We start from the raw sequence: 115,343 nt of genomic DNA, 5'->3' as shown, positions 1-115,343 counted from the left end.
AAGTTCATTGAAAAAGGTGAAAAAACGGTTCAATTGACGGTTCAAGCTTTAAATGATATTTCGTCTGCCGTTTCGGAAACTGTTCAAGAAATTACAAATATCTCGGATCTACTATCTACTGAAACAGAGAAATCTACGACGATTGTAGAAATGATTCATGAATTAACACAATCAATCCATGAAATTGAAAATACAATGAATGGCATTTCTGCAGCAGCACAAGAAACAACGGCAAGTATTCAAGATGTGTCAAGTCGTTCAAACGAATCTACTGAAATGGCCGAAGAACTAGAAAAATCGGTAAAAAGATTTAAATTAAAAGATTAATATTGTACTCTTTATATAAAGTGCATCTCTCACATAAATACGTGAGGGATGCACTTTTTCTACGTTATCGGTTAAAATAGGATAAAAGAGCGGGGATTGGAGTGAAGTAGAATGATTCAATTTCAAAATAGTAATGTAACAGTTTTTCAAAGTCTTTTATATAAAACTACTTCAATAGTCATACAAACAGAAGATTGTATCATTGTCGTTGATCCAAATTTACTACCAGTAGAAGTTGAAATGATTCGGGAATATGTAGATAACGTGAAAGGGGACCGCCCATTATATCTATTATTTACCCATTCCGACTGGGATCATTTAATAGGATATGGGGCTTTTCAAGAAGCAATCGTGATTGCTAGCGAAGCACTTTCACTAAAAGAGGATAAAGAAGATATCCTAAACCAAATTTTCAAATTCGATCACCAGTATTATTTGGACAGATCTTACCCAATTTTGTACCCACTAGTCGATATAGAAGTAAAGGAAGAAGGCCAAGTGCTTGAAATTGGTAACACAAAGCTTACATTCTATCACGCACAAGGGCACACAGATGACGGGATTTTTACAGTCATTGAACCATTAGGAATATGGTTGGCGGGCGATTATTTGTCAGACATCGAATTTCCTTTTATTTATGATAACAGTGAAAAATACGAGGAAACATTACGCAAAACCGATGAATTATTTAATCAACACAATATCCAATATTTAATACCAGGTCATGGTCATATTACAAATATAAAAGAAGAAATTAAGTTCCGGAAAATCGCTGCGCAAATTTATATTAAAGAACTGCGAGAATCCATTAAAGAAAATCGGACAAATTCAAATTTACTCCAAGGATATAATTACCTACTAGAATTTCAAACAATCCATGAGGAAAATAGTACATTAATTAAAAAAGAACTAAGTACTAGCTCCGTCAATCTACTAGAAATAGTAGATGATCAGGGAATAGAAGAAGTGCTAGACAATGCAGAAGAAGATCGAGAAGAAGTTATTTAACTGATTCACGGGGCAACTAACAGCGACCGTTTTGCATAAAGTGAAACTTCAATCCGCGGGGGTTTTCTTCATCCCCCACGGATTGTTAGTTGAACCAATCGGGCTTTTACGGGCAATTGATCTCCCACTTATCCTTTTCGCTTCACTAAAATCTTGAAGTGGGAGTCTTGTACCTGTCGCTAAAGCTTTCGGTACAGATAAATTACTGCCCGTTAATGCGGGATAAAGTACCCCTTCATCACTTTTCGCATACAATAGAGGTGCGTGAGAAGGGGGTGTACCTAACGATGGGTTTATATATTAATAACGCCGAGCACCCAGAAATGTTTCGAAATAATGGCCCACTCGTTGAACCGAATCAGGTAGAGTTTCGACGAGATTATTTATCGCAAGTTTTAGAAAAACAAACTCAAACGACTGAACGAATCCAACATGCCTTGTCAACTGTCCAAAGCTCCCAAATTGTTTACAATGATCATCAAAGTCAAAAATGGCAACACGTTGAACGTCTGTTAAGTGAGATGGGTGATCAACGTCACATTCAGGAACAACATGAGCAGCAAATGATGAATCAACTCAATCAACTAGAACAACATGAGCAGCAAATGATGACTCGACTTGATCAACTAGATCAACATGAGCAGCAAATAATGAATCAACTTAATCAACTAGACCATCAAACGATCGATATCCAACAATCGATATTGAACGAACAACAAAAAACAGACACACTTTTACAGGAATTTCAATTATTGAATCACACCCAACAAGAAATGGTAAAAAGGATAGATGTAGTAGGGGATGAATATCAGGAACTAATCGGTATTATAAAAGATTTTTCCGTTATTCATGAAGCCATCATAAAGAGGTTAGAACAGGTTACATTGACGAACGAACAAATTCAAGAAAAAATTGATTTACAAACTAATGTAAATGAACAGATCGTGGCACAAATTTCGACAATCGAAAACTCCCAACAGGATGTGATCGAACGAGTGGATAGTAATGAAGGGCTAATCGAAAAAATAATGCGCCAGATCGATCATTTACGTTCAGTTGTCTATGAACGCTCCAATTTCATTGAAGAAAAAGTAGAAAAAGCAATCCAACAATCTTCTTCGTATTTTCAAAAAATAAAAAATGGTAGCTAGACACATTATAGAAAGCCACGTTTTAGTCAAATTCATCTTTGACAAAACGTGGCTTTTATTTACAACTTAAACTTATTAACCGTTTCGGCTAATTCTGTGCTTACGTTATTTAATTGTTCAGATGCTTGGGCAACGGATTGAATCGCCGTTAGTTGTTCATCACTTGATGCACTTACTTCTTCACATGCCGCTGCTGTTGTTTGGGCAGTTAAGGACATTTCCTTAATCGTTTCAACAACGCGATCTTTGTATTTAATAACCCCTTCAATTTCTGTCGTCACATTAATAAACGTTTCTTCCATGTTTTTAATTAATGCAGAAAGATTATTAAATAATGAGCCAGTTTCCTCCACAACAACACCTTGATTATCGAATGTTTGTTGCATTTCACTCATTTGTTTCGTCACTTGTTGAGACTCTGCCTGTAATTCTTGAATCGTATTTTTCACATCTTTTGTTGCGTTTGCGGATTGCTCGGCTAATTTACGAACTTCCTCTGCTACAACGGCAAATCCTTTCCCGTGTTCACCAGCTCTTGCTGCTTCTATACTAGCGTTTAAAGCTAGTAGATTCGTTTGCGCAGATATTTCTGATATCGTATTAATTACCGACCCTATTGCCACAATACGATGTTCCAGCGTTTTTACTGCGCTAGCCATATTCACTAAGTTTTGTTTCGAATGACCAAATGAACCGAGTAAGTCTTCCATCTTGTCTTGCCCAACGACATTTAGTTTACCGGCATGTTGCGTTATAGTATGTAGAGCATTGGATTGTTCTTGCATACCATTAATTTTAGTGCCCAGTTTGATTGTTGACTCTGTAACCATATCCGCATTTTCAGATGATGAAGATGCTCCAACGGCAATTTCATTTACTGCACTTGAAACTTCGATACTTGAAGCGCTTGTTTCTTCAGCTAGGGCACTTAAGTGATGCGAACGTTCTTCCACTTCATTAGAAGATGTTTTTACTACTTGGATTAAATACTTCATTTTATTAATCATTTCATTAAAGTGTTGCGCTAAAAGTCCAATCTCATCTTTCGAATGAACTTCGATTTGTACGGATAAATCACCTTGCGCTACTTCTTCCATTAGTAAACCAAGTTGTTTAATCGGTTTCATAGTTCGAGTAATAAAGAAGTAAAGGGCAACAAATGCAACGATTAATATAATTATTGCAATGATGATGATAATTTTTTGTAAACTTTTTGCCAGTGCTTGAAGGTTCTGTAGCTCATACACAGCTGCAACAGTCCAGCCAATTTCCGGTATTTTATTATATACAACAACGGACTTAGCACCTTCAATGTCTGCTTTTAAATTGTTCGTCATTTTTGAATCTGCTAAAATAGTTTGTACATATTGTTGGGAACTCATATTTTCTCCCATATTATTTGGATGAACTAATGCTGTACCTAAGTCGTCTAAAATAAGTGGGTATCCATCATAGCCTAGTTCTGTAGATGAAATCATCTCGGTTAATTGAGAAAGTTGTATATCAACACCAATGACACCAATTACTTTTTCGCCATCTTTCACTGCGACAGAAGCAGTAATTGCATATTGATTGGAAACCGTATCAATATAAGGTTCGGACCAGACAACATCATTAGAATTATGTATTGCGTTTGTGTACCATGAACGCGATTTTATATCTAGCTCATTAATGCCATCGAAATGTGGAGCAATAATTGTATAATCCCCATCGGAAAAATAGATACTTGATGCAGCATCATAATACAATAAGTAGTTATTTAATTCAGTCCGAAATGTTCGGTCTGCATCATCATTATACTGAGTAGAATTATTATAAAATTCATGGACATTTTTAGAAGCAGCAAGGTTTAATAGACTTTTTTCATACCCACCTAAAAAAGCGGTGATCGTATTTGATAGTTCTTTTACAAGTACTTCACTTTGATCCGTAACGCTCTCTTCTGTTTCAGAAGATATTAGGACCGAACTAATTGTAGATAGTGCTCCTAAGCCTAGAACAACAATTACTAGGACAATGGCAATGATTCTCCATCGAATCGAAATTCTCAAAATAATTCCTCCTTATAAATTTTTAAATCTACGTATAATTATAAGTCATTAAAAGAAAAAATGTTAAATATATATTATTTATAATATTTTTATACTTTTGAATATTACAATAATGATTATATGTAAAAAATGTCGATTCATATTTTTTCTATACAATAGAAATTTCTCCACATTTATTGAATAGTTTCCTAATATTTGATACATTATTAATAAATAAGCAATCTATGATGTGACCAAGTAAGTAAGAATTGTGAGACAGAAAATATAGCAGCTGCTGAGAGCTATATCACCACTTCTTATTGAAACCTATCACGGAGATGCAAGTTAACCTTGCCGAGTCGTTTCGTTACAAACGTTTAAGAGGGTAATAGCTGATTGCTAAAGCCGAACTAAGGTGGTACCACGTCTATATGCACAAAGACGTCCTTATATAAGGACGCTTTGTGCTTTTTTGTCGTTATTGGAAGTTTAAATTTAACAAAGATAACCAAAAACTATGGCAACCATTTTTTATAAACTACGTAAGCGTTCGTAGCAAGAATTTCGAAATTGTAATTGTTTTAGGAGGAAAAAGAGATGTCACAACAAACGAATGATTTTTCAAAATGGTACATTGACACAATTCAAAAAGCAGATTTAATGGATTATACGCCAGTACGTGGTTGTATCGCCTTCAAACCAGATGGCTATGAAATTTGGGAGCACATCCAAGGAGAAATGGATCGTCGTTTTAAAGAGACAGGTCACCGTAATGCCTACTTCCCAATGTTAATTCCTGAGTCTTTCTTCCAAAAAGAAAAAGACCATATTGAAGGATTTTCACCAGAGCTTCCATGGGTAACAGAAGCAGCGGGAGAAAAATTAGAAGAACGTCTAGCGCTTCGTCCAACATCGGAAACAATGATTGGTCACCTATATTCGGATTGGATAAAAAGCTACCGCGACTTACCATTATTAATTAACCAATGGGCAAACGTATTCCGTTGGGAAAAGAAAACTCTTCCATTTATCCGTACTTCTGAGTTTTTATGGCAAGAAGGGCACACTGCACACGTGGATGAAGAAGATGCACGTAAAGAAACAATGCAAATGTTAAACATTTACAAAGAAGTAGTAGAAGGATTTTTAGCTATTCCAGTATACGATGGGCAAAAAACGCCATCTGAACGCTTTGCTGGGGCAGTTGATACGTACTCAATTGAAGCGATGATGAAAGATGGAAAAGCGGTTCAAGCTGGAACTTCACACTACTTAGGGACAAAATTTGCAGAAGCATTTGACATTAAATATTTAAATAAAGAAAACAAACACGTGCATGTTCATACAACTTCATGGGGAACATCAACACGTTTAATCGGTTCGGTTATTATGGTTCACGGTGATGAGCAAGGGCTAGTACTTCCACCGAAAATCGCACCAACTCAAGTTGTACTAATTCCTGTTGGACCATGGAAAAAGAATCCAGCAATCATTGAAAAATTAGACGAAATCTTCGCATCTTTAAAAGCGAAGGGCATTCGTGTTCGTCTAGATGATTCAGATCAATCACCAGGATTCAAATTTAATGAATGGGAATTAAAAGGGGTTCCTGTACGTATTGAACTTGGGCCACGCGACTTAGAAAACAATCAAGTACTATTAAAAGCACGTGATGAAGATGAAAAACAAACAGTGGAACTAGGCAATGTGGTAGAAGCGATTGAAAAAGAGCTTGAAGTAATGCAAACACGTTTATATGAAAAAGCAAAAGCATTCCGTGATGCAAACTCACATACACATGTCGATACTTTAGAACAATTAAATCAACATTTAACGGATTCTGAAACAAATGGCGTTATTCCTGGTTGGGTTCTAGCAGGATGGTGTGGGGACGATGCGTGTGAAGAGCATGTAAAAGAAGAAACAAAATTCACAACACGTAACATTCCATTTAACCCACCAACAACAAAACAAACTTGTATTAACTGTGGTAAAGAAGCGAAACATACAGTTTGGTTCGGCCGCGCTTACTAATAAGAAAAGCGAAAGTGGCTCGCCCAGCTCTTACAGACAATTGAATACTAATTACAATACTAAGGCTGTAGATGAACTTGAAAATCAAGTTCATCTACAGTCTTTTTTTAAAACAAATTTCTGTATATTGTGATAGTCATTCCTAAGCGGGCTTCTAATAGAGTCCGCTCCAATTAAACGAAAAACGACGGAAAAAGGATTAAATTTGCTATTAAATTAAGTAAAAAATAGTTAAAAATAAAGAATAGTTAAATAATTTTTAGCATGATATCTATTAGGATGAAAAGTTATAATATTAAAAATATTGATATTTTTAGGGGGTAGCAAAATTGGCGGTAATGACCCATGAATATATACAAACATTAGTACATTTCGCACCTACTTTTAAACAGTTATTTCTTAATGATGTAGCAATTACTATTTCCGATACAGAGAAAGTCGTTTTCCATAGTGATTCAAACGCTATTAAAATAGGAAATGCAAATCCTGTCGGAATCCTACTAAAGACTAATGAACCGATGTACCAGGTGATGCAAATAAGGAAAATGATTCAAATGGATATTCCAATTGAGCTATATGGTATTTCAGGTAAAATTACGATTTCACCATTATTTGATGATCAAAAAAAGTGATAGGAAGTATAGTAATCGCGACAAGCTTAGATAATCAAGTAAAGTTAACTCAAGTGGCTAAGCAATTTTCACAGTCTAGTGAAACCATTTCTGCTTCCACACAAGAACTGGCTGCATCAGCAAATCATTTGAAACATTTTATTGAAAACTTAGAAACCTCACAATCAGAGATGAGACATCAAGTAGAGAATTCTACAAAAATTTTAGGAATGATTAACTCCGTTGCAAAAAATACTAGAATTTTAGGTTTTAATGCAGGCATTGAAGCTGCACGTTCAGGGGAATATGGTAGAGGATTTAGTGTAGTTGCAAAGGAGATAACAAAACTTGCTGATCAGAGCGCTGATTCAGTAAATGAAATTCGCAGACTTTTAGATCAATTAAAATACAAAGTCGATCAAGTAGCAAACATTACACAAGAAACGGTTGGAATTGCATCTAATCAAAAAGCGTCTATTGAAGAAATTTCAATTTCCATACAAAATTTAGCAAATGCAGCTGAAGAAATTGAAAAACTAGCGAAAAAGGTGTAGGTTTTACGGTCATTAAATGTGAATGGCAAATAACTCTAATCAAATGACTAATAACTAGGGTTTATTGGCAAATAAATTGAATTGAACGGCAAATAAACTCCCCTTATTTGCAAATAACTCGACTAATAAAAAAATCCTTGCCCACTTAATTTAGTGAGCAAGGATTTTTTTAATTAAAGCTGGGCGAGCCACTTCCGCTTTTCTTATTGATTTTTCTTTTGGAACTCTACCATGAAGTCTGCTAGTGCTTGGCATGCTTCAAATGGTACTGCGTTGTAAGTAGATGCACGGCAACCACCCACTGAACGGTGACCGTTTAATCCTACGAAACCAGCTTCTTTTGCTTCTGCTAAGAATTGTTTTTCTAACTCTTCATCTGCCACACGGAATGTAATGTTCATTAATGAACGAGATTCTGGTGTAGCATGACCATAGTAGAAGCCATTACTGTTATCAATTGCATCATAGATGACTTTTGCTTTTTCTTCGTTTTGTTTTTCGATTGCTTCTAAGCCGCCTTTACCTTCAACCCATTTCAACACTTCACCTAACATGTAGATGCCAAATGTAGGAGGCGTATTGTATAAAGAGTTTGACTCAGAGTGCGTTGTATATTTTAACATTGTTGGAATGTTTGTATTTGCTTTTTCAAGTAAGTCTTTACGGATAATAACAACTGTTACACCAGATGGACCTAAGTTCTTTTGTGCACCTGCATAAATGATGCCGAATTTGTTAATATCCACTGGTTTTGAAAGAATATCACTAGACATATCTGCAACTAATGGTACTTCACCAGTAGTTGGGAACTCTTTCCATTGTGTTCCGTAAATTGTGTTGTTTGAAGTAATGTGTACAAATGCATCGTTTGCATCGAATTGAATCTCTTCTAATGCAGGGATGTTACGGTATTTGTTTTCTTTTGTACTTGCTGCTTCAACTGGTTGTCCAAAAAGTTTTGCTTCTTTAAATGCTTTTTCTGACCAAGATCCAGTAAGAACATAGCTTGCTTTTTGATCAGCTGATAAGAAGTTCATTGGGACCATTGTAAATTGAAGACTTGCGCCACCTTGTAAGAAAAGAACTTCATAGTTATCTGGAATAGCGTAAAGTGCTTTTAAACGTGCAATGGCATCGTTGTGAACAGCTTCATAATCTTTACTGCGATGGCTCATTTCCATTAAGGCCATTCCAGTATTATTGTAGTCTACTAATTCTTGTTGTGCTTTTTCTAGAACTTCTAATGGTAATGCAGAAGGACCTGCATTAAAGTTGTAGGCACGTTTGTTTGTTGTTGTCAAATTGAACACTCCTTGGGGAAAATAAAATAAAAATAATATAGATTGATTATATACCCATTTTTGCCATAACGGTCTTAAAATTTAGAAAAAAGGATGAATTTTTTGATATTTTGAATATTCTTGTACTAAAATGACGAATATTTTTTATTAACTAGTGATGAATGTTCACTAAATGATTGAGTATTGCCACATGGATTTGAGGGTTTGTTGTTAATATTTGTATTTATTTGGTATGATTGCTTGGAATTGTTCGAAATATATGGAGGCCTTTAAATGATTTATTATAATAAAACCACGCAAGAAACGTTAGATGCACATCAAGTTTCTATGAATGGGTTATCAACAGAAGGAGTACGTTCTCGACAACAGCAGTACGGATTTAATGAACTTCAAGAAGGGAAACGAAAAACAATTGTTCAACTCTTTTTTGAACAGTTTAAAGACTTTCTCGTGATCATTTTATTAATTGCAGCTATTATTTCAGGCTTTTTAGGAGAATTTGAGAGTACCATAGTCATTCTCGTGGTTGTCATCCTAAACGCAATCCTCGGTACCGTTCAGCATCTGAAGGCAGAAAAATCCCTCGATAGCTTAAAAGCAATGGCTGCACCAATTGCTAAAGTATTGCGAAATGGACAAGTTGTAGAAATACCTTCAAGAGAAGTTGTCGTAGGAGACATTTTACAATTAGATGCTGGGGACTTTATTAGTGCAGATGGACGCGTTTTGCAAAGCTATAGCTTACAAATCAATGAAAGCTCCTTGACTGGGGAATCCTTACCGATTGAAAAAATGACAGATGCGATCAATGAAGATGAAGTTGGAATTGGTGATCAAAAAAATATGGTGTTCTCAGGAACCTTTGTTACAAACGGGAGAGGAACCATACTTGTTACTTCTATAGGAATGCAAACCGAAATTGGCAAGATCGCCAATTTATTAGATAGTGCAAAGGAAAAGAAAACACCGCTTCAAGTTAGTCTTGATCATTTCGGAAAGCGTTTGGCCTTTGCTATCATTGTCATCTGTATTGTGATCTTTGCTCTCGATCTTTTCCGTGGTCGTGAGCTAGTTGATTCTTTTATGTTCGCTGTCTCCCTTGCAGTAGCCGCAATTCCAGAAGCATTAAGTTCTATTGTTACAATTGTTCTTGCATTTGGAACACAAAAAATGGCGAAGGAAAATGCCATTGTTCGCAAGCTTCATGCGGTAGAAAGTCTAGGTGGTATTTCGGTCATTTGTTCCGATAAAACCGGGACCCTTACACAAAACAAAATGACGGTGCAAAAGGTATATATTGATAAAAGGGAAATCCCGCATAACGAATTGGAACTTAACAACGAGCTACAAAATAAATTGCTTGTAATGTCTTTATTATGTAATGACTCTGTAACGGCAGATGAGAAGGAAATCGGGGATCCAACAGAAGTTGCTTTAGTAAATTTTGGTAAAGTGTACGGTCTTGATGAGTTAGTAGTAAGAGCACAGTTTAAACGAATTGGAGAAGTGCCTTTTGATTCTAATCGAAAATTAATGAGTACTGTTAATCAGTTCGGTGACAAGACTTACATGATCACAAAAGGGGCAGTGGATGTATTACTTTCCCGAATTATCAAAATCGAAACGTCAAATGGAATTGTAGAAGCAACTGAACAACAATTCGAACAAATCCGCAATGCGAATCAATCTTTATCCGAACAAGGACTCCGTATATTAGCCTTTGCTTACAAGGAACTTTCACCCAAACAACAAATTGATATGAACGATGAGCAAGATTTTGTCTTTGTCGGCTTGGTGGCGATGATGGACCCACCTCGAAACGAATCAAAACAAGCAGTAGCCGATTGTATTTCCGCGGGCATTAAACCGGTTATGATTACAGGGGACCATAAAATAACTGCTGCCGCCATTGCCAAACAAATTGGCATCCTAAACGACCCATCTGAAGCGATTGAAGGTAGAGAAATTGAGAAATTAACCGATGAACAATTAAAAGCTAAAGTGGAAAATATAAGCGTTTATGCCCGCGTATCACCAGAACATAAAATCCGCATCGTGAAAGCTTGGCAAGAAAAAGGGAACATTGTTGCGATGACAGGGGATGGGGTAAATGATGGTCCAGCCCTTAAACAAGCGGACATTGGTGTTGCGATGGGGATTACAGGTACAGAAGTAGCTAAAGATGCGTCTTCAATGATTTTGACCGACGATAATTTCTCTACTATTGTGAAAGCTGTATCGAATGGTCGAAGTATTTACAATAACATTAAAAATTCCATTAAGTTTTTACTCTCAGGGAACACCGGTGCGATATTAGTTGTACTATTTGCGACACTCTTTGCTTTACCAGCACCCTTTGCACCGGTTCATTTATTATTTATTAATTTACTGACAGATAGCTTACCTGCAATCGCCATTGGATTAGAACCACATAATAAAAAGGTGATGAAGGATTCGCCACGTAATATAAAGGAACCATTACTGAATAAATCGTTTACAACTCAAGTTGGATTGGAAGGTTTACTAATTGCTGCAGTTACTGTTATTGCGTTCCAAATAGGACTTTCAACTGGAGACTCGGTTATAGCAAGTACGATGGCGTTTGCTACGTTATGTTTATCCCGTTTGTTCCATGGATTTAGTTGCCGTTCTAAGGAATCGATTTTCAAAATCGGATTATTTACGAATAAAACGACATGGCTCGCTTTTATTATGGGGGCCATCTTGCTACATGTTGTTCTTTTAGTTCCAGCATTAATGGATATCTTTGAAGTAGCTGTATTAACAGGAATGCAACTGATGACCATATATGGATTAGCATTTCTTTCGTTTGCTATAATACAATTATGTAAACTTATTTTTATTAGAAAATAGGGCAAAAAACAAACAGTTGGGATGTTAAATTTCCTCACTGTTTGTTTTATTTTTTCTGAACTTATATTTTACCTATAATTGATTATCCTTCCATGACAATTTAACCATTTTCTACATTATTCTTCATTTATTTCATTTTTCATCCGATAAAGATGATGGGTACAACCAAAGAAATTTGGTGTCACAAAGCTATAGGGGCTAAGGAAATCTATGCCAGCCAGCTGCCATTACCCACAAATTAAGGAGGAATTGGTAATGAAAAAATTTGTATTAACAGTAGCAGCATGTGTAGCCATTGGAGGAGTAGGAAGTACAGGCTCTGTATATGCAGCACCTAAAGATGAAGTAAAACAAGAAAATGTACAACAACAAAAAGAAAAACAACAAGAGAAAAAACAAGAAAATCAAAACAAAGGTCAACTAAACCAGTTAAAATCAATTGACAAACAACTTGATAAAATTGAAGAGAAACTAAAATTTTACAAAGACAAGCTACCAAAGCTAGAAACTCCTATTGATGAACTCGTTGAAGAAGAGGTAGAGGATGTAAAAGCAGAAGAACCAGCTTCAACTGATGAAACTTCAGCCCCAGCATCAACGGATGAGACTTTCAATTCTGATCAAACTGAAGCTTTAGAAGAATCTGATGGAGTAAAAGATTCTGAAGCTGAAAAAGAAACTCAAACTGAAGCACCAATTCAGGAAGATGCTACTCAAGCACCTGAAGCAACAGAGGATACGGAAGAAGAGGTAGAAGTTGACGTTGAAGCAGAACTAAAACAATTCCCAGGCTATGAAGGGAAATTCAATGCTTTACTTAACCGATTAGAAGCAGTAACAAAGCGTTTAGATAACCTGTCAAAACAAGGTAATGCAAGTGAAGCGTTACAAGAACGAACTCAACGACTAAACTCTTTAAAGAGTGAAATTGAAACGGCTATTACCTCATTGCAATCGATTCAAAATAAAGTAAAAGAAGAAGTGAATTCTGATACTAAGGCAGAAGAAAAAGAAGTAGAAGAAGCTGTTGAGGAAAACAAAGATTGGACAATTCAGTTTTCCAAAGGATTAGATATTTCTACGCTGTCAAATTTAGATATTGTTGTTTTAGATGACGAACAAAATCTAGTAGAAACAACTATTTCTTACTTAAAAGAAACAAATTCTGTGAAAATTTCTTCAGCACAACCGTACGAATCAGGTAAAACGTATACACTATATATCGGCAATGATATTTCTTCAGAAAATGGGTTAAACTTAAAAAACTCTGTGAAAATGCCGTTTACTATTAAATAATACAAAAACCGGGATTATCAATGGTAATCTCGGTTTTTACATTAATAAAAAGGATTTCTCATGCTTTTAATATGAAAAAAGTTAATAATATAATAAGTATTGATTTTAATATAAGGGGAAAAACGATATGTGTCTTATTAATTTTCATTATGCCGATCATCCAAATTATAAATTAATCGTTGTAGCGAACAGAGACGAAGAATACGGACGTCCATCAAAACAAGCACATTTTTGGGATGATGAGCCAATGATTTTAGCTGGAAGAGACCTTTTACAGATGGGGACGTGGTTAGGCGTTTCAAAAAATGGAAAGTTTGCAGCAATTACCAATTTCCGGGACCCAAGTGAACCGCCAAGACCAAAATCACGGGGGGAGATAGTTACTCAATTTTTAACTGGAAACAAGACGACCTTACAATTTATTGAGGAGTTACAAACTAAACGAGAATCATATGGTGGCTATAATGTGCTTCTATATGATGGGCAACAGTTTCATCATTACAACAACCGATTAGACGAAGTAAACAAAATTTCACCAGGTACCCACAGTCTTAGTAATTATTCATTGAATACACCGTGGCCAAAAGTGGTAAAAGGAACAAACCATTTGCAACAATTGGTTGAACAAAATCAGGGTGAAATAGATGCCGAGCCTTTATTTAATCTCCTCTCAGATCAAACCATCGCACCGGATAAAGACTTACCAAACACGGGAGTTGGATTAGAACTAGAACGACAGCTGTCATCGTTATTCATCAAACTTCCGAATTACGGAACAAGAACATCGACGGTCCTGCTTATCAACCATGACAATTCAATAACATTTATTGAAAGAACGTATGAGAAAGGGCAATTTCAATTTGATACGAAATTTGAATTTTCAATGGAGCAACGCTAATTACAGTGTTGCTTTTTCTCATTTACTAAACGAATGTCCCCCTCCAACTTCAATCGATGGCATTTAATAGTACTAGGAGTAAGCAATTGAACGAATCACAGCTTAATACAAAATAAATTTTCTTCTAAAAAAACTCCACAAATGTCATAGGTAAGATGTAAAAATCTTCATAAGTTAGAGTTATGTTCGAAAGGGGGTACAGTCAATGGGCTACTGTGGTAATGTAGGTGGAGCTGGTGGTTACGGTAACGGTAATGGTTTTGCTTTACTTGTAGTATTATTCATTCTATTAATCATCATCGGTGCAACGTATGGCTTCAATGGCGGCGGCGGTAAACACTACTGCTAATTCATATGTGATAAGTGCTCATCTTAGTTGATCTAAGGTGAGCATTTAATTTTTTATTGAAAAATATAAAAACTCCGGCATTTGTCCCTAATCCATTGGCGGAACTTTCATAAATTAGGGTATCTTCATTAAAGGAGGAATAAGATATGGGTTGCAATTCTTATGGTGGGTATGGTAAAGGAAACTCTGATTTTGTATTAATCGTAGTACTATTCATTCTACTAATTATCGTTGGTGCTCACTACTTCAAATAATCTAATAACTACAATGCCTTGGAGGTAGACATACTTCCAGGGCATTTTTATTTTTTATTCCTCTCCATTTCCAAAGAAGATAGCAATAGACAAATAAGGACCATGAACTATTACATTTTGGATATAATGAAAATATAGAAATTCATTACAATATAAAGGGGTTTCGATACATGGACAATGAAACCGAAAAACGGATTGCTCATCTAGAACGAGAAGTGCGCGCTCTCCGTTTAGAGTTAAATGAATTAAAGGGGATTAACCAAGTAGTACCCCAACCAGTCAAAAAAGACCTACCACAACTGAAAGAAGAGCTTGAAAATCCGCTCGTTAAGTTAAATAAAGCTGCTGCTCAATCAAAAACGCCGCAACCAGTGAAACAACCATCTACTCCTCCTACACCAAATCAAGAAGCAAAGCAACAAAATCCGCGTGCGCAGCGTAGTTTTGAGGAAAGGGTTATGTGGGCGTTACCAAAAGTGTTCATGGTGATCCTTGTTCTTGGTGTTTTATGGGGATTAAAACTAATTAGTGACTATGGCTTATTTTCAAATACGATCAAAATCCTCCTTGCTTACGCATTATCCATTAGCTTGATTGGTATTGCGCTGGCGATGGATAAACGGAAAAAAGATATTTCTCAAGTATTAACCGTTGTCTTATATGGAGGCGCCTTCATAATCGGTATTTTAACGACGGCAGCGGGGGCTATTTTGTATGATGTACTGAGCTTATCGATAGCACTCCTATTAGCTCTTCTATACATTGCATACGGAATAGCCATTTCGTTCTTAAAGAAAAATGAAGTGCTATCTGTTTTCGTCATTTTCACTTCATTGTTGTTACCTTATTTATTAGAATATATGGATTTCAATGGAGTCGTAATTGTACTTTATGTTGTCCTTGTTTATGGGGTGATGCAACTCGTTTTCATCAAACATGTCCAAAAAGTGGCCAATTATATCGCGTACTTTTTTTCCATTTCAGCCGTACAGGTCATTTGGGGATTAAACCATCAAGATGATCACCTTTATGTATATGCACATGTCCTACTGAACGTTATATTACTTTTTAGTTGGTTCCGCTTATATGATCAAACAAATAAATTAAAAACATTCCATGAAGGGCTTTTATTTAGCTTAAGTGGTTTAACCATTTTTATGATGAATGCCATATCAGATGAAATTGAACTGCCACTTTTAGTATTCATGCTTATTTTTGGTAGCGTTGCGTACTTAACTTATAAACAACAACTGTCTCGAATCGTGGATGTTGTTGGGACGATTGCTTTTCTAACCTTGTTTAATGTTTTAATGGTTATCAGGTTCATCCCGGATGATATCGATCAACTTTTATTACCGTTTAGCGCCTTCATAGGGATCATGCTTGGCATTCGACTTGGTGCAATGTTGATGAAAATCTCTTATAGCATATTATTTACGCTCATCATTTTCCTTCAATTAATCGTGAATGATGTTGAACCATTTTGGCGCATTGAACATTTGACTTATGTGTTGATTTTCATCTATCTCGTTAGTATATGGACTTATGTAAGGCGGAAGACGGTAGACAAAGTGGCTATGAAGTTATCTTTTATCAATGATTTTTTCCCAATCGTAATCGTGTTGTATTTCTTCATTTATATAATAAAATTGGATTATGCATATGTATCAAGCGCTCAATATCCTTATGTAGCTATTTTGTTGTTATCGATTGTCATGCTCGTATCATTTTTTACTCCAGAGCGTTATATTGGTCAGCTGTTGCGCTATGCGTTAATTTTTGCCTTTACTTTAATAACGATCAATTTATTACCAGTCCATACCGTCTTTGGATTTGATCGCTGGATGAATCTTTTCGTTCGATTGGTTTATGCCGCTATTATCATTGCCATCCTCGCAGATATCGTTATGGAAGGGCGCTTATATGAAAAGTGGATTCGCCATTTAAAGCTTAATATCGATGGGTTAATGACAGTTGGCATTGTAGCTACCATGGTGGTCCTATACGCGTTTCTTACACAACTTGAGTATGATTATTTATTTGATCATCTCATGACCGTTGCGAGCAAAACCATTTTACTTTTTGCGACTGCATCTATCTCTCTTTGGTTGAGTACGCTCCGTAATTATAGAATCGTCCGCACTTTGGGCTATATTGTTCTAGCGATTGCGATTTTTAAACTCATCTTCTTTGATTTAGCATCATTAAATTTATTAATTCGTGCCGTTTTATTTATGTCAATTGGTGGAATCGGCTTATTTTTATCAAATCGTTTACTGAAAAACGCCTCCAATATCGATAAAAATGAATAATCTACACACAGCACACAAGTATTTTGTATAATCTTACTAGTATGGTAACAAAAGGGGTTGTCTCATATGGATTTAGGACTAAAAGGGAAAGTAGCAATTATTACAGGAGCAAGCAAAGGAATCGGCCTTTACACTGCACTTCAATTAGTAAAAGAAGGCGCACAAGTTGCCATTGCAGCTCGTCATGAAGAGACATTAAAGGAAGCAAAAGAATGGATCAAGAACGAAACAGGGGAAGAAGTATTAACGGTGGCAGCAGACGTTTCAAAAGAGGAAGATTGCAAACGTCTCATCGATGAAACCATAGCGCATTTTGGGAAAATAAACATTTTAGTTAATAATGCAGGAACTTCCTCTGCGAACTCTTTTGAAGATGTTGATACAGCATTATGGCATACCGATTTAAGTTTAAAGCTTTTCGGTGCCATTCATTGTTCAAAGTTTGCACTACCTTATATGAAAGAACAAAAAGGTGGAGCTATCTTAAATCTATCAGCCGTTCTAGCGAAAACACCACCTGAGTCAAGCTTGCCAACAACGGTAAGTCGTTCAGCAGGGCTTACTTTGACAAAAGCAATGAGTAAAGATTTAGGCAAGTACAACATTCGTGTCAATGCGGTTTGTATCGGCTTAATTCGAAGCGGGCAAATTGAAGAACGCTGGCAACGAGCAATGCCAAACGATTCTTGGGAAGACTATTCGAAAGAGATTGGGAAAACCATTCCTCTTGGACGCATTGGTGAAACGCATGAAGCAGCCAATGTCATCACATTTTTAGTTTCTGATGCCGCATCCTATGTCACTGGAACATCCGTAAATATTGATGGTGGCTCAGGCGATGCTCTCTAAAAATATTAATCCTGTTTCCTTAAGAAGCAGGATTTTCTTTTTGGGAAAGGGAGTTTGTCCGATCATGTCGAAATAAATGTTCATAGTAGTTAACCCAACTTGAGCAACATCACAACAATAGTGCCGCAATTGTTTTATAAAAAACGAAATATTACTAGAGAAATGAAACTTTTTATGGCACGTATTCGTATGTTTTGTATAGATGCAATTTGGTCAATCTGTAAATGAAAAAAAGATATTTTAGTATATAGAGAAATTGGAGGATTTTTTATGTCTGAACAAACAAATCCATTATTTGAAGATTTAGATGCAAAAAAATATGAACCTGTAAATGAAGTGATGGAACCAATCCCACAACCAGTTCAACTCGTATCGCAAGAAGAAATGTCCCAAATTAAAAAACGTCAACTTGCTTTAAAAGAAGAACCTCAAGTAGTAGCTCTTGCAGAAAAAATTGACTATAAAAATCAAATTGCTGTCCTCGAATTCGGAAAAGAAACGGCAACGGCAATCTCAAAGTTTTCTGATCGAATGCTTTCTTCCATTCGTACAAGTAAGCTTGAAAAATCTAGTGAACTAATTAATAACCTGAATAAAATTATGGACCGTTTTGACCCACAAGACTTTAAAGAAGAGAAAAAGGCAGGTCTTCTAAAGCGTTTGTTTAGTAAAGGGAAGGAACAGTTAGAAAAGATTTTATCTAAGTACGACACAATGAATAAAGAAGTCGATGCGATTTACAATGAAATTACAAAGTACGAACTTGAAATGAAAAAAAATACAATAGAATTAGAACAAATGTATGACCAAAACTTACATTACTTCCAGAGTTTAAGTGAACATGTAGCAGCCATTGAAGTAAAGCTTGACCAACTTCGACCACAACTGCCCCTATTAGATCAACGTGCGAACGAAGGGGATCAAGAGGCCATAATGGAACTTGAAACACTACGCCGTACAATGGAACTGTTAGAGCAACGTCGCTACGATTTAGAAATGGCGCAGCAAGTTTCTTTCCAAGCTGCACCACAAATTCGAATGATTCAACAAGGAAACAATCACTTAATCGGGAAAATTAATTCAGCCTTTGTAACAACGATCCCTATTTTTAAGCAAGGTCTTATTCATGCAGTGACAATACAACGCCAAAAACTAGTGGCGGACTCCATGAATGAATTGGATAAGCGCACAAATGAAATGCTTGTTCGAAATGCCGAAAACATTCGCCAAAACAGTGTGAATATTGCACGATCTGCTGGTAGTCCAAGCATCAAAATCGAAACAATTGAAAAAACATGGCAAACGATTATGGCAGGAATTGAAGAAACAAAACAAATTCAAGCCGAAACAATTCGCAATCGTGATGAAGGTAGAAAACGCATTGAAGCCCTTCAATTGGAATATGAAAAGTTAAAACGTATGTAATAAAAGAGCCTGCTTTCTCCAGCAGTTGTTGGAGAAAGCAGGGCGTACTAAAACACTATATTAGAAACCAAATCTTCTACGTACAGGGAAACAGTTTGGATTTGGGTTTTCTGGCGTACCACAATTTCTTTGATTTTCGAAATACTCATTTTCAACGGATTGAGTTTGTGGGAAGTAGTGTTGATGATGTGTGTAATGGCGATTTACTGTTCTAGTGTGTACTGGATGGTAGTGGGGAACGACTGTATTAAAGATATTTGTTTTCACCACTTCTTGTGTTGGGGATACTCGTGCTGGTGCAACTCGAGTTGGATGAATGTTTGGCGGACAACAATGTACTGTTTTTCTGCCACAACCGCAATTTCTATTACGCATAATAAATTCTCCTCCTTTTTTAAAATAGTACTTACATGAATAACTTATGTCATAACAAGTTTTTCAACTGGTTAAATACCTACTAACGAAAGGAAAAGAGAGAAAAGTTGGATTGTTAATAGAGAAAAATGTTAGATGCCTATAGTAATTTTGTACGGAAATACACCTTTGTCCCATTCTTCATTTTAGTAAGTTCGCATTATTGGTGGTTTTAAAAACAAAATTCGCTATTGGCCATTTATGGTTGCACATGTTGATCAAAGTGATGTCACTACATACGTCAAAAGGGAAATCTTGCATTTTTTTATCAGATGGGTTGATAATTCCTAGTGAAACAGTTAGTATTAATTCATACTAAATATATAGGAAATCAAGATATTAACCGATAATGCGAGATAAAAGGACGTGATGGCATTGCCAAATCTATTATTGAAAGCACAACAATATTTGCAAACCTTTAACCAACAACCACCTTTACATACAATGACACCAGCAGAAGTGCGAAAACTACGTGCAACAGCAAAAAAAGTAAATTTACCAACGAACGTTAATCTATCCACGATTACGGATCAATGGATAACGGTTCGAGATGGGGAACAAATCAAAATCCGACTATACAGACCAATAGGAGAGGGACCATTTCCAGTCATTATTTATTATCATGGCGGAGGGTGGGTACTCAATAGTATTGAAACGAGTGATGCTTCTTGCCAGATGCTTGCTTCTATGACGAATTCGATTGTTGTATCAGTGGACTATCGTTTAGCGCCAGAATATAAATTTCCCATTCCGATGTATGATGCCTATGATGTATTTTTATGGGTAACTAAAAATATCCAAGCGATTCATGGCATTCCAGAGAAAATCTCCGTAATGGGAGACAGCGCTGGTGCAAATTTAGCGACGGTTGTCACATTACAAGCGAAACAAGCAAATGGCCCAACCATTGCTTCACAAATTTTATTGTATCCAGTGACGGAACTAACATATGATTCACCTTCCTACTATGAGTTTGCGGAAGGGTATGGTTTGAACAAAAAAGATATGGAATGGTTTGGAAACTATTATTTAGAAGAGGACTCACAAAAAAATAATCCTTATGTTGCACCATTGAAAGCAAAAGATGTGACAGGATTACCTGCTGCACTCATTATTGTGGCAGAAAATGATGTGTTACGAGATGAAGGGATTGCTTATGGGGATTACTTGAAAAGTTCTGGCGTCTATGTGGAACAATTAATGGCAAAAGGACTAATCCATAGCTTTTTTACGAAAAATGAAATCTTTCAAGAAGAAATCGAAAAAACAATCCAAACCGTTCATTCTTTTATAAATCAAAAGTGACTGGTACAGAAATGATTCTGACTACTCCGAATTGTTTGTGTATCAGGCACCAACAAGAAAGGAGTTATGGAATTGACACTTCAATTACAACATGTTGTGAAGAAATATAAAGACTTTACAGCAGTGAACGATTTAAATTTCACTATTGGCACGGGGGAAATATTTGGATTAATTGGTCAAAATGGTGCTGGTAAAACGACAACCTTCCGTATGATTTTAGATTTACAAGATCAAACTGCAGGGTCCATCACCTGGGAGGGAACACCGATTAAAAAAATTAATCGGGATTGGCTTGGGTACTTACCGGAAGAGCGCGGTATCTTCCCTCAAATGAAAGTAGAGGAGCAACTATATTTTTTCGGACATTTGCGCGGTATGGATCGGACAGAGCTAAAAAAGGAAATTGATTTTTGGATGAACCGTTTCGACTTAGAAGAAAAGCGAAACGATAAAGCCGAAACGTTATCGAAAGGAAACCAACAAAAAGTCCAATTAATTGCTAGTTTCATACACCAACCGAAATTTCTCATTTTAGATGAACCTTTTAGCGGACTAGATCCAGTCAATCGAGATTTATTAAAAAATGCCATTCTATTTTTAAAAGAAAAAGGGATGACCATTTTATTCTCGAGTCACCAAATGGATAACGTCGAAGAATTGTGTGATCATTTATGTATTTTAAAGCGGGGTGTCTCTTTATTCTCAGGTAGTTTACTAGACTTAAAGAAACAATACGGGAAAACGAAACTTACCATTCGTACCGATGTACACCAAGAAGACCTTGCGAAAATGGCTGGCGTAAAAGAAGTGAAAAAAGTTCGGGATGAATATGTTTTAACATTAATGGATGAGAGCTTTGCAAAACCAATCTTTGAAGTTGTTTCAAATGGCAGTTATATTGAAAAATTCAGTTTAGATTATTTATCATTAGATGAAATTTTCAAAGAGAAGGTAGGTGGCGAACATGCGTAAGTTCTCTATATTACTAAAACAACTGTATTTCCAAAAACTGCGCTCAAAATCGTTCATTTTAATGACCTTACTCTATGTCGCTGCCATTACCGTATTTATGTTTTGGTCTGATATTAAAGCAATTTTTGTAAATGAAGAGGATGCGTTAGAAGTTGCCGTTGTAAACGAAACGACGGTTGATTTAGAGTCTATTTTCAATTCAACCGATGATGTCAATTTTAGTTTCCCAACAGAATCCATTGAAACCTTACATGCAAATGTAAAAGAGGGCAATTTAGATGCTGTTGTACTGATCGCAGAAGAAAATGAAAATTTAAGCGCGGATATTGCAACGTATACACCACTAAAATTAAATGATCAATCAACCATTTCATCTCTCATTCAATATGCAGGGAAAATTTATGGAATTGGAAATCTTAATTTGTCTGCTCAAGATGCAGATCGGATTTTAAACTCAACACCAAATGTAACGATGACCAATTTAAATGAAACGATCGCAGGCGGGAAAAGTGAAGATGAAAAGCAAGCAGGGATGTGGGTATCCTACTTAGCTGGGATTGTCATTTACTTTTTCATCATGGCCTTCCTATCGATGATTACAACAGATGTAGCAACTGAAAAAGGCTCTCGTGCTTTGGAAATGTTACTTGTTAGTGTGAAACCGAGTACCCATCTTCAATCCAAAATATTTGGTGTATTTTTATTAGCTCTTACACAAATGGCGATTATTTTTGGTGTGCTGATTGCGTATGTTGTTTTTACAGACGACGGAGCAAAATGGACAATGGTGCAGTCCGTTATTGACGAACTATCCATAACGTATGTTCTTTATGTACTCGGATTTTTAGTTTTAACGATATTCTTATATTTAATTATTGGCGCCTTATTTGGTTCCCTTGTATCTAAACCAGAAGAGGCTTCCCAAGTAATGACACCAGCCATTATGATTCCATTAATCGGATTCTATGTGATGTTATCGGGAATAGGCAATCCAGATACGTTATTAATTAAGATCTTTTCTTATATCCCATTGACATCTGGTATGGTGATGCCCATGCGAATTGGTGCAACAGATATTTCCGCTATTGAACCAATTTTATCATTCCTTGTCCTAATTTTAAGCGTTGTGGCATGTTATCTGTTAAGTTTATCCTTCTACAAACGTAGTGTGTTAACTTATAGTAGCGGTGGACTTATTCAAAAAATTAAAACTGTATTAAAAGTAACAACTTAAAATCATTCATTAAACTGGGGAAGAGAGTAGCATGGACATCTCTTCTCCAGTTTTTTGTTTGCTCTTATATTTCACAGGGATTCTACATATTTCATTCAAATAAGTTATATTTCTAAAAATTCAAATATTTAAAATTATAATACTAGCTAATAGATTTACTTTAAATGTATAATAGATGTAACTATTTATTTGTTCGGGGGTGGTTATGATGAATTTAGTTGCTGAATCAATTGATTTAGGAGACTATTTAACTGAACTTCCTGTTGTTAATTTTTCCCACGAAAGCATTCGACAAAAAACAAACGTATTATTTTCAGAAGGACAAGCCGATGTAGAAAAAGTGAAAATTGCCTATGAATTTGTCAGAGATACTATTTTGCAATCATTAGATATTGAGAGTCAATATGTTCCTTGCAAAGCATCCGACGTGCTCAAATATGGAGAAGGCGTCTGTTTTGCTAAAGCAAATTTACTTGCATCTCTTTTACGATCTCAAATGATTCCAACAGGTTTTTGTTATCAGCGTTTGCTTATTGATCGAAATAAGGACAACTTCTATGTACTACACGCGCTAAATGCAGTGTTCCTGCCATCTTTAAATCGTTGGATTCGATTAGATGCGCGTGGCAATAAAGCCGGGGTGCGAGGGGAGTTTTCAATTCATGGAGAAATACTCCCTTTTAAACCAAATGAAAACAATGGAGAGAAAGATTATCCCATCATTTATACAAAACCAAATGTAGAGGCAATGGTCGTACTTGAAAGAAGTACAGATGCCCATAAAATGTTCCAAAATGACTTACCCTCTGTCATTAATTTTTAATAAAGTTAACGTCTACCAAAAACTACTTTGTCTTTTGGTAGACTTTTATTTTGAATTTTAGATAAAATGGTTTATTTTATAAGATAAATATTTCTAGAATCGAAGGAATAATCATATTTTCATAGAGAAGAGAAGAAGGTGAACTTTTGAAAGTATTTTTTAAATTGAAATGGTTTTTTATCGAGAAGAAGAAAGAATATATCATTGGACTAATTATGCTTACATTTGTCGCCATTTTAAATTTACTTCCTCCTAAAATTATTGGGTATATAATTGATGAAATTGCTGCGAAACATCTAACGCCAGCATCGTTAGTAAAATGGATGACCATTCTTGTCTTAGTTGCACTATTCATGTATCTTTTACGATTTTATTGGCGGTTATTAATCTTTGGATCATCAAATTATTTGGCCAAAACGTTAAGGGAAAAACTTTTTTCACACTTTACGAAATTGAGTCCGTCCTTTTACCAGAGCCGTAGAGTAGGCGATTTAATGGCACATGCGACCAACGATATTTCCGCTGTTCAACAAATTGCCGGGGTTGGAATACTCACTCTTTTTGATTCCATTGCAACAGGTGGATTTGTCATTTTAGCCATGGCATTTACAATCGATTGGCGTCTTACTCTCATTGCATTGATTCCGATGCCCTTTATGGCGCTTTCTACGAGTTATTACGGAAAACTATTGCATAAGCGTTTTGGCGTTGCACAAGCAGCGTTTTCGGATTTAAATGATAAAACCCAAGAAAGTATTTCAGGAATAAAAGTGATCAAAACATTTGGTCAGCAAAAAGAAGATATAGAAGAGTTTAAATCTCTTTCGAATTCCGTCGTTGAAAAGAATATGCAAGTAGCAAAGGTAGATTCATTATTTGATCCAACGATTAGTCTCATCGTAGGCATTAGTTTTTTGCTTAGTCTTGCATTTGGCGCTAAATTTATTGTCGATGGAACGATGACGATTGGTGATTTAATTGCCTTTAATACTTACTTAGGTTTGCTTGTTTGGCCCATGCTTGCCTTTGGAATGTTGTTTAACATACTCGAGCGCGGGTCCGCTTCTTATGATCGTATTGAAGAGCTGCTCGGTGTACCGATGGACATACAAGATAAACCAGATGCCATCGATCAACAGCCAAAAGGAGATATTCGTTTCGAACTAGAAAATTTTACATTCCCAGGTGAGCAAGTAAGCGCTTTAAAACATATCCACTTTGAATTAAAACGTGGAGAGACCCTTGGCATTGTAGGGAAAACCGGTTCTGGCAAAACGACTCTTTTGAAATTGTTAATGCGGGAATATGAAGGCTATGACGGGACGATTCATTTCGGCTCACATAAAATTGATGCGTATAAAAAAGAGCGACTCAAAGAAGCATTTGGCTATGTACCACAGGATCACTTTTTATTTTCTACAACGATTTTTTCTAATATTGCCTTTATTAACCCGACTGTGGAGAAAGAAAAGGTTGAACGTGCTGCGAAAATCGCACACATTCATGAAGATATTTTACGATTTCCAGATGGCTACGAAACGATCGTGGGGGAAAGAGGGGTCTCCTTATCTGGGGGACAAAAACAACGGATTTCGATTGCACGGGCTTTGCTATTAAACCCAGAATTGCTCATATTAGATGATTCCTTATCTGCCGTTGATGCGAAAACAGAAGAAGCGATTATTACCTCGTTGAAAGCAGAACGGCAACACGCTACAACAATTATTACATCCCATCGATTAAGTGCGATTGAACACGCCGACCTGATCATTGTTTTACATGAAGGGACCATTGTTGAAAAGGGGACCCATGAAGAGCTCATGGCTAAAAAAGGAAAGTACTATGAAATGTATCAATTACAACAGTTAGAAAAATTAGTGGAAAAGGGAGGATACTGTGATGAATAATCAACCAACCTTTTCAAATAAAGCACAAACGACAATACTGATTAGGCTATTAACTTACTTAAAGCCACATAAAAAAGCTGTATTCGTTGCATTGGCATTACTTATTCTAACGGTCATTGGGGATATTATCGGACCATTTCTCATTAAAATCTTTCTAGACGAGCATGTAGCTATTGGAAATTTTGATACAAAACCAATCCTAACACTGGCTGTAACCTATATTTTTATACAATTCATCAATGTAATTCTTTCTTATATACAACTCATTAAATTTCAAGAAATCGCACTGAAGGTCATTCAACAACTTCGAATCGATGCATTTACAAAAATTCATCGATTAGGCATGCGTTATTTTGATAATACACCGGCTGGATCCATTGTGTCCCGCGCAACCAATGATACAGAGGCGATCAAAGATTTATTCGTTTCAGTTTTGAGCTCCTTTGTGCAAGCGGGCTTTTTAATTATTGGGATGTATATTGCTATGTTCTTGTTAAACCCACTGTTGGCGATGTTTGTCTTGATTGTTTTACCACTCATTTTCATCGTCATTTATTATTATCGTAAACTTAGTTCCGTCGTCTATTTAACGATGCGGGAAAAGCTAAGTGAACTCAATGCAAAACTGGCGGAAGGTTTGTCAGGTATGGTCATCGTTCAAGCGTTTCGACAAGAACAACGCTTTCATGATGAATTTAATGAAATCAACCAACAACATTACCGTGCGATGATGGACAATACAAAATTAAACAGTACATTGTTAAGACCTGTTATTGATCTCATCTATTTTGTTGCAATCATTTTATTGTTAACCTATTTTGGCATCACTTCCTTTAGCACGTCCATTGAAGTAGGGGTAATTTATGTATTTATTACCTATATTAATCGTTTCTTTGAGCCAATTAACCAAGTGATGGAACGGTTAGCCATTTTTCAACAAGCACTTGTGGCAGCATCGCGTGTGTTCACATTATTAGATCATGAAGAGTTGGAACCGAGGCAACAGGAAACAAATGCGCACATTTCAAATGGGTTCATTGAGTTTAAACAGGTAACCTTTAGTTATGATGGAAAAGTAGACGTGTTAAAAGATATATCCTTTACGGTAAAGCCTGGTGAAACGGTGGCACTTGTTGGGCATACGGGTAGTGGCAAAAGCTCCATTATCAATTTATTAATGCGATTTTATGAGTTTGAACAAGGGGATATATTAATCGATGGCACGTCAATTAAGTCGTATAGCAAAAATGAACTCCGGAAAAAATTAGGTCTCGTCCTACAAGATCCATTTTTATTTTACGGTACGATTGAAAGTAACATCCGTTTACACGATCAAAGTCTAACGGATGAAGATGTACGTGCTGCAGCAAAGTTTGTTCAAGTTAATCAATATATTGAACAGCTACCAAACGGCTATCAACAAAACGTGACAGAAAGGGGTTCCACTCTTTCAAGTGGTCAACGTCAGCTCATCGCATTTGCGCGGACCATTGCAACGAATCCCAAAATTCTTGTATTAGATGAGGCAACCGCTTCCATTGACACAGAAACTGAAGTCGCGATTCAAGGCTCATTAGAGAAAATGCGGAAAGGGCGTACAACTATTGCCATTGCGCACCGTCTTTCTACAATCCAAGATGCAGAGCAAATATTGGTACTTCATCAAGGGAAAATTATTGAACGAGGCAATCACCAACAGCTACTAGTGCAAAAAGGCCTCTATCACAAAATGTATTTATTGCAAAATGGTATTGTAGAATAACGATAATCTAAAATCTTAATGATGACGGTTTTGGTTATCATTCTAAAAAAACGTATCCGCTTTTTGGTTACGTTTTTTTAATATATTAATTCCAAGCAAAAATACATTTACTTCAAATAATCCGAGAACTATAATGGGCTTATCGCTCAATTAAAGGATATAAAAATGTTAAGTGGGGGGACCTTCTACTCAGGGGTCTAATGAAACATCCTGCCAATAATAGATTTTATATAGCGCAAGTATACAAGTAACATCAGAAAGGGAAGTGTTTGAAGTGCAAATTGATAAAAAGGGCATCCTTTACGCTTTTGCTGCCTATGGTATATGGGGTGTTTTTCCTCTCTATTGGAAACTATTAGTCCATGTTGATAGTATGGAAATCTTACTTAGCCGTGTCATTTGGTCCTTTGTGTTTACGACTATTTTTATTTTAGTAATTAAACAAAGAAAACTATTATTCGAAGATGTCAAAACATTATGGCATAATAAAAAAATGTTTTGGTCACTTTTAGCAGCTTCCTTTGTCATATCATGCAATTGGTTTTTGTACATATTTGCGGTGAACAATGATCATTTAATAGAAGCTAGTTTAGGATATTATATTAATCCTTTAATTACAGTTGTCTTTGGTATGTTTTTCTTTAAAGAACGATTGTCAAAAGCTCAAATCTTTGCAGTATGTGTTGCTTTATTAGGGGTAATCGTTTTATCAATTGGTTATGGGGAAATTCCGTGGATTGCCCTTGGTATAGCATTAAGTTTTGCAATTTACGGTGCGTTAAAGAAAAAGATTGCTATTAATGCAACAAGGGGTTTAGCCATCGAAACTTTATTCATATTACCTTTTGCACTAGTCTACTATATTTATATTATGTTAACTGATAATATGTCATTTTTACATATTGATTGGCAAACGGACCTCTTTTTAATGTTAGGGGGGGTAGTCACAGCCATTCCTCTTGTATTATTTGCAAAAGGAGCAAAACTTTTACCACAATATGTTATAGGTTTTATACAATACTTTACACCAACAACGGTTTTATTACTTGGTATTCTACTATACAAAGAACCTTTTACAAAAACTGATTTTATGTCCTTCAGTATTATTTGGATCGCGATTCTTTTATTTACCATTTCAACAATCTTTGAGTCGAGAAAACAACATAATTTACAACATGAAGTAGCAAAAGTGTAATGTTTGTAGCAATTTCCTTTTCTTAAAAAGGGAATTAATAGTTTTTGTAGAATATATAGATATATGTATAAAAATACATATAGTAAAGTTCCAACAATTTACTTACACAATACAAGGGGGAGTATGTATGTATGTAAAAATAGGGGATCGAGAGTTTCATTTTCATCGAATGGAAATTGATATTCTTAAAACGGGGATTAAGAATACTTTCGCCAACTTCGATAAAAAATCGATGAGAGAATTGCTTATTCATCGGCGTTATGAAGGGTTAAAAAGTCAATTTCATGGTAGATATGAACAATATTTAGATCTACCTGCTGGGGATGTTTTGTTTGCATTAAAAAGTAAAGGGGACTCATTTTACAAACAATTTCTTAATAACTACGGAGACTTAACTTATTCGCACTTTTCTGTAAAGGGCAATGATTCGCTTTTAACGAAAACAGGAGTTTATACGATTGTCGTAAATGACGAGCTCGTTTTTGCTGGAGGGTGTGCGAATTCTTTTAAATTACGGTTTAACCAACATATCGGAAACATATCACCAAAAAGCTGCTTTAAAGATGGAACAGCCACACATTGTCATATCAATGCAAAAATTACAGAGGCATTTTCTTCCTCAAAAATATATTTTAAAATTTGTCCGATCAATGATGTGGAAGAAATGAAACAAGTAAAAAATGCGATTATTAACCGATTTGAACCCGTTTGGAATTTGCGTTTCGGTAGAGAGGAATCCTATTTACTTAGTTGATTTTTACCAATCAATAGCATACCAATCATTTTCCTACATATAATTATTTTAGTATGGTATTTTTAAAAGAGTATAAATTTGGGGGTTTGTGATTGATTTCATAAAGAACACACATATTTGTCAAGAAACGTTCACAAGTCAAACTTATACATTCTTATTAAAAATTTGGTACGATTAAGACATTAATTTTAAGGAGCTACACACAATAATGAATACTGATATTAATGTCTTTTTAGCTTTTGGTGCAGGTTTCTTAAGTTTTATTTCGCCTTGTACACTTCCGCTCTATCCAGCATTTTTATCCTATATTACTGGAATGAGTTATGATGATCTTAAAAATGATAAAGGAATGCTTCAAAAACGTGCAATTTTACATACGTTATTTTTCTTACTTGGTTTTTCTATCATTTTTATTGCAATTGGTTTCAGTGCCTCTATAGCAAAAGAATTTTTCCTTAGTTATCAAGACTTACTTCGACAAATTGGAGCTATTTTAATTGTCATTTTTGGTTTAATGATTGTTGGTCTACTACAAATTGATTTCTTAATGAAAGATCGTAAAATTCAATTTAAAAACAGACCATCCGGCTATTTCGGATCATTATTAATCGGAATTGCATTTGCTGCAGGATGGACACCGTGTACAGGACCAATTTTAGCCTCTATTATTTTACTTGCTGGCACAAATCCTGAATCGGGCATGGGGTATATGCTTGCCTATTATTTTGGTTTTGCAATACCATTCTTTGTTCTATCATTCTTTATTTCAAAATTAGGATGGATACGCAAGAATAGCCAGAAAATTGTTAAAATTGGTGGATATATTATGATCGCAGTGGGTATTCTATTATTCTTTAATGGTTTAGAATTTATCACGCGTGCTTTATTACCAATCTTCGGTGGGTTTATGGGCTTTTAATTAGAATTTTTATTCAACATAGATGCAATTTAAAAGGGGAATGATCGATGCCTTCAGTATTAATAGTAGATGATGCACTTTTTATGCGAGTTGCAGTTGGTAATATGTTTAGAGAGTGGGGATTTGATGTAGTAGGGGAAGCAGCCAATGGGAGAGAGGCAGTGGAACTATACAGAGAGCATCAACCCGATCTTGTAACGATGGATATTACGATGCCTGTTATGTCAGGTTTAGATGCAGTAAAAGAAATAATTCCGGAGTTCCCCGATGCCAATATTATTATGATTACAGCACTTGGACAACAACGAATCATTGTTGATGCAATTGAAGCTGGTGCGAAAGACTTTATTACAAAGCCTTTTGAACAAAATCAATTAAAAATGGTTGTAAATAATATTTTAGGCTTATTCGAACATTAATAGTTCAACAAAATCCTACCTGCATGTAATCAATAAATAGGTAGGATTTTTTATTTTCTATTACTCTTTCTATGGAAATTATTTAATAAATGAGGTATTATCAATACGTTATTTTGTTATAGTGTACAAATTATAGAGGAGGGAAAATCTATGTTTGCCAATATACCTTCTCATTATTTAATTATCGGTTCGACCGTAATGGCTTTATTTATGGGGACGTTTGTCATGTTCATGCGTGTACGCTCACAAAGAAAACCCGTAAACGCTAAAAAAATCCTCATACCTCCATTTGCAATGTCTACTGGTGGTTTTATGTTTCTTTTCGAGGAGTTTCACATCACACCGATACAAATATTAGAAGCAGCAGCAGTGGGGATCATATTCTCGACCGTATTAATTGCTACATCCAAATTCGAAGTTCGAGATCATGATATTTACATGAAAAGATCGAAGGCATTTTTCTTCATTTTAGCCGGACTTCTCATTATTCGTGTTCTTGCAAAGGTTTTAATGTCAGATGCCTTTGATGTAGGCGAACTAGCAGGAATGTTCTGGACGTTAGCCTTTTCGATGATTTGGCCATGGCGATTAGCAATGTTTGTCCAATATAAGAAATTGAAAAAAACACAATTAGTTATGTAAGTGAAAAGGGACCTCTCGCATTGGAGAAGGTCCCTTTTTATGTAAGGTTTAATCAAAAAAGTGCTCGTATGGCGCTACATCAATACGCATTTCATCAAGTTTTTTTCTTAAAAATTTATGATCGCGCTTTGGTGTTGCTTGAATGTAACCTCTAATGATTAAATCATTTGAAATGGCTTTGGCACGTTCCTTCAAAGCAAGCTCTCCAATTTTCCCTGCAATTTTTTCCTTTGCTACTTGTCTAAAAAGGTCCGGTACAGGGCTAACGAGTTCATTTAATAATTCCTTTTCATCATTGCCCCACAAATGAACAGTTTTATCTAAATAATAATTTTGCCAATCCAAATCAGACTTACCATCTTGTTTTGGTAATGCCTTTAAAAACTTGCGGAACATGAAGAATCCACCAATCCCCATTAGAGAAACCAGTACAACAACCCAAAATAAAATAAACCAAACAAACCAACCATCTAACTGACCCAAAACGTTCACCTCATTATCTTCACTAGTACTTATTATAAAAGGAACAAAAAAAGTTTTCACTATTAAAGTCTCTTTTTATATTGAAAAAAGTTATTTATGTGCTTCAATGTACCGTTTAGAGACCGATTGCTTTATTGAAGGTAGGGGAAATGTGAAATCGAACTTCACAATATTGTTTCATAAGTGTCATTTTGAATAGTTGTACAATTTACCATATTTCGATAAGATGATAGAAGAAATAGAGGGAGTTGAATAGATATTGAAAAAGAGATTACTCAGCCTTGTTGGAATGCTCGTAATCGCTACAATACTAGGTGCTTGTAGTAATTATAAATTTAAAGCCGATACTGAATATACAATTGCTGATTTTGAAGTTACGGATCATAACGGTGAAACGGTGACACTAGAAAGCTTAAAAGGCAAACCATGGCTAGCAATGTTTATTTTCACAAATTGTACAACGATTTGTCAGCCAATGACATTCAATATGACGATGATTCAAGAAGAATTAAAAAAGCTTGGCGTGGAAGATTATAATATTGTCGGTTTCTCAGTTGACCCAGCAAATGATTCACCTGAAGTTTTAAAACAATATTTAAGTCATTACTCGATACCTGATGAATCCAAATGGCATTTCGTTACAGGCTATGATCAAAAATGGATTGAACAATTTGGTTTGAATTCTTTTAAGACGTTAGTAAGAATGCCTGCAGAAGGAGACCAAGTACTTCATGCTTCAACTTTCTACATAGTTGATGAAAAAGGCGTTGCAGTGAAAAATTATACAGGCTATTCAGAAACGAAAGATGGCGTTCCATTTGAAACAATAGCGATGGATATGGAAGCATTAATCAAAGAACGTTTAGAAAAATAACAATGTCAAACTACTCGTCAGTTATCTTATACTGATGAGTAGTTTTTTTATTTTGCATAAAATCCTTTAAATTAGCAACAATAAAATAGATGAAAATTTGAAGGAGGAAACAACATGAAAACTGTATCTCAAATTATGTCGACAAATATTCAAGTGTGTACACCACACGATTCACTAACTCAAGCGGCAAAAATAATGCGTGATGTAGATTGTGGATCTGTACCTGTTTGTGAAGGGAAAAAAGTAGTAGGGATTATTACAGACCGTGATATCGTGATTAACTGTGTTGCAGACGGTAAAGATAGTAATAAAGTACATTGTCATGATTGTATGACAACAGATGTCGTTACATGTGATGCGAATACAGATGTTCATGAATGTGCACGAATCATGGCACAACATCAAATTCGACGTATTCCAGTAGTTCAAAATGGAGAAATCGTAGGTATTTGTGCAATAGGGGACTTAGCGAAAGAAAATATCTTCGTGAATGAAGCTGGAGAAGCTTTAAGCGAAATTTCTGAACCAGATCATCACTAAGAAAACATCATTTATCTTAAGTAAACGACAAGTAATATCATATCGTTGCGCGGATAGCTACTGTTATCTACGTGAAAAACAGGCGTCTCAATTTTCTGAGACGCCTGTCACGATTAAAATTCGTTTCGAAGTTGATCAAACACTTGCTTTAAATCTGCAATAATATCTTCTGCTTCCTCTACACCTACTGAGAAGCGTAGTAAACAATCGTCTACACCTCTTGCCACACGTTCTTCATAAGGAATATCCGCATGTGTTTGCGTAGCTGGGTAAGTAATAAAACTTTCCACACCACCTAAACTTTCAGCAAACGTAATCAATTGCATTCTTTGTAAAAATGGGTTAACCATTTCAGGCGATTTTACTTTAAAAGATAACATACCACCTTTACCCGTATAAAGCACATCTGCCACTAATGGTTCACTTTCTAAATACGCTGCAACTTTCTTCGCATTGGCATCATGTTGTTTTAATCGAACGTGCATTGTTTTCAAGCCACGAATCACTAACCAACTATCCATCGGGGAAAGAACTAATCCCATTCCGTTATGATTAAAAGCGAGCTTTTCACATAATTCTTGGCCTTTTGCAATAACTAGTCCAGCTAATACATCATTGTGCCCAGCAATATATTTCGTTGCACTATGAAGTACGATGTCTGCACCGTGCTCGATTGGACGTTGGAAATATGGTGTATAGAACGTATTGTCTACAATGTAAAGTAAATTGTGTTTTTTACAAATCTCATTAAATTGATCTAAATCAAATTCAATCATTAATGGGTTTGTCGGTGTTTCTAAAATGATGGCCTTCGTGTTGTCATTTATTAATCCATCAATTTCTTCTACTTGAGAGAAATAAACTGGTTTAATGTTATAAGATTCGCTAAACGTTTTTAGCAAACGATAAGTACCACCATATACATCATCCGGTAAAATGATTTCATCGCCTGGTTTAAATAACGATAGAACTAATTGAATCGCTGCCATACCAGAACTACAAGCAAAACCTGCATCCCCATTTTCTAAATCCGCAATACCATTTTCTAAAATTTCACGTGTAGGGTTTTTAGTGCGTGTATAATCATACCCTGTAGATTGCCCGATCCCCGCATGTTTATAAGCTGTCGACATATAAATTGGCGGATTTACTGCACCTGTTTTCGGATCACTTAAATTACCTAATTGAACTAGCTTTGTTTCAATCGATTTTGTCAATGTTCTCACTCTTTCTTCTAAAGTTGTGTATTTGCAAATTTAATAATTCTCCATTATATGAAAGAATAATCTGAAATCATTTCTCATCTCAAGATAGTATCTCTAAATGAAGATAATTGATTTTATTATTTATACAATTTAACATGTTAATATTGTGAAAACAACACCATTGGAGTGAATATTTATAAATTACCAATTAAGATGATTAAAACAGTAGGAAAAATGAAAAAAAGTGCCTAATCAAATGCAAACTGATTAAACACTTTCGAATTAGGATTGCTCTTTTTTCAATAAATCACGAATTTCTTTAAGTAGTTCTTCTTTTGGATCAACTTGAGGGGCAGGTTCTGGTGCGGCCTCTTCTTTCTTTTTACGGTTTAATTTTGATAATAAACGTAATGCCATGAATATAGAAAAAGAAATAATTAGGAAATCAACGATCGATTGAATAAAAACACCTATTTTTAAACTATCTTCTGGACCATAGGCAAAACTTTTTGTTAAATCAATACCGCCAGTTAACATTCCTACAAGGGGCATAATTATATTTGTAACTAATGATGTAACAATTTTCCCAAAGGCACCACCAATTACAACGGCAATGGCTAGGTCTAATACGTTTCCTTTCATCGCAAACTCTTTAAAATCTTTCCACATTTATTCTCACTCCTTGATGTATAATACTAATTTAGTATAGATTGGTACTAAATGAGTTTCTATAATTCCATTCAACTAATTTAACAAATGACACAAAAGTTCTATTCGTATTCAAGTAGGTGGAGTGTGTATGTCAAAATCAAAAAAACCTCTTATAAGCCCTGGTGTAAAACTAGTATTAATTATTTTATTGATCCCCGCATCGATTACAATTTATGCCCTTGCATTTTTAGCGTGGGAGGAGTTGAGAAGTATCCCATTTATTAATGGACTAGTACATAACGAGATGGATGCCATACAAGGAGACTTTGATTTGCAAATCCCAGAAGAATATATTCCAATTTATCTTTCAGCCGAAAAGGAATATGGCGTTCCATGGACGTTACTTGCCGCGCATCATCGAATCGAAACAAGGTTTTCAACAATGAAAACATTAGTATCCCCAGTTGGAGCAGAAGGTCATATGCAATTTATGCCCTGTACCTTTGTTGGTTGGGATCACCCGACATGCAGTGATTTAGGGACGGGAGAAATTACAGAAGCGGAGAAAACAGACCCAAAAACCATTCAAAAGTATGGGGGATATGGCGTTGATGCGAATCAAGATGGCATTGCAGATCCTTTCAACATAGAAGATGCGATTTTTAGTGCAGCCAATTATTTGGCACAGGCTGGTGTAGCAGAAGGGAATTTTAAAAAGGCAATTTATAACTACAATCATAGTGAACAATATGTAGAAGATATTCTTTATTATTATCATCTCTACGAAGAAGTTAGTAATGAACTTGAACAGCTAGTCCTTGCAAAAAATAAAGAAATCAACTAACCAGTATAAAGGTAAAGTTGATTTCTTTTTTTGGAGCCTAGCTTAACGAGCCGCCTCCGCTTTTCTATGTCTAGCTTCAGGCGCTAGCTCTTTGACAACTTCGCTGCTGTCTGCAAAGGCAAAGAGCACCCTTTTGCCAGCCCCTCCAGTTGTTTTCAGAGCTGGGCGAGCGCCTTTCCGCTTTTCTTATTAAGTCGTTCTTTTTTTCATTGAGCGCATGACTAGGCTAACAATAAAGATTAATACAATCGCTCCTAGTAGGGCAGGGAATACGTAAAAGTCTGATACTTGCCAACCCCAATTTCCCAATACTGCACTACCAATCCAAGAACCTACAATCCCGGCAATAATATTACCGATAATTCCTCCAGGTACGTCTCTACCTATAATGACACCTGCTAACCAACCTAATATACCACCGATAATTAAAAACCATATGAAGCTCATCATTCTTTCTCACTCCTTTTTTGGTGTATATGCTTTTACAACAAACACAAAAAATATTGTTGTACTTTCAGAAGTAATATGTGCATTTTCGTGGAAACAATTCATTGATTCGATTTGAAAATAAATTTCACAAAATTTTCAAAATCTTTTGCGTTTTTCGTTAAATTGTCATATAATTGACACATATTAAAAAATTAATTTGATGGGGTGGTTTTTATGGATAAAAAGGTTATGAAAAGATTAAATCGACAAGCAGTTATTTTTGCATTTTTACATTCTATTATCCTCTTAAACCTCTCAATGGATCTTATTTTTATTAAATAATCTAATTTGATAAATTAAAAGTCTGGCATATTGCTAGACTTTTTTTATGTAAAAATAAAAGAACTTAAAACAAATATGAATATGAGAAATTTTCTAAAAAATCATTTGAAACAGAAAATTAGGAGCATTTTCGAGGAAAATAACGATTTCAACGAGGATAAGTTTTTTAAATTGTGCAAATAATTAAAAAAACAGTGTTGACGAAGACGCACTTTTTGTACTATGATGACAACAATTTAAAAAGTTCGTTACTTCAAACGAACAAAATCACGTTACCTCGAATATGAAGAACAGTGATTGTAAATTATGTATTATTATCTACTAACATATTAGTAACATAGTAGAACTGAGGGGCGTTTCAATTATGAGAAGTGATATGATTAAAGTAGGAGTTGATCGTGCTCCTCACCGTAGTCTTTTATATGCTACGGGTAAAGTGAAAGCAAAGGATTTAGGAAAACCATTTATCGGTGTATGTAACTCGTATATCGATATCATTCCTGGGCATGTGCATTTAAGAGAATTTGCAGATGTTGTGAAGGAAGCGATTATTGAAGCAGGCGGTATCCCATTCGAATTCAATACGATTGGTGTTGATGATGGAATTGCGATGGGTCATATTGGTATGCGTTATTCGTTACCAAGTCGCGAGTTAATTGCAGATTCTGCTGAAACAGTTATTAATGCACACTGGTTTGATGGTGTCTTTTATATTCCAAACTGCGATAAAATTACGCCAGGGATGTTAATGGCAGCTGTACGTACAAACGTACCTTCCATCTTCGTGTCAGGTGGTCCAATGGAAGCAGGAACTTCATCTAATGGAAAACAATTATCATTAACATCTGTTTTTGAAGGTGTTGGTGCTCACAAATCAGGTAATATGTCTGCTGAAGAACTATTAGATATAGAAAATAACGCTTGTCCAACTTGTGGATCTTGTTCTGGTATGTTTACAGCGAATTCAATGAACTGCTTAATGGAAATGTTAGGAGTTGCTTTACCAGGTAACGGAACAATCGTTGCTACTAGTGAACAACGCCATGAATTAATCCGTGAAGCTGCAAAACATTTAGTTCGTATGATTAAAGAAGACATTAAACCACGCGACATTATCACAAAAGAAGCAATTGATGATGCATTTGCTCTTGATATGGCAATGGGTGGTTCAACAAACACAGTGCTTCATACTTTAGCTATTGCAAATGAAGCGGAAATCGAGTATAACTTAGAAGACATTAACAAAGTCGCGGCTCGCGTTCCTTACTTAGCAAAAATTATGCCAGCTTCTGATGTCTCAATGGATGATATTAATAAAGCCGGTGGAGTAAGCTCCATTATCAACGAACTTACAAAAATTCCAGGAGCGATTCATCCTGATCGAATTACTGTTGCAGGTAAAACGATGCGAGACCTTGTTAAGGATTTTGAAATTACAAATGATCAAGTTATTCGAACAAAAGATAATCCGTATAGTGCTGTAGGTGGTTTATCCGTATTATTCGGAAATATCGCACCTGAAGGCTCTGTCATTAAAGTTGGTGCAGTTGATCCTTCCATTCAAGTATTTGAAGGAAAAGCAATTGTCTTCAACTCACAAGACGAAGCTCAAACAGCAATCGATAATGGCACTGTTAAAGAAGGTCACGTTGTAGTGATTCGCTACGAAGGTCCAAAAGGTGGGCCTGGTATGCCAGAAATGCTAGCACCAACTTCTGCCATTATGGGACGCGGTTTAGGTACAAAGGTTGCATTAATCACAGATGGTCGTTTCAGCGGCGCTTCTCGAGGTATTTCAATTGGACATATCTCACCAGAAGCTGCAGAAGGCGGTCCAATTGCATTAATTGAAAATGATGATGTTATTGTAATCGACTTACCAAATCGTACAATTAATCTTGATGTATCGGAAGAAGTACTAAACGAACGCCGACAAAACTTACAACCATTTGAACCAAAAATCAAAAAAGGTTGGTTAGCAAGATATTCTAAACTTGTTACAAACGCTTCAAAAGGCGGCGTAATGAAAATATAATTATTATTCACTAAATGGTTTAAAAATGTTATAATGAACATATAAACATTATAGTAAACATTTAAATATATTAATTCGATGATGGGGTAAAAGGATATAGAGTCTTGTATCTACCAGAGAGTCGGCATTGCTGGAAGCCGACGATACAACTATATCCGACATCGCCCCGGAGTGAGCTATTAAACGCTTTATGCCATTAGATAGCTCCGGGCAATTTCGAGATGCTCGTTATTAATGAATAGTGTATCTATTTTTACACATTAAATTTTCTTACTATTTGAAATGTTTAATGGAAATAGATAATTCTCACTATTCGCGAGGTAGCTTATGCTACGAACTAGGGTGGTACCATGAAAGTCTTTTCATCCCTACGCAGAAGGTCTTCTTTTGCGTGGGGAAAAAAGACTTTTTTATTTTTTTATCTTTTCGAATCTAGGTTCACCTCATCAATTAGTAAATAGGGAGGAGCAATAAAATGACTGCTAATGTATCAACTAGCGAACAAAAAGAGGCAGCGCAATCAGTGCAGCAAGAAACAAAACATAAACCTATTAACGGTTCAGATATTTTAATTCAAGCTTTACACGATCAAAATGTTGACATTGTGTTTGGATATCCTGGTGGTGCTGTACTAAATGTTTATGACGCAATGTACAAAAATCCAATTCGACATATTTTAACTCGACATGAACAAGGTGCAATTCATGCTGCTGAAGGTTATGCAAGAGTGTTAAATAAACCAGGTGTAGTCATTGCAACAAGTGGTCCTGGAGCTACAAACTTAGTTACAGGTATTGCAGATGCCATGATCGATTCAATCCCTTTAGTAATTTTCACTGGTCAAGTTGCATCTAACTTAATTGGGACAGATGCTTTCCAAGAAGCGGATATCATGGGTATTACAACGCCAATCACAAAACACAATTACCAAGTTCAAGATGTGAATGATATTCCACGTATCGTAAAAGAAGCATTCCATATTGCTAATAGTGGTCGTAAAGGTCCAGTTTTAATTGACTTCCCGAAAAATATTTCTGCTTCTGTATTTGATGAGGCATTAATTGAAAACAGTCGTAAACAAGAACTTTACTTACCAGGTTATCAACCAAATACAAAACCGAATTATTTGCAAATTCAAAAGGCCATTCAAGCAATTTCAGTTGCCGAAAAACCATTAATTTTAGCGGGTGCTGGCGTACTATTCGCAGAAGCGCGTGAAGAATTGACTGAATTTGTCGAAAAATACAAAATCCCTGTAGTCAACACATTATTAGGGCTTGGAAGTATTCACGGGGATCACGAATTAAATTACGGTATGGCTGGGATGCATGGTTCGGTCGTTGCAAACACTGCCATCCAAACTTCAGATTTACTTATTAATATCGGTGCACGATTTGATGATCGATTAACAGGAGATACATCACGATTTGCTCCAAATGCAAGCGTGATTCATATTGATATCGACCCTGCTGAAATTGGTAAAAATATTCCAACAGATATTCCAATTGTTGCAGATGCAAAAGAAGCGTTAAAAGCGCTACTGAAAAAGGATTTCCAAGCACCTGACACAACCGATTGGATCGATTTCTTAAACAATAAACAAACGGATTATCCATATTGGTACGTTGAAGACGAAAAAGAAGTGTTGCCACAACAAGCACTTGAAATAATCCATGCGATTACACATGGGGATGCAATTGTAACAACGGACGTAGGTCAGCATCAAATGTGGGCGGCTCAATATTATCGTCAAAATCATTCACACCAATGGGTAACATCAGGTGGCCTTGGAACGATGGGCTTCGGCTTCCCAGCAGCAATTGGTGCACAATTTGCAAAACCTGACAAAAAGGTTATTTCAATTTGTGGTGACGCTGGATTCCAAATGACAAATCAAGAGTTAGCATTATTAAAAGAATTTAATCTACCAGTAAAAGTTGTAATTTTAAACAATCAAGCATTAGGTATGGTACGTCAATGGCAAGAAATCTTTTATGAAGGGCGTTACTCGCAAAGCTTAATGCCGGTGCAGCCTGATTTCGTAAAACTTGCCGATGCATATGGAATCAAAGGTTACCGTATCCATACATTGGATGAAGCTAGAGAAATTTTTGAAGAAGCATTAAATTCAGATGAACCAGTAGTAATTGATTGCCGTGTTAAACAGCTTGAAAATGTTTATCCGATGATTGCACCTGGTAAAGCATTAAATGAAATGGTAGGGGTGAAGAAACCTTGAGACGTGTTATAACAGTAACCGTAATTAACCAAAGTGGTGTTTTAAACCGAGTAACTGGTTTATTAATGAAACGCCAATTCAACATTGAATCCATAACTGTAGGTCATACAGAACAAGCAAATATTTCAAAAATGACATTTGTCGTAAACGTTGCAGATGAAGTAAGACTAGAACAGCTTATCAAGCAATTATCTAAACAAATCGATGTTCTAAAAGTTACTGATATTACAGAAAAGTCCATTGTTCTTCGTGAGCTCGCACTTGTAAAAGTCGTTTCACCTGCGAACTTAAGACTTGAAATGAATGCAATTGTAGAACCATTTAGAGCACAAATTATCGACACATCTAAAAATGTTGTCACTTATCAAGTAGTAGGTCACCCTGATAAGATTGATGCTTTCATTGATCTCATTAAACCTTATGGAATAAAAGAGTTAACACGTACTGGTGTCACAGCAACTGTCCGTGAAAATCAACTTTTAGAAACGACGCAACTTTCTATTCTTAAGTAAGACATACTTAGATAGTTAGTATATATATGCTTTTACATTCGTAAGAGCAACAACAAACAATAAAACTTAACCAATCTTAGGAGGAAATTACAATGGCTAAAATGTACTATGAAAACGAAATTAACGAATCAGTATTAAAAGGGAAAAAAATCGCAATTATCGGTTACGGATCTCAAGGTCATGCACATGCATTAAACTTAAAAGAATCTGGTTTTGACGTAGTAGTTGGTGTACGTCCTGGTAAATCATTCGATCAAGCAAAAGAAGATGGCGTAGAAGTAAAAACTGTTGCTGAAGCTGCAGCTGAAGCAGATGTGATCCAAATCTTACTTCCAGACGAAAGACAAAAAGCAGTTTACGAAGCAGAAATCGCTCCAAACTTAACAACTGGTAAAGCATTAATGTTCGCTCACGGATTCAACATCCACTTCGGACAAATCGTTCCTCCAGCAGATGTTGATGTATTCTTAGTAGCTCCAAAAGGACCAGGACACTTAGTACGTCGTCAATTCCAAGAAGGTGCTGGTGTACCAGGATTATTTGCAATCCACCAAGATGCTACTGGTGAAGCTCGCGATTTAGCATTAGCTTACGGTAAAGGTATTGGTTCTGCACGTGGTGGTTTATTAGAAACAACATTTGCTGAAGAAACTGTAACAGACTTATTCGGTGAGCAAGCTGTACTTTGCGGTGGTGCAACTGCATTAGTTAAAGCTGGTTTTGAAACGTTAGTAGAAGCTGGTTACCAACCAGAATTAGCTTACTTCGAAACATTACACGAATTAAAATTAATCGTTGATTTAATGTTTGAAGGCGGTATGGAAACAATGCGTTACTCAGTATCAGATACAGCTGAGTGGGGAGACTATGTAACAGGTCCACGTATCGTAACAGATGAAGTAAAAGAAAACATGAAAGCTGTATTAAAAGATATCCAAGACGGTACATTCGCTAAAGATTGGATCAACGAAAATGAAACAGGTCGTCCACGTTATACTAAATACAAAGAAGAAGGCGCTAACCACCAAATCGAAGAAGTAGGTCGTAAACTTCGTTCAATGATGCCATTTATTCAAGAAGGCAAGAAAAAGGTAGTGATTAAATAGTGCGTAAAATTGATATTTTTGATACAACTCTTCGTGATGGCGAACAGTCAGCGGGTATTAATTTAAATACTGCAGAAAAAATTGAGATTGCAAAGCAACTTGAGCGTCTAGGTGTAACAATCATTGAAGCAGGTTTTCCTGCTTCAAGTCCTGGCGATTTTGAAGCAGTCAATCGCATTGCAGGAACAGTTAAAAACTCAATCGTGACAGGTCTTGCTCGTTGTGTTAAAAATGATATCGATACAACGTGGGAAGCACTTAAAGTGGCTGAACAACCACATATTCACGTATTTCTAGCAACAAGTCCAATTCATATGGAGTACAAACTAAAAAAATCTCCTGATCAAGTAGTAGAACAAGCTGTAGAGGCTGTAAAATATGCGAAAAAGTTCTTCCCACTTGTGCAATGGTCTGCTGAAGATGGTTTCCGTTCAGATCGTGATTTCTTAGTACGTATCATTGGTGAAGTCATTGCTGCTGGTGCAACGACAATTAATGTTCCAGATACAGTTGGTTATGCATCTCCACAAGAATATGGTGAATTATTTGCATTCCTACGTGAAAATGTTCGTGGGGCAGATCAAGTAAAATTCTCCGCACATTGTCATGATGACTTAGGTATGGCAGTAGCAAACTCAATTGCAGCTATTCAAAATGGTGCAGACCAAGTGGAATGTACAATCAATGGGATTGGTGAACGTGCAGGTAATGCTGCATTAGAAGAAATCGGTGTTGCAATGCACATTCGTAACGATCTTTATCAAGTAGAGACTGGTTTAAATTTAAAAGAAATTAAACGCACTTCTCAACTTGTAAGCCGTTTAACAGGTGTTGTCATTCAGCCAAATAAAGCAGTAGTAGGGAAAAATGCCTTTGCACACGAATCGGGTATTCACCAAGACGGTGTGTTAAAAAATAAAGAAACATATGAAATTATTTCACCTGCATTAATTGGTGAAGAAGATGTTCCTTTAGTATTAGGTAAACACTCAGGTCGTGCTGCATTCCGTGATCGTGCAATCACAATGGGCTTTGATTTATCTGATGATAAATTGAATAAAGCGTTCCAAGAATTCAAAAAGTTAGCGGATCGTAAGAAAGAAATTACGGAAGAAGATTTAATGACACTTCTTACTGAACAACAAGTTTCTATTGAAGACATTCCTTTATTCGAATTAAAATCTGTTCAAGTATCTTATGGAACTGAAAATATTCCAACAGCTACTGCTTCAGTTTTAACACCAGAAGGGGAGCTAAAAACATTAGCAGCCACTGGTTCTGGTTCGGTAGAGGCAATCTTCAATACTCTTGAGCAATTAGTAAACGCGAAAGTTAATATTCTTGATTTCCGTGTGAAATCTGTAGGTAAAGGTCGCGATGCTTTAGGTGAAGCTGTAATTAACTTACGTTACAACGGTTTCACTTCTACTGGTCGCGATGCAGCACAAGATGTTCTTGAAGCGACTGCAAAAGCATATTTAAATGCCATTAACCGTCATTTAATTCAAGAAAGTATTCGTGCAAAACAAACAACTGAAGTCTAACTTTTTGCAAATTGATAAATAAACAAAACGCCATCAAATGTGTTTCACGTTTGATGGCATTCTTTTAAATCCTATACGCTAAAGCGTTACATATTGAATAGAAAGGTGTTTTTGCAGGTGGAAAAGAAAATTACAGTACTTCCTGGTGACGGCATTGGTCCTGAAGTTGTTGCTGCTGCGGTTCGCGTATTACAAGCAATCGGAAAACGATACAAACATGATTTTCAATTAGGATATGCAGCGATTGGTGGAGCGGCGATTGATCAATATAATAATCCACTTCCAGATGAAACCATTGCAATGTGTGAACAAAGTGATGCAATTCTATTAGGAGCAGTTGGAGGTCCTAAATGGGATAACAACCCTGCAGAACTACGACCAGAATTAGGCTTACTAAAAATTCGTAAAACATTTGATTTATTCGCAAATCTTCGCCCAGTTAAGGCGTTTCCTAGTTTATTAGATTCATCTCCATTAAAACGTGAAGTAGCTGAAAATGTTGATTTAATGATCGTTCGTGAATTAACTGGTGGCATTTACTTTGGAGAAAAAAAACGTAATGATGAAGAAGCAAGTGATTTAAACATTTACTCTCGAAAAGAAATCGAACGAATCGTAGACAATGCATTCGAACTTGCTCGTTTACGTCGCGGTAAACTTTGTTCTGTTGATAAAGCAAATGTTTTAGAAACTTCTAGATTATGGCGTCAAGTTGTAGAAGAGAAGAAAGAGCAGTATACAGATGTAATTGTAGAACATAATTTAGTAGATTCTGTAGCGATGAAATTAATTACAAACCCAGGCCATTATGACGTAGTAGTTACGGATAATATGTTTGGTGATATTTTAAGTGATGAGGCATCTGTTATTACAGGATCTTTAGGTGTACTTCCTTCTGCTTCCATTCGCAGTGATAACTTCGGATTGTATGAGCCTGTACACGGTTCAGCTCCTGAAATTGCTGGCTTAGGCATTGCAAACCCAGCTGCTACAATTTTATCAGTAGCAATGATGCTTCAATATTCATTTGGTCTTAAAGAAGAAGCGGCAGAAATTGAACGCGCAGTAAGTACAGTATTTGAAGATGGTTACTACACGGCAGATCTAGTGAAAGATGGCAGCCGCGCATTATCAACAGACGAATGGACGGACAAAGTTATCGCAGAAATTGATACAAGTTTTGTTGCAGATAGCATTATGGAATCATATATTTAAGGATTGGTGAAGATTATGGCAAAAAATATTATCGAAAAAATTTGGGATTCACACGTTGTTTACAATGAAGCTGGTAAACCGGATTTACTATATATCGATCTTCATTTAATTCATGAAGTAACATCTCCACAAGCATTCGAAGGTTTACGTTTAGCAGGTCGTAAAGTTCGTCGTCCAGATCTATGCTTTGCAACGATGGACCATAACGTACCGACGAAAAATTTACCGACGATTAATGACCCAATTGCAAAAAAACAAATTACAACATTAGCAGATAACGCAAAAGAATTTGGGATTCAATTAGCGGATATTGGTCACCCAGATCAAGGAATTGTTCACGTAATTGGACCAGAACTTGGGTTAACTCAACCTGGTAAAACAATCGTATGTGGTGACTCACATACTTCAACACACGGTGCTTTTGGCGCATTAGCATTTGGTATCGGTACTTCTGAAGTAGAACATGTACTTTCTACACAAACATTATGGCAATCAAAACCTAAAACGATGGAAATCCGTGTTAACGGAAAACTTGGTGTTGGGGTAGCAGCAAAAGATATTATTTTAGCGATTATTGCTAAATGGGGAATTGGTGTAGGTACAGGACATATCGTGGAATTTACAGGTGATGCCATCCGTGAGCTTTCAATGGAAGAACGTATGACAATCTGTAATATGTCGATTGAAGCAGGAGCAAAAGCGGGTCTTATCTCTCCAGATCAAACAACTGTTGACTTCTTACGTGGTCGTCGCTTTGCACCAAATGAAGATAAATTTGAAGAGGCTGCAAATTACTGGTTAAGTTTAGCATCAGATGCGGATTGTTCATACGATGTCGTATTAGAAATTGATGCTGAAGAAATTGAACCAATCGTTACTTGGGGTACAAACCCATCAATGGGTACAGGCGTTTCGAAAACTGTACCAACGACAGCTCATTATGAAAATGAATCTGATAAAGCTGCATTACAAAAAGCACTTGCTTATATGGACTTAGAAGAAGGGCAACCAATTACTTCAATCGAAATCCAACACGTATTTATCGGTTCCTGTACAAACTCTCGTTTATCCGATTTACGTACAGCAGCTAGTATCGTAGAAGGTAAAAAAATCTATCCAGGCGTTCGTGGAATTGTTGTTCCTGGTTCTTACTCTACGAAGGCTGCTGCAGAAGCTGAAGGTCTTGATAAAATCTTCCTTGATGCAGGCTTTGAATGGCGCGAATCAGGATGCTCTGCTTGTCTTGGCATGAATGAGGATATTATTCCGTCAGGTGAACGTTGCGCTTCTACTTCTAACCGTAACTTCGAAGGACGTCAAGGGGCAGGGGCACGTACTCACCTAGTAAGTCCTGCGATGGCAGCAGCAGCTGCTATTGAAGGTCGTTTTGTAGACGTTCGTAAATATGTAAAACAAGAAGCGTAAGGCTAGAAGGAGAGTATTCAAATGGAACCAATTAATGTAGTAAATAGTGTCATTACACCATTAGATCGTAAAAACGTTGATACAGACCAAATTATTTCAAAAGAATTTTTAAAACGCATTGAACGTACAGGTTTCGGTGAATTTTTATTTCATCATTGGCGTTTTGACGAACAAGGAAATGAAAATCCAGACTTCGTTTTAAATAAACCTGAATTTAAAAATTCACAAATTTTAGTTGCACAAGATAACTTTGGTTGTGGGTCTTCCCGTGAGCATGCTCCTTGGGCGATTTTAGATTACGGCTTCCGCGTAGTTATTGCACCAAGCTTTGCAGACATTTTCCATAACAACTGTTTCAAAAATGGGATTTTACCAATTAAGTTAACTGAGGCAGAATGTGATGACATTTTAGCAAAAGGGCAAGAAAAGCCTTACAATGTTGAAGTGAATCTTGCAGCTCAAACGGTAACAGGGGAAGATGGCCAAGTGTACAATTTTAACATCGACCCATATTACAAAGAAATGTTATTAAACGGTTGGGATGAAATTGCATTAACGTTCAAATATGAAGTTGCAATTGCTGCTTATGAAGCAAAAAGAATTGCTTTCTAACGAACAAAAAGAAGAAGTCGACTAATTCGAAATTTCGGATTAATCGACTTCTTTTTATATTTAAAGAATAACAATTGCATGAGAACCAAGTGATTCGAAACTACTGAAGAACACGTTCTCATCAATTGTTTCGTACCCTGTTAAAGGATTCATGACTGTTACTTTCCCATCTTTGTACCCAGTCATCACGACAGCATGTAAATTCATATAGGTAGCATGTTTTTCATTCGTTCCCTTAATGATCCAATGACCAGAAGTACGTGGTTTTTTTAAATCAATCGTTACCCATGCAAGAACAGGAACACCTGATTGCACATAGTTAATAATCTCTTTCTTTGATGCATCGGATAAATTCATCGCTTTATAGTCACTACTATTTTCAAATAACACTTGATTCGCTACATCAACAATAGGGGAAGCATATACATAGTAGCCTCCTTTTTTTAAGGCTGGGTCACCTGCATAAGCAACATTTGGATCGGGACCGTAACGTACATTATCCTTGAATGTAAATGGCTCTTTCGGTAAATAGTTTTTTGCTAAATCCACTTTATCCGCTTTAACACCATAATAGTTTAAAATCGCCGCTAGAGCCGTTACTTCACAGCCATTTGGAAGCTCTGGATTTTGTTTTACAACCGGAACCGATAATGAGTCTTTTACGCTGGAATTAAAGGTTTCAATTGCTACAGTAGGCTTTTGTGAATCAAAAACGATTACTTCTCTTGTTTGTTCGAGCCATTCTTCATTCGGTAAAATACGATAAATGACCACTTCATATGGTTCGTCTTGTTGAAACCCTTCAAATGTCACTTTTCCCTCATTGTTTACCACTTCATTTGCGATTTCAACACCAGAAAAGAAATCATATACCCGAACCGCAACATTTATCACACTTTTTTCCGTATTGAATTCAACCGTTTGAATCGTCAGTTCATCGGAAGTACTTGCATAGGAATGTAGCGCTATTGGCGAAGATTCCAACGTGTTGCTGCTACATCCTAGCAATAAAAACGAACTACTAAACAGTACCAAAATTTTACTTGAATTTTGTTTCCTGCCGATCATCGAATCACACCGTTACATATTTTTCTGATATCACGTCATACCGATGTTCATTTACAAAATATTCATTATACCAAACTAAGAACATGTAGATTGACCATATTTTACGTTGATTGTTTTGTGTACCAGTTACATGCTCTTCTAATAGTTGTAGTATTTTTTGTTGATCAAAGAACTCCGCTGCTACCTCGCTATTGAATGCATTACGTACACGTGAAACATATTTTTCATCTCGTAACCAGTGGCGAATTGGAACAGGGAAACCAATTTTTTTACGGTTTGCCCACGCTTCTGGTAATGCATTGTTTGCTGCTTTTCGGAAGGCAAACTTCGAATTTTGTTCGTTTACACGGTAACGAGTAGGAACAGTCGCTGCAACATCCATAACTTCGCGATCAAGTAATGGTACACGTAGTTCAATAGAATGAGCCATCGACATTTTATCTGCTTTTAATAAAATATCATCCACTAACCATAAATTTAAGTCGAGTAATTGTTTTTTCGTTACATCGTCATGTCCGTTTGCCTTTTGATAGATAGGGGAGACAATATCTTTTACAGTTGGCGCATTTAAATAATCTTTCTTTAAAATGTGCGCTGCTTCGTCTTCTTCAAAAATGCGTGCTTGGCCAATAAATGTTTCTTCTACTGGAGCATTCACACGTTTCACAAACTGACCAATTTTACTATTTGGCATAATGGCTGCACCTATGTTAGCTAATGCTTTTACTGGCCCCGGTAAACCTTTGAATTTCTTTTGGTTTGGTGTATCGGAATATAAATCATAACCTCCGAATAATTCATCCGCCCCTTCTCCTGAAAGAACAACTGTTACATGTTGTCTTGCTAAACGTGCCAAATAATAGAGCGGAACAATTGATGGATTTGAGTGGGGCTCATCCATCATATATTGAATTTTATTTAAATCATTAAAGCATTCATCTGGATCTAATATTTCATTGACATTCTCAATGCCTAATTCTTTTGATAATTCTGCAGCATTATCAATTTCCGAAAAATTTTCTGCACTAAAACCGACTGTAAATGTTTTATCAGGACGGAGAACACTTGCTACATAACTTGAATCTACGCCACTTGATAAAAATGACCCTACTTTTACGTCAGCGATTGTGTGCGCGTGAACAGATTCACGTACGACATCATCTATTTCTTCGACAATTGTCTCAAGTGGGCGTTCTTCTGGATGAAATTCAGGTTCCCAGTAACGCTCGATTGAAAGCTTTCCTTTTGCATATGTCATATAGTGCGCTGCCGGTAGCTTAAATATACCTTTAAAGAATGTTTCCTTTAATACCGGATATTGGAATGTTAAGTATGGTTTTAACGCTTCTTTATTTAATGCTTTCACAAAGTGTGGGTGAGGGAGGAAGCTTTTAATTTCTGAACCAAAGAAAAGCGTTCCATTCATTTGGCCATAGTAAAAAGGTTTAATCCCAAAATGATCACGCGCTGCGAAAAGGGTTTGTTTATTGCGATCCCAAATCACAAACGCAAACATACCGCGCAGTTTCTTCACTAAATCTGTACCGTATTCTTCATATCCGTGAAGCAATATTTCACTATCTGTATCGGTTTTAAAAATATGTCCTTTTTCGATTAAATCATCCCGTATAATTTGGAAATTATAAATTTCTCCATTAAAGATTAAAACTAATGATTGATCTTCGTTATATAAAGGCTGAGATCCTTTTTCTAAATCGATAATACTTAAGCGACGGAAACCTAATGCCGCCTCACCTTCAACAAACTGACCACCACTATCTGGTCCTCTATGAATAATTTGATTCATCATTTTTTCTAAAACGACGCTTGGTTCATTGACTTCGCCGATAAATCCTGTAAAACCACACATAATATTGATTCTCCTTAATCTATAAAAAACTTGTTAGCAATGCATTTGCTATGAAATTTTTAACGAATTTTAGCATATAAAGTTACATTTATTTTTAGAATTACTTATAACTTATTTATTATACTATAAAAAAAGGTTAAAAATGTAGTGAATGATAACAAAGGGGACGTCCGAAAATTTATTTTGGGACGTCCCCTTTGCGACGAGGATAGTGACAATTTATTGTTACTACCGCAGGAGCAAAGCTTTTTAGCGATATTTTATCATTAAAAGCGTAGATGTCCAGAAAGTGTAGCACTTTCTGGACATCCCTTTTTTATTATAGCGTATTGGCATTTTATCGAAAAGGGTGTGTTGTCGGATTTGTCGTTCTTTTTATCTCATCTACCTTCTCATTGCACTCATTGAACTGCTTTTTTTTCTCAAAAACTTCATGAGGGTTTGACGAAGTGTTTCGTTTTAGCTCAGGGTAAATGGAGTGAATAAATGTTGATGGCATGAGGAAGAAAATTGTAAGAGCTAATGCAATGCTACAAATGATCAAAATGTATTGAGCAGGAATTACATCATAAAGGAGCCCAAAAATAAGCGTTCCTAGAGGTGTTAACGCCATTGCACACATCTCGATTATTCCGTAAATTCGACCACGATAGCTTTCTTCCACTTCTGTCTGAATAATGATTCCAATTGGTGTATTCGTTAACACTAAGGAGCTCCCAAATAAAAACATGTTTAATAGATAGTAGAAAAAAACACTTCCTGCAGGCAATGGCGTGATTAATGGAATTGCATATGCACCTACTAATAACGAAAGGGCAAGTAACGCTCGTTTTGAGAAAAGTAAAGGGTATTTTAATTTTGAACGCCTTGCCAAATAAAGAGCCATTAAAAGCATTCCAACTGCTCCAGCCGCTTCAATCATTCCAACGAGTTTATACTCGATTTCTAAAACTTCAACAAATATGAAACTAGCACCAACTGTTACTGACGCAAAAAACAAATTCAACCAAAATATTAACATCAATAACTTCGAAATAACGGGTTTCGTCTTAACGTAGGCAACACTGGCTTTCATACTTTGAAAGACAGATTCTTTACTATTTGGAATCGATTCGCTATTTGAGAAAAATTTAAAGTCCAACGTTGATTCTAATAGAAACGCCATCACATATGCGACGATATTAATCATAAAAAAAGTCTCAACAGAAACAAATCCAAATAACATCCCACCAATAAGCGGACCTCCAATGCCGGCAATCGATAAAGATAATTGATTAAAAGACATTGCCTTTTGTATTCGACTTGGGTCGACTAAATTCCCAATGGATGCAGTAAAAGCGATCATACTAAATGTGCTGCTAATTGAATAAATAATCGTCGTAACGTAAATGGCTAAAAGAGATAGTTCTGCCAACATGCTAAAAATTAGTAATGAAGTGATGGATAAAATGACGCCCAATTGCCCTAAGAGCACAATTGACTTTCTTGAATATCGATCGACCAAGATACCAGCAATGGGGGAGATGATAGTTCTAGGTATGATCGAAAAAATTAAATTAGCCGCGAAGCTAAATGCTGAACCTGTCATCGCTAAAATATACATACTAATCCCAAAGGTATACACATTAGCGCCAAGTGAGGAGATCATTTTACTAACAAGAAACGTATAAAGATGAATGGTCGCTTTTTTTTGGATTATGACGTCCATTACTTCTCACCTCCAAAAGTTTAATTTTATTAAACTCATCATATGCTACTAACTGCATGAAAGCAATATGAATGTTTAATTTAATTAAACTTTTTTTCGGTAGTTCACTTTTTTATTTTTCATCGGTTTAATGATATTGAAATTTCTTTCGAATTGTCGAAATTCTTGGTAAAATAATAGGGATGGAGGGATATTGATGAATGATTTAGGCAAACGCATAAGAAAACTACGTAGAGAAAAAAACCTAACATTAGCTGAGTTAGCAGGGGAACGTTTAACAAAAGGAATGCTTAGTTTAATTGAAAATGGAAAAGCACAACCATCAATAGAAAGTTTGCATTATATCGCAGAACGGATCGGAGTGGAGGTATCTACATTACTAAATGATAACAATGTAGAACAATTACGGGTGTTACTATTCGAAATTGAAGAAGACTTTAAAAAAATCTCAAATCCCTATATTAAAAAAGATATTAAAAAAATGAAACAAATGTACGAAAAGATTCAAATCCATCGTGAAAAATTACTAGGAAATCATTATGAGGAAATTCGATTACTAGATATTGCTACACGTTTAGAAACCTTTTTACATATCGATGATGATCCTTCGACAATGTATGATGTTATTGAATTTTATGAGAAAATACATGCTTATAACCAAGTAATCCATTGCTTTTCGTTTTTGGGGAGCACCGCTTTTAACCGCAATGATTACCGCATCGCATTGCAGTTTATGCAAGAAGGGGAAAAACGAGTTCATCCCTTCCTTCATTTAATCGATAAACTTTCTATACTAGATATGCATTATATATTAACCGTCTTGTATGCAGCAATCGATGACAAAACGAATACACAAAGACATTTGGAATTAGCCTTGAAGATTGCCCATGAAAATAAAATCTATTACCGTTTAGATGACTTTTACCGCTTTACTTTATCTCAAGCAATTGGAGAAGGGGATGAAGTGAAAAGTAGATATTATCTAGAGAAGTTAACACAACACGCTGCCTTCACGGAAGATAAAGCAGCAACAAGTATGCTCGCATTTTTTAAAGCACATTATGCGAATAACATCGAAAAAAATTATAAACAAGTTCCAAGTTTTGCTTCCTACTTAGATTACTCGATTGATTTAGAGGAGAAAAAAGATATTCTAATATTATATAAAATCGAAGAAGCCTATTCATACTGGGCACAGGGGTTATATAAAGAAGCCATTGAAAGCAGTAAAAATATTGAAATTCCTTCTTATGTCCATCATCCAACTGACTTAGCCATCATGTATCAAGGGTTTGCTATCCGTGCATTAAGTCATTTAGAATTAGGGGAAAAAGAGTTAGCGAAAAGTGAAATTTTATATGCTTATCAAGGTGTTAATGATTTTCCGGATACTCTGTACAAATCATTTATTCAACAAGCCTACGAAAAAATACAATATGGAAAAAGGGCTAGATAGGAGCTGGAATTTGAATCCACTTCTGTCTAACCCTTTTTTTGTTTATGCTTTTACAGAACCACTAATAAACTGCGCTTCTTTGTAATACATGTTTTTCACTAATACATTAGGTCCTAAACATTTTACAGCAGGACAATGGCAATTTAAACTTTTTGCTAAATCTGTCGCTACCCATTTTTCAAAAACATCCGGTAGTGAATCATGTTGTATGTTTCCAAGTGCTGGTGTATCACCAAAGTCTGTCACAATGACGTCACCTGTAAAGATATTTACATTTAAACGAGAGCGTCCATCAGGATCATTTCGTAATGTGACATTTTTCGCTTCACTTAAACGGTTTAATAAACGAGCATCTTCCTCATTTTGACTACAAGGATAAAACGGTAGCGTACCAAACAACATCCATGTAGATTCATCTCGTATATCTAATAAGTGATGAATTGCTTCTCGTGTTTCTTCTAACGAAAGGGAAGTTAGGCTCGATGCGAAGTCTGAAGGGTACATTGGATGAATTTCATGTCTTGCACATTTCATTTCATTCACAACTTGATGATGAATATGGTCAATATAAGGTAATGTTTTTTTATTTAACATCGTTTCCGCAGACACCATCACCCCTTGTTCAGACAACATTTGCGAATTTTCGATCATCCGTTCAAAAAGAGCCGCTCGTTGTTCAAATGTCGGTTTACGCTCCATCATCGTAAAACCTGTTTCGACAAATTCATCTACCGTTCCCCAATTGTGCGAAATATGTAGAACGTCCAAATATGGTGCGATGTCCAAATAGCGTTCACTGTCTAATGTTAAATTTGAATTAATTTGCGTACGCACTCCTCGTTCATGGGCGTATTGTAAAATCGGCTTCACATAATTCGCAACCGATTTTTTACTTAACATTGGTTCTCCACCAGTAATGCTTAACGTTTTCAAATGAGGAATTTCGTCTAATCGTTTTAAGATGATATCGATCGGTAGGGCATCGGGATCCTTTGTTTGAAGTGTGTACCCGACAGCACAATGCGCGCATCGCATATTACATAAATAGGTAGTAGTAAATTCAATATTTGAAAGAGTTAGTTTCCCGAATTGTTCAACATCCTTATAAGCTTCCCAGGGGTCAAATTTCGGGGTTATTTTTTCTAATGTCGTCATTGCTTTCTTACTTCCTTTCATAAAAAACTTGGTCCAACACCAAAGATTGAGTGAGGTACTGGTTCTAAAACGTTCATTGTCTAATATGTCAACGTGTCATTCTCTCATAGAAAATCCTTTTCGAACACTCATATTGCTACATTTAGAGCATTTATCCATTACCGCATTAAAGTGAGACTTTAAGCAGTGTTGTTTTCAAAAAATCCATTGTTATGTACAAACCCCCCACCATAAAAAAGAGGAGGGGGAGTTTAATGATGAATATTAACAGTCTAATTGTTTGATGAAGCTATTATTTTCACTATAGTACACATCACCGCATTTATTTTCAATGACTGTATTCGTGATTTCGATGTTCGAAAAGTTGACTGCTTGTACATTATAGCGTGATTTATTGTTTCGAATAATACTATCCGAGACATATACGTTTGATCGATTTTGGGCGTAAAGATCGGAAAGGGCGCCTTCTGTCAGTTGTACACCTTTGATATCTAAGGTTGACTCATAATCCACCCATATTTGATGTTGAACGTGTTTTGAAATAAAACAATCTTGAATAAATACTTCACTGTGATTTTGAACATATAAGGCATGACGTTTCCCATCAAAGATTTCACTATTTTTGATGATTAAGGAACTATCATTTACGACGAGTTGAGACAATTCATTACGAAATAGTTGACAATCAATTAAGTAACAACTTGAATTCCGTAAAATTTTCATGCCATACGAATGCCCATTATACACTTGGCAATTTTCAAATCGCGCTGTCGATTTATCACATACTTCTATTTGTACGTTATGACTATCGTAAAATTGACTGTCAATGGCCGTTATTTCACAATCATTTACGATAAATAAACTTTTCCCATTAAACAATTCACATTGCACAATAAAGAGTTTGACATCCGACTTACATGCAATATGTGGCATTTCATTATTATAAAATCTACATGTATCAACATCAACCGTAGAATTAGACATGGCTAATATTCCGTTTCCTACATTATGGGATACGAGTGATCTGAAAATCGTGAATTCCGATTTAAAAACGGTGATGGCCGAATTTTGGTTTTGGGTGATGTCACTTTCAACGATGGTACAACTACTACTATGCTCAACGCACAATCCAACATGATACCCTTTTTTAATGACACATTTTTTCATGGAGCAAATGGCTTTTTCAATAAGCCAAACTTGAGAGGCGCGATGATTTTGTATGTCAACCTCATAAAGATTTACAATGGATTCCTGACTAATTTTAACCCCATGACTTTCCCCATCCCCAATCGAGCTTTTTACAATGTTTAAGCGAGATTGTTTCAATACTTCCACGCTACTGTTTTTATGATTTATAATATTACTATTCGATATTTGGCCTTCACATTGTCCTTGAATGGATATGCCAACATCTTTTCCGTTTTCAATATTGCAATTTCTTACAATTAAATAGCTAGCAACACCTGAAATTTGCGCTTCAGTATTTTCTCGAATTGTAGTGGCTTGTAACGATGCTTCACTCTTCTGGATGATGTGTACGCCCATTCCATTTCCGTTTTCAATGACGCTTTCATGATCATAATATTTTGAATGGTCCACAACCACTTGTGTACTTGTCTGATGATGAAGGTGGACATTTCTTGATTGTAATAGGGATTGATTTTTTAAAAGAAAACCATGCTTTGCCTCAAACAATTCACTTTTTTCAATACACACTTGTGAGGATTCGGAAAAAATATGAGCCTTTCCATTCTTTTTAAACGTACATTGTTCGAAAATCGCTTTACTATTATTAATTAAAGATACGCCCATGTCTTTTGCTTTTTCAAATTCACAATTACTTGCATTCAGTTTGCCGTTATCTACTGTTATTAGTACATCAGATCTTCCGCCAATAAATCGGCAATTTTGTAATACGACATCGCCCTCAACATACATTTGAGTTGTTGGAGAAATGGTTAAATCGTGCAGAGCAACTGTTACATTCTTTGGGATAATTAGTAATCCTTCAATGATCGTTTCCTCATGTTTATCGCCAGCAAGGACCATATTTTTTTCAAAACGAACGGATTCTTTATAAAGTTTCGGTTTTAGTTGAATGAAATTTCCTGATTTTGAAAATTGTATCGTTTTTTGTATTGTTTTCACATTTGAAAATAACTTTGAAAATATTCCACTAATCGCCATGTAGGTGCCTCCTCTTTCAAACAATCAATACCTCTATTCTCACTAAAAAAGGCGAATCTTAATCGCATAGATTAGAAAAAACACCAAAAATTGGTGAAAATATAGACTGATTTATACTAAAATGGGTTTTTGTTGCACATAATTACTATAATGAATGAAAAAGGAGATTACCCGGTATGGATCAAGAAAGACTGAGGCAAATTGTAAAGTCGTTAAACGCGATGTTTTACGATCGACACGATGAGATAGAGGCATTAATCATTGCTTTGTTATCACGTCAACATATTTTATTTATTGGCCCGTCTGGAACAGGGAAAAGTGCATTATCGAGTATGATTGGGAAAATTGTAGAAGGCAGTCATTTTTTCCAACATTTATTAACTCGCTTTAGTACGCCCGATGAAGTCTTTGGACCGCTCTCGTTAAAAGAATTAGAGCAAGGGATTTATCAACGCAATACGAACGGAATGCTACCTGAAGCTGATTTTGCATTTATAGATGAGATTTTCAAGGCCAATTCTGCAATCTTAAACGCATTACTTACATTAATTAATGAACGAATTTACTACAACAATGGTCAGCCAATTATTTCACCATTAAAGACATTAATTGCGTCCTCAAATGAATACATTGAAGAAGGTGAAGGTCTCGAAGCGTTGTACGATCGTTTTTTACTACGCTATGACGTTCAATATATTCGTGAACAAGAAACCTTTCTTGCTATGTTAAAGGATGACTCTTCACAACAGGTTCCAACGATTACGTTAGATGAACTATATTTGTATCAAAAACAGGTGGAACTCGTTCACATTCCAGATGCAATTTTTTCGAGTTTAGCAACGATTCGAAAAGAATTAATTAATATAGGTATTCGCCCATCAGACCGTCGATTTAAGCAATCCCTTTCATTATTGCGTGCAAAAGCTTATTTAAACGGAAGAATGAAAGTGAAACGCGATGATTTAGTTCTCTTAACGAATGTATTGTGGGAAAAAGTAGAAGAACGCGACCAAATTACAAAAATCATTTATGAAATTGTTGATGATTCAGTCGATACGTTTATTGAACGCATTAGCCCGAAGTTTGAAACGCTGATCATGGATATTGAACATTCCATGATGGAAAACTCCATTGCTGCAAAGGAATCGGTAGGAGATTTATTGTTGCAGGGAAAATCCTTATATTTAGAAGTTCAAGAATTAACGATTAAAATGCCTAACCGTCAAGAATTAATTGAGCTAAAAAATAACATGCACAAACGACTTCTTGACATGACGAAACAAGTAATTGGCTTTTAACTAAATCGAGAAATTAAAGATTTAGGGGGATGGTTCGGATCTATAAGCAAAGTGAATATATACTAGGAAAATATACAATTTCTATAATAGATGTTTCGATTGAAAAAATGACTCAATTTAATGAATTACTTTCTTATGCGAAAACGCTTCGCTCCCTTTGTGAAGAAGGGGAGAAGTTCTTTAATGGATTTACGAATTTAGTCGGAGATATTTGGTCTAGTTTTTATAGACCTACATTTGAATTAAATAATTCTTTCAATATGAATTTTCATTATCAATTTATTGAAAGAATGCTTTTAACAAATGAATATAACAATTGGAAAAAGCTAACGCAATTAGATGAGTTGTTATCCCTGTTAACAACGGAATTTTTTGTACAGCGTATCATTTCGTACTTTCAAAATTCTTTTCCGCCAAATGTGAAAACCTCCAATCCGTTGAATCACTCCAAGATCAAACAAAATGTTATGAAACAATTGCTTACGAAAGAAATTTCAAGATACCTTAATTATAGTAAAGATGCCGCCATTGATCTAAAAAAGTCCATTGTTCAAGTAAGTAAAATGGACGGTAAAAATAAACAACCTGCTATAAAAGATCAACTACTCCTTGCAAAAGAATTGCAAACCCATTCAACATTAAAACAAATTGCCGAACTCACTGGAAAACTAAAACCCATTGTACAAATAAAACAAAACTTTGTGGATCATTCCATTTCAATTAAAAACATTGTGCCTGGTCATGAAATCCAAAATTTAATCCCCTCTGAGTTGGCGAAATATTCTTTACCTGCATCAAAGTTAGATTTTTTAAAAAGATTAGCTGAACGTCAAGCGTTGCAATACGATTATAAAAACAAGAATAAGGGGAAGGGACCCATTGTTTTTTGTGTGGATGAAAGTAGTTCAATGAGTTCCATTAGAAATGAATGTAAAGCCTTTTGTATGGCATTATTAATGATCGCGAAAAAGCAAAAAAGGGATATGGTCATCATCCCTTTTGCAAATGATACTGGGGAAGTCCATCTATTTAAAAAGGGACAGTCAACTATAGAACAAATTATTTTGTTTTGTAACAGTTTTTTAGGTGGGGGTACGAACTTCGAAAAGCCTTTAAAGTATGCTTTAGAGGTAATTACTACGAGCGAATTCAATAAGGCAGATCTATTATTTTTAACGGATGGTTCAAGTTTTTTATCGAAACATTTTATTGAAGAATTTAATCGGTGTAAAAAAAGGAAAAAGTGTGAATGCATTAGTATTATTTTGACAAATTATTTTAATGCGGTCGACAAATCCATTGTCCAATCTTTTTCTGATCAAGTAATTGAAGTGAAACATTTATTTGAAGCAACTGACGTCTTTTCGATTGGAAAATCCTCTTAATTCATATCCTTTTGTAGCAAAACAACTTTGAGAAGTTTACAATGAAAAGAGTTTCGCTTTTTTAGGAGGATTTTCATTGAAAACTACTTTAGAAAACATTTTAAATATGAATGTAGAAGAACGACAACTTTACCTAAATCAAAATGGGGACGTGTTAATTCAAAACATGTTGTTACATATTGGCACACCAGAAGATGAATTGCGTGATAAACTGAACTATCGTTTATTTATTGAGTTATTGTCACAACAACAATTTACACAAACTCAGATGAAGACCATTACGACGACATTAATTAATTCGGATTTTTTATTTTCATCTATTAACGAAAACGAATCCGATCATGTGTTTACGAGATCCTTTTCTGCGCTTTGGTTAACAGGCCTACTACATGCTGATCGTCAATTACAGTTTTTATCAAAAGAGCAAGCGTTGGACGTCTTAACGAGTGGTTCACGTTATATGAGTCGAGAAAAGGACGTGCGCGGCTTTGTAGCAGAAAAAGGGTGGGCACTGGCGATTACTCACGGAGCGGATTTAGCAACAGCCATTATATCGCACCCTGCTTTTGAAATTCGTCTTGCTCCAACGCTATTACAAGGTGTAAAAGACAGCTTTTGGAAAGGGTCTGTTTATACAAATGATGAAGATGAGCGTTTAGCAGCAATCATTATGAAATTAATTGAAAAAGATTATCCAGTAGAAATATTAATCGAATGGGTAGAGCAAGTCTTTGATAAATTACAATTTTATTTAATGGAAGTCGGTTATACACCTCACTATTTTGTAGCTCGAACAAATACGCTTAATTTTATGAAAACTCTTTATTTCACGTTAAAGTTTTCACAAAAAGCGCCTGAACTAAAGGGTGTTGTTTCATTACTTATTGCAAATTGGATGAAACAATCGTAAGGGAACGGGGTGGTTTTTATGCGAAGTCGATTTACACGGATTTTATTATTTGCAGTCCTCGTTATTGTCATTGGCTATTTATTTAATGCATATTTTGTTCATTTTACCGGTGACGGCAAGGATTCACCTGAAAAAGCTTTACCAAAGGATGCAGACTATGAATGGATTGAGGGGCCAAAATCTGATAAAGAACATCGCTATTTCTTTTTATCAAACGGGAACTACTTTGGAACTGGAATGGTTACGAAAAATTTAAAAGGGTGGAGCGCGGGGGATGGTGTTTATGCCGAACTACCGAAATCACTCGATGATAATACAATCAAAAGTGCCCATTCAGATCGTAAAATTTTATATGGATTGATTAAACCTAAAGGAAAAATGAAAGTGCTTGTAAATGACAAAGAAGCACAATTAATTGAACTAACTACATTATCAAAAGACGTCATTGATTTATATAAAGTAGAGGGTTATTCCATTTGGTATATCGATTTATCTAATTTAGACGATACTGAGAAATTCACAATCCAAGTGGTTGATGAAAAAGATAACGTGGTAAGTGAATTAGTAATATAACCGGTATTCATTACTATATAATAAAAGGTAATGGCACGTTTTTTGTAGAACTTTTCAACAAAGGGGGTTTTTTTATGGCACAATATTTAGTGAAGTTTTTTTCAGATAGTAACGAAATGATCGGAGAAACTTTTATCGAACAAGATAATCCAGATTTAGTGGTACTTGATGCAAAAAGTTTATTAATTGACCCATTTATTGAAACAAAAACAGCAGACGGTGATATTGAAGTCATCTTAAGTTCGAAAGTAGCTAAATTTCGAATTTTAAAGAGTGAATATTTACAAGTCTAATAACTACGAATTTGCACATCATAAATTTGATGTGCTTTTATTTTTGTCGTATATAACTTTTTTAGAAAGAGGTTATTCGCTAGACATTGTAATAATTAAGGTTTAAAATAACGTTCGGACTGTACACTGTATGCTATATTAATTGCATAGTTAAATACTTGGTTATAAAAATAACTTATCACAAAAGATAATATTAATGTAATTTACTTATGTATATTTTTAGGGTATGATGTGTATTGGAGAAAAGAGCTAACTGATCTTTTTCGAATTTTAATTAGGGGGATTACAAAAATGGCAAGTAATTTACACAACAGCCGTTCTTCATTCGAAGTTAATGGTAAAACGTACAACTATTACCGTTTATCTGCAATCGAAGAAGCTGGCGTAGCAAACGTATCACGCCTACCATACTCAATTAAAGTATTATTAGAATCTGTATTACGTCAATATGATGGATATGTAATTAAAGATGAACACGTAAACGAATTAGCAAAATGGGGTGCTGATGCGAATCCAGAAGCAGAAGTACCATTCAAACCATCTCGCGTAGTATTACAAGACTTCACTGGGGTTCCTGTAGTAGTTGACTTAGCTTCTTTACGTTCAGCTATGAAAGAATTAGGTGGAGATCCAAATAAAATCAACCCAGCGATTCCAGTTGACCTTGTAATTGACCACTCAGTACAAGTTGACAAATACGGTAATGCTTCTGCATTACAAGCGAACATGGATCTTGAGTTCGAACGTAACGCAGAACGTTACAACTTCTTAAAATGGGCTCAAACTGCATACGATAACTTCCGTGCTGTACCTCCAGCAACAGGTATCGTTCACCAAGTAAACTTAGAATATTTAGCGCCAGTAGTTCACGTTAACGAAAACGCTGATGGCACTTTTGAAACATTCCCAGACTCAGTAGTAGGTACTGACTCTCATACAACAATGATCAACGGTATCGGTGTTCTTGGATGGGGTGTTGGTGGTATTGAAGCTGAAGCAGGTATGCTTGGTCAACCTTCTTACTTCCCAATTCCAGAAGTTATCGGTGTTAAATTAACTGGTGACCTTCCAAACGGAGCTACTGCAACTGACTTAGCATTAAAAGTAACTCAAGTATTACGTGCTCGTGGCGTAGTAAACAAATTTGTTGAGTTCTTCGGTCCTGGTGTATCTAAATTACCTTTAGCTGACCGTGCGACAATCTCTAACATGGCTCCTGAATATGGTGCTACATGTGGTTTCTTCGCAATCGATGAAGAATCATTAAACTACATGCGTTTAACAGGTCGTGACGAAGAGCATATCGCTGTAGTAGAAAACTACTTAAAAGCAAACAGCATGTTCTTTGATCCATCATTAGAGCCTGTTTACACAGACGTTTTAGAAATTAAATTAGACGACATTGAACCAAACCTTTCTGGTCCAAAACGTCCACAAGATTTAATTCCACTTTCAAACATGAAAACTCGTTACCACGAAGTAGTTACTGCTCCAATGGGCGTACAAGGTTTCGGTTTAACAGAAGAGGAATTCACAAAAACTTCAACTGCTAAATTTGCAGAAGGTGATGTAGAAATTCCTGCAGGTGCAGTAGCAATCGCAGCTATTACATCTTGTACAAACACTTCTAACCCATACGTTCTTTTAGCTGCTGGTTTAGTAGCGAAAAAAGCGGTAGAAAAAGGAATCAAACCTGCGAAATGGGTAAAAACTTCTTTAGCACCAGGTTCTAAAGTTGTAACTGGTTACTTAGAAGATTCAGGTTTACAAACTTACCTTGACGAAATCGGATTCAACACTGTAGGTTATGGTTGTACAACATGTATCGGTAACTCAGGTCCATTACTTCCAGAAATCGAAGACGCGATCAAAGAAAAAGACCTATTCGTAACTTCAGTTCTTTCTGGTAACCGTAACTTCGAAGGTCGTGTACACCCACTTGTAAAAGCTAACTACTTAGCTTCACCACCATTAGTAGTTGCTTATGCTTTAGCTGGTACTGTAGATATCGACCTACAAAACGATTCTTTAGGTAAAGACAAAGATGGCAACGATGTATTCTTCGCTGATATCTGGCCTTCAACTGAAGAAGTTAACGAAGTATTAAACCGCGTAGTAACTCGTGAATTATTCCAAAAAGAATATGAAACAGTATTTACTGCGAACGAAAAATGGAATGAAATTGAAACATCAACTGAGTCTCTATACACATTTGATGAAAAATCAACTTACATTCAAAACCCACCATTCTTCACTGGTCTTTCTAAAGAGCCAGCACCAATCCAAGGTCTTGACGGATTACGTGTAATCGCGAAGTTTGGTGACTCAATCACAACTGACCATATTTCTCCAGCTGGTGCGATCGGTAAAGATACGCCTGCAGGTAAATATTTACAAGAAAACGGTGTTGCAATCCGTGACTTCAACTCTTATGGTTCTCGTCGTGGTAACCATGAAGTAATGATGCGTGGTACATTTGCAAACATCCGTATCCGTAACCAAGTAGCTCCTGGTACAGAAGGTGGATTCACTACTTACTGGCCAACAGGTGAAGTTGAATACATTTACGATGCATGTATGAAATACCAAGAAAACGGAACTGGTTTAGTAGTATTAGCTGGTAACGACTACGGTATGGGATCTTCTCGTGACTGGGCTGCTAAAGGTACATTCTTATTAGGTATCAAAACAGTTATTGCACAAAGCTATGAGCGTATCCACCGTTCTAACCTTGTAATGATGGGTGTATTACCACTTCAATACTTACCAGGTGATTCTGCTGAGTCTTTAGGCTTAACAGGTAAAGAAGAAATCTCTGTGAACATCACTGATGATGTAAAACCACGTGATATCTTAACTGTAACTGCGAAAGCTGAAGATGGAACAGTGAAAGAGTTCAAAGCTCTTGCACGTTTCGACTCAGAAGTAGAAGTAGACTACTACCGTCACGGTGGTATCCTACAAATGGTATTACGTAACAAAGCTCAAGAAGCATAAGAAAAGTGTAGAGCATAAAAGCAAGTTGACTCGTTCAACTTGCTTTTTTCTATGTATAAAACGTTATAAGGAAAGAAATATTCTTAAAAGAAGGTGAGGGTAACAATACGAAGCTAGTACAACATATAGTTCAAAAGGTTTAATTTACAATAATTACATAAACTTAACAGCAAACTATTAGTGTTTTACAATTAATTCTAGTAAAATTCTACATAGGTTTCATTTATCGCAATTTTCTAAAATAGTAGATTCGGAGGGTTTAATTAATGAAAAAATTACAAAACCGAAATAAAATGTTAGGTGCTACAATCGCCGCTACTGTCGCAGCATCTGCATTCGCAATCGCCCCAGTAGGAGCACAAACGACTACTTTTAAAGATGTTCCTTCTACACATCCTCAATTTGATGCTATCTCGCTATTAGCTAGCCAAGGGATTATTTCAGGTTTCCCAGACGGCACATACAAACCAAATCAATCTCTTACTCGTGGACAAGCAGCCATCATTATTGCAAAGGCATTAAAACTAGATTTAACGAATAGTAAAGATCTTACATTTACAGACGTACCAAAATCTCATCCTTATTACGCTTCAATTGCTGCATTATCGCAAGCAGGACTCCTTGAAGGGAAGGATCAGACTTTTAAAATTAATGACAATATTACACGTGGAGAAGTGGCGAAATTAATGGCACTTTCCCTTCAGCTACAACCGAAAAATACCGATGCACTACCATTTACAGACGTACCTGCTGACTATGCTCCATACGTAAAAGCATTACTAGATAATGGGATTACATCAGGAACTTCTGAAAAGACATTTTCAACAGGTCAAGGTGTAACACGTGGGCAAGCAGCCGCATTTTTAGTTCGTGCTCTACAAGCGATGACAACACCAACACCACAACCTACTGAACCACCAAAAGAAGCAAATGACAATACATTTGAATTATCCATTCTCCATAGTAATGATACCCATGCGCGTGTAGAAAATGCGCCAAAACGAGCGACGGCAATCAAAGAACAGCGCGCCAAAAATCCCAATTCATTATTACTAGATGCTGGTGATGTATTTAGTGGCACACTGTATTTTAATGAGTTTCATGGTGAAGCAGATCTAAAGCTTATGAATTATATGGGCTATGATGTGATGACATTTGGAAATCATGAATTCGATTTAGGTTCAAGTCAAGAAGGACACCAAGCATTAGCAGACTTTATTAAAGCAGCTGAGTTTTCATTTGCCTCATCCAATGTTGTTTTTTCTGACGATGCGAAATTTACTGGATTATTCAATGATTTAGTTTCAAGTGAGCCAGAAAAAGGAAAAATCTATAGCGGTATCGTCAAAGAAATCGATGGAGAAAAAGTTGGAATCTTTGGTTTAACAACTGCTGAAACAGTGGATATTTCTTCACCAGGAAGTGTGAAATTTGAAAATTATATTGATGAAGCAAATAAAGCAGTAAAAGCATTTGAAGAGTTAGGTGTAAATAAAATTATTGCACTTACTCATATTGGCTATGATGATACTGCTGCAGTTGATAACGATGTTGAATTGGCAAAAGCGGTGGAAGGTATTGACTTAATTGTCGGTGGCCATACGCACACAATGCTTGAAGAACCAGTTGTGATTGATAAAAATGCAAAAGGCGAAGAGAAGGATGCAACACTAATCGTACAGGCGTATCAATATAGCGATTATTTAGGTACTTTAGATGTCGTATTCGATGAAGAGGGAGTAGTCGTTGAATATGCTGGTGAACTAATTAAACTAGGTGAGTATGCCGATGATCCAGGAGCACTGGAACTATTAAAGCCTTATAAAGAAAAAGTACAATCTGTTCAAAACAAAGAAATCGGTGTAACGGCTACATCGGTTTTAGAAAATCCTCGCGTATCCGATGAAGGCAATACAACAGGGGCAAGTGTACGTAAAAATGAAACGCCACTAGGAAACTTAATTACAGATGGGATGCTAGCAAAAGCGAAAAACTATACAAAAAATGAAGTCATTATGGCAATTCAAAATGGTGGCGGAATCCGTGCTAGTATCGGAGAAGGTCCTATTACAGTTGGGGAAGTCATTACGGTTTTACCATTTGGAAATACTTTAGCATTAATGGACGTGACTGGGGCGGAATTAAAAGCTGCATTTGAAACATCTGTAGAAAAATACCCAGAAGAAAGTGGGGGCTTCCTACACGTTTCAACTGGTACAAAAGTTCAATTTGACTCTTCAAAACCTGCTAAGTCACGAGTAGTAAGTATTTCGTATACAGATGCATCTGGAAAAGAAGTGCAAATTGAAGATAATAAAACGTATACAATTGCTACAAATGCCTTCACTGCAAAAGGTGGAGATGGCTATGATATGTTTGCAAAAGCTTATAGTGAAGGTCGCGTAACCGATTTAGGATTATCAGACTGGGAGAACCTTGAAGAATATCTTAAAACAATGAAAGAGATTAAACCAGCTACAGAAAACCGCATTGTGGATGTAGCAAAATAGAATTTAAGACTAAAGTTGGGGATGTCCAGAAAGTACTATACTTTCTGGACATCTACGCTTCTAATGATAAAATATCGCTAAAAAGCTTTGCTCCTGCGGTAGTAACAATAAATTGTCACAATCCTCGTCGCAAAGGAGAACGTCCAAAAATGCCTTTTTGGACGTTCTCCTTTTTTATGACTAAATTTGGTTGATTTCACATAAACTTCATTAACTTTTGAAAACTTTAAAATTTTTGTTGAATTAACATTGTACTGTTAATAAAATAGAAGAAATATACTTTTATTAGTAGTGGATAATAAAAAAATCTATCGAAAATATAGGAGGATACATGAAGAAAAGATATAGTATTTTAGCAAAGTTTCGAGATGGTCGATACTTTTACTTAAACTTCAATGATTCAAAGATTTTGGATTGTTTAAAAGAAGTTCCTCCTCCACAAGGATTACTAGCCATTGCAACATGGCCCATTTATACTCAAGCAGAAATCGAATTTTTTGTAGAATTAATCAATGGCAACATTAGTTACTATCACTTAAAAGATCGACTAACCGAAATAAGTGAAACGGTCATTTTTGATAAAACAGAATTAGATTATTAGACGAAACCAAAAGTACTAGTACTTTTGGTTTTTTATAAAAATTTTGACACCTGTTAATACAGGCGTCATCTTTGAATGATAGTTTATTATATCCTTTATACAAATTAGGTTCCATTTTACAGTTACCAGTTTCTTTTACAATAATACTTCAGATTTTTTTATAGCTTTTAAAATTTTATCAGCAATTTGAAGCATTAACTTTATCCCTTTTTGCCCATATCCCGATTGATTTAAGGTACCGATGATATAAGTATCCGTCACTGGATGATAAAACATAAACGAACCAGTAGAACCAGCATTTCCCCAAGAATTATATTTTGCTGGCATTAACAGAGGAATCGTTTTAATGTTCATCACTCCATATCCATAATCTATTCCTAAAAAGAACTTACCACAGTCATTTTTCATCTTTTCGATCGTTTTTTTCTGTAATAACTGATAATGAACGAGTGCTTTCATAAATTTTAACAAGTCACCAGTTGTGGAAACGATACCGCCCCCAGCATATACGGAGCTTCTCATACTTTGGTAATGCGTAACATTAATATTACGCATATATATCTTGGCTATTTCGTATGGACTTTCTTCTAATGGTTTCATGCGAGAGAAATGTGAGTGCTTCATACCTAATGGTTCAAATATATTTTTACTAAGGACTTCATGAAAGGAAAGTCCTGTAATCTTCTCAATAATTAAGCCTAATAGATGATATCCTGTATCGGAGTAGTGGAATCTTTCTCCTGGAGGGAAGTGTGTTTTCAAATTTTCCTTAGCCCATTGGATTACTTCCTGTGGGGTCCATGTTCGATTCGGGTCATCAAGAATAAGGTCTACAAATGCTTTTCCCTTTACCGGTTTATCCTCAAAGAAATCATGTAAGCCCGAGGTGTTATTTAATAAATGTTTGATTTTTATTTCGTGTGTATAATCTTTTCCTTTATAAATATGCAAATTATTTAATATATCTATCTCTAAATACTTAGAAATTTTGTCTTCATACGAACAGTGCCCCTGTTCGATTAATTGCGCAAATAGAACAGATGTAAATAGCTTACTAATACTTGCAATGTAAAATGGCTGATCTGGGTGGATTGATTCTTTTCCAGTATTCATACTGAAGTCAATACGATACTTTTCAGAGTGAACACGTAAGTAAGCGTTATGGATTTTTAAATCTTTTTTTACTTTATTTTTAAAGAATTGTTCAATTTCGATTTGTACCTTTGTCTTCTCCATTTACCCATCTCCCTTAATTTTTCTCCGCTATTTTATTTCGCCTTTACGATATCGGGTAGCCATAATGACATCCTTACCAACACTATTTAACATTTGGATGATCTTCTCTTCATCAAAATCATCTGGAAGCAGACCATTTACATCCATTACCGAAAGACCCAATTGGAAAACTTGCATTTTAAACAAAATTTCTGCTAGTTCTTCTTCTGAAAAGACACTTAGTGAGGTTGATTCTTTCATCTGTTCAAAAGTGTTTATTCTTGAAGGCTGTATATTTTTTAAATAACGATTGCTATTCATAATGAGGTCTTTAAACAAAACACTGTACTCTCTAGCAAACTTTATACTTGCAATACCAATATTGAGAAAGGGATCAGAACTGTATTGTGTCTTTAACATTTGCTGTGCAATATTGTGGATCCGAACTAAAACGGCCTGTTTTAACTCTTCTATCTCTGTAAAATTTACATAAATAGGAGCAGTAGAACTTCCTAATTTTTCGGCTACTTTTCTCACTGTAATGCTGTCGATACCTTCTAACTTTGCTATGTCAAAGGCTGCATCAATGATAGCTTCTTTTGAAAATTTTGTTTTTGGTGGCATGTAACTTACTCCTAAACTTTCATTAAATAACAGTTGTTATATATCGTACGTTACATAAAATTTCCTTATTTGTAAATAGGTTTTTTCGAAAAATAAAAATGAAAATTTGTGATATTTTGAGATGAAATGGGGATTCACTTCGATTTAGCGCGGTCATAGCATGGAGAAGGGGACTTTGTAATGAAATATGTACTTACTATGAAGGGGAATCTAAATACTGAACTAAACTAAAAAAGGACTTAGCATTATGAACTAAGTCCTTTTTGACTAATAATAAATACTTACTTTAGCTGTTTTTGGAGCTGGACGAGCCGCTTTCGCTTTTCTTTTTACCACTCAATTTTTGCTATGATTCCTTCTTCATCGTGTAGGTCCAAAACGATGCGAGCTGCAATAGAATCTCTTCTTAGTTGTTCATCAATATATAATCGAATGGCCGTAATAAAGTTTACGGTGTTATAAACATCCATTTGGCCATTTACATAGGCTTCAGCAGTAAATCCTGCCGCATCGTCATACATTAATTCTATTTCCACATCTTGTGGTTGTACACGTTTGAATTTGGCATGAAAGATACATAAAGCATTGATCACTTCTTGTTCTGATAAAATTATCTTTTCCAACTGTCTGTTACCTCTTTATCCTTTTTACGTTTCATCATTTGATAAATTTTCATCCCTAAGAACACAATTAACAGAATAGCTGCTGCATTGATCGCAAAGCCTAAAATGTTTCCAATTAGCCCCATGTCTGAGAATAAGCTACCAAAAAGTAAACCAGCTAGTCCTCCAATAAATAGCCCTTTCATTAAGCCGCCAGATGTAAAACCACCTTTTTTCGTAGTAGTACCCGTCGTTGATTTATTTGTAGTCGTTGCTTTGTTTACATTTGTATTTGTTCCTGAATCGTTGTTTTGGATATTGTTGTTTGTCGTACCTGTGTTGTTATTGTAACTTTTCTTCCCAGACTTGTACTTTTTCGCTTCAACTGTTTGCACGTCATCGCTAAGAATAACTGACCCTAAACTTGAGAACGCTAAAGTAAACGCAAATAAAATTGCTGTAGCTATTTTCAATATTTTCACTACTAAATCCTCCATTCTAAAATAATCCATTTTTTACACGTACTCTATTATTATAACAAAGATTAGGGGTATAAAAAAATAAATACTCTAGTTAACGATAGTATGTTGGTTTGCAGTGAACTAATACGATGGTACATGAATCAAAAGTATGTAAGTTCTTCCATTTCCATCATCGATAATGCTATGATAATAAAGTTGTTTTTATACTAAAATAATTTTGGAAGGGTGAAATAGTTTTGCAGGATAAACGATTCAAAATCGCAAACCGTGAAGCATTAATTGGCGTCGTACTCGTACTCATTAATTTTGCGATTTGGTTTGGGTTTGCATATGGATTAGGAAATGGTGATCCAAAAGATTATACATATTTATTCGGTTTTCCCGCTTGGTTTTTCTATAGTTGTATTGCCGGAACCATTTTTATGATTGTTTTGATTTGGATTACAATTAAACTATTTTTCAAGGATGTTTCTTTTAGTGATGAGGTGGATAAAGAATGATTCAATGGCAAGTCATCATTCCGCTACTCATATTTCTAGTCATTATTTTTGGTATCGGAATATGGGCAAATAAACAAATACGGACATCCAGTTCTTTTTTACAAGAATATTTCCTCGGTGGACGTGAAATGGGTGGCTTTCTCCTTGCTATGACCATGATGGCTACTTACGGCAGTGCCTCTAGTTTCATTGGAGGTCCTGGGGTTTCCTACAATTTAGGTCTTGGTTGGGTACTCCTAGCAATGGCTCAACTTCCTGCAGGATATTTTGTGTTAATGGTATTAGGGAAGAAATTTGCCATTATATCACGTCGATATGAAACCATTACATTAATTGATTTTTTAAAGAAACGATATGAAAGCAATGTTGTCGTGATCATCTCTGCTATTAGTATTATTGTATTTTTATTTGCCTCCATGACAGCGCAATGGGTAGGAGGTGCACGTTTAATTGAGTCGTTAACTGGACTGAATTATACAGCTGCGCTAATAATTTTTGCCGTGACCGTATTAGTGTACGTGATCATTGGGGGATTCCGCGCAGTTGCACTAACTGATGCATTACAAGGGTCGATTATGATTATTGGGACAGTGATTTTATTAATCGGAACCATCGTTGCAGGTGGGGGACTAGACACAATCATGAATTCATTAGCAAATGAAAATCCAAACATGTTGACCCCATATGGTGCGGATGGATCACTAACCCCTCTTTATGTATCGACATTCTGGATCTTAATTGGTCTAGGTGTCATCGGTCTACCACAAATCGCGGTCCGTGCAATGAGCTACAAAGATTCGAAAAGTTTACACCGCGCGATTATTATTGGCACGATCGGTATTGGGACAATTATGTTTGGGATGCATTTAATTGGGGTTTTAGCACGACCTGTTCTTCCAGGAGTAGAGGTAGGGGATAAAGTAATGCCATTATTGACTTTAAAGGTATTGCCCCCAATCTTAGCTGGAATTGTCCTTGCTGCTCCAATGGCTGCCATTATGTCTACTGTCAATGCATTGTTAATTTTAGTTAGTTCAACCGTTGTGAAAGATATTTACTTAAATTTTATTAATCCGAAAGCAACAGAAGCACAAATTAAATCCCGAAGCTTTTATGTCACGACAATTATTGGATTAGCCGTTGTATTTTTCGCACTTAAACCACCTGAATTTTTAATTTGGTTGAATTTATTTGCTTTTGGAGGATTAGAGTCTGCCTTTTTATGGTCGGTCATCTTTGGTTTGTATTGGAAGAAGGCGAACAAATATGGAGCCATCGCATCCATGATCAGTGGGCTAGCTCTTTATATCACAATCCACCTGCTCTCACCACATATTTTCGGGATGCATACGGTGACTTTACCAATCCTTTGTTCATTCATTATTTTTGTTGCCGTGAGTTTAGCCACACAACAAAAAACAGTTACTGTTCACATCGAAAAATAGTATGGTTTCTATTATAGATTTTTTATATAATGATAATATTGAGAAGTTTAGGGATTTTCTAGTAGGGAATGACCAAAAAGAAAAAAAGGAGGTCATTTCAGTTGTCGAATAAAGCAAAAACTCAGTACAATGGAATGATTTTATTAACGGGCTATTTACAGCGTTTATTCGTAGTAGAGACGATCTATCAGCGACTAAAAGTACCTCATGAAGCTGAACGACTAGAGCAAGTAAAATTTCTAATTGATGAAACCCATAAAATTTTACCTGTTTTCGAAAAGACCAAAATACTGACAGAAGTTCAAAGAGACGAACTGCATTTCATTTTACGCCAAATAGAAAATTTAATGGCAGACTACTTTAAAGAAGCGCCTGTTTCCTTTAATGAAAAACTAGCCATCGCGGGTTCTTCGTTATATGCTGAACAACATGTGAATAAAGGGATTATTCGTTTAGGGGAAGTGTTTAACCAAGAAATCAACAAAGATTTTCATAAACGCATTCAATTTTATGAACAACGAACAAAAATGATTGATTATTTAGTGCACACGTTAGCAGAAGGGAAAGAGCCAGAAGAACAGTTTATGAAACCTGTTGAACCATGGTTTGATAACGTGATGCAAAACAAAGAACTTATTTTAAAAGATATTAAGCAAATCGAAAAAATGATTGAGATTTAGTAAAAGGGTATGGGGTTAAATTTGACTCCATACTTTTTTAGTGAACAAAAAAGGGGGCATCCGAAAAGTGATTTTCGAACGCCCCATTGAACAAAGTTTAATAAAACACCTTGTCCACATTATATTTCGCACGAAGGAAATTGATCGCATACGTTTCGTAAATTTCACGTTCCATTGCATCTTCCACTTCATACACTTCAATTTTATAAATTTCATCGCGATGATTTTTCATTGGCGATACATTATCTTCAAAATGTTTTTTGATCCGTTGACGAATTTTACGCGCTTTCCCTACAAATAATACTTCATTTGCTTTATTGTAAAATAAGAAAAACCCGCCTTTTTCACGCGTAATTTTATGAAAATCAATAAACCCATGATACGGTGTGATTGGCACATCGCCTTCTTTTAGTTCTTGCTGACGTTGATAAATAACAACATCTGGTTTTGGTAATTCAATTTTAATCAACTTATGTTCACGTCCTTCAATTGTCTAGAGTTTAATCCTACCATAATTCCCAATCAATATCTATAACTGTATTCACACATCATATTATCGCCAAATATGATCTGTATTATTATTTTCATTGTTCTTCCGTTTTGTATAACAGAATGAAAAATATATAGTTCAAAAAAATTAAAAGTGTTTAGGTATCGGCTCCTAAACACTTTTATCAGTTATAATATTGTGAAATCATCCGAAATTTCCATATGAATTTGTTCCGTATTTTCATTTTTTAATTTTGGATCATATGCAATTAGCGTAACCCCTAGTCTTTCTTCTAATTCAGTTAGTTCCTTTAATTGATCATGGTTTAATTGTGCAAATTTTACTTTTTCCATCATCCACACATCCTCATTTAAATTTAACAAAAGTATGTGAAAAATAAATGAGCTTCATACAATGCTTAGATTCCCGATAAGAAAGCTTAATTAAGCATGACAAATTCAGAGCAAATTGCCACACATCATTTATTTTTACGCTATAATTACTTTTGAGGTGAAGGTAAATGTTTGTCAGTGAAAAACAAATCGAAATCCGCTATGCCGAAACAGATCAAATGGGTGTGGTGTATCATGCGAATTATTTAATTTGGATGGAAATTGGCCGTACGAAGCTTATTTCCGACTTAGGATATAACTATGCAGGGCTAGAAGAACAAGGATACATTTCGCCTGTATTAGATGTATCTGTTCAATACAAAAAAGCGATGCGTTATGGACAAGTAGCTACTGTTCGTACATGGGTTGAATCCCATTCAAAACTTCGTACAACATACGGGTATGAAATTTTACACGAAGATGGCTCGCTCGCTGCAGTTGGTAAGACATTACATACGCTAGTGAAAAAAGACAATTTCCGCCCAACGCCATTAAGTAAAATTGACCCGGTGTGGGATGCAAAATACGCAGAAATTGCAAGAATTAACAACTAACAATGACTCAGGCTAGCACCGTTGCTAGTCTGTTTTATTTTTGAATAATTACGAAACTACACAGTAGGCGATTATCTTGTTATAATGACGTTTGTGAATACTTTATCATCATTCAGCTGGGTTCAAACCCAGCTAAATGATGATAAAGCCCCAGGCGGATGTCACGGATTTTGTAAGGAGTTAATTGTGCAAGCACAATTCAAAATCCGGACGCAATTACGCCAAGGCGAAATTGATTTAATTAAGATAGAGGAGGGTGTTCATGGTACAAAAAATGGTAGCAAACGAGACGGTCAAATGCTTTATCGTGTTAACCAATACAGCTCGGGAAGCAATAAAACAACATTTTCAAGATGAACATGCCTTTTTCAAATTACAAAATCCATTTACCGTTTATATAGAAAAATTATCGATTGAACAAACTTCCATTTCTTTAACCCTTTATTTTGATAATAAGCGTAACGTCAATCTAGCAAAAAAATTCGGTGGCCGTGTCGTCATTATGGATTGTGCCTTTGATCTTAAAAATGGTTTAGTTGCCAAGAGTTTTCGAACGAGAGGGGCCCGTACCCCCATAGAAACGAATCGACGTCAAAAAATGCGGATCAACCTTGTTCCTTCACGGATTAATGGCCATACATATCCAGAGGCATTTATTTCAACGATCGCCCAATTACCTGAAGCGAAAGAACGTTTTGATTATGTCAACAAACGAATTACAAGCTGGGAAGGTTATTTAAAAGTTTTATATAAAAATGCGTCTATTGATGATATTGATGCAACATTTAGTTCGGTCCAATACAGTCAAGACTTCTCGAAAGTGACATTGCGTTGTAACGGAATCGATGACAAACAGTGGAAGCAACTAAAAGGATTAAGTGCTTATGTGAAAGGGTATAACCGAGAGATTGGGGAAGTCACAAAGGCGAATCGTCAAGACCATACTGTTGTAATCGAACTTAATGCAAAGGTTGCAAAACTTGTTCGTAACAATGAATTTGACTTTTCAACGGAATATATCTCCTTTAGCAATGCGTCAACGAAATCCCAATTGAATCGCTTACTAAAAGGGTTTGAACGGTTAAAAGAAGGGTTAGCAGCCAATGCCAACCTCGAAACAATTTTATTTGAGGATCACCCGACCATTGCAGAGCGAAAAACCGATGTCGACCTTGAATTTCATAATAACTTAAATGAATATCAACGGGATGCTGTCATTGGTGCAGTAAGTGCAGAAGATTTATACGTCATTCAAGGCCCCCCAGGTACAGGGAAAACGACGGTTATTTCGGAAATCTGTTATCAAAATGCCAAAGCCGGTTTAAAAACGTTAATTGCTTCTCAATCCAACCTAGCTGTAGACAATGCGCTAGGTCGTTTATTGTCCAATAAAGATATACGGATTTTACGCTACGGACGCACCGAAAGCATTGAAGAAGAAGGCAAGAAGTTTATCGAAGAAAATGTGGCTGATTATTGGAAAGCACAAACTTATGAAGCGATCACGCACGAAATTAGTCAGCATCAAACGAAGGAACAGCAATTAAATGATGAAATTCAACAATGTACAGAAGAAATTGGCTCGTTAAAAGAAAAAGAACAGCATCTTGAGGAGCAAATAATCGAGAAACAACAAGCACAGGAAAAATTAAAGAACATCACAGTTGAAATTGCCGAACTGAAAAAACAAATTATTCCACTTAAAAAAGAACGAGAAAAAGTAGAGGAATCGATTGAAAAACTCCGCAATGCCCAAGAGAAAATAAATACTAGATTGAACGAACTAACGAACCAAATTTCTGCAATCGGTTCAATAGAAAATAGCGAAAAACAAATTCAATTCGCACAGGGAAAAATAGCGAAATCAAAACAAGTGGTACAGTTTGTTCAAGTAGATTCCAAGCTTCGTCAAATACAGGGCGAAATTACTACCATCAACAATGAATTGCAGCAAATTGAATCTAAAACAAATCAAATCTCGGAACTCGTCGATCAAATTGCATCCTTAAAAAAAATATATGAGCTTGAACAGTTTATCGAACAACACCAAATTCGCCGTGGTTATGTGTTAAGCCAGTTGTTTTCGGATATGGATAAGCTTTCTGGACAAATCGATCAGTTTAAATCGTTAAAAGACATAACAGCCCGTCTTGATAAGGCGATGGAGTATAATCGAACAACTTTAGGGATACAAGTACAAGTTTCCCAACTACCGCCTAATCACCAATATTCACTAAATGAGATTAACGAATTTTTAACGAAATTAAGTCACGCCATTGCGCAGAAAAAAATTAACGCATTAAACGGGACTCGTTCAATTGAAGGGTTATATGCTAGAAAGCTGTACTTAAATACGTTAGCCGTTCGTTATCGTGCACTCATTGATGAATCGATTCTAGTTTTTACGAAAATTAAAGAAGAAGTAACCGATCAAATTATGCAACAAAATGGGATCAATCATTCCGCTGTTGATAGTTTGCGCATGAAAAAAGCAAATTTAGAACAAACAGCCAACTCCTATAAAGAACAACTAGCAGCCATTGACCCACCAGACATTATCCCATCAGAGGATGAATTGGCGTCAATTATTCAAGTATTAAACGAAGAAATTCATACACATCACGAAAATAAAACAAAACTTGATGAGTTGAATCAACAATTGGAGAAAAAAACTTCAGAACTCGAAAGCGTTACGAAAGAGCTCGTACATGGGGAATCGGTGTTAAAAGAATTTATTCTTCAGTTAAAAGAGTTAAACGGCACTGGAATCCGACTCGAAAAAGAATATGAAGAAACCGAACAACTAACAAAGCAAAATCCGGAATTAGAGCTTGAAAAGACGAAAGAAATGATCCAAAACCTAGAAGCAACTATTGAAAAGTTGAACTTAAAAATTGACATGCTTCCGGTTGCGCAACAACTTCAAGTGGAATGGAAAGCTTTACTTGAACAAGCAACTGAACACGATTTGGACGAAATTCGAAAACTGTACGTGAAACACGCAAATGTAATAGGAACAACATGTGTTGCTTCTGCCAATAAAGAGTTTATGGACAACTATCCAATTTTCGATGTGGTCATTATCGATGAAGTATCGAAAGCAACACCACCGGAACTTTTACTGCCGATGTTAAAAGGAAGGAAAATTGTGCTAGTAGGGGACCATCATCAACTACCTCCGTTAATTGGAGATGATACGTTTGAAGAAACATTAGAAACGGTCATTAAAGAAAGCGATACGTTTGAGCAAAAGCGTGAACTCGAAAAATTATTAGAAGAGTCGCTATTTGAACGTCTTTATAAAAACTTACCGTCCTCGAACAAAAAAATGCTGGCACTTCAATATCGAATGCACGAAAACATTATGCAAACGATCACACCATTTTATGAAAGTGAAAATGAATCACTTAAATGTGGCTTAACGGATTCCGATGCGATGCGCGATCATAAATTAGAAAGTCCTCTAATTAAACGAAGCGAACATTTACTGTGGATTGATCTGCCAAATCAACCTTCCTACTTTGAAGAACGAATGAAAGAAGGAGCTAGTTTATTTAATGAAGCTGAGTTAAACACCATTCGTACGATGTTGCTTGATTTAAATAAAGCGACAGAGCAAGCGAAACAACAAGGCTTGATTGAAGAAAAGGCATTAAAATCAGTGGGTGTTATTAGTTTCTATGCTGAACAAGTAAAAAGAATTAACCGCTTAATTGAACAAGAGCTTCACTTACCACATTTACATATCCGAACAGGTTCTGTCGATAAGTTCCAAGGGATGGAAATGGATGTTATTTTAGTAAGTATGGTCCGCAATAACGATAACAAACATGGAGATATTGGGTTTGCGAAAGATTATCGACGTTTAAATGTTGCCTTGTCACGCGCGCGGGAGCTGTTAGTGTTGATTGGCAGTACAGATATGTTTACGAAACGTCCGAAAAAAGAAGAGACGAAGCAAATGTATCGCCAATTATTGTCCACAGTAAAATCTCAAAGTGGCTATCGAGATCTCGTAAGCTTCACTTCATAAGTTCATTTGAAAGGAAATCAACATGGAACTTCAAGCACTTCAATCGAAACTATCGGATCAATTAAAAAGAAACAATGCGACCATTCTTGATACATCTATTTGGTGTGTCCCTGTTCATACGGTGACCATTTCTTACAAGCCCGTTGTTCGAACAAAAATGGATATTTTAATGAAAATGCTCCTCCTATCCGTGCAAAAGGCCAAATTTAAAAAGGCTGAGCAGCTAAGTGAAATTTTATTAGTAGAAGAACTGTTTGTCCAAGATTTATTGTCAAAAATGGAGCGAACGGAGCTAATTCGTAAGGAAGAATATTATCAACTAACCGAAAAAGGCAGCTCACAACTAGCAAGTGGAATCTTTGAAGAGAATCAAGACGTGAAGACAATGGAGCTTTTATATAGTCCTACTCACAAATCTTTCTTACAAGGAGAAATCGAGTCAGTGCTAGACTACGAGGATTTTCCAGAAGATATGTATCGCCATCATAGTCAAACCGAAGAACTTCAAATATCGGATCAACAAATTATCGAGGAATTACAAGCAATAGGTGACGAGGATGAAGGTGATGAGCAGGCAAACGAGCTCGTCATTTCATCGATTGATTCGATTGAAGATGGACAAATCAATGATGTGCCGTGTATTGAATTTGTTTTGTTTGACGATCAAAATGAGAAAATATTTTCTAAAGTATGGAATACCTTACTAGATAATTGGGATGTTACTTTACAACAACAATTAGAAGAAAAAGAAATGACCAAATGGAAAGAGCAAATAAATACAAAAAAATAACGATAGAATATTGCAAATATTTGTTTTCCATGGTAGTATTACTATTAATTTCATATGTCTTATCAAGAGAAGCAGAGGGAAATGGCCCAGTGAAGCTTCAGCAACCTCTAACATGTTAGAAAGGTGCTAATTCCAGCAAGACAAAATTGTCTTGGGAGATAAGAGTGCGCACATAAATTGTACCCTCTCATCCTCATGCTGGAGTGAGAGGTTTTTTATTTGCACAAAAATGGCGTAAAAAGAAATGGGGGAACAAAATGCCAATTAATATACAAAAGAATTTACCTGCAGGAGAGATTCTGCGCCAAGAGAAAATTTTCGTTATGGAAGAAGATCGTGCCAAAACACAACAAATTCGTCCATTAAATCTATTAGTCTTCAACCTAATGCCTGAAAAAGAAAAGACTGAAATTCAACTATTACGTTTACTAGGAAATACGCCATTACAAGTAAATGTGACGTTTTTAAATACGGCAACTTACGCATCTCGAAATGTATCCAAATCACATTTAGATACATTTTACAAAACGTTCGACGAAATCAAACACCGTCGTTTTGATGGTATGATTATTACAGGAGCACCTGTGGAACGAATGGAATTTGAAGATGTCAGCTATTGGCAAGAATATACCGATGTGATGGATTGGGCAAAAGTAAATGTTACATCTTGTATGTATATTTGCTGGGGAGCACAAGCTGCACTTTATCACCTGTTCAATATCGGAAAATTCGAACTACCAAAAAAATGTTCAGGAATTTATTCTCACGTGATTACAGACTTAACAGTGGATTTAGTACGTGGCTTTAGTGATGAATACATGGCACCACATTCTCGTCATACATCGGTTTCCATTGAGGAAGTGCGTGAACATCCAGAATTACGATTACTTAGCTATTCAGAAGAAGCTGGACCATTCATTATCCAATCAAAAGATACAAAACATATTATGATTACAGGTCATCTGGAATATGACGCAACTACATTAGCGGATGAATATTCACGGGATGTAGCAAAAGGAGAGCCGGTTGACATGCCAGTAAACTACTTCCCAAATAACGACCCAAGCCAAACACCAAAAAACACATGGCGCGCCCATTCGCACCTATTGTTCTACAACTGGCTCAACTACTACGTATACCAAGAAACACCATATGATTGGCATTTCGTTGAGGACAATATTGAGTTTCATATTTAGTGGTGCCTGGTACTTAAACAATTCTGAAAATTTAATACAATTTGAAAAAGCTAAGCATGTAGAAAACTCTGTGCTTGGCTTTTTACTACCTTGATATAGTTAGCAAAATATCATTGAAGTAAGCTCACATTTTTTGTGGGCTTTTTCCACTTTGTATAAATATGGCCGAATAAGAAAAAATAGTGGAAAAGGGAGGTAAACAAATTGGATGAACAAATGAATTATGGTGAGGATTATAAATATATTCCCATGTCTTCACTTATGAGCGGAATTGGTGTAGAGGTAACTCCGGATATCTATTTATTCACCATACAAGTTGTCAATATTTGCATGGTAGGCGAAAAAACCAATTCTACAGGATGGACGCTAGTTGACGCAGGAATGCCAAAATCTGCGGATACCATCATCAAAGAAGCAGAAAATCGTTTTGGACCAGGTGCGCGGCCAAATGGAATCATTTTAACACATGGTCATTTTGATCATGTCGGGGCAATTATAGAGCTAGTTAAGCATTGGGATGTTCCAGTGTACGCACATAAATTAGAAATTCCTTATTTAACGGGGAAACAAAGTTATCCAGAAGCAGATCCAACTGTAGAGGGCGGGGGACTTGTATCACGAATGTCGCCGTATTTTCCAAACGAAGCCATTAATTTAGGATCCCATGTGAAGCCATTGCCAGCTGACGGCACAATTCCGCTATTAAAGGATTGGGCTTGGTATCATACGCCAGGACACTCACCGGGTCATGTATCATTCTTTAGAGAAGCAGACCGCGCATTAATCGCAGGAGATGCCTTTATTTCTGTTAAACAAGAATCTTTATTCAAAGTGTTAGTACAAGAAAAAGAAATTAGTGGGCCGCCTCGCTACTTTACAACAGATTGGAACCAAGCATGGGATTCGGTAAAGAAACTAGAATCCTTAAAACCATCCATTGCCGTCACGGGTCATGGTGGTCCAATGCAAGGGGAAGATTTAACGCTACAACTTCAATGTTTAGCCATCGATTTTGAAACAATGGCCATCCCGAAACATGGCAAATATGTGGATGGAAATTAATGATGAAATGCTTGAGGAGAAAACTTCCTTGAGCATTTTTTAATTTTGACCAGTGGGAAATTTGCTAGTTAAAGAAACTCTCTGACCAAATTTTAGCCAAAACTCGCTAATTTTTAGACAAAATGAATAAGATAATAGCCAAGCGTGGAAGAATATTAGCCAAATTTAAATCGATATTAGAAATTCGGCTTTAATTCAAAAAAGAAGAGTCTATACAGAAATCTTAACTTCCTGCATAGACCTATAAGCTAATTTTTATAAAATAAACATTGCCACGATCGTCGTCACAACAAGACCAATAACTACCGGTAAAAAGTTTCTGCGAGCTAATTCGAATGGACTGACATTACAAATCGCTGCTGCTGGGATTAACGCCCAAGGAACTAAAGTCCCGCCACCAACCCAGATTGCCGCAATTTGCCCAAGTGCTGTTAACGTTGCGGTACCTTCTCCTAAAGCTGTTCCAAATAAGTTGGCAATTGATCCGGCTAGTGTAATACCAGAGAAACCTGAACCATCTAATCCCGTAATAGTTCCGACTGCCGTTAATGTTACTGCTGCAACTTCGGCTGTTAATGGTACAATCGCCGCTAACGCAACCCCTAAGTCATTCACAATTCCTTGTGACGCGGCTGGCAAGTATTCACCAATAATTTTACCAAATCCAGAGTCACCTAAATAGAAGAAGGCAGCAATCGGAATAACGGGACCAAACACTTTAAAACCAAATTGGAACCCTTCAATTAAATAACTCGTTGTTTTTTCAAGACCATCATTTTTATGCGCAAATAAGGCTAATAATAGTAGAATAAATACAGTCGTACCTCCAACAAGGGCCGTTGCATCGCCACCCGTTAAATTAAATACAGACATGGCCACAACGTCAACAATGAAGGCAAGTGGGATTAATAATGCAAAAAACTTTCGTTGTCCCAGAGTGAGCAATTTTTCATTGACTTCATCTACAACTTTCTCTCCAAAGGAACCAACCATCTCCATGTTGCCACGTTTCATATCACGGCGTAAAAAATAAAAGGCAACAATCGTCGTCACCACACCCATGACAATGACAAGAGGTATACTTGCTGATATAACGTCACTCACTGGAAGCCCTGCAGCATCTGCCGTCAATTTCGGAGCACCTTGAATCACAAAGTCACCGGATAATGCAATCCCATGACCAAATAAGTTCATCGCCATGGCAACTCCAAGAGCCGGCAAACCCGCGCGAATAGCAACCGGTAACAACACCGCCCCAAGTAACGCAACAGCAGGAGAAGGCCAGAAGAACCAAGAAATGACCATCATTAAAATCCCAATCGTCCAGTAAGCAAGGGGAGGGTTTTTAATGATCTTCGTAAACGGCGAAACCATCACTTCATTGATCCCGGTTTTCAATAGCACCCGACTCATCGCTACAATGATGGAAATAATTAAAATCGTCGACAACAATTCGGTGATGGCATAGATAAAGCTATTAAAGACTCCACTAATGGAAGCCGTCAAATCCCTAGTTGCCACAATCGCCAACATAAAAATCCCAATGATACAGATTAATGTCGTATCTCGGCGTTTCACCATAAACCCAATAATCAACACAATGAATACAACATAAATCCAATGCAGCGCCGACAAATCCACACCTAAAGCACCCATGTTCTCCCTCATTTCTTTTACGCTTAGAATATGAGGCATACGTCCAATGGGTGTGTGCTTAGGAAAGTGATTGGATACATTTTTTACTTGGTGGATGATTGTGTAAATAGTATAGCAGGTGGGGATTTTTGTTTTAATAGGTTGAGAGGGATTTTTTATCTATGAGAATAGCTATTACATATAAATTTTTATGGTATATTTTACTTAAAGAAAATAATAAGCACCTCAGCCCTACTAACGCAGCGGGGAAAAGGTGCTTTAAGAGCTATTCCAGCCCTACTAACGCAGTGGGGAAAGAATATGCTCAAATATATAATATGATTGTTATTATTATAGTATACGTGTTTTATTTTGTAAAGTTGAAGGAGGTTGAAAGATGTCCTATGTTATTTACTTTGATGAATCAAATAAACTAGATCAACCCGGAATTGACTATTCTTATTACGGTGCATTAGGGATGGATGAAACAGTAGCCAATAATATTCGTCAATATATAAATAATTTGAATGAAACACAAAGGTCAAAGTCGGAAATGCATTTTGTTGAATATACGCAAGATACGAATTTTGAAAAATATTTTAAAGCCTTGCATTACGTATTAAGTCAACCCATTCAATTAAATTTAATGATTGTTAATAAAGGCGATGCTGAGAAGCTAACAACAGCTATGGACATTAAGATGGCGGAATTACGTGAATTATTTTATGTGAAAATTCCTGAACGTTTATTTTATGGACTGACAAGAGATTTATCTACAGGACAACATATTAAAATTGTCATCGATGAAAATAGTGAATATGAAAAAATTGAATTGGAAAAGAAAATTATTGAACAAATGAATGCACATTCCGCATATCGTAAAAAAGCTTATAAAGTTGTGGATGTTGAACAGGCATCTTCAGAAAAAGATCTATTGCTACAAATGATCGATAACTTAATGGGAATCATTGTTTTTGTTTTAGAAAAGCAACATAAGGCATTTGAAGAAAATCGAGATAATATTACGTTAGATGTAAAATGCGATTTAATTTATCGCTTATTAATTGAACAAAACAATTTAGAGTTATTACATAAAAAAGTTATGTTATATTGTTGGGAAGGTAATGAAGAAGGGATTAGTCAAATAGAGTTTAGTCAGTTTACTGGAAATTTTATTATGTCTAAAACAAAATACGATGTTTCTGAAATGGCGAAACTTGCACAGGTTAGAGCAATATATCCGAATGAAACGACAAAATTTTATCGCCAACAGATGGGCTATCCCCGTCAATTACGAAAGTTATTAGGTTATATAGATGAATTGGATGGTGAAGGTAGGAATAGTTATTATTTAGAGAAATAAGAAACTAGTAAGTTATTTCTGAAATAGGAAACCAAGAATGCTATTTAATTAACATTCTTGGTTTTTAATTTCTATTATATGTAAATTTAAATCAAAAAATTAAATGATGTTTTATAAAAGGTTCTTTTATTGGCGTTCGGAACTCCAAGAGCCGGCAAACCCGCGCGAATTGCAACCGGCAACAACACCGCCCCAAGTAACGCCACTGCAGGAGAAGGCCAGAAGAATCAAGAGATGACCATCATTAAAATACCAATCGTCCAATAAGCAAGAGTAGGGTTTTTAATGATTTTCGTAAACGGTGAAACCATTACTTCGTTGATTCCGGTTTTCATTAAGATTCGACTCATCGCCACGATTATCGAAATAATTAATATCGTCGACAACAATTCGGTGATAGCATATATAAAGCTATTAAAGACGCCACTTATGGAAGCCGTTAGATCGCCTGTTGCTACAATCGCCAACATAAAAATCCCGATAATACAGATTAATGTTGTATCCCGACGCTTCACCATAAACCCAATAATCAGTACAATGAACACGACATAAATCCAATGCAGCGCCGACAAATCCACACCTAAAGCACCCATGTTCTCCCTCATTTCTTTTACGCTTAGAATATGAGGCATTAGTCTAATAGGTGTGTGCTTAGGAAAGTGAGTGGATATATTTTTTATTTGGTGGAGGTTTGTATAAACATTTTAGCAGGTAAGGATTCTCGTTTTAATAAGTTGAGAGGAAATATTTAAGTAAAAAAACTACGAAACAATGCAGCAGAGAAAATAACTCAAAAGGAGATGCCATTTCTTTAAAAATACCGTTTTCAAAAGTTGGAAAAAGTCATGTAATAAGCAGGGTTTGTTTTACTCTTAAAACCTTCGCAGTAATATTCGATTAAAGGGTAATTTAATAAAGGAAGAATATATATAAAATTGAATATTATAGTTGTGGGTAATATTTTTTAAGAGTTTTCAGATTACATGAGGGAGGTATATTAATGGAGATAAGTTTTCTATCTATTCTAGCTTTAGGATTTGTTCTTGGAATCAAACATGCAATTGAGCCAGACCATGTAATTGCTGTATCTACTATTGCTAGTCAAAGTAAAAAGTTATGGCGTTCCTCATTATCTGGAGTATTTTGGGGCATTGGTCATACTGCAACATTATTAATTGTCTGTCTTATTCTTATTTTTATGAAAGGTGAAATACCAGAAAAATGGGCTATGTCCTTAGAATTTTTAGTAGGAATAATGCTTGTTTATCTTGGTATTACAACTATCCTTTCTCTAAAAAATATCCATTTACATCAGCATAAACATGATGGGGAAGAACATAAGCAAGCTCACGAATATGAAGGTCAACATAAGCATAATCACCAACTTAAAAACGTTTCATATTTTAAATCCATGTTGATTGGCTTAGTTCACGGTCTAGCAGGAAGTGGTGCTATGGTTCTATTAACTATGAGTACAGCAAATAGCGCTTGGGAAGGAGCTATTTATATCCTTATATTCGGTGCTGGGACGGTCATCGGTATGCTTTTCTTTACTACGATTATTGGAATCCCATTTGTTTTTAGTGCCAAAAAGCTGAGTTTGAATAAAATACTTACCCAAATTATTGGAGTAATTAGTACAGTATTTGGATTTTATTACATGTACAACTTAGGAGTAACAGAGGGTTTATTTAAACTTTGGATACAATAGAATTAGTTTGCTAGCTTCTGATTTTTAAGGAATATGGTTTATAATCCTGATTATATTAACTACAATGTAGTCAGCATTACGATAATCTTTGCTGAACAACATTCTAGAGGGGTACAAAGTAGTAGATTACAAAATCCCTATTGACTATAAATGTTCCATATCTAACAATAACCCTTATGCAGCAGCGAATGTTAGACATCGTTAGACTAGAAGGTGGAATAAAACATGAAAAGAATGGAAAATAGGCAGCACAGAAAATTAACCGGGCGGATATGGCGTAAGTTTAAAAATAAAAAAATGATGGCGAAAATTTTAATAGCGGGTTTAGTATTGGTTTTATGCTGCTTGCTTATCTTTAATATTTTAATTTGGACAAGTGATGTCAGTAAAATAGAAGAACCCATTCCACAGCCAACGATTATTTATGATCAAAATGGCGATGTAGCTAGCAAGATTGAAGCTTCTAATATTGAAGGAGTTAGCATAAAAAAGATTCCAAAGAACCTTATACATGCTGTAATTGCAACAGAAGACCAGAGATTTTACAAGCATGAGGGAATAAATTTTATTGGCATTGTTCGAGCGTTAACTCAAAATATGATGAGTGGCGAAATTGTGGCGGGGGGAAGCACAATTACACAGCAGTTGGCCAAAAATGTCTTTTTAACACAGGAACGTACGTATACAAGGAAGTTTAAGGAACTTATTTTGACGAAAAAAATTGAACAAACCTACTCTAAAGATGAAATTATGGAACGGTACTTAAATCAGATTTATTTTGGTGAAGGTGCTTGGGGCATCCAACGTGCGTCCCAAACGTATTTTGGTAAGGATGTTAACGAATTAACGCTAGGTGAGTCGGCTATGCTTGCAGGGTTGATTAAGGCGCCATCCATTTTGTCTCCATTTAAAGATATGGATAAATCCGTTGAACGGAGAGATCTTGTCTTATCATTAATGGAAAAGGAAGGCTACATTAGCCAAAATGATGTGGAAAAGGCAAAAGAACAGTCAATGGTCTTGGAAGGCAAGAAGACTGATGATTATAAAGGCAAATATCCTTATTATGTAGATCATATTATTGAGGAAGCTATAAAAAAATATAATCTAACAGAAAATGAGGTCCTTTCGGGTGGGCTTCATATTTATACGGAATTAAACCCTACAATACAAAACGCAGTTGAGCAGGTGTATAGGGATGACGAGATGTTTCCTGAAGGGCAACCTGACCAGCTGATTCAAAGTGGTGCAATTTTTATCGATCCTTCAACCGGTGGAATTAGCGCACTAGTAGGAGGAAGAGGGGAGCATACTTATAGAGGTTTTAATCGTGCCACTCAATTGAAGCGACAACCTGCATCTACAATGAAACCATTGGCAGTATATACTCCTGCTCTAGAGCAAGGGTACGAAATTTATGATAGGTTACAAGATTCACCTATTAATATTGACGGATATCAACCAATGAACTATGACAAGCAATTCCGTGGGGAAGTTACAATGTATGATGCCTTGATACATTCCTATAACGTCCCGCCAGTATGGTTGTTGCAAAGGATGGGATTGAAATACGGTACGAATGCTGTGGAGCGTTTCGGCATTCAATTAAAGGAAGAGGATTATCATTTAGGTTTAGCACTTGGTGGCTTGAACGAAGGGGTATCGCCTTTGTTGATGGCCCAAGCATTCTCCACATTTCCGAATAATGGCGAAATGGTGGAAGCGCACTCCATTCAAAAGATTGAAGATGCAGATGGCAAGGTTATTGCACAATGGCATAATAACACTACAAGAGTCACGGATCCCTTAGTTGCTCAGAAAATGACCTATATGCTTAAAGGCGTTGTTGAAGAAGGTACAGGTATGAATGCTCAAGTGGAGGGCTGGGAAGTAGCTGGTAAAACAGGTACAACACAACTTCCTTTTAAAAATACAGGAGGAGCAAAAGATCATTGGTTTGTCGGATATACTCCGCAAATCGTTGGGGCAGTTTGGATGGGATATGATGTAACGGATGAAAATCATTATATATTGGAACCAAACAACTCTACTGTCACAAATATATTTAAAGAAATTTTCTCCCAATCTAAAACAGAATTCTCCCAAAAAGAATTTGATTTACCATTGCTAGGAAAACAGCTTAAAGAACAGCGAAAGGAAGAGGAAAAACGGCGGAAAATAGAGGAGGAAAGGAAGGAAACAAAAAAAGAAAAGAAAGAAGAGGAAAAGAAAGAAAGAGAGAATAGGAAAGAAGAAAAGAAAAAAGAAGAACGGAAGAAAGAAAAAGAAGAGAAGAAAGAGAAAAAGAAAGAAGAATAGATAAGGTGTAATTTGTTGCATTAAGGTTCCCGATTAACGATTCGTTCGACCTGCTTTCAACAATCGATTATTGAAGATTAGAAGTCAAATTCCCCGCTAAATGAAAACCAAGAATGCTGTAAAATAAACATTCTTGGTTTTTACTTTTTTAAGCATTATGTATAAAAATATAGAAGAATAAAAGGTTCTTTTAATGGCATTCGGAACTCCCAGTGCCGGCAAACCCGCCCGAATCGCCACCGGTAACAACACCGCCCCAAGTAACGCTACTGCAGGAGAAGGCCAGAAGAACCAAGAAATGATCATCATTAAAATCCTGATTGTCCAATTATTTTACTAAGTTTTTAATGTATTTATTGATATATGCAAGGTTAGCAGTACATAATAAGGTTTACTTCAGTAAAATAAGGTATATTATATTTGTTGATTAGATTTTCTTTAAAGACATGAAAAGTAGGTGAACAAAGTGGGGAAATATCAATTGGATACTAAAGGTAAGGTAGCTGTAACAAAGTATCATGAGAAAAACAAGCCTGCCAAATTGGATAAAAAGCAGCAACTTGAAAAAATACGTGCGGAGTATTTGAAAAACAAGCAAAATCAAACAGATAAATAATATGAATGAATATATGGTACTTTCTTCTTGAATTAACTGCTTTAGTCAATTAACAATCTTCAACAATCAGACGCGTTTATTTAGGAACGCGTTTATTTTTTTTAACGGGCCGGATTAGTAACGAATTAATTATACTATATTATAACCGTGTTAAAATTTTCTCTGTAATTTCAATTGTATTGATATTTAGAACTTCTATATTCAAAGTCCCCAAAAGAAGCAAGTTCTACTTTTGCACTTCACGATTGGCTTTTGGCTACTACAAAGAAAAAACTTTATCATGATGATAAACGCGTGTTTCTTTGCCTTTTTTTCTTAAAATTTCTCCCCCATTGACATATAGCAATTACATGCTAAAATGATAAACGACTTCATTGCGTTGAATCGTTGAAGTTAGAAACGTGAAAAAATATCATCTAGGAGTAAGTAAATGTTTTCTATTGAGGCAAAAACAAAACCGTCAGTATTCGAAGCATTATTCATAGTAATAATAGTTATTTTAATAATTTCTATTGCGATAGGTAAGCTTGGTACTGTACCACATATCCCAATTCTTTTTTCTATTATTCTTCTTATTTTTTATGGTTTGCTAAAACGTGTGCCATATAAAGTGTTGGAAGAAAGTATGAAATCTGGAGCCATTTCAGGAATAGGAGCTATTTATATCTTCTTTTTAATAGGTATACTGATTAGTAGCTGGATTGTAAGCGGTACAATACCAACGCTTTTATATATGGGTTTTACTCTCGTATCGGCTAGTTTCTTTTATGCGATTGTATTTATCATTACAGCAATTATCGGTACAGCAATTGGTAGTTCATTGACGACTGTAGCGACGATTGGGGTTGCTTTTGTAAGTATTGCAGGAGCGATTGACGCATCACTAGCATTGACGGCTGGCGCTATTGTATCCGGAGCGTTTTTTGGCGATAAAATGTCTCCATTGTCAGATACAACAAATTTAGCTGCGAGCATCGTCAATATTGATTTATTTGTACATATTAAAAATATGAGTTGGACAACGATTCCTGCGTTTTTAATTAGCGGTGTCCTATATGCTGTTTTATCCCCTTCAGTTGTAGGAATAAATAACACGACCATTGAGTTCTATAAGGCTAGTATACAAGCTGCAAATTTTGTGCATTGGTATGCGATTGTGCCACTGCTAGTCTTGATTGTTTGTACATTCAAAAAAGTGCCGGCATTTTTAACACTTATTGTAAGTTCCCTTGTAGCGCTTTTCTTATCAATATTTCATACGTCTTTATCAGTTAGTGATTACTGTGCAATTTTATATAGTGGTTATGTTTCTGAAACAGGAGTTGAAGTAATTGATTCACTTTTAACTCGTGGTGGTATCAGTAGTATGTTCTTTACAATTATGCTTGTGGTGCTTAGCCTCAGCATGGGTGGGTTATTGTTTGCTTTAGGTATTATTCAAACATTGCTTAGCAAAATTGAAAGTTTATTAAAATCAGTTGGTGCGTTGATTACAGGTACGGCTTTTACTGCAATTGGTATTAATATAGTAGTTGGAGAACAGTATTTATCGATTTTATTAACAGGGGAAGCCTTTAGGCAAAAGTATAGAGAACTAGGCTTACATCCGAAAAATTTAAGCCGGGTAATAGAAGATGCGGGTACAGTCGTTAATCCGCTTGTCCCTTGGAGTGTTTGTGGTTTATTTATTGCCTCGATGCTTGACGTTTCCGTGATCGACTATTTGCCTTTTGCGTTCTTTTGTTTACTAAGTCCAGTCCTTACTATAATATTTGGATGGTTAAATCTAACAATATCAAGAAACTAAACATACAATCATTAGTAGTACAAACCAAGACCATGGTTTGTGCTACTATTTTTTATAGTAGAAGTGAAGGAAGGTCGACCAGCCTCTAGGAGCATGACTTCAAACTCTTTAAGAGTAAGTCCATCATTTTCCCACTAATTCAGCAAACGGGTCGATTGTTGAAGATCAGAAGCCAAATTCCTCGCTAAAATAAAAATATAGAAGAATAAAAGGTTCTTTTATTGATCTTCGGAACTCCAAGTGCTGGGAGACCTGCCCGAATGGCAACCGGTAACAACACCGCCCCAAGTAACGCCATAGCTGGAGAAGACCAGAAAAACCAAGAAATGATCATCATTAAAATCCCAATCATCCAGTAAGCAAGGGTAGGGTTTTTAATGATTTTTGTAAACAGAGAAACCATCACTTCATTGATCCCCGTTTTCAATAATACACGACTCATGGCTACGATTATCGAAATAATTAATATCGTCGACAACAACTCGGTGATGGCATAGATAAAGTTATTAAAGACCCCGCTAATGGAAGCGGTCAAATCCCCAATTGCCAATATGAAGATCCCAACTATACAGATCAACGTCGTATCCCGGCGTTTCACCATAAACCCAATGATGAACACAACATAAATCCAATGCAGCGCCGACAAATCAACACCTAAAGCACCCATGTTCTCCCTCATTTCTTTTACGCTTAAAATATAAGGCATATGTCTAATGGGTGTGTGCTTAGGAAATTTATTGAATACATTTTTTACTTGGCTGATGTTTTGTAAACATTATAGCAGGCGGGGGGATTCGTTTTAATAGGTTAAGAAGGAATATTTAAGTGAAGATAAAACTATTAAGAAGATCCAAAAACTGAAATATTCTTTCGATACTAATAAGTAAACCGAATTGGATTAGATTATTGTAGTAAAATTAGGTAAAAAGTCAAACTGGAGGTACTATATGCTATTTGAACCCTTATCCCAAGTTGAAAGAAACGAATTATTATTTCTTGTTACAGATGAACAAAAAGAGTATTTGTTAAATCAAGTAAAGCGTGGTAGGAGAACAATTTTCGGTAATATTATGATTGAAGAAAAAGTACAAGCGATTAAATCAGTAGATATAGATTTACAAGAGGATGAAAGAAACATAGAAGACTGGGACATTGTTGATTACGTGGATTTTGGTCCAGGGAATCGTTTAGGGAAATGTGCTTGTGGGATTACTTTACGATATATGTTCACTGTACAACATAAGGGAACAAATAAAACGATTACATACGGTAAAGACCATTTAAGTGCATTTTTAAATCTACCTATAAAAGATATAGACGCAGTAATGGCTGGATTAAAAACGATAGATTATGAACTGGATGAACTATTGGTTAAGATCAGAGATGATGATTATGGATATGAAATAGTAGCGGAAATACCAGAAGAAATTGAACTGCCTAAAAACATAAAAGAACATGTCGAACATCACATACCCTTGTTAAACCGACAAATCAAAAAAATTGAGCGAGAAGTCAATAAATACTACACCAAAGAATTGGAAAAGGTTAAAAATGAACAACGTGAGGCAGAGCGTGTAGAAGCAGTCAAAAGAGCACAGACTTATTTAAAAGCTAGAGAAATATTAAGAGAACGTAATGAACTAGAACAAAAAGAGAAACATGCGAGGAATCAGAAAATCCTTGAATCTACTAGACATTTACTAGTCTCTCCTAATCCAACCATTGCTGAAATTGCTTATTCATTAGTACTTAATGGGGTTTCTAGTGCAAACGAAATTAGTCGTATCACAAGGGAGTACTTTCATGTTGATAAAAGGCTTTCAACAGGAACTTTACAAAGGTCATATATTTATATGGATGTTGTTCTTGCTTTAATGAATGAAGCAGAAAATGGGACTCTGTATTTTGACAAAGAAAGTTCAGGTATTGATGACTGCTATTTCTACCCATCTGAAGAGAAATTAGAGATTAATACGACTTCAACGAACAATGTTCAACCTTCGTTATTTTAAAAGTGAAATTTGAAAAAATCATGTAATAAGCGGGGGGTGTTTTAACCTTAAAACATTCGTAGCAGTGTTCAATTAAAGGGCCTATTGTTGAATAAAAGGAAATGGGTTACGCTGAATAATATAATTTAGGGATATGAAGAAGAGGTGTAGTTTTAAAGATGATAACTGATTTATGTGAAGCCTGTAAAAAAAATGAAATTAATGTTGTAGAAATGTCTGATGAACCTAATCAACCTTATAAATTATGCAATCAATGTCACGATAGACTATTGAAATATTCATTACGACCTATTGAATGGTACAACTTAGCGGTTGTCCATTCTCCCAACAAATTTTTATTGCATGATGATTTTTACGAAGAAGACGGCGAGGCTTGCCAACCAGAAGAAGATGTAGTGGTAACTAAAAATGATAAAGCACCCACATTACGAGAAGTTCGAAATGATTTGGAGTCTTTATTAGATTTTTCAATAACTAGATGGTTTCTTGAGGATGATGTAATAAAAGCTCTTAAAAAGCACGATAACCAAAAGATCCTAATTTCTGTAAAATCAAGGTTTTATGGAACAGAAAATTACGAACTAAAATCACGAATGTTGGAAATTACAGCTGATGTTTTAGGTACTTCTGCTTCGGAATGGGTAAGAGAACTTTGGGAGAATTATGATCAAGAATATCTTTACCCACTCTCTTGGGCAACAGCCAGTAGTATACCAGTAGAAGAGGGATTAAATAATATATTTGAGAAATTGAAATTAGTAAGTGAAAAAGAATTGCCAATAGCGTCTTTTACCTGCCTATACCGATTCCGTTCAAGCAATATACTGGATTGGATGGAGTCAACTTGCATAATTTTTAATGATAATTGGGGAAGGTTGGCATCTGTATGCTTACCAACTTGGGAAAGAATGAAATCTTGGCTAAACAAAGGTAGACCTTTAAGTTTAATTGCACTGGATACAATGGCGAACTGTGTTAAAGGTTGTGGGGACATCTATGTTGAGCAATTTTCTCCTAAAATACTAGGTACAGACAAAATCGAAGTAGAACAAATATTAAATGATTATTACCAAAAAGATGGAGTTCCTCGTGTCAAAATGAAAGTGTCCAAAATACTAGAGAATAAGCAAGAAATATTTGAATAAAAATTTTCAAACCAAAGAAGCTAATCGGTAGGAAAATGTGATTCAAAATAGAATTTCTATATTCCACAATCGGGCTAGGTTAGTTGAAGAAAGATTTCGTGTAATTTCGAACTTTGACGAACCGTTTTCGTTCATATAACAAGTATGTTTACCCCCTCGTGTAAATAATAATACGATGTCATCGGAAAGAGCTTGTGCAATTGTATTATAATTGTAAGCGTCAAATAGGGGATGTCCAGAAAGTACTACACTTTCTAGACATCTACGCTTCTAATGATAAAATATTGTTAAAAAGCTGTACTCCTGCGGTAGTAACAATAAATTGTCACTATTCTCGTCGCAAAGGAAGCGTTCGAAAATTACTTTTCGGACGCTTCCTTGTTGTATCATTTTGATAACTTATTAAAGACGATACACGTAATAGGTAATGTTGTTGACCACTGCATCAATTTGTCAGAGGCATCATTGCCGCTTCTTAGTTTTCTTATTATTAGCTCTCTCTGCGGCTGTCAAAGGTTCGTTTGCAAATTCATGATCAAACTCCTTTGATAAATTCTTCCTTACTGCTTGCTTATCACTAACGGTACCACTTACATTGCTCTTTCGATTGTTACTCACTATATACACCTCCATGATTTTAGTTTGCCACGTGGTGTCCTTAGTATGCATTTTTGTTAAATCTTATAGTAATTGTTTTGTAATTGATTATCTCTTCGAATGCAGTTACTAGGTTCTTTCCTTCACAGTATTTAAAGAATGTAAAAAAGTTACTTCTTTCTGTGCTAGCCTATTGTACTAACGAGGTAGCTTAATTGTATTGGGAATGTTAATATTGTTAAATTTTAACTAATGATAGTCGGCTAAACGAGATAAGAGGAATGGACTAGATTGTTGAACGACATTCTTTTATGAAAGGTTTCCAAAGCACGCTTTGGAAACCATATAACTACAATTTATATCTATATTAAAAAGCGGAAGTATAATGGAGGCTTCATTATGTGGTTAATAATAGGTCTTATTGCAATAGTAGCAACTTTTAGAAATCTTTATATGTATACAACAGGTAAAGATTACAAACTTGCGATGGCAATGGGGTTATCATTTACAGCATTAACACTTTGTGCAGAATACAGTCTTGTATCGGTGTGGGTAGAAGTGAAAGATTGGGCAGCTTTAGAGGATGTAGTACCTAGTATGGAAAGGGCATTATGGTTTTTGACAATTGTTTCTATCTTACTAAATATAGCACCTATACTTTTAGAACGAAAAGGTAAGAAATAATTACTTATTGTTGTCACATCATTTATATAATATGCAATTAATGTGTAAGTCTTTATGTATAACTAAGAGGGCGTTCGTGTAAGAAGAATGAAGTGATTTTATGATTATTGTAGTTATTCCATTAAAGGGCACAATTCTTCAGCAAGAATTGTGCTTTTCTTCATGAAAAGGGCCATATTGTGAAATTCCATAAAATTGGAATTTATGATAAGGTTAAAAAAAGTGGTTAGTGGAGGTGTATTCATTGAATAAAGATAAAGAAACTCCCGAAGCACGAAGAGAAAGATTGAGACAAGAAGAATTAAAGAAAAACCCAGCCGGAAGTATTCATGGTGGAGGACTTCAAGATTTATTTGGGGATTTAGGTTGGAAAGGTATAGGAATACTTATTCTTTTAATAATAGTTGGTAGCATAATCTATTTAGCATTTTTCAATTAAAGGGCAGGTTGCTTAGAAAAACGAGGGGGATGTATTGAAGTATTTTACTAAAGAATGGTACGAATTGTGTCAAAAAGCAAGTTTCCATCTTTACTTAAGAAGAAGATAACCAGGAAGAAAAATTTTCAGAAGGGTATTTTAAATAACTCAAAAAAATGTATATATTGCAGGTGAAACAGAAAGGTCTAAACCATCCTCTTTAATGATTTCAGCTGCTAAAGGTAATAAATCTGCGGTTTCAGTAAATATGGATCTAACGATGGAACGCTTTTAATTATGTCATAACACCTTCTGCTTCAACTAAATAGTGTGTTAATTGAAGCAGAAATAGTTTTGAAGATAAATAAAAAATGGCTGTGTTGAAAATCCTTATGTGAATCTCAGTCTTTCTGCTTTTTTAATTTAAACTTTTAAATGGCTAGTTTCATTTATTCAATTCCTTATATAAAACATATTTTAAAGCAGAAATTTCATCTTCAGACAGTTTACCTTCAATTTCGGATAATAATTCATCCTTACTAATTGAACCGTTTTGCGCTTGCTCCTGAATTTCAAGTAAACGATTAACGCCCACTTTTTTTATTAACACACGTGTCGCTTCTTCCTTAGTTTGGAAGGGAAGAGTATCCGGATTTGTAGTTGCTGCCTCGCTTACAATTTCTTGAACCTTCGAATCGTTCTCGATATAGGATTTTACTTCTTCTAGATTTTCGTCATCTATAGTAGATTCCACTTTTTCCACTATTTTTTCGGAAGCGATATTTGTCCCAAAATGCCACACAGCATAGCCAGCTGCTCCGAGTAAAACAAGAATTATTGCGGTAATTGTTAAAAACTTTTTCATCAACTCACTCCTGACATTTTGAATATAGCACAACTTCTTAAAAACCACGAAGAAAAGATGTTTTCTATAATGGATTTAATTACAATTATTTGAGAACCCAGAGCAGATAAGTTTTCACCTTAATATATAGATAGCATAATTATCTATTGTAGGTACGTCTATATTTCCATCTGGGTAGTTGTTCCACAGTCGGGAGCGATTGTTGAAGATCAGAAGCTAAATTTCTCGCTGAAATGAAAACCAAGAATGCTGTAAAATAAACATTCTTGGTTTTTACTTTTATAAGCATTATGTATAAAAATATAGAAGAATAATAGGTTCCTTTGTTGGCATCAGGAACTCCAAGTGCTGGGAGACCTGCCTGAATCGCAACCGGCAACAACACCGCCCCAAGTAACGCCACAGTAGGAGAAGGCCAGAAGAACCAAGAAATGACCATCATTAAAATCCTGATCTTCCAGTAGGCAAGGGGAGGGGATTTGATAATTTCGGTAAAAAGAGGCGTCATAATTCCACTTTTCAAAACACTACATATTATCCGACTCTTTATTACTATTTATTAAATTTACACGCCCCAAACACATTTAAAAACACAATAATTTAACGCTAAAATCAAATAGGAAAATATTAACCCGCATGTACGCCATTAAAATTCAAACTAGCCTAAAAAGGAAAAAACAAAAAATACTAACAAAACGCCATAATAGCTATCTGTTTTTCTTATTACGCATTATTAAAACAATAATTACTTTTTGAACAGTTATTTATAGTAGAATTAAAATAACGTTATTGTAAGAAATGGAGTGAAAAAAAGTTGAGAAGGGAAGAAAAGAAAAGACAGACTAAATTAGCTATAACAAACGCTGCTTTCAAATTATTTTCGGAAAATGGATATGAATCCACAAAGGTTGAAGATATTGTGAAATTAGCCGGGGTTTCTAAGGGTACTTTTTTTAATTATTTTCCGACAAAAGAGGCAGTCATCGAAGATTTTGAAAGAATTTCAATTTATTCAGAAGCTGAAAAATTAATGAATATCACAAGTCCAGTAGTACCTAAATTACTTTCTTCGTTAATTAATATCGTACATAATTTAAACTATACAAGGTCATTAAGAAGAGCAACTTTAATGGCAACCCTCTCAAGTGCTAATAATTTAAATGATCACATGGATAATATGAATAATCTTCGTGCTTTGTTGATTCCAATTTTTAAGTATGGACAAGAAACGGGGGAATTTACACAAAAATTGCCTCCTGAAACACTGGCAGACTTAACTATTCAAATGTTTATTGGTGTATTAACGCACTGGTGTCTTGGTGGAGGCGAAGATGATCTTATTACACAACTTATGATGAGTTTTGATGTTTTCTTTAAAGGAATATCTTCATAAAGATCCTGTTGATTTCCAAAGTACTCCTGCGAGAATAGCCTGGGTTATAAAAACTCGCAGGAATGTTGTTAAAGAGAGAATTGGAGACAAGCCGAGAACTAATTAATACTCTTCTTATGGAAGTTAACGACTAAACTTTGAGAACGTCTATGATTTGTACCAGAGAATAGTAGACTAATAACCGGTAATTTCCGAATAATAAAATACGATATTAAATGGCTAAAGACAATCCCCAATAGTGATGCTAATACAAATTTTATATAGCCTGAAACAGGTACACTAATTAAAGCATATTGAATTCCAATTAAAACCGGAGTTTGAATAATGTAAACACAAAATGTATTTTTAGCTAGCATCTCAATCCATTTTGATTTTCTATTTAATTTACGTTGGAATAATTCAATTAAACCAATTGAAAGTGCTGTACATAGAAAAGTTTCATAGATTGCATAAATAAGTGAACTACTATCCCATCCACCCCTTGAATGTGGTACAAATCCAAAGACATTTAAAATAATTAATAAAATCCCCATGTATAACCATAATTTCCCTACATTTTTAGGGATATGGTGAATCCAATTACTATTCGCAGCTATAATTCCTAAAATTACAAATGCTAAATATTGAGGAAAGTGTGCATATTCCATTTGGATAAAGCCTAGTACACCAATCCATTCATCTAATGCATAATTTGTTCGAATTAAAAAAGTGAATAATGATACGATAATAACAAATATAAAAATATGTTTATTCGTTGGAACAAATGCAATTTTAGGTAACTTAATATTTTTAAAAAGATTCATCAATAATAGATAGATTAGGGAATAAATAAGAAGATGTTCAATAAACCAAAGATGACCAAAATTTAAATCTGGCCAAGATGGTCCTGCCCAATTTAACGGTTTTTCACCAAATCCTAAATAAATATTTTTATAGTATTCAAATAACGATAGGTTAGGGTAACCACGGAATTCATTATAATAAAAGTACATTATTAAAGGAATTATTACTATAAAACCAAACAATAAAGGGATACCAATTCTCTTCAAACGATCTTTCAAAAAACCTATATTCCCTTTGTGCTTATACGCAAGAGGAATAAAATAAGCAGAAAGAAAAAAATAAAGACTCATATTAAAGGCAGCGTTTATCCCGAAAAAAACGCCCAAGTCAGAATCGACACCCGAATCTCGTACATACCAAAAACCATTTGACCCGCCATAAGGTTGACCTGCATGATGGACGATTACAGTGCACGAAAGAAAAACTTTTAAAAAATCCATAAAGTGAATACGTGTATTAGGCAACTTATATTTCTCCTTTTTTTGAAATAACTACCAAACTATTTATAATACTTTTTGTACTCACGGTCAATATTTATCTTATTATTTTATTAATTAAATTTTAGAATATTAATTTTATAACTACCATTTATGACTACAGGTCAATTTGGATGTGGTTAATTACGTGGATTTTCACTTTAATATACAAATCTCCAAAATAAAAATAACCTCACTTGCAGATTTACATAGTCAAATGTATATATAGAAGTGTTTAAAACGAATTGAACCGATATCGACCTTCATTTTTGAAATATTACATATTATCCGACACCTTATTTTAATTTATTAAATATTTATGCACCAAACATACATAAAATATCTAGATATTTTACACCCTTAAGCAATTAGGTAATTTAAGCATATTAATTAGAACTGGTTTGAGAAAAGAAACTATGATTAAATGTTGGGGGAAATGTGCTTGCGGGATTACCTTACGACATATGTTCACTGTACAACATAAGGGAACATATAAAGTGAAACTTCAATCCGTGGGGGTTTTTTTCATCCCCCACGGATTGTTAGTTGAACCAATCGGGCTTTTACGGGCAGTTGATCTCCTACCTATCCTTTTTGTTTTACTTAAGTCTTGAGGTAGGAGTCTTTACTGCCCGTTAATGCGGGATAAAATGATTGCATATGGTAAAGACCATTTAAATGCATTCTTAAATCTACCTATAAAAGATACAGATGTCGTGATGGCTGCATTAAAAATGATAGATTATGCACTAGATGAATTATTGGTTAAGATCAAAGATGAGGAATATGGATATGAAATATTAGAGGGAATACCAGAAGAAATTGCTTATTCATTAGTACTTAATAGGTTTTCCAATGCAATCCAAATTAGTCGTATCACAAGGGAATACTTTAATGTTAATAAAAGACTTTCAACTGGAACTTTACAAAGACCATATATTTATTTGGATGTTGTTTTTGTTTTAATGAATGAAGCAGAAAAAGGGACTCTGTATTTTGACAAAGAAAGTTTAGGTATTGATGATTGCTATTTCTACCCATCCGAAGAGCAATTAGGAATTAATATGACTTCAACGAACAATATTCAACCCTCGTTATTTTAAAAGTGAAATTTGAAAAAATCATTTAATAAGCAGGGATTGTTTTAACCTTAAAACCTTCGCAGTAGTATTCAATTAAATGGCCAGATTGTGAAATAACACTTTTTTATAAAAAAGGACATCCCATATTGCCGTGCTGCAGGATGTCCTTTATAAACAATATTTATCAACCTAATTTTCTTTTTTAACTCCTGTCGATGTCAATATAGGTACATGAACAAAGAATACCGCTATCAAACTCAGAATCCCTAACAGAAAGATAGATATTGTGCAATAAAAAATAAGGAGAATCCCTGTTTAAAAACTTTAAAGTGGACAAATATTTTGTGGCTTCATAGGTCTTTTTACAAGTTCTCCTCCGCAATTTGGACAAATACTATTCATTTCTTCAGTGCATGGAGAGCAAAAAGTACATTCATAGACACATATAAAAGCGAGTGAATTGTCATCAATTGAATCATTACAACTTTCACATTTTTTTCGCATTTCTAATGCCATATTATTGGGCACTCCTTTCTAATTGGTTTATAGAATGAGTTTAGCAACTTTGCATGCTCAATAATAGTGACAGTTGTTATATTTATAATGGGTACAATATGCAGGGTTTCTATGTCTAAGAAATATAGCTCCCCACTTTTTTACTCTAGCTAAGAGGAAGGGACTCTTCTGTCATCTGGCCGGCCGGACCTTTACGTACTATAGTCATCCAGGACTTTATTTCCAGCAAGAAAAAAGGGGATTGTGCATTTATATAGAACGTATAAAGAGTAGGAAAAAGCAATATAAAAATGACTACTTGTCCAAATACATAATTAAAAGAGGAAACTTTATGCTTGAGTTTTTCATAAATATTGACCGAAATTCAATTCAGCCATTATTCGAGCAGGTATACAAGGAAATCAGAAATCGAATCCTTACCGGAGATCTTCAAAACGGGCAAAAGCTGCCCTCGGTCCGAAAAATGGCAATCGATTTAGGTGTCGGGAAAAATACAATTCTTCATGCCTATGAATTATTGCTTGCTGAAGGTTTAATCAGCAGTAAACCTCAGTCCGGATATATTATAGATTTTCAAGATGAGATGATGTTAATAGAATCCAATCACCAGCAAATGACGACTTTTCAATCTGAGGGGGATAAAGCAGAGATAATAGACTTTTTTTACGGCAATATAGAGTCGGAAGATCTTCCTTATTCTGATTGGAAACAGAGCTTTCAGAAGACCTTGGACCAAAATGAAAAAACACTATTAAGTTTATCGAATGCGTTCGGAGAGGCGCCTTTAAGGGAGCAAATAAAAAATTATGTGGAAACCAGCAGAGGGGTAACATGTGATGTGGATGAAATAATAATTGGGGGAGGAATCCAGCAAATTCTGTTTTTCCTTGCTTCGATTTTTAAACTAGATGGCATAGAAAGGGTGGCTGTTGAAGAGCCGACCTACAATAAAGCTCGGCATATCTTTGGGACACTGTTTCAGGCACCGTCTCTTATTCTCTCTGAAGAAATTGACTGGCAAGGTTTACATAGCTATAAACCGCAAGCAATTTATGTGCATACCTCTCATAGAGGGACGGAAACGGTTTTTATGTCATTGGAGAACCGTCTTGACTTACTGAACTGGGCAAAAGAAACAGACAGTTATATCATTGAAGATGATTTTGAGTCTGAATTCCGAAATCTGAATGAAATTATCCCATCTATCAAGACCTTCGATGAGGGTAGAGATTATGTTATCTATATGGGGACACTCTCATCTACGCTAATCCCTTTTGCAAAAATTAGTTACATGGTTTTTCCAAAGAGACTGATGCAAACTATGTATCAGTATAAGGGCCTATATGAACAGCCGGTATCAAAACTAATGCAATTAACGACTGCGGAGTTTATGAAAGCTGGTTTCTTTGGAAATCAGCTTCGCAGAATGCGCAAAAAAAATGCCTTGAAATTGGAGGCATTCAAGTGTTGTTTCGAGGAGTACTTTCAAGACCGTGTTCACATTTTTTCAAAGGATGCGGGCATCCACCTTTTAGCAGAAATCAAGGTGGCGAAAACGGAGGAGCAATTAGTTGCTGAAGCAGCAAGGGTTAAGGTAAAGGTATATCCGACAAAGGGCTTTTGGAAGAATCCCGCGCACCGGTATCCAGTCCTGCAATTTGGATTTAGTGGTGTATCGATTGAAAAGATGAGAGAAGCGGTTCAAAAGCTAGCTAGCATTTGGCTGGATGAAAAAAACAGTTAAATAAACGAGAATTGTTCGTTTAGAGGGGGAACTCAGCTTTGGTTACAATAAAATTACTGCCACATGACCAAAAATATGCAAACAGGCTTTATCAGCTTTCATCAGACCCAAATGTAAATGAGCACTTAAGCTTTAAAGATGGCTCTGTTGAAGATACAAAGTGGTTTATCAATCACATAATAAATGAAGAAAGAGATGGAAGGTCAATTAGCCGTGTCATCCTTAATGAAGAAAACCACATCATCGGAGTGACCACGCTTATGGATATTGATAAAGAAAAATGCCACTGTTCGATTGGGAGCTGGATCGGCAAGGCATTTTGGGGCAAAGGCTACAATCAAAAATCAAAAGAAGAGATACTAAAAATCGCTTTTGGGCAATTGGGAGTCGACCTGGTCTTTGCAGGTGCCCACGCTGCAAATGTTCGATCCCAAAAAGCCCAAGAAAAACTTCCATATGTGACATTGCATGTTGAGACCATGTATCCTGAAGAACATCGAAAACTTGAGGAAAAAGAAAAACAACCTTGTATTTTAAACTGTATAACCAAGAACGACTTTTTCCAATACCTGGAGATTAAGCATCAACCGAAGTTAAGCTAACGGATGCTTATGTTTAAAGAAGGGATAATGCGGTGATCCCGTTTTCTTTTGTTCTAACAGGCAGAATAGTTTAATAAAAGGAAGAATAGAAGGAAGTCTTTTCGTTTTTAATCCGTTTTAGACGTAGATTCCGACATGCAAGGTGAGATTGTGAAATAATGTACTTAAAGTAACACGATAGTTTCATTAGATACGGTAGAGTAATTACTAGATGTAATACAAATAAAAACAGACAGAAATGAGATTGTTCTGTCTGTTTTCAGTATTAAAATGAATATGACTCGCCATCATTTGGTACTAACACATTAGAGGTAATTCCTTTTTCGTTGATAAAACTCTTTAATTCTTCTCTTGATAATGTCCAATGATTCACTGCTTCCATGTGGATAGAAATGATTTTTGTCTCTGGTGCAGCCTTGACTACCTCATAGACATCATCTTTCCCCATTACAAGAGAACCACCAACAAGGAATTGATTATCGCCAGCATTAACAACAATGATTTCTGGTTTATGCGTATTGATAACTTCTTGTACTTCATCATACCAAACTGTGTCGCCAGCAACGTATAATGTTTTCTCATCAGCGTGCTTAAAGACAACCCCACATGTATGACCAGCATGCTCTAAGATTTCTCCTCTGCCATGCTCGGCTTTAGTTTTAACTAATTGGATACCTTCAAAAATGGTATCCTCTTTTAAAATCTCTAAATTTTGGAAACCAGTGTTTTTGATAGCAGTTACATCTTCTTCATTTTGGGCAAATAGTTTGATATCTTTTTGTAATACTTCTATTGCAGCTTCATCCCAATGGTCAGGGTGCAGATGAGTGACAATGACAGCATCAATATTAGAAATAATATTGTCAATGGATGTCGGTAAGCTTACCAAAGGATTATTTTGGTCTTCTCTTGGTGCAGGGGGTAAACCAACACCAGTTCCAAAAGGCGGCATAGTCCCTTTCTCTGCTAACATTGGGTCAATCAAAAACTTTTTCCCTGCGTATTCAACAACGATTGTTGCATTACGAATGTGATGTATATTTATATGTTAACTCCTTTTTTTGCGATTTTCTTTGAACAATGCATATTCTATATTATGGTCCATTGTCGAATACATAGATTCAATAAAGTCTTTTGGCCCTTTGACTTTATTAAGGAATGCGTCTATTTTTAGTTAGCTGAATATTGTAGAGGCTACGTTAAGTATTATTTGTTAATGGAAAATGGAAACAATCACTCTTTTCATTTCGTTTATATAAAGCAACTGATATATAGACAAAATATCAGGAACTTTTTTAACAAATAAAATTGGAGTAGGTAATGCCTTTGGGATTTTTCACAACACAATTAGTAATGATTGCATTATTTATTTTAATCATTCATTCAATTGAAACATTAGCATATTCAGTTCGTTTATCAGGGGCAAGAGTGAAACTGTTAGCATCAGCACTCTCCCTATTTAATGTGATGGTAATGGTTTCAAGGCTAGCAAACATGATGCAACAACCTTTTACAGGAAGTTTGATTGATAATGCACCAAAAGAAAATGCATTAGAATTTGTGGAGAGCCAGTATCGTATTCTCATTGGATCTGCAACATTAGGCACAATAATCGGTTTACTTTTGTTACCGACATTTATTGCAATTTTTTCGAGAGCCATCATTCATTTAGCAGAGGAAAGAGGTTCGATTCCAGGGTTATTGAAAAAAGGATTTACACTGACTTATTTAAGACGTGCCAAAAAACATATTCATCTACCTAGATATGCTTATTTAAAAGATATGAGCTGGCGTGATATCCCGATTAAATTATTTCTTATTAATGTATTGATTACAGCAATTTATACAATAGGCGTGTTATCTGCACTATATGCAGCGTTAATTGCACCTGAACGAGCAACAACAGCTGTTATGGCATCGGGTTTAATTAATGGTGTAGCTACAATCTTGCTAATTGTCTTTATTGATCCTAAAATTTCAATTTTAGCGGATGATGTAATTAATCAAAAGGGTAGCTATGTTACTTTAAAAAGTGTCTCTATTATGATGGTAACATCAAGATTATTAGGAACACTTCTAGCACAGGCATTATTCATTCCAGGTGCTAAGTATATTGCTTGGTTTACGCAGTTTATAGTGTAGTGAAAGAAGATTAAATAACTTCATGATTAAAATTATTTTTTAGTTATTCCAGAATCAGACGCGTTTCAAAAATACGTTCGGGTTATTAATATGACATTAATAAAGATAAAGAGAATGCTTGGTATTATTATTTAGAAGATAAAAAGGACTTACAAAAGCTTTATACAGATGTTTTCAAAAAAATTGAGGAGTTATAGTGGGTTATTTTAAATTGTCGAAGTTAAAGAAATGTCCATATCAAGAATAGAGCGCTTTTCTGAAAATAAGGAAAGTGTCTTTTTTTTCTTTATGAATAGGGCCAGTTTTCAGAGGATGAATTTACGCTCTTTTTGCTTTTAGGGGATAAATTATTGAACACTAATTGGTGTTTTATGGTAAATTAATTTACAATTTAAAAAGGAAAAAAAGGGGATTTAGTTATGCCAATATTAAAGGATTGCTCTAGTAAACCTACTTGTGAAGTAGAAATTAATTTAGTAGTAGTTAATTCAAGTAGTGTTAGATTTGGAATTTATTTTCGAACTGGTCCAGCTTTTCCAGAAGTACACATGGAAATTGCTTGTTTAAAGAAAGATTTCTTAAAGCTATTAGATGATTTAAAACAAATTGATAATACCCATCTAAGTATGTTAGAAATGCATGATCCAGGACTGTGCATTTATCATATTCCCCAATTTGGCCAATACTATTATCCAGAATATGGTATTTACCAAGTGTCCGAAAGCGAAAGAAATGAATTTGAACCTTTATATAAATTAATTTTTTCATTAGACGCAAATGAAAAGAATCGTTTTGGACCATCAGAATGTGGTCTAGCATTATGTCTTGTAGTAAAGCTGGAACAAATAATCGAATTTGTGGATAGTATAAAATCGGAAATATATAATTTTTAAATTCATAGATTAATTAACAGTGATTGGTTCTTCAAGAGTAAGGATTACAAAAATAAAGGGCTTTAGTGAATGAAGAAGTAAATAAGAATATATTTTAGTTATTCCAGAAACGGGCGCAATCGGTGAGGATTGCGCCTTTATTATTAACATAATGGGTCTTGGATAGGCTACACTGAGTTGGACATTTTGTATAAGAGATTAAGATCAATTCCTATGTCTATCAACGAAGAAGAGCTTTATATGGAGCAATGGGCATGATAGCCTCGTTTGGCTAAGACAGCCCAATATAGCTGGCTTTCTGGCGCAACGAATCATGCCCATAGAGGCTCCATGTCAAGCAACTTGTGCGCCCCTTATACGTTAAGAAGATAATTCAACCACCTTTAAAAAGTTGTCCAAAACTGTTGCCGTACCAGTAGATCCATAATAACTAAGTGCTGCTCCGACATGATCCTTGGTATATGGATTTTGACTAAGCTTCTCCCTATAAATATTTAAAATATCCGTCCCATCTTCTGTTATAAACTTACCATTTACATTCTCCAAATCTTTCAAATTATATCCTGTCGTTGTTTTTATTTGATTGACAAGGCGGAACTTATCTAATTTTGCATTTGAAAATTGAGTTGAATCGTGAGATCTACTTTTCATTATATGGAAAAATAATTCTCTTGAATTATTGTCTGTATTTAATAAGCTTTCTAATTGACTTATAAGTACTTCATCTTTTGATCCACTAATTATTAATTTGAAGTTATTCGGGTCAATGGTAAATGCTAAACTTTTCCCTTTAGGAAGTGTAACTCCATTCTTAGATAATAATGAATGCAATTGTTCATTAACCTTTTGCCGATTAAATGCTTTTCTTTCTATACTTTCTTGTTCGGGGTTGTATGCCTTTTCATTACGAAAGACAGCATCAGTGGAAATATACATCCCCCCTGTTCCATGATTTGCCCAGTGTATTTCCATACTGTAAGCAGCAAATCTCTCTTCCTTGGTTAAATCACTCCTGTAATAAGGAGAATAAGGGTTTCTATACTTATCAAATATATGACCATGAGGATCTTTAAATTGTTTATTTTGTTCATTGATTTTTCGATACTTTTCATCTAGTATTTTCATCATTTTATCTTTTTCGCTCACAAATTCATTTGTACTGTGTATAGAGGTTTGATCGTTTTCTTTAGAAATTGTTTTATCCTGATTCTTTCGTTGAATTGGAGTAGTTGAAACGGCTGATGTATAGGTTGTATTAATATTCATTTTGACCCTCCCTTAAAGTATTTAATATATTTATCGGTATGCAAATGTTAATTTACAGTATAATACATTTAAGGAAATTAGAGAGAAATATATATTTGAAATAAAAGGTACTTGGGTAAGTTTTACATAATTTGGTTATTTATTGTAAATTTTGGTTTGATATCCGATAAAGAGTGTAAATAATCAAAAAACTAACGGGAGGTTAATGAAGATGTTACAAACAATAGGTTCCTCAGACATTACGAAGGTTTGGCAAACACAAAATACGGGAAAATCTTCTAATTACACTGTACAAAATATAGAGAATGAAGAAATTCAAGAAGCACCAAAAACTGTGAAAGTAAATGGTGTTGAGTATAATTCTGAGGATGTTGAACGTTGGGATAGCTATATCAAAAACTTGCATCCAACATTTCTTGCCTTTGGTATTGTAGCAACTGAGGGTTCCGGAACTGAAGCTGTTCCGGCAGGTACAACATCCATTCATTTTTATGATTTCTGTTCAATGCTTGAAAGAGGGGAAATAATCAGTCCCGACAATGTGAGAAGCGGAGAAATGAGCTATGAAAATGCACATTGGAAGGAACGATTAGAATTAGCGACTTTTGATAATGGACAAAGAGACGAAATAAAAAGTGGTAAAATCCTAGAAATTATTAATCGATGTTATGAACTTGGTATGATGTCTTCAAATAATAATTTAATCTTACCAGACGAGTTATCTAAAATTCGTTTGAATAAAAAGTTTGAAGAACAACAATCAATATTACACAAACCGCATTTACAAAATTTAGAGGTACGAAAAAAGAGTATAGAACAATTTTATAAATCGAAACAAATTCGGAATGCCTATCAAAATTCAATTTAATATGTTGTGGAATTGTTACTTAAAGAAAATTAGGAATTTAGCAAAATGATAGAGGAACTACTTTAATAATTTTTCAGTATTCCGCTAAAGGGCGCTTTCCTGGAAAATAGGGATAGGGCCTTTTTAGATTAGTCAGAGTTCGAAATTTATCAATATTTTAAATTGTTGAATATCCTCGTATGAAAAAGTCTTTCATTGAACATTGGTACGGCAACAGTTTTGGACAACTTTTTAAAGGTGGTTGAATTATCTTCTTAACGTATAAGGGGCGCACAAGTTGCTTGACATGGAGCCTCTATGGGCATGATTCGTTGCGCCAGAAAGCCAGCTATATTGGGCTGTCTTAGCCAAACGAGGCTATCATGCCCATTGCTCCATATAAAGCTCTTCTTCGTTGATAGACATAGGAATTGATCTTAATCTCTTATACAAAATGTCCAACTCAGTGTAGCCTATCCATTCATTCCATAAACTTTTAGTGATTTAAGACACCTATGTATAAGTGTGTGTCTTTCTGCTATTGGGTCATATAATGGCTTAACAATAAATAAGAAGATTCTGGATATTTATGTTAAAGTTAGATGTGATTGTGATAGAAGATACTTAAAGGAATGGATGGAATTGTTAAAATAGATATTACTTGGTAAACTTTTAATTAAAGATTTATGAAGAGGACGATGAAACGGTAACGATCGGGTACGAGGTTGAAGATACACTGATTAAAAACAAATCGAGCTTTTGTGAAAAAGATAAATCTAAAATTACTATCATAAATTTAATACTGATAATTTCAGAGGTGCAGTAATGAACTATATTATTAAATACGGTAGAAATTTTATGGCCATTTCAAATAGTATAGAAGCAGATTCCCATAAACATTGGTTACTGCAAATGTTTCTCAGCAGTAAAAAGATGTTAACTATCGAAGTTAATGGACAGCTTATCTCCTGTAGTGCCATTCTTATAAATATGAATATACTGCATAAGTTTAACACAGAGGAAGAAGCCCATTTCACTATTTTAGTTGATCCTACAACAGAACTAGGGCGTAGGATGAGAGGGTTGTTAATGGATCAGCCCTTTTATATTTTCCCACTTCAAAAATACATATTTATGCAGAATACTTTAAAAAATGCGCTAGAACAAAAGAGTCATGAGGCTATTCTTTCCTTTGCTCAGAGCGTTACATTTCAGTTTACTTCTGGTCATATGAAAAATTTTGATGATCGGGTTGTGGAAGTATTGAATTACTTTGATGACTGCATGCATGAAGATGATTTTCATCAGATCAAGAATCTTTCTAAAAAAATAGGTCTCTCTGAAAGTCGTTTGGCGCATTTATTCAAAGAAGAAACAGGTATTCCCTTAAAAAGTTATATTGTTTTGCATAAACTTCAGGTAGCATACGAGTCCATTTTCAATGGAGAAAACATAACGACAGCCGCTCTTAGTGCTGGTTTCGATAGTCCATCACATCTTGCATATACCAATAAAATGATGACTGGGATGTCTGCAACAAATATAATAAAAGATAGCGAGTTTTTGAAAGTTTACTGATAGGTATTTTGATAAAGTGTAATCAAACAAGAGGGAGGATTACACAATGAATAAGTACTTGCAAGAAACTCAAATGTTGAATTTTAACCATAGCTCAATACAGAGATTAATAAAAAAACAGGGATGGTTAAATGATGATAATTTTAAAAAAATCAGTAAAATCTATAATTTCGTTCGTGATGATATCACATTTGGATATAATACAGATGATACGATTTCCGCCTCTGAGGTGTTAAAAGATGGTTATGGACAGTGCAATACAAAGGGAACATTATTTATGGCGCTTCTAAGGGCTGTTGGAATACCTTGCCGGATACATGGTTTTACCATTGACAAGAAATTGCAAAGAGGTGCAATGACAGGAATCATCTATAAGCTTGCTCCCCAAAGTATTATTCATAGCTGGGTTGAAGTTCAGTATAAAGAGCATTGGTATAACATTGAGGGTTTCATTCTGGACAGCAAATATTTGAAAAAGTTACAAGAAAAGTTTTATGATTGCAAAACCAGTTTTTGTGGATATGGTGCCGCTACCGATAACTTTCAAAATCCACAAGTAGAGTGGAATGCCAATGATACTTATATTCAAAAAGAAGGTATTAACCACGATTTCGGTGTGTTCAATTCACCCGATGAATTCTTTGAAAAATATCAACAACAATTAACACCGCTGAAAAAATGGGTTTATCGGAATATTGGTCGTAAACTGATGAATCGTAATGTAGAAAGAATTCGTGCTTAGGTGGATATGTTTCCGTCTACCGATAGTGCCAAAAAACGCAGTGTATAATGGAAAAAAGTAATAATAGCAGATAATAAGTATCCTGCAAAACCGGCTAATAGAAGTTAACTCTTACTCAATTATAGGGCGCTTTTCCAGAGTGAATTGCGCTTTTTTCCATGAAAGGGACAGATTACTAAACAAGCAGGAGTTTTATTAAGAATGTCGAAGTGGTTCTTTAACAGGGATTTTAATTACCTTCAAAGAAAGTTAAATGATGAGGTGTGAAGAAAATGAAAATCATTTCTGTAAAAAAAAATCCTGAATTTAAGGATAGAGCCATTAAATTTATTCAAAGTAAATGGGCAAACGAACAAAGTATGATGGTATTTGAAGACTGTATTACCCATTGTATTACCCCCTCTAATCCATTGCCACAATGGTATTTATTGATGGAAGGTGATAAAATAATTGGTTGCGCAGGTATTGTTACAAACGATTTTATTAGCCGTATGGATTTATATCCTTGGTTGTGTGCTGTGTACATCGAAGAGGAATACAGGGGAAATGCTTATAGTTCGATATTATTAGAAAATGCGAAGATTGATGCAAAAGAAGGAGGTTTTAACCATTTATACCTCAGTACAGAACATATCGGGTTTTATGAAAAATTTGGATTTGAATTCATCGGTACTGGATATCATCCGTGGGGAGATAGTTCTCGTATCTATAAAACAACTTTGTAATATTCCATTAAAGGGCGCTTTTCTGTAAAAAATAAAGTGTCCTTTTTCTTGTATTTCAAGCGTTCTCATATTTTGATAATCCGCTATTTTTTACGATTTTTGAATATCTTCGTTTAAAAAAGAGTTTCTCTGAACATAATAGAATCTAGATTAATAGATTTAATTAATAGGAGAGTGAAAGTATTATGTTATTATCCGACGCGTGGAAAAAGTATCAACAGGATAAAAAAATCGAGGGTTATTCAATGATTGCATTAAAAACATATTGTTTTCAATATAATCTTTTATTAAGGTTTTTTGGTGACATTGATATAAACGAATTTAGTACATAGAAGTTAAAAGAATATTTAGTACAGTCAGGGAATCACTTAAAGCCATCCAGTTTAGGACACAGCTATGCAACACATATGATTAATAACGGTGCGCCAATTGATGTGATCCAAAGTTTACTGGATCATGAAAAGAGGGAGACTACAAAAATATATGCCCAGCTAAGCGGAAAACTTAGACAGCATTTTTATAGTAAATACTTTTGAAATTAATCTTTAAATAAGACACCCATGTAAAAATGCGTGTCTTTTCGTTATAGGGCCAGATTGTGGAGGAAAGTAAAACACATATAGGTCTTATATAATGGTATAGATAAATTATGAAGGATTACACCTAAACTAGTGGGGAAGGTTAGTAGAATAAAGTAACCAACTTCTGAATATTACAATACAAAGATAATCCATTTGAATGGGAGTGTTGTACTTGAGAATACTTATAACTGGTTCAACCGGACAACTAGGTTCAGCTTTGTTAAAGCAATTAAAAGGCTTGGATTATCAAGTTAAAATGACTTCGAGAAGAAAACCAGAAGGAGTAGACTTCACATGGGTTTATAGCGATCTATTATCTGGCGAAGGTTTAGAAGAAGCAGTAAAAGATGTTGATGTAATTATTCACGCAGCAACTAGCCCGACCAAAAATTCTAAAAACATTGAGGTTGCTGGTTTTGAAAAACTTTTAAGCAAGTTGCATCATATAAAACTTTTTATTTATCCATCAATTGTGGGAATCGAGGAAATCCCCTTCAAATATTATAGACTTAAATACAAAGCAGAAGAATTATTAAAAAACAGTTCTGTACCCTATACGATTTCTCGTGCAACTCAGTTTCATAGCTTTGTTGAGAATTTACTGTTATCAAAACCTTTCTTCAAAAGATATATAATCCCTGGAAAGATTAAATTTCAAAGCGTGGATGTTAATGAATTTGCCAGACATTTAATTGATTTAGTTAATAAAGGCCCACAAGGAAAATTAGATGATTTCTGTGGTCCAGATATAATGACATTAAGAGAAATGGCGGAGTTGAAAATTAAAATTAACAATGAAAGCAATGATGTTTTAAGTATTCCTTTCTCAGGAAAACTATATAATTCTTTAATCGAAGGAAAAAATACAAATCCTATGCAAAAAAAAGGGATAATTACCTATGAGGAATATCTAAAAAATAAGCTGAATTAAAGATGTTGTATGAAAATAGTAAATTAGTACAAAAAAACATAGGTTTAAGTGGGTTTCTTTATTTAAGAATGGAATAATTCCCGTTGCGATTGTTATCCAGAAGTATCTTTATTAGGGCAGTAATTGAAGAAGCATTAAGTGAGTTTGGAATTGATATTATATTTAAGTTATTCCATTAAAGGGCGCTTTCCTTTAATTAATAAGGAAAGTGCTTTATTCAATTAAAGGGCCATTTAAAAGAATATGACTTATATGGTGTGATATTGTGAAGAAATATAATTAAACTAAATGACAGAATACTTTAATAATCGAAAAAATAAAATAAGCATTTTGTTGACTGAGTAATTAATGTTCACTACAATATATGTATAATACAACATTTGTATGGTACATCATTATATATAGGTGAAGGTGATGAAAAATTGAATCGAGAAGAAATTCTAGAACTACGCAATACAGTTCAAAAGTTTGTTCGATTATTTGGTTTGCTTGAGCAAAATGTAACTCCGTGTGGTTTTAATTTGTCTCCATCTCAAGTATTTGCTTTACAAGAATTAGAGAATAAAACGTTAACCATTGGCGAATTGGCAGAACTATTATTTCTAGAACGAAGTACGGTGAGCCGTTTGGTGGATTCCCTCGTAAAAGGTGGTTTTGTAAACAGACTTTTAAACGAAGCGAATCGTCGTGAAGTTTTGGTGTCATTGACAGAAAAAGGGGGAAGTTCGTTAAAACAAGTAAGAGAACAGTCAATCCAATATTACGTTTCTATTTTGAATGGAGTTTCAGAAGATTGTCAGCATCAAATTTTGAGTGGACTCAAATTATTTAATGATGTTTTATCCAAAAAAAGGAGCAAACAAAATGAATTTTAAAACTAAGCAAGCCACCACTTCTATATCTTCTGTTGTCTTTTCCTTCCTTGCTACGTCTCACCATTGGATTCATATGGGGATTCTTATGCTACTAGGTGGCAGTACAGATATGATGGCTACTATGTCGGGAGCCCTTTGGATACGACGTTTGATGATTTTGATGACTTTTGTTACAGCAATTTTCTCTATATATCGTTTGTTCAAGCACCGTTGTAAAGAATTTTGGATAATTGCTCTAACTGTTGTTGCCGTTTTGGTATCAATATATTTTATTTATTCTACGCTTACAAACTTTGGCTGGTAAGAAGGTCCTTATATTGGACTTTCACAAAGATTTATCATATTTAGGTTGGGAAGAAGTCAAACAAAGACAATTAGAACGATTTCCATTAGTTTACGAGTAGATTAAACTTGTAGATATGAAAAAGGGGAATCAGTTCTTGATATTGGTACTGGACCAGGTGTTTTTACTTTGCAATATGCCAATTTTATTGGGGAAGACGGTATAATTTTTGCATTAGATCAATCAAAGGAAGCTCTTGATCTTTTTCTAAGAGAAATAGAGGAAAAGAAAGACAACATTATTCCAATTTGGAGAAATGCTGAAACATCATTGAACACTGTAGGAAATGTTGACATTGTAATGATTACTGATGTTCTTCATCACGCAGATTCTCCAATTAATATAATGAGAAACGTCAATAAACATATTAATGAGGATGTACGGGTTTTAATAGCTGAGTTCGACACGGATTCTGAATGTCAAATAGGTCCACCATTACAGAACAGAATTTCAAAAGAAGAAATTAAAAAGTTAGCAAAGTCCGTCGGTTTCCGGGTAGTTAAAGATGGAAAACAAGATTATGAACATTACTATATGTTTTTAATGAAGTAAAAGAGATGTCTTCCGTTTCACAATCGGGGTTTCCACAGTAGTTCTTTTTATCTGTAAAAGTAAGACTTTGTGAAGAAATGTACTTAAAGTAAAGGGTGCAATATTGAAAGAATATTACATTATTATTTTCTTTTAAGATTATATTAAAATCGAGTCTTCTGTTAAAGGGCGCATTTCTTTAAGAAATACGCCCTTTCAGACTGTAGACAAACTCGATAAATTTCGAGTTTGCCTACAGTCTTTTTTCTTTTACAATAAACTCAAGAGATTTCTAAAGGTAAAACGAAAA

General features: G+C 35.4%; 101 protein-coding genes, 5 pseudogenes, 2 riboswitches and 1 other annotated feature (1 of these 109 running past the window's edge). Of the genes and pseudogenes, 78 read left to right on the top strand and 28 right to left on the bottom strand.

What is annotated here, in order from left to right; translation table 11 throughout:
* The 3 genes from EK386_RS10220 to EK386_RS10205 all read left to right on the top strand — a co-directional run.
* Nucleotides 1–327: the 3' portion of a methyl-accepting chemotaxis protein gene (locus EK386_RS10220; RefSeq protein ID WP_126659064.1), read on the top strand. 1,386 nt of this gene lie to the left of the window's left edge; 327 of the gene's 1,713 nt are visible here — the last part of the coding sequence; its start codon lies beyond the left edge, outside the window; its stop codon occupies nucleotides 325–327.
* Between the two features lie 111 nt (nucleotides 328–438).
* On the top strand, nucleotides 439–1,335 hold the full coding sequence (locus EK386_RS10215) for an MBL fold metallo-hydrolase (protein WP_126659063.1): 897 nt from the start codon (nucleotides 439–441) through the stop codon (nucleotides 1,333–1,335).
* Nucleotides 1,336–1,622: 287 nt separating this feature from the next.
* Complete coding sequence (locus EK386_RS10205; RefSeq protein ID WP_126659061.1) at nucleotides 1,623–2,486, top strand: coiled-coil domain-containing protein; 864 nt, start codon at nucleotides 1,623–1,625, stop codon at nucleotides 2,484–2,486.
* 59 nt (nucleotides 2,487–2,545) lie between these two features.
* Here the strand turns inward: EK386_RS10205 and EK386_RS10200 are convergent, their stop codons facing one another.
* Nucleotides 2,546–4,537: a methyl-accepting chemotaxis protein gene (locus EK386_RS10200; protein ID WP_126659060.1), complete on the bottom strand. Its 1,992-nt coding sequence runs from the start codon at nucleotides 4,535–4,537 to the stop codon at nucleotides 2,546–2,548.
* Between the two features lie 215 nt (nucleotides 4,538–4,752).
* Nucleotides 4,753–4,968 (top strand) — a binding site (T-box leader).
* Nucleotides 4,969–5,113: 145 nt separating this feature from the next.
* Here EK386_RS10200 and proS point away from each other — a divergent pair.
* The 3 genes from proS to EK386_RS10185 all read left to right on the top strand — a co-directional run bounded on the left by proS (nucleotide 5,114) and on the right by EK386_RS10185 (nucleotide 7,715).
* Entirely contained in the window at nucleotides 5,114–6,550 is a 1,437-nt protein-coding gene (gene proS / locus EK386_RS10195) for a proline--tRNA ligase (RefSeq protein WP_126659059.1), read from the top strand.
* Between the two features lie 329 nt (nucleotides 6,551–6,879).
* Nucleotides 6,880–7,182 carry a hypothetical protein gene (locus EK386_RS10190; RefSeq protein WP_126659058.1) on the top strand — a complete coding sequence of 101 codons (303 nt, stop codon included), beginning with the start codon at nucleotides 6,880–6,882 and terminating at the stop codon, nucleotides 7,180–7,182.
* Nucleotides 7,179–7,715: a methyl-accepting chemotaxis protein gene (locus EK386_RS10185; RefSeq protein WP_126659057.1), complete on the top strand. Its 537-nt coding sequence runs from the start codon at nucleotides 7,179–7,181 to the stop codon at nucleotides 7,713–7,715. Before EK386_RS10190 ends, EK386_RS10185 begins: the two co-directional genes overlap by 4 nt.
* A gap of 203 nt (nucleotides 7,716–7,918) precedes the next feature.
* Here the strand turns inward: EK386_RS10185 and serC are convergent, their stop codons facing one another.
* Nucleotides 7,919–9,016: a 3-phosphoserine/phosphohydroxythreonine transaminase gene (gene serC / locus EK386_RS10180; RefSeq protein ID WP_126659056.1), complete on the bottom strand. Its 1,098-nt coding sequence runs from the start codon at nucleotides 9,014–9,016 to the stop codon at nucleotides 7,919–7,921.
* Nucleotides 9,017–9,289: 273 nt separating this feature from the next.
* Between serC and EK386_RS10175 the strand changes: the two genes are divergently transcribed.
* The 8 genes from EK386_RS10175 (at nucleotide 9,290) to EK386_RS10140 (ending at nucleotide 19,273) form a co-directional block, all read left to right on the top strand.
* Nucleotides 9,290–11,890, top strand: coding sequence for a calcium-translocating P-type ATPase, PMCA-type (locus tag EK386_RS10175; protein ID WP_126659055.1), 2,601 nt, complete (start codon nucleotides 9,290–9,292; stop codon nucleotides 11,888–11,890).
* A gap of 148 nt (nucleotides 11,891–12,038) precedes the next feature.
* Nucleotides 12,039–12,119: riboswitch (cyclic di-GMP riboswitch) on the top strand.
* A gap of 26 nt (nucleotides 12,120–12,145) precedes the next feature.
* Nucleotides 12,146–13,186, top strand: a complete 1,041-nt coding sequence (locus EK386_RS10170) for an Ig-like domain-containing domain (RefSeq protein WP_126659054.1) — start codon at nucleotides 12,146–12,148, stop codon at nucleotides 13,184–13,186.
* A 127-nt stretch (nucleotides 13,187–13,313) separates the two neighbouring features.
* Nucleotides 13,314–14,084 (top strand): NRDE family protein, encoded by a 771-nt coding sequence (locus EK386_RS10165; protein WP_126659053.1) that lies wholly within the window; start codon nucleotides 13,314–13,316, stop codon nucleotides 14,082–14,084.
* Between the two features lie 205 nt (nucleotides 14,085–14,289).
* Complete coding sequence (locus EK386_RS10160) at nucleotides 14,290–14,433, top strand: YjcZ family sporulation protein (RefSeq protein WP_126659052.1); 144 nt, start codon at nucleotides 14,290–14,292, stop codon at nucleotides 14,431–14,433.
* A 146-nt stretch (nucleotides 14,434–14,579) separates the two neighbouring features.
* Nucleotides 14,580–14,687 carry a YjcZ family sporulation protein gene (locus EK386_RS10155; RefSeq protein ID WP_126659051.1) on the top strand — a complete coding sequence of 36 codons (108 nt, stop codon included), beginning with the start codon at nucleotides 14,580–14,582 and terminating at the stop codon, nucleotides 14,685–14,687.
* Nucleotides 14,688–14,857: 170 nt separating this feature from the next.
* Nucleotides 14,858–16,999, top strand: coding sequence for a DUF2339 domain-containing protein (locus tag EK386_RS10150; RefSeq protein ID WP_126659050.1), 2,142 nt, complete (start codon nucleotides 14,858–14,860; stop codon nucleotides 16,997–16,999).
* 66 nt (nucleotides 17,000–17,065) lie between these two features.
* On the top strand, nucleotides 17,066–17,848 hold the full coding sequence (locus tag EK386_RS10145; protein ID WP_126659049.1) for an SDR family NAD(P)-dependent oxidoreductase: 783 nt from the start codon (nucleotides 17,066–17,068) through the stop codon (nucleotides 17,846–17,848).
* 270 nt (nucleotides 17,849–18,118) lie between these two features.
* Nucleotides 18,119–19,273 (top strand): toxic anion resistance protein, encoded by a 1,155-nt coding sequence (locus EK386_RS10140; RefSeq protein WP_126659048.1) that lies wholly within the window; start codon nucleotides 18,119–18,121, stop codon nucleotides 19,271–19,273.
* Between the two features lie 60 nt (nucleotides 19,274–19,333).
* On the opposite strand, the gene EK386_RS10135 is transcribed toward EK386_RS10140, so the two are convergent.
* On the bottom strand, nucleotides 19,334–19,648 hold the full coding sequence (locus EK386_RS10135; protein WP_126659047.1) for a CotD family spore coat protein: 315 nt from the start codon (nucleotides 19,646–19,648) through the stop codon (nucleotides 19,334–19,336).
* 414 nt (nucleotides 19,649–20,062) lie between these two features.
* On the opposite strand from EK386_RS10135, the gene EK386_RS10130 reads away from it, so the two are divergent.
* The 11 genes from EK386_RS10130 to EK386_RS10080 all read left to right on the top strand — a co-directional run bounded on the left by EK386_RS10130 (nucleotide 20,063) and on the right by EK386_RS10080 (nucleotide 31,619).
* Entirely contained in the window at nucleotides 20,063–20,992 is a 930-nt protein-coding gene (locus EK386_RS10130; protein WP_246027640.1) for an alpha/beta hydrolase, read from the top strand.
* A 72-nt stretch (nucleotides 20,993–21,064) separates the two neighbouring features.
* Nucleotides 21,065–21,964: an ABC transporter ATP-binding protein gene (locus EK386_RS10125; RefSeq protein ID WP_126659046.1), complete on the top strand. Its 900-nt coding sequence runs from the start codon at nucleotides 21,065–21,067 to the stop codon at nucleotides 21,962–21,964.
* On the top strand, nucleotides 21,957–23,198 hold the full coding sequence (locus EK386_RS10120) for an ABC transporter permease (RefSeq protein ID WP_126659045.1): 1,242 nt from the start codon (nucleotides 21,957–21,959) through the stop codon (nucleotides 23,196–23,198). The genes EK386_RS10125 and EK386_RS10120 overlap by 8 nt, the downstream gene beginning before the upstream one ends.
* A gap of 208 nt (nucleotides 23,199–23,406) precedes the next feature.
* Nucleotides 23,407–24,021 carry a transglutaminase-like domain-containing protein gene (locus tag EK386_RS10115; RefSeq protein WP_126659106.1) on the top strand — a complete coding sequence of 205 codons (615 nt, stop codon included), beginning with the start codon at nucleotides 23,407–23,409 and terminating at the stop codon, nucleotides 24,019–24,021.
* Nucleotides 24,022–24,167: 146 nt separating this feature from the next.
* Nucleotides 24,168–25,928, top strand: a complete 1,761-nt coding sequence (locus tag EK386_RS10110; RefSeq protein WP_126659044.1) for an ABC transporter ATP-binding protein — start codon at nucleotides 24,168–24,170, stop codon at nucleotides 25,926–25,928.
* Nucleotides 25,921–27,690 (top strand): ABC transporter ATP-binding protein, encoded by a 1,770-nt coding sequence (locus tag EK386_RS10105; RefSeq protein ID WP_126659043.1) that lies wholly within the window; start codon nucleotides 25,921–25,923, stop codon nucleotides 27,688–27,690. The genes EK386_RS10110 and EK386_RS10105 overlap by 8 nt, the downstream gene beginning before the upstream one ends.
* Before the next feature lie 274 nt (nucleotides 27,691–27,964).
* Nucleotides 27,965–28,885 (top strand): EamA family transporter RarD, encoded by a 921-nt coding sequence (rarD, locus tag EK386_RS10100; protein WP_126659042.1) that lies wholly within the window; start codon nucleotides 27,965–27,967, stop codon nucleotides 28,883–28,885.
* Nucleotides 28,886–29,012: 127 nt separating this feature from the next.
* Nucleotides 29,013–29,639 carry a GIY-YIG nuclease family protein gene (locus EK386_RS10095; protein ID WP_126659041.1) on the top strand — a complete coding sequence of 209 codons (627 nt, stop codon included), beginning with the start codon at nucleotides 29,013–29,015 and terminating at the stop codon, nucleotides 29,637–29,639.
* A 208-nt stretch (nucleotides 29,640–29,847) separates the two neighbouring features.
* Nucleotides 29,848–30,558: a cytochrome c biogenesis CcdA family protein gene (locus EK386_RS10090; protein ID WP_126659040.1), complete on the top strand. Its 711-nt coding sequence runs from the start codon at nucleotides 29,848–29,850 to the stop codon at nucleotides 30,556–30,558.
* 47 nt (nucleotides 30,559–30,605) lie between these two features.
* Nucleotides 30,606–30,977: a response regulator gene (locus tag EK386_RS10085; protein ID WP_126659039.1), complete on the top strand. Its 372-nt coding sequence runs from the start codon at nucleotides 30,606–30,608 to the stop codon at nucleotides 30,975–30,977.
* A gap of 150 nt (nucleotides 30,978–31,127) precedes the next feature.
* Entirely contained in the window at nucleotides 31,128–31,619 is a 492-nt protein-coding gene (locus EK386_RS10080) for a CcdC family protein (RefSeq protein ID WP_126659038.1), read from the top strand.
* Between the two features lie 48 nt (nucleotides 31,620–31,667).
* Here the strand turns inward: EK386_RS10080 and EK386_RS10075 are convergent, their stop codons facing one another.
* The gene (locus EK386_RS10075; RefSeq protein WP_126659037.1) at nucleotides 31,668–32,102 is read right to left on the bottom strand and encodes a DUF2621 domain-containing protein; all 435 of its coding nucleotides are present in this window, start codon (nucleotides 32,100–32,102) and stop codon (nucleotides 31,668–31,670) included.
* Between the two features lie 259 nt (nucleotides 32,103–32,361).
* Here EK386_RS10075 and EK386_RS10070 point away from each other — a divergent pair, with 259 nt between their 5' ends.
* Together EK386_RS10070 and EK386_RS10065 are read left to right on the top strand one after the other, a co-directional pair.
* On the top strand, nucleotides 32,362–32,976 hold the full coding sequence (locus tag EK386_RS10070; RefSeq protein WP_126659036.1) for an SCO family protein: 615 nt from the start codon (nucleotides 32,362–32,364) through the stop codon (nucleotides 32,974–32,976).
* A gap of 114 nt (nucleotides 32,977–33,090) precedes the next feature.
* Nucleotides 33,091–33,516, top strand: a complete 426-nt coding sequence (locus tag EK386_RS10065) for a CBS domain-containing protein (RefSeq protein ID WP_126659035.1) — start codon at nucleotides 33,091–33,093, stop codon at nucleotides 33,514–33,516.
* Nucleotides 33,517–33,629: 113 nt separating this feature from the next.
* Here EK386_RS10065 and EK386_RS10060 read toward each other — a convergent pair whose 3' ends face one another.
* Both EK386_RS10060 and mscL read right to left on the bottom strand, forming a co-directional pair.
* A complete protein-coding gene (locus tag EK386_RS10060) occupies nucleotides 33,630–34,733 on the bottom strand; it encodes a methionine biosynthesis PLP-dependent protein (RefSeq protein WP_126659034.1) in 1,104 nt (367 codons plus the stop codon).
* 270 nt (nucleotides 34,734–35,003) lie between these two features.
* Nucleotides 35,004–35,390 (bottom strand): large conductance mechanosensitive channel protein MscL, encoded by a 387-nt coding sequence (gene mscL / locus EK386_RS10055; protein ID WP_126659033.1) that lies wholly within the window; start codon nucleotides 35,388–35,390, stop codon nucleotides 35,004–35,006.
* Between the two features lie 124 nt (nucleotides 35,391–35,514).
* On the opposite strand from mscL, the gene EK386_RS10050 reads away from it, so the two are divergent.
* Nucleotides 35,515–36,216 (top strand): lytic transglycosylase domain-containing protein, encoded by a 702-nt coding sequence (locus EK386_RS10050; RefSeq protein ID WP_126659032.1) that lies wholly within the window; start codon nucleotides 35,515–35,517, stop codon nucleotides 36,214–36,216.
* 189 nt (nucleotides 36,217–36,405) lie between these two features.
* On the opposite strand, the gene EK386_RS10045 is transcribed toward EK386_RS10050, so the two are convergent.
* A complete protein-coding gene (locus tag EK386_RS10045) occupies nucleotides 36,406–36,666 on the bottom strand; it encodes a GlsB/YeaQ/YmgE family stress response membrane protein (protein ID WP_126659031.1) in 261 nt (86 codons plus the stop codon).
* A 685-nt stretch (nucleotides 36,667–37,351) separates the two neighbouring features.
* On the opposite strand from EK386_RS10045, the gene ilvD reads away from it, so the two are divergent.
* The 8 genes from ilvD to leuD all read left to right on the top strand — a co-directional run bounded on the left by ilvD (nucleotide 37,352) and on the right by leuD (nucleotide 47,675).
* The gene (ilvD, locus tag EK386_RS10040; RefSeq protein ID WP_126659030.1) at nucleotides 37,352–39,022 is read left to right on the top strand and encodes a dihydroxy-acid dehydratase; all 1,671 of its coding nucleotides are present in this window, start codon (nucleotides 37,352–37,354) and stop codon (nucleotides 39,020–39,022) included.
* Between the two features lie 475 nt (nucleotides 39,023–39,497).
* Complete coding sequence (ilvB, locus tag EK386_RS10035) at nucleotides 39,498–41,261, top strand: biosynthetic-type acetolactate synthase large subunit (protein WP_126659029.1); 1,764 nt, start codon at nucleotides 39,498–39,500, stop codon at nucleotides 41,259–41,261.
* On the top strand, nucleotides 41,258–41,773 hold the full coding sequence (ilvN, locus tag EK386_RS10030; RefSeq protein WP_126659028.1) for an acetolactate synthase small subunit: 516 nt from the start codon (nucleotides 41,258–41,260) through the stop codon (nucleotides 41,771–41,773). The genes ilvB and ilvN overlap by 4 nt, the downstream gene beginning before the upstream one ends.
* Nucleotides 41,774–41,865: 92 nt before the next feature.
* Nucleotides 41,866–42,879 carry a ketol-acid reductoisomerase gene (ilvC, locus tag EK386_RS10025; protein WP_126659027.1) on the top strand — a complete coding sequence of 338 codons (1,014 nt, stop codon included), beginning with the start codon at nucleotides 41,866–41,868 and terminating at the stop codon, nucleotides 42,877–42,879.
* Nucleotides 42,879–44,423, top strand: a complete 1,545-nt coding sequence (locus EK386_RS10020) for a 2-isopropylmalate synthase (RefSeq protein WP_126659026.1) — start codon at nucleotides 42,879–42,881, stop codon at nucleotides 44,421–44,423. Before ilvC ends, EK386_RS10020 begins: the two co-directional genes overlap by 1 nt.
* A 117-nt stretch (nucleotides 44,424–44,540) precedes the next feature.
* The gene (gene leuB / locus EK386_RS10015) at nucleotides 44,541–45,638 is read left to right on the top strand and encodes a 3-isopropylmalate dehydrogenase (protein ID WP_126659025.1); all 1,098 of its coding nucleotides are present in this window, start codon (nucleotides 44,541–44,543) and stop codon (nucleotides 45,636–45,638) included.
* Nucleotides 45,639–45,653: 15 nt separating this feature from the next.
* Nucleotides 45,654–47,063, top strand: a complete 1,410-nt coding sequence (leuC, locus tag EK386_RS10010) for a 3-isopropylmalate dehydratase large subunit (RefSeq protein WP_126659024.1) — start codon at nucleotides 45,654–45,656, stop codon at nucleotides 47,061–47,063.
* A 21-nt stretch (nucleotides 47,064–47,084) separates the two neighbouring features.
* On the top strand, nucleotides 47,085–47,675 hold the full coding sequence (gene leuD / locus EK386_RS10005; protein ID WP_126659023.1) for a 3-isopropylmalate dehydratase small subunit: 591 nt from the start codon (nucleotides 47,085–47,087) through the stop codon (nucleotides 47,673–47,675).
* 60 nt (nucleotides 47,676–47,735) lie between these two features.
* On the opposite strand, the gene EK386_RS10000 is transcribed toward leuD, so the two are convergent.
* The 3 genes from EK386_RS10000 to EK386_RS09990 form a co-directional block, all read right to left on the bottom strand.
* Nucleotides 47,736–48,743 (bottom strand): C39 family peptidase, encoded by a 1,008-nt coding sequence (locus EK386_RS10000; RefSeq protein ID WP_126659022.1) that lies wholly within the window; start codon nucleotides 48,741–48,743, stop codon nucleotides 47,736–47,738.
* A 4-nt stretch (nucleotides 48,744–48,747) separates the two neighbouring features.
* Nucleotides 48,748–50,613: an asparagine synthase (glutamine-hydrolyzing) gene (gene asnB / locus EK386_RS09995; RefSeq protein ID WP_126659021.1), complete on the bottom strand. Its 1,866-nt coding sequence runs from the start codon at nucleotides 50,611–50,613 to the stop codon at nucleotides 48,748–48,750.
* Between the two features lie 337 nt (nucleotides 50,614–50,950).
* The gene (locus tag EK386_RS09990; RefSeq protein ID WP_126659020.1) at nucleotides 50,951–52,321 is read right to left on the bottom strand and encodes an MFS transporter; all 1,371 of its coding nucleotides are present in this window, start codon (nucleotides 52,319–52,321) and stop codon (nucleotides 50,951–50,953) included.
* Between the two features lie 196 nt (nucleotides 52,322–52,517).
* Between EK386_RS09990 and EK386_RS09985 the strand changes: the two genes are divergently transcribed.
* A complete protein-coding gene (locus EK386_RS09985) occupies nucleotides 52,518–53,777 on the top strand; it encodes a helix-turn-helix domain-containing protein (RefSeq protein ID WP_126659019.1) in 1,260 nt (419 codons plus the stop codon).
* Nucleotides 53,778–53,819: 42 nt separating this feature from the next.
* Here the strand turns inward: EK386_RS09985 and yfkAB are convergent, their stop codons facing one another.
* Complete coding sequence (gene yfkAB, locus EK386_RS09980; protein ID WP_126659018.1) at nucleotides 53,820–54,932, bottom strand: radical SAM/CxCxxxxC motif protein YfkAB; 1,113 nt, start codon at nucleotides 54,930–54,932, stop codon at nucleotides 53,820–53,822.
* A gap of 264 nt (nucleotides 54,933–55,196) precedes the next feature.
* Entirely contained in the window at nucleotides 55,197–57,119 is a 1,923-nt protein-coding gene (locus EK386_RS09975) for a right-handed parallel beta-helix repeat-containing protein (RefSeq protein ID WP_126659017.1), read from the bottom strand.
* A gap of 176 nt (nucleotides 57,120–57,295) precedes the next feature.
* On the opposite strand from EK386_RS09975, the gene EK386_RS09970 reads away from it, so the two are divergent.
* The 8 genes from EK386_RS09970 (at nucleotide 57,296) to EK386_RS09935 (ending at nucleotide 67,686) form a co-directional block, all read left to right on the top strand.
* Nucleotides 57,296–58,417 carry an AAA family ATPase gene (locus EK386_RS09970; RefSeq protein WP_126659016.1) on the top strand — a complete coding sequence of 374 codons (1,122 nt, stop codon included), beginning with the start codon at nucleotides 57,296–57,298 and terminating at the stop codon, nucleotides 58,415–58,417.
* A gap of 29 nt (nucleotides 58,418–58,446) precedes the next feature.
* Nucleotides 58,447–59,802: a VWA domain-containing protein gene (locus tag EK386_RS09965; RefSeq protein ID WP_126659015.1), complete on the top strand. Its 1,356-nt coding sequence runs from the start codon at nucleotides 58,447–58,449 to the stop codon at nucleotides 59,800–59,802.
* Between the two features lie 76 nt (nucleotides 59,803–59,878).
* Nucleotides 59,879–60,712: a DUF2785 domain-containing protein gene (locus EK386_RS09960; RefSeq protein WP_126659014.1), complete on the top strand. Its 834-nt coding sequence runs from the start codon at nucleotides 59,879–59,881 to the stop codon at nucleotides 60,710–60,712.
* An 18-nt stretch (nucleotides 60,713–60,730) separates the two neighbouring features.
* Nucleotides 60,731–61,285 carry a hypothetical protein gene (locus EK386_RS09955; RefSeq protein WP_126659013.1) on the top strand — a complete coding sequence of 185 codons (555 nt, stop codon included), beginning with the start codon at nucleotides 60,731–60,733 and terminating at the stop codon, nucleotides 61,283–61,285.
* A 74-nt stretch (nucleotides 61,286–61,359) separates the two neighbouring features.
* Nucleotides 61,360–61,578, top strand: a complete 219-nt coding sequence (locus tag EK386_RS09950; RefSeq protein WP_126659012.1) for a hypothetical protein — start codon at nucleotides 61,360–61,362, stop codon at nucleotides 61,576–61,578.
* A 291-nt stretch (nucleotides 61,579–61,869) separates the two neighbouring features.
* Entirely contained in the window at nucleotides 61,870–64,575 is a 2,706-nt protein-coding gene (acnA, locus tag EK386_RS09945) for an aconitate hydratase AcnA (protein WP_126659011.1), read from the top strand.
* 266 nt (nucleotides 64,576–64,841) lie between these two features.
* Entirely contained in the window at nucleotides 64,842–67,085 is a 2,244-nt protein-coding gene (locus EK386_RS09940) for a 5'-nucleotidase C-terminal domain-containing protein (RefSeq protein ID WP_126659010.1), read from the top strand.
* A 331-nt stretch (nucleotides 67,086–67,416) separates the two neighbouring features.
* On the top strand, nucleotides 67,417–67,686 hold the full coding sequence (locus EK386_RS09935; protein ID WP_126659009.1) for a hypothetical protein: 270 nt from the start codon (nucleotides 67,417–67,419) through the stop codon (nucleotides 67,684–67,686).
* A gap of 135 nt (nucleotides 67,687–67,821) precedes the next feature.
* Here EK386_RS09935 and EK386_RS09930 read toward each other — a convergent pair whose 3' ends face one another.
* The 4 genes from EK386_RS09930 to EK386_RS09915 form a co-directional block, all read right to left on the bottom strand.
* Nucleotides 67,822–68,922, bottom strand: coding sequence for a serine hydrolase domain-containing protein (locus EK386_RS09930; protein WP_126659008.1), 1,101 nt, complete (start codon nucleotides 68,920–68,922; stop codon nucleotides 67,822–67,824).
* Between the two features lie 27 nt (nucleotides 68,923–68,949).
* Nucleotides 68,950–69,525, bottom strand: coding sequence for a TetR/AcrR family transcriptional regulator (locus tag EK386_RS09925; protein ID WP_126659007.1), 576 nt, complete (start codon nucleotides 69,523–69,525; stop codon nucleotides 68,950–68,952).
* Between the two features lie 329 nt (nucleotides 69,526–69,854).
* A complete protein-coding gene (locus EK386_RS09920; RefSeq protein WP_126659006.1) occupies nucleotides 69,855–70,148 on the bottom strand; it encodes a YxcD family protein in 294 nt (97 codons plus the stop codon).
* On the bottom strand, nucleotides 70,136–70,609 hold the full coding sequence (locus EK386_RS09915; RefSeq protein ID WP_439331227.1) for a hypothetical protein: 474 nt from the start codon (nucleotides 70,607–70,609) through the stop codon (nucleotides 70,136–70,138). Before EK386_RS09915 ends, EK386_RS09920 begins: the two co-directional genes overlap by 13 nt.
* 236 nt (nucleotides 70,610–70,845) lie before the next feature.
* On the opposite strand from EK386_RS09915, the gene EK386_RS09910 reads away from it, so the two are divergent.
* From EK386_RS09910 to EK386_RS09900, 3 genes are all read left to right on the top strand, one after another.
* Complete coding sequence (locus EK386_RS09910; RefSeq protein WP_126659005.1) at nucleotides 70,846–71,109, top strand: YhdT family protein; 264 nt, start codon at nucleotides 70,846–70,848, stop codon at nucleotides 71,107–71,109.
* Nucleotides 71,109–72,554, top strand: coding sequence for a sodium/pantothenate symporter (gene panF, locus EK386_RS09905; RefSeq protein WP_179966024.1), 1,446 nt, complete (start codon nucleotides 71,109–71,111; stop codon nucleotides 72,552–72,554). The genes EK386_RS09910 and panF overlap by 1 nt, the downstream gene beginning before the upstream one ends.
* 101 nt (nucleotides 72,555–72,655) lie before the next feature.
* The gene (locus EK386_RS09900) at nucleotides 72,656–73,234 is read left to right on the top strand and encodes a transcriptional regulator (RefSeq protein WP_126659003.1); all 579 of its coding nucleotides are present in this window, start codon (nucleotides 72,656–72,658) and stop codon (nucleotides 73,232–73,234) included.
* A gap of 97 nt (nucleotides 73,235–73,331) precedes the next feature.
* Here the strand turns inward: EK386_RS09900 and EK386_RS09895 are convergent, their stop codons facing one another.
* Both EK386_RS09895 and EK386_RS20205 read right to left on the bottom strand, forming a co-directional pair.
* Nucleotides 73,332–73,703, bottom strand: a complete 372-nt coding sequence (locus EK386_RS09895) for a nucleotide excision repair endonuclease (RefSeq protein WP_126659002.1) — start codon at nucleotides 73,701–73,703, stop codon at nucleotides 73,332–73,334.
* Between the two features lie 209 nt (nucleotides 73,704–73,912).
* A complete protein-coding gene (locus EK386_RS20205) occupies nucleotides 73,913–74,077 on the bottom strand; it encodes a hypothetical protein (protein ID WP_158674405.1) in 165 nt (54 codons plus the stop codon).
* Between the two features lie 167 nt (nucleotides 74,078–74,244).
* Here EK386_RS20205 and EK386_RS09890 point away from each other — a divergent pair, with 167 nt between their 5' ends.
* The 5 genes from EK386_RS09890 (at nucleotide 74,245) to EK386_RS09870 (ending at nucleotide 81,751) form a co-directional block, all read left to right on the top strand.
* Nucleotides 74,245–74,670, top strand: coding sequence for an acyl-CoA thioesterase (locus tag EK386_RS09890; RefSeq protein ID WP_126659001.1), 426 nt, complete (start codon nucleotides 74,245–74,247; stop codon nucleotides 74,668–74,670).
* Nucleotides 74,671–74,932: 262 nt separating this feature from the next.
* Complete coding sequence (locus tag EK386_RS09885) at nucleotides 74,933–78,703, top strand: AAA domain-containing protein (RefSeq protein WP_126659000.1); 3,771 nt, start codon at nucleotides 74,933–74,935, stop codon at nucleotides 78,701–78,703.
* A 22-nt stretch (nucleotides 78,704–78,725) separates the two neighbouring features.
* Complete coding sequence (locus EK386_RS09880; protein ID WP_126658999.1) at nucleotides 78,726–79,493, top strand: hypothetical protein; 768 nt, start codon at nucleotides 78,726–78,728, stop codon at nucleotides 79,491–79,493.
* 56 nt (nucleotides 79,494–79,549) lie between these two features.
* A riboswitch (SAM riboswitch) is annotated at nucleotides 79,550–79,658 on the top strand.
* Nucleotides 79,659–79,750: 92 nt separating this feature from the next.
* Nucleotides 79,751–80,689: a homoserine O-acetyltransferase MetA gene (gene metA / locus EK386_RS09875; protein ID WP_126658998.1), complete on the top strand. Its 939-nt coding sequence runs from the start codon at nucleotides 79,751–79,753 to the stop codon at nucleotides 80,687–80,689.
* A gap of 204 nt (nucleotides 80,690–80,893) precedes the next feature.
* Complete coding sequence (locus EK386_RS09870) at nucleotides 80,894–81,751, top strand: MBL fold metallo-hydrolase (protein ID WP_126658997.1); 858 nt, start codon at nucleotides 80,894–80,896, stop codon at nucleotides 81,749–81,751.
* A 255-nt stretch (nucleotides 81,752–82,006) separates the two neighbouring features.
* Here the strand turns inward: EK386_RS09870 and EK386_RS09865 are convergent, their stop codons facing one another.
* Nucleotides 82,007–83,407 (bottom strand): hypothetical protein, encoded by a 1,401-nt coding sequence (locus EK386_RS09865; RefSeq protein WP_126658996.1) that lies wholly within the window; start codon nucleotides 83,405–83,407, stop codon nucleotides 82,007–82,009.
* Between the two features lie 376 nt (nucleotides 83,408–83,783).
* Here EK386_RS09865 and EK386_RS09860 point away from each other — a divergent pair, with 376 nt between their 5' ends.
* Nucleotides 83,784–84,749: a DUF3800 domain-containing protein gene (locus tag EK386_RS09860; protein WP_126658995.1), complete on the top strand. Its 966-nt coding sequence runs from the start codon at nucleotides 83,784–83,786 to the stop codon at nucleotides 84,747–84,749.
* Between the two features lie 131 nt (nucleotides 84,750–84,880).
* On the opposite strand, the pseudogene EK386_RS09855 reads toward EK386_RS09860, so the two are convergent.
* A pseudogene (locus EK386_RS09855) lies at nucleotides 84,881–85,342 on the bottom strand (hypothetical protein); the annotation flags it as partial.
* Between the two features lie 407 nt (nucleotides 85,343–85,749).
* Here EK386_RS09855 and EK386_RS09850 point away from each other — a divergent pair.
* The 5 genes from EK386_RS09850 (at nucleotide 85,750) to nhaC (ending at nucleotide 91,202) form a co-directional block, all read left to right on the top strand.
* Nucleotides 85,750–86,460, top strand: coding sequence for a HoxN/HupN/NixA family nickel/cobalt transporter (locus EK386_RS09850; RefSeq protein WP_126658994.1), 711 nt, complete (start codon nucleotides 85,750–85,752; stop codon nucleotides 86,458–86,460).
* Between the two features lie 225 nt (nucleotides 86,461–86,685).
* Nucleotides 86,686–88,779, top strand: a complete 2,094-nt coding sequence (locus EK386_RS09845) for a transglycosylase domain-containing protein (protein WP_126658993.1) — start codon at nucleotides 86,686–86,688, stop codon at nucleotides 88,777–88,779.
* Between the two features lie 193 nt (nucleotides 88,780–88,972).
* Nucleotides 88,973–89,119, top strand: a complete 147-nt coding sequence (locus EK386_RS20200) for a hypothetical protein (protein ID WP_158674404.1) — start codon at nucleotides 88,973–88,975, stop codon at nucleotides 89,117–89,119.
* 126 nt (nucleotides 89,120–89,245) lie between these two features.
* The gene (locus EK386_RS20305) at nucleotides 89,246–89,395 is read left to right on the top strand and encodes a hypothetical protein (protein WP_179966020.1); all 150 of its coding nucleotides are present in this window, start codon (nucleotides 89,246–89,248) and stop codon (nucleotides 89,393–89,395) included.
* A 430-nt stretch (nucleotides 89,396–89,825) separates the two neighbouring features.
* On the top strand, nucleotides 89,826–91,202 hold the full coding sequence (gene nhaC, locus EK386_RS09840; RefSeq protein WP_126658992.1) for a Na+/H+ antiporter NhaC: 1,377 nt from the start codon (nucleotides 89,826–89,828) through the stop codon (nucleotides 91,200–91,202).
* A 232-nt stretch (nucleotides 91,203–91,434) separates the two neighbouring features.
* Here nhaC and EK386_RS09835 read toward each other — a convergent pair.
* Nucleotides 91,435–91,869, bottom strand: a pseudogene (locus EK386_RS09835) (hypothetical protein); the annotation flags it as partial.
* Nucleotides 91,870–92,149: 280 nt separating this feature from the next.
* Here EK386_RS09835 and EK386_RS09830 point away from each other — a divergent pair.
* Nucleotides 92,150–93,214, top strand: coding sequence for a hypothetical protein (locus EK386_RS09830; RefSeq protein WP_126658991.1), 1,065 nt, complete (start codon nucleotides 92,150–92,152; stop codon nucleotides 93,212–93,214).
* Between the two features lie 158 nt (nucleotides 93,215–93,372).
* Nucleotides 93,373–94,359, top strand: coding sequence for a hypothetical protein (locus EK386_RS09825; protein WP_126658990.1), 987 nt, complete (start codon nucleotides 93,373–93,375; stop codon nucleotides 94,357–94,359).
* Nucleotides 94,360–94,821: 462 nt separating this feature from the next.
* On the opposite strand, the gene sspO is transcribed toward EK386_RS09825, so the two are convergent.
* A complete protein-coding gene (sspO, locus tag EK386_RS09820; RefSeq protein WP_246027639.1) occupies nucleotides 94,822–94,977 on the bottom strand; it encodes a small acid-soluble spore protein SspO in 156 nt (51 codons plus the stop codon).
* A gap of 378 nt (nucleotides 94,978–95,355) precedes the next feature.
* On the opposite strand from sspO, the gene EK386_RS09815 reads away from it, so the two are divergent.
* Both EK386_RS09815 and EK386_RS09810 read left to right on the top strand, forming a co-directional pair.
* Nucleotides 95,356–95,640 (top strand): hypothetical protein, encoded by a 285-nt coding sequence (locus tag EK386_RS09815; RefSeq protein ID WP_126658988.1) that lies wholly within the window; start codon nucleotides 95,356–95,358, stop codon nucleotides 95,638–95,640.
* A 244-nt stretch (nucleotides 95,641–95,884) separates the two neighbouring features.
* Nucleotides 95,885–96,079, top strand: coding sequence for a DUF6366 family protein (locus tag EK386_RS09810; protein ID WP_126658987.1), 195 nt, complete (start codon nucleotides 95,885–95,887; stop codon nucleotides 96,077–96,079).
* Nucleotides 96,080–96,503: 424 nt separating this feature from the next.
* Here EK386_RS09810 and EK386_RS09800 read toward each other — a convergent pair whose 3' ends face one another.
* Nucleotides 96,504–96,923, bottom strand: coding sequence for a hypothetical protein (locus tag EK386_RS09800; protein ID WP_126658986.1), 420 nt, complete (start codon nucleotides 96,921–96,923; stop codon nucleotides 96,504–96,506).
* A 337-nt stretch (nucleotides 96,924–97,260) separates the two neighbouring features.
* Nucleotides 97,261–97,479 (bottom strand): annotated as a pseudogene (locus EK386_RS20820) (hypothetical protein); the annotation flags it as partial.
* A 258-nt stretch (nucleotides 97,480–97,737) separates the two neighbouring features.
* On the opposite strand from EK386_RS20820, the gene EK386_RS09790 reads away from it, so the two are divergent.
* Nucleotides 97,738–98,316, top strand: a complete 579-nt coding sequence (locus EK386_RS09790; protein WP_126658984.1) for a TetR/AcrR family transcriptional regulator — start codon at nucleotides 97,738–97,740, stop codon at nucleotides 98,314–98,316.
* Between the two features lie 98 nt (nucleotides 98,317–98,414).
* Here EK386_RS09790 and EK386_RS09785 read toward each other — a convergent pair whose 3' ends face one another.
* Nucleotides 98,415–99,623: an acyltransferase family protein gene (locus EK386_RS09785; protein WP_126658983.1), complete on the bottom strand. Its 1,209-nt coding sequence runs from the start codon at nucleotides 99,621–99,623 to the stop codon at nucleotides 98,415–98,417.
* 662 nt (nucleotides 99,624–100,285) lie between these two features.
* Between EK386_RS09785 and EK386_RS09780 the strand changes: the two genes are divergently transcribed.
* Complete coding sequence (locus tag EK386_RS09780) at nucleotides 100,286–100,738, top strand: hypothetical protein (RefSeq protein ID WP_126658982.1); 453 nt, start codon at nucleotides 100,286–100,288, stop codon at nucleotides 100,736–100,738.
* 303 nt (nucleotides 100,739–101,041) lie between these two features.
* Here the strand turns inward: EK386_RS09780 and EK386_RS09775 are convergent, their stop codons facing one another.
* Nucleotides 101,042–101,233, bottom strand: coding sequence for a DUF1272 domain-containing protein (locus EK386_RS09775; RefSeq protein ID WP_126658981.1), 192 nt, complete (start codon nucleotides 101,231–101,233; stop codon nucleotides 101,042–101,044).
* A gap of 331 nt (nucleotides 101,234–101,564) precedes the next feature.
* Between EK386_RS09775 and pdxR the strand changes: the two genes are divergently transcribed.
* Together pdxR and EK386_RS09765 are read left to right on the top strand one after the other, a co-directional pair.
* The gene (gene pdxR, locus EK386_RS09770; protein WP_126658980.1) at nucleotides 101,565–102,977 is read left to right on the top strand and encodes a MocR-like pyridoxine biosynthesis transcription factor PdxR; all 1,413 of its coding nucleotides are present in this window, start codon (nucleotides 101,565–101,567) and stop codon (nucleotides 102,975–102,977) included.
* A 38-nt stretch (nucleotides 102,978–103,015) separates the two neighbouring features.
* Complete coding sequence (locus tag EK386_RS09765; protein ID WP_126658979.1) at nucleotides 103,016–103,579, top strand: GNAT family N-acetyltransferase; 564 nt, start codon at nucleotides 103,016–103,018, stop codon at nucleotides 103,577–103,579.
* Between the two features lie 265 nt (nucleotides 103,580–103,844).
* On the opposite strand, the gene EK386_RS09760 is transcribed toward EK386_RS09765, so the two are convergent.
* Nucleotides 103,845–104,624: an MBL fold metallo-hydrolase gene (locus EK386_RS09760; protein WP_126658978.1), complete on the bottom strand. Its 780-nt coding sequence runs from the start codon at nucleotides 104,622–104,624 to the stop codon at nucleotides 103,845–103,847.
* 308 nt (nucleotides 104,625–104,932) lie between these two features.
* Here EK386_RS09760 and EK386_RS09755 point away from each other — a divergent pair, with 308 nt between their 5' ends.
* Nucleotides 104,933–105,721: a lipid II flippase Amj family protein gene (locus tag EK386_RS09755; protein ID WP_126659104.1), complete on the top strand. Its 789-nt coding sequence runs from the start codon at nucleotides 104,933–104,935 to the stop codon at nucleotides 105,719–105,721.
* Between the two features lie 419 nt (nucleotides 105,722–106,140).
* The gene (locus tag EK386_RS09750; RefSeq protein ID WP_126658977.1) at nucleotides 106,141–106,614 is read left to right on the top strand and encodes a hypothetical protein; all 474 of its coding nucleotides are present in this window, start codon (nucleotides 106,141–106,143) and stop codon (nucleotides 106,612–106,614) included.
* A 360-nt stretch (nucleotides 106,615–106,974) separates the two neighbouring features.
* Here the strand turns inward: EK386_RS09750 and EK386_RS09745 are convergent, their stop codons facing one another.
* Nucleotides 106,975–107,880, bottom strand: coding sequence for a DUF4885 family protein (locus EK386_RS09745; RefSeq protein WP_126658976.1), 906 nt, complete (start codon nucleotides 107,878–107,880; stop codon nucleotides 106,975–106,977).
* Between the two features lie 211 nt (nucleotides 107,881–108,091).
* Here EK386_RS09745 and EK386_RS09740 point away from each other — a divergent pair, with 211 nt between their 5' ends.
* From EK386_RS09740 to EK386_RS09700, 9 genes and pseudogenes are all read left to right on the top strand, one after another.
* Entirely contained in the window at nucleotides 108,092–108,748 is a 657-nt protein-coding gene (locus tag EK386_RS09740; protein WP_126658975.1) for a YolB family phage-derived protein, read from the top strand.
* An 804-nt stretch (nucleotides 108,749–109,552) separates the two neighbouring features.
* A complete protein-coding gene (locus EK386_RS09735) occupies nucleotides 109,553–110,305 on the top strand; it encodes a helix-turn-helix domain-containing protein (RefSeq protein ID WP_126658974.1) in 753 nt (250 codons plus the stop codon).
* A 46-nt stretch (nucleotides 110,306–110,351) separates the two neighbouring features.
* Nucleotides 110,352–111,047, top strand: coding sequence for a transglutaminase-like domain-containing protein (locus tag EK386_RS09730; protein ID WP_126658973.1), 696 nt, complete (start codon nucleotides 110,352–110,354; stop codon nucleotides 111,045–111,047).
* A 272-nt stretch (nucleotides 111,048–111,319) separates the two neighbouring features.
* On the top strand, nucleotides 111,320–111,772 hold the full coding sequence (locus EK386_RS09725) for a GNAT family N-acetyltransferase (RefSeq protein ID WP_126658972.1): 453 nt from the start codon (nucleotides 111,320–111,322) through the stop codon (nucleotides 111,770–111,772).
* Between the two features lie 374 nt (nucleotides 111,773–112,146).
* Nucleotides 112,147–112,308 (top strand): annotated as a pseudogene (locus EK386_RS20815) (tyrosine-type recombinase/integrase); the annotation flags it as partial.
* Between the two features lie 217 nt (nucleotides 112,309–112,525).
* A complete protein-coding gene (locus EK386_RS09715; RefSeq protein WP_126658971.1) occupies nucleotides 112,526–113,284 on the top strand; it encodes an SDR family oxidoreductase in 759 nt (252 codons plus the stop codon).
* A gap of 422 nt (nucleotides 113,285–113,706) precedes the next feature.
* Nucleotides 113,707–114,159, top strand: coding sequence for a MarR family winged helix-turn-helix transcriptional regulator (locus EK386_RS09710; RefSeq protein ID WP_126658970.1), 453 nt, complete (start codon nucleotides 113,707–113,709; stop codon nucleotides 114,157–114,159).
* A complete protein-coding gene (locus tag EK386_RS09705) occupies nucleotides 114,149–114,463 on the top strand; it encodes a hypothetical protein (protein WP_126658969.1) in 315 nt (104 codons plus the stop codon). The genes EK386_RS09710 and EK386_RS09705 overlap by 11 nt, the downstream gene beginning before the upstream one ends.
* 126 nt (nucleotides 114,464–114,589) lie before the next feature.
* Nucleotides 114,590–115,054: pseudogene (locus tag EK386_RS09700) on the top strand (class I SAM-dependent methyltransferase); the annotation flags it as partial.
* Between the last annotated feature and the right edge of the window lie 289 nt (nucleotides 115,055–115,343).

Source organism: Lysinibacillus antri (assembly GCF_003977595.1).
Taxonomy (GTDB): Bacteria; Bacillota; Bacilli; order Bacillales_A; family Planococcaceae; genus Ureibacillus; species Ureibacillus antri.
The sequence above is the reverse complement of the archived record's forward strand: the minus strand, read 5'-3'. Positions and strand labels throughout refer to the sequence as shown.

Bases quoted from the DNA above. Each gene is read 5' to 3' on its own strand.
- acnA (WP_126659011.1), top strand. From the start codon at position 61,870: ATGGCAAGTAATTTACACAACAGCCGTTCTTCATTCGAAGTTAATGGT.
- EK386_RS09950 (WP_126659012.1), top strand. From the start codon at position 61,360: ATGGCACAATATTTAGTGAAGTTTTTTTCAGATAGTAACGAAATGATC.
- EK386_RS09745 (WP_126658976.1), bottom strand. From the start codon at position 107,880: ATGAATATTAATACAACCTATACATCAGCCGTTTCAACTACTCCAATT.
- EK386_RS09830 (WP_126658991.1), top strand. From the start codon at position 92,150: ATGCTATTTGAACCCTTATCCCAAGTTGAAAGAAACGAATTATTATTT.
- EK386_RS20200 (WP_158674404.1), top strand. From the start codon at position 88,973: ATGGCATTCGGAACTCCCAGTGCCGGCAAACCCGCCCGAATCGCCACC.
- EK386_RS09775 (WP_126658981.1), bottom strand. From the start codon at position 101,233: ATGGCATTAGAAATGCGAAAAAAATGTGAAAGTTGTAATGATTCAATT.
- EK386_RS09800 (WP_126658986.1), bottom strand. From the start codon at position 96,923: ATGAAAAAGTTTTTAACAATTACCGCAATAATTCTTGTTTTACTCGGA.
- EK386_RS09815 (WP_126658988.1), top strand. From the start codon at position 95,356: ATGTGGTTAATAATAGGTCTTATTGCAATAGTAGCAACTTTTAGAAAT.
- EK386_RS09955 (WP_126659013.1), top strand. From the start codon at position 60,731: ATGCGAAGTCGATTTACACGGATTTTATTATTTGCAGTCCTCGTTATT.
- EK386_RS10150 (WP_126659050.1), top strand. From the start codon at position 14,858: ATGGACAATGAAACCGAAAAACGGATTGCTCATCTAGAACGAGAAGTG.
- asnB (WP_126659021.1), bottom strand. From the start codon at position 50,613: ATGTGTGGTTTTACAGGATTTATCGGCGAAGTCAATGAACCAAGCGTC.
- EK386_RS10145 (WP_126659049.1), top strand. From the start codon at position 17,066: ATGGATTTAGGACTAAAAGGGAAAGTAGCAATTATTACAGGAGCAAGC.
- EK386_RS10105 (WP_126659043.1), top strand. From the start codon at position 25,921: ATGAATAATCAACCAACCTTTTCAAATAAAGCACAAACGACAATACTG.
- EK386_RS09865 (WP_126658996.1), bottom strand. From the start codon at position 83,407: ATGGGTGCTTTAGGTGTGGATTTGTCGGCGCTGCATTGGATTTATGTT.
- EK386_RS09725 (WP_126658972.1), top strand. From the start codon at position 111,320: ATGAAAATCATTTCTGTAAAAAAAAATCCTGAATTTAAGGATAGAGCC.
- EK386_RS10155 (WP_126659051.1), top strand. From the start codon at position 14,580: ATGGGTTGCAATTCTTATGGTGGGTATGGTAAAGGAAACTCTGATTTT.
- nhaC (WP_126658992.1), top strand. From the start codon at position 89,826: ATGTTTTCTATTGAGGCAAAAACAAAACCGTCAGTATTCGAAGCATTA.
- EK386_RS09885 (WP_126659000.1), top strand. From the start codon at position 74,933: ATGGTACAAAAAATGGTAGCAAACGAGACGGTCAAATGCTTTATCGTG.
- EK386_RS10115 (WP_126659106.1), top strand. From the start codon at position 23,407: ATGAATTTAGTTGCTGAATCAATTGATTTAGGAGACTATTTAACTGAA.
- EK386_RS09890 (WP_126659001.1), top strand. From the start codon at position 74,245: ATGTTTGTCAGTGAAAAACAAATCGAAATCCGCTATGCCGAAACAGAT.
- EK386_RS10205 (WP_126659061.1), top strand. From the start codon at position 1,623: ATGGGTTTATATATTAATAACGCCGAGCACCCAGAAATGTTTCGAAAT.
- metA (WP_126658998.1), top strand. From the start codon at position 79,751: ATGCCAATTAATATACAAAAGAATTTACCTGCAGGAGAGATTCTGCGC.
- EK386_RS09990 (WP_126659020.1), bottom strand. From the start codon at position 52,321: ATGGACGTCATAATCCAAAAAAAAGCGACCATTCATCTTTATACGTTT.
- EK386_RS09845 (WP_126658993.1), top strand. From the start codon at position 86,686: ATGAAAAGAATGGAAAATAGGCAGCACAGAAAATTAACCGGGCGGATA.
- mscL (WP_126659033.1), bottom strand. From the start codon at position 35,390: ATGTGGAAAGATTTTAAAGAGTTTGCGATGAAAGGAAACGTATTAGAC.
- EK386_RS09780 (WP_126658982.1), top strand. From the start codon at position 100,286: ATGATTGCATATGGTAAAGACCATTTAAATGCATTCTTAAATCTACCT.
- ilvC (WP_126659027.1), top strand. From the start codon at position 41,866: ATGGCTAAAATGTACTATGAAAACGAAATTAACGAATCAGTATTAAAA.
- EK386_RS10165 (WP_126659053.1), top strand. From the start codon at position 13,314: ATGTGTCTTATTAATTTTCATTATGCCGATCATCCAAATTATAAATTA.
- EK386_RS09825 (WP_126658990.1), top strand. From the start codon at position 93,373: ATGATAACTGATTTATGTGAAGCCTGTAAAAAAAATGAAATTAATGTT.
- EK386_RS09970 (WP_126659016.1), top strand. From the start codon at position 57,296: ATGGATCAAGAAAGACTGAGGCAAATTGTAAAGTCGTTAAACGCGATG.
- ilvB (WP_126659029.1), top strand. From the start codon at position 39,498: ATGACTGCTAATGTATCAACTAGCGAACAAAAAGAGGCAGCGCAATCA.
- EK386_RS10140 (WP_126659048.1), top strand. From the start codon at position 18,119: ATGTCTGAACAAACAAATCCATTATTTGAAGATTTAGATGCAAAAAAA.
- EK386_RS10085 (WP_126659039.1), top strand. From the start codon at position 30,606: ATGCCTTCAGTATTAATAGTAGATGATGCACTTTTTATGCGAGTTGCA.
- EK386_RS20205 (WP_158674405.1), bottom strand. From the start codon at position 74,077: ATGGAAAAAGTAAAATTTGCACAATTAAACCATGATCAATTAAAGGAA.
- proS (WP_126659059.1), top strand. From the start codon at position 5,114: ATGTCACAACAAACGAATGATTTTTCAAAATGGTACATTGACACAATT.
- EK386_RS10175 (WP_126659055.1), top strand. From the start codon at position 9,290: ATGATTTATTATAATAAAACCACGCAAGAAACGTTAGATGCACATCAA.
- EK386_RS10135 (WP_126659047.1), bottom strand. From the start codon at position 19,648: ATGCGTAATAGAAATTGCGGTTGTGGCAGAAAAACAGTACATTGTTGT.
- leuD (WP_126659023.1), top strand. From the start codon at position 47,085: ATGGAACCAATTAATGTAGTAAATAGTGTCATTACACCATTAGATCGT.
- EK386_RS09730 (WP_126658973.1), top strand. From the start codon at position 110,352: ATGAATAAGTACTTGCAAGAAACTCAAATGTTGAATTTTAACCATAGC.
- EK386_RS09880 (WP_126658999.1), top strand. From the start codon at position 78,726: ATGGAACTTCAAGCACTTCAATCGAAACTATCGGATCAATTAAAAAGA.
- yfkAB (WP_126659018.1), bottom strand. From the start codon at position 54,932: ATGACGACATTAGAAAAAATAACCCCGAAATTTGACCCCTGGGAAGCT.
- EK386_RS09740 (WP_126658975.1), top strand. From the start codon at position 108,092: ATGTTACAAACAATAGGTTCCTCAGACATTACGAAGGTTTGGCAAACA.
- EK386_RS09705 (WP_126658969.1), top strand. From the start codon at position 114,149: ATGAATTTTAAAACTAAGCAAGCCACCACTTCTATATCTTCTGTTGTC.
- EK386_RS09755 (WP_126659104.1), top strand. From the start codon at position 104,933: ATGATTGCATTATTTATTTTAATCATTCATTCAATTGAAACATTAGCA.
- EK386_RS09930 (WP_126659008.1), bottom strand. From the start codon at position 68,922: ATGGAGAAGACAAAGGTACAAATCGAAATTGAACAATTCTTTAAAAAT.
- EK386_RS09860 (WP_126658995.1), top strand. From the start codon at position 83,784: ATGTCCTATGTTATTTACTTTGATGAATCAAATAAACTAGATCAACCC.
- EK386_RS10080 (WP_126659038.1), top strand. From the start codon at position 31,128: ATGTTTGCCAATATACCTTCTCATTATTTAATTATCGGTTCGACCGTA.
- leuC (WP_126659024.1), top strand. From the start codon at position 45,654: ATGGCAAAAAATATTATCGAAAAAATTTGGGATTCACACGTTGTTTAC.
- EK386_RS09965 (WP_126659015.1), top strand. From the start codon at position 58,447: ATGGTTCGGATCTATAAGCAAAGTGAATATATACTAGGAAAATATACA.
- EK386_RS10090 (WP_126659040.1), top strand. From the start codon at position 29,848: ATGAATACTGATATTAATGTCTTTTTAGCTTTTGGTGCAGGTTTCTTA.
- EK386_RS09750 (WP_126658977.1), top strand. From the start codon at position 106,141: ATGCCAATATTAAAGGATTGCTCTAGTAAACCTACTTGTGAAGTAGAA.
- EK386_RS09850 (WP_126658994.1), top strand. From the start codon at position 85,750: ATGGAGATAAGTTTTCTATCTATTCTAGCTTTAGGATTTGTTCTTGGA.
- EK386_RS10170 (WP_126659054.1), top strand. From the start codon at position 12,146: ATGAAAAAATTTGTATTAACAGTAGCAGCATGTGTAGCCATTGGAGGA.
- EK386_RS10000 (WP_126659022.1), bottom strand. From the start codon at position 48,743: ATGATCGGCAGGAAACAAAATTCAAGTAAAATTTTGGTACTGTTTAGT.
- EK386_RS10160 (WP_126659052.1), top strand. From the start codon at position 14,290: ATGGGCTACTGTGGTAATGTAGGTGGAGCTGGTGGTTACGGTAACGGT.
- pdxR (WP_126658980.1), top strand. From the start codon at position 101,565: ATGCTTGAGTTTTTCATAAATATTGACCGAAATTCAATTCAGCCATTA.
- EK386_RS10120 (WP_126659045.1), top strand. From the start codon at position 21,957: ATGCGTAAGTTCTCTATATTACTAAAACAACTGTATTTCCAAAAACTG.
- EK386_RS09975 (WP_126659017.1), bottom strand. From the start codon at position 57,119: ATGGCGATTAGTGGAATATTTTCAAAGTTATTTTCAAATGTGAAAACA.
- EK386_RS10045 (WP_126659031.1), bottom strand. From the start codon at position 36,666: ATGATGAGCTTCATATGGTTTTTAATTATCGGTGGTATATTAGGTTGG.
- EK386_RS09940 (WP_126659010.1), top strand. From the start codon at position 64,842: ATGAAAAAATTACAAAACCGAAATAAAATGTTAGGTGCTACAATCGCC.
- EK386_RS09985 (WP_126659019.1), top strand. From the start codon at position 52,518: ATGAATGATTTAGGCAAACGCATAAGAAAACTACGTAGAGAAAAAAAC.
- ilvD (WP_126659030.1), top strand. From the start codon at position 37,352: ATGAGAAGTGATATGATTAAAGTAGGAGTTGATCGTGCTCCTCACCGT.
- EK386_RS09925 (WP_126659007.1), bottom strand. From the start codon at position 69,525: ATGCCACCAAAAACAAAATTTTCAAAAGAAGCTATCATTGATGCAGCC.
- EK386_RS09935 (WP_126659009.1), top strand. From the start codon at position 67,417: ATGAAGAAAAGATATAGTATTTTAGCAAAGTTTCGAGATGGTCGATAC.
- EK386_RS10065 (WP_126659035.1), top strand. From the start codon at position 33,091: ATGAAAACTGTATCTCAAATTATGTCGACAAATATTCAAGTGTGTACA.
- EK386_RS09735 (WP_126658974.1), top strand. From the start codon at position 109,553: ATGAACTATATTATTAAATACGGTAGAAATTTTATGGCCATTTCAAAT.
- EK386_RS10095 (WP_126659041.1), top strand. From the start codon at position 29,013: ATGTATGTAAAAATAGGGGATCGAGAGTTTCATTTTCATCGAATGGAA.
- EK386_RS10215 (WP_126659063.1), top strand. From the start codon at position 439: ATGATTCAATTTCAAAATAGTAATGTAACAGTTTTTCAAAGTCTTTTA.